This window comes from Nocardia sp. NPDC004151, from assembly GCF_042874235.1.
Lineage (GTDB): Bacteria > Actinomycetota > Actinomycetes > Mycobacteriales > Mycobacteriaceae > Nocardia.
Map to the genome: position 1 here is coordinate 56,082 of NZ_JBIAMR010000008.1, position 113,150 is coordinate 169,231.

Sequence of the window (113,150 nt, forward strand, 5' to 3'; positions counted from 1 at the left end):
CGCGATCACCCCGGCCGCACGACGCGCATCGGGCACCTCGGCGGATCCCTCGGCCACGGTTGCCACGCGACGGGTCCCCGGCGCCGACCGGGCCGCCGCGGTCACGACCGCCGATGCGGGAGACGACATCTGGGCTCCGTGGCTGCGCCGCGTCGAATGGCCCGAGGGCGGGAGCTCCGAGCCGCTGCCCACCCTCCCGGCGGGCCGCCTCGACTACGACGACGACAGCCGCGGCCACATGTTCTCCGAAAAGCTCGGCCGCGAAGTCACTTTCGACACCGCGTTGCAGGCCCGCCTGCTGCGCCTACTCGACACCAGCCCGGTAGTCGAGACCTTCCGCGAACTCCCGGTCGCCGTCACCTACGACCTCGACGGCAGCGAGCGCGTCCACTACCCCACGGCCGCAGCCACCTTCACCGACGGCCGCACCGTCCTCATCGACGTCTCCCCCCTCGCCCACACGGCCCTGCACCCTCAGCGCACCCGAGCCGCCGCCTCCCGCGCGGCCGCCTTCACCCGCGGCTGGGGCTGGCTCACCTGGACCGGTAGCCGCCAGGGCCTCCCAGAACTGCTGTCCCGCAAGGTGGACACCCACCACGAGTCCGCCCTGCTGAGCCGCCTCTCCCAAGGCCCTCTCACCTGGCCCGCCCTCGACACCTTCCGCACCGAGAGCGGACTCACCCTCCTCGACCTCGCCGCCCTGGTCCACCGCCACGACTGGCAGTGGCACCGAGGCCCCTTCCGTCTCACCCGCTGACCACCGAGATCAGGGAGCATCCACCGAGGAATCTCGCCCGATTCCCGGCCAGGACCGCTCCGTGATCTTGGTACGGACCGCGCCGGTCGCGACTGTGACCGCTGCCGGTACGGAAACACGAAGCGGCGCACCGTGATCAAGCGGATGCAACCCGCGCCTGGTCACGGCGGCAGCCGAGGGAGGCGCCCGAGTGATCGTGAACCTGGCAGGTCGGACGGGCAGGACGGCAGCGGCTCCCGACGCCCCGGCCGGTATCAGCACACCTCTCGCCGATAACCGCGCGCCTCCAGAACGCTCATCGGATGTCTCGACGGCGGCGAGCAGGTGCGCGATCACGGGGTGGCGGTCCCGAACCAGCGGGACAGCGCCATCAGGAGGTTTTGTTGGTCCGAGCCCGCCCAGGCTATGTGGCCGTCGGGGCGGAGCAGGAGGGCCGGCGCGGCGAGTTGGTCGCTGATGTCGACCACGTGGTCGACTCGGTCGGACCAGCCGGTGATCGAGAGCGTGCCGGTTTGGTCGAGGAGGAGGCCGCGGGCCTGGTGCATGTGTTCGTAGAGCCGGCCGTTCTTCAGGGGCACGTCGCGTTGGCGGCGGCCGATCAGGTCGTCGGCGGAGCCGAGGTCGTAGCGGATATTGAGGGCGGTGACCTTTTCGATCAGGTAGCGGTGGACGTCCTCGATCTCCATGAGTTCGGTCAGGATGCGGCGGATGGCTTGCTGGCCGGGTTCGAGCGAGGTCAGTTCGCTGGAGGCACGGGCGGTGGTGAGGACGTCGGCGGCCACGGGGCGGCGTTCGGATTCGTAGGTGTCGAGGAGATCGGCCGGGGCCCAGCCGGATACGGCGGCGGCCAGTTTCCAGCCGAGGTTCACCGCGTCCTGGACGCCCAGGTTCAGGCCCTGGCCACCGTTCGGGGGGTGGATGTGGGCGGCGTCGCCCGCGAGGAAGACGCGGTCCACGCGGTAGCGGTCGGCGAGGCGGGTGGCATCGCCGAAACGGGACAGCCAGCGCGGGGAATGGGCTCCGAAATCGGTGCCCGCCAGAGCGCGAACCTGGCGGGTGAGGTCATCGAGGGTGGGCGGGGTGTCACCGTCCTCGGCGAGGCCGTCAGCGGGGGCGCCCAGGCGGTAGACACCGTTGCCGAGCGGGACCGCGCCGAAACGACGGTGGGTCTTGTGGACCTCCATGACCGTCGCCATCACCTCGTCCTGCGGGGCGGTGAGTTCGACCTCGCCGAGCAGGGTTTCGAAGCGGGCCGCTTCGCCCGGGAAGTCGACGCCCACCAGTTTGCGGATGGTGGAGCGGCCGCCGTCACTGCCGACCAGGTAGCGCGAGCGCACTGTGGAACCGTCCGCCAGTTCGGCCGTGACACCTGTGGCGTCCCGGGTCAGCCCGGTCACCAGCACGCCGTAGCGGATCTCGACGCCGAGCTCGACCGCCCACTCGGCCAGCAGGCGATCGGTGATCGGCTGTGGCAGGCCGAGAACGAACGGGAACGAGCTGTCCAACGTCAACGGCTTCGACGGGACGATCCCGGCGAAGAACGCGCTCGGGTCGTGCTGCTTGCCCAGCGCCACGAACCGATCCGCGACCCCGCGCTGATCGAGCACCTCCAGACTGCGCGCGTGCATCCCCATCGCCCGCACCACCTTGGTCGGCTCCGGATCGCGCTCCAGCACGACCACCGCGACCCCGTGCAACCGCAGCTCCGCGGCCAGCATCAACCCCGTCGGCCCGGCCCCGACAATAGTCACATCGACCATGAACGCCCTCCTGATTTCCGCAGGTCATCGCCTTACGGTCGACGATTCTGCGGTATACCCGGGGCCTTGCCGCAAGCCCCCCACTGCGATATACGTTGAAGGGGGAGGGAAATTCGAACGCGATCGTCTACTTCAGGACGAGTCCCGCGGCGATGAACGTCACGATCACCATGACCGCGAACCAGGTGATCAGCTGCCAGTGCATGATCGCCGACTTCTGGGCCGCGACCGTCAAGCGCAAGGTGGCGTCCACACGATTGTGGTCGGCGATGCGGCGACGGGTCTGAGCCAGGTCGTCGGCCTGCTGCTGAGCCGCGATCTCGGCGCGCTCCAGGCGGTGGGTCAGGCGCAGCAGCTGTTTGGACTTGTCGCGGGTGGCCTTGCGGGCCAGCGCCAGCGCGGTGCGCTGATTGGTGAGTTCCTGACGCTGGCGTGCGATGACCGCGGCCTGCGTGCGGGTGTGGCGCTCCCAGTCGGTCACTGTCGCCCATCCTCCCGTGTGTTCGTCACGGCAGCCGAACGCTATCTCGGCGGCCACCCAGCCCGTCACGAATTCGTCCAGTTCGCATGAGGTTTGGCGGGCCGACACTACACCGCCCGGCCCGGCGGTCAGCAACCCGCCGGTCACCCGGTACTCGCGGCCCTCAGCCGCGAAATCGTCGAGGCCCAGCGCGGGCAGCTGCGCGGTCCAGAACCCCGGGGGGCAGATCCAGAGGACTTCACCGCACCCGCCGGTCCGCAGCTCGGCCGTGATCAACCGGGCACGCGTCAATTCCGGTGGCGCACTGGATACCTCGATGGCACAGGTGCGATCACCCTTGCGCCACAACACATCCACGGTGTGCGCGCCGACCATCGTACCCAGGCGCACCTCCTCGGCTCCGGCCGCGAGCAGTTGCCCGCGCAACCAGAACTCCAGCCGTCGTACATCCTGACGGCAGTCCGCGCAGTCGGATTCCCGGCACCGCTCCCCCGCCGCATGACCCTTGCCCGCAGCACGACCCTTACCCGCCGCGGCCGGCGAATCCGATACCGCCGCCGCGGGATTCACGCGCAAGACCGGGTCGGCCAGAGCCACCGCCCGGTCGCGCGGACCATCCGCTCGCCTCATGCTCACAAGATCACCCCAGCCACCACACTCACCGCAGGGGCCGCTCCCGCCTCATCGGAAACCACCAGCCCTAGCTGTCACTTCCAGAGTGCCGCAGCGCATGCACCTACCGGCAGCAAAGCGACCAGATTCGTTACGCAACCGCGAGCCGCGTGTGATCAAGCGCGTCGCGGTTCGTAACCGTCGACCGCAATGCCGAGACCGATCTTCACGCCATGACCATAGTCGTGACCGGCCACGCCCCGATCGGTCCGTCCGCGATGCCCCCGGCGCTGTCCGGGATGCCCGCTCGCGCCCCCGCCGCTACTCTTTCGAAATGCTCCCGCCGCAGTCCCCGAACCCGCAGCTCAGCGCACTACACCCCACCCTGAGGGCGGCGCGCGCCGCCAACTCGGTGGCGTTCGCGCTGCAGGGGTTCTTCCTGGCCGTCATCCTCACCGAACTTCCGCAGCAGAAGGACAAATTCGGGCTCACCGACGGCCTGATCGTGGCCTCGGTCGCGATGATCTCGCTGCTCGCCGGGGCCGGCAGCATCACCGCCGAGCGGATCGCGCTGCGCTGGTCGAGCCGGACCGCGCTGCGGATCGGGCTGGCATTGATCGCGGTGGCGGGCGCGGCAATCGCGGTATCGCCGAACAAGATCGCGCTCTTCGCGGCGCTCGCGGTGTACGGCATCGCGCTGGGCATCGTCGACGCCGGAACCAATATGCAGGCGGTGTTCATTCAGCACGGCTACGGCCGCTTCGTGCTCGTCTCCTTCTACGCGGCCTGGAGCGCGGGATCGATCGCGGGCGCACTGCTGGTGTCGGCGTTCGAGAAACTGCACGTGCCGCTGACAGCCTCCATCCTGATCGCCGCCGCGGTGGTGCTGGCCGGGTGCCTGGCCGCCGGACCGCGCCTGCTGGGCACCGACGAGGCCGAAGCCGGTCCGGCCGAACAGGAAACGACCAGTTCGGTGCCGGTGCGCGTCTTCTGGATCTTCGGCACGGTGATCGCACTCGCCTTCGCCATCGACCTCGCGGTCGGCAACTGGTCGGCGCTGTACCTGAAGGACGAACTGCTGTCGTCCTCCGCGACCGCCGCGCTCGCACTGGCCGCCTACCAGGGCGCTTCGCTGCTCGGCCGCCTCACCGGTGACATGTGGGTGCGCCGCTTCGGCCCGCGCACCGTGGTGCGGACCGCCGCCGCGGTCGGCTCGATCGGCCTGGTGATCGTGGTGTCCGCGCCGGGACCGGCGGTGGCGATCCTCGGATTCCTGGTCGCCGGAATCGGCTTGCCGGTGATCGCGCCGTTGTGCTTCAGCGAAGCCGGGCAACTCACCAGTGGCCGCGACCTCGACGCGCTCATCGCGCGGCTCAACCTGTTCAACTACGCGGGCACGCTGGTCGGCGGCGCGGTGGTGGGCGTGCTCGCCGACGCCGTGAACATGCGGGCCGGATTCGCGATTCCGCTCGCCTTCGCGGTGCTGCTGATCGGGTTCGCGCGTGTCTTCCACCCGCGCGCCACCACCGTCCCCTCGCCCACCGAGCCAGCGGCGGAGCCTGCTTGACTGGACGCATGAGCGACGCCATAGCAATCGAACCGGCGGTCACCGACGATGCCGACGAGCTCGCCGCCGTGGCCGCCGTGACCTTCCCGCTGGCCTGCCCGCCCGGATCGACACCCGAGGACATGGCGGCGTTCATCGCCGAGGTGCTGTCGGCGGACCGGTTCCGCGAGTACCTCGACGACGGGGAGCGGTCGGTGCTCAAGGCGGTCCTGGACGAGAAGATCGTCGGCTACGCGCTGCTCAACGCGATGCCGCCCGCGAACCCCGACGTCGCAGCCGTCGTCACACATCGCCCGGTGACCGAGCTCAGCAAGATGTACGTGCTGCCGGGCCAGCACGGCAACGGGGTGTCCGCGGCCCTGATGCGCGCCGCCCTGAAGACGGCGCGCACCGGCGGCGACATCGCGGTGTGGCTGGGCGTGAACCAGGAGAACGTGCGCGCCCAGCGCTTCTACACCAAACACGGCTTCACCGTGGCGGGCACCAAGACCTTCACCGTCGGGAGCCGGCTCCACCACGACTACGTCATGCTGCACCGGTTCTGACCCGCCGCCCGCGAGCGGCGACCGTACCGGTAACCGCCGATTCGGTATCGCCCGTGACCAATTCGACGTGGCGGCCCCGGAACCGCTGCCGCATACGGCGGTCGTGGGTGACCAGGACCACCGCGCCGGTGTAGCCGTCCAGGGCCTGTTCCAGATCCTCGACCAGGCTCGGGGACAGGTGGTTGGTCGGCTCGTCGAGCAGGAGCAGATCCACCGGATCGGTGACCAGACGGGCCAATTCGACGCGGCGGCGCTGACCGTAGGACAGCTCGCCCAACCGCAGGCCCAGGTCGGCCGGGCGGAACAGGCCCAGTGCCAGCAGCGTGTCGGCATGCTCGTCCGGATAGCCGGTACGGCCGGACGCGAACGCCTCCAGCACCGTTCGATCCGCCGGACCCGCCGCGTCCTCCTGCCGCAGATGCCCGACCCGGCCGCGGACCGTGACCAGGCCCGAGTCGGCGGCCAGCTCACCGGCCAGCAGCCGCAGCAGCGTGGTCTTGCCCGCGCCATTGGGCCCGGTCACCAGCAGACGATCGGCCGCGCCGATCCGCAGCCAGTCCAGGCGCAGACGGCCCTGCACCACAACCGAACTCACCTCAGCGACCGGTGGCAGCGCCCGACCCGGCAGCGCCGCAGCGCCGCGTGCCCGCGCCGCTTCCTGCGACACCGCTGGATCGAACGACGCCAGGGACTGCTGCGGCACCGCTGGATCTGGTGACGCCACGGACTCTTGCAGCACCACCGGATCTACCGACGACACCGGCTCCTGCGACGCCGCCGGATCTACCGACACCACAAGGTCCTGCGGCACCGCCGGATCTACCGGCAGCACAGACTCCCGCGGCAGCGCGGACCCCGCCGACAGCACCGACTCCTGCGGCTGCGGCGCGGCCGGCGCACCCGGGAGGGCGAGATCGGCGGTGAAGCGGAGTGGATCCGGGGGTGGGGCGATGGGATTCGTGGTCAGGCGGGACACCCTTTCCTTGGCGTTGCGGATGCGGGATTGCGCGCCGTGGCCGCGGCTGCGGGTCCGGAAGGGACCCGCGGCGAAGACCGCCAGGGGGAGCTTGCGCGGAATCGCGTCCAGGCGTGCGACATTCGAATCCGCGAGGCGGCGGTTGCGGGACAGTTCGGCACGCCAGCGGTCGTGCTCCTGTTGCCGGCGGTGGCGTTCGGCGGCCTTGGCGGTGAGGTAGCCGGCGTAGCCGTTGCCGTGGCGGGTGACAGCGCCCGCGTCCACCTCGAGCACGATCTTGGTGATGCGCTCGAGGAAGACGCGGTCGTGGGTCACCGCGACCACCGTGCCGGAATGCTCCCGCAGGTGACGTTCCAGCCATTCGACCGCGCTGTCGTCGAGGTCGTTGGCGGGCTCGTCGAGCAGCAGCAGTTCCGGCGACGAGGCCAGGGTGGCCGCCAGCGCCAGCCGCCGCCGCTGACCGCCGGACAGCGTGCCCAGCAATCGATTTCGGTCCAGGTCCGGCAGGCCGAGGCCGTGCAGGGCCGCGTCCATCCGGGCGTCGACGGTGTAGCCGCCCCGCGCCTCGAAGCGGGCCACCAGATCGGTGTACGCGTCGAGCCGCTTGCCGAGCGGCCCCGGGGCGACGAGATCGGCTTCGGCCGTGCGCATCCGGGACTCCAGGTCCCGAAAATCGCTGAGCGCCAGGTCGATCGCATCGGCGACGGTCGCGGTGGGCGGGAGCTCCAAGGTTTGCGCCAGGTAGCCGATACCGCCCGCCGCCCGCACGACGACATCACCGTTGTCGGGCAGGTCGCGACCGGCGATGAGCCGCAACAGAGTCGACTTCCCGGCCCCGTTGTCGCCGACGATGCCGACCTTCTCACCGGGCCGGATGGACAGGCTCACCTCGTCGAGCACCACGCGATCGGCGTAGCGCTTGGTGACGCCGGACAGGCTCAGCTGGGATACCGCGGAGGGTTGGAGGGTAAGCACAGGGGTCTCCTGTTCTGGCTCGCGCACGAGCCGGAGCGTTGGGGAACCCACGCGAGAATCGATCGCCGACAGGCGAATACGAGCCGCTGACCAGCGGATACGCGTGGGGAGGGAGTCGCGGCGGAGCAGGTGCTCAACGCGGCGACGCGATCACAAGAAAAGGAAACCGAAACCCATGAGGACTCGAACGGTAGCGGTGACGCGGCGGGGTCGTCAACCACTTTGATGTGGATCACAGACGGCGAGCGCCGGGCGGGATCACCCGCCCGGCGCTCGACCGTACTGCTCTCGAAGTGTGAAACGCCTTGTCAGGCCAGCAGTTTCGCCTTCAGCGCGGCGATGTCCGTGTCGGTCAGCTTCAGCCCGTCGCGCACGTAGCCGTCGAAGCTGCCGTAGCTCTTGGTCGCCTGGTCGAAGGCCGAGTCCAGCGCCGAGGCGGTCACGCCGTTGAGCATGTCGCCGTCCTTGGCGCCGCGGTAGTAGTTCGACAGCAGGTAGTCGTAGTAGACCGTGTCCTTGTCCACGCCCAGGAGGGTGAGCAGCACCGCCGAGGTCCAGCCGGTGCGGTCCTTGCCCGCGGTGCAGTGGAACAGCACGCCGCCCGGGTTGTAGGCGATGTCGCGCAGCACGTTCGCGAAACCCTCGTTCGCGCCGGGCGCGGTGATGAAGGCGCGGTACAGATCGGTGCCCGCGGACAGGGTCGAGGCCATCACCTGCGGCGGGGCCTGGCCGATGATGTCGTCGTGGTGCTCGGTGGCCCCGGCGGGCACCTTGTCCCGACCCATCAACTGCTCGTAGCCGGTGCGCAGGTCGTGGATGGAGACCACATTGCCGGCAGCGAGTTTCGCCAGATCGGCGTCGGCGGCCTTGCTCAGCTCGCCGGTACGGAAGACCAGGCCGGTGCGCACGCTGTGGCCGTCGGTGGTGCGGTAGCCGCCCGCGTCCCGGGCATTGAGCACACCGGTCAGGCCGAGGGCCCGGCTGTCGGTGTTGACCAGCACGCTGCTGGTGACGGCCGGCGGGTCGGCGGCGAAGGCGGGCGCCACCGAACCGAGGCTCGCGGACAGGGCGATGGTGACCGCCGCGGCGGCCTGAACAGCACGTTTACGCAAGGTGGTTCTCCCTTCCGGGGCCGAAAACCGTCTTCGGCCCGGTTTTGGCTGACCACCGAAACTTATTACCCGCGCAAACTATGAGAGCCACCGGGGTGCGCAAGCCCGGGATCTCCCCTGGAAATCCCGAGCCCACCGGAATCGGATCAGGCGTGCGCCGGAGCCTCGAAACGCGCCAGCGCCAGCAGACGCGAGATCGCGCGCAGGTACTTCTTGCGGTAGCCGCCGTCGAGCATCTCCTGGGTGAAGATCTCGTCCAGCTTCGCGCCCGACACCGTCACCGGGGTCCCGGCGTCGTAGAGCCGGTCGGCGAGCACCACGATGCGCAACGCCACGGCCTGATCGGTGACCGGGTGCACGCCCGAGATGTACACCGCCGACACGCCGTCGATCAGCGCGCCGTAACGCGACGGGTGCAGGGTGCTCAGGTGCTTCAGCAGCTCGTCGTAGTCGTCGAGCGTGGAATCCGGTGTGGCCGCGGCCCGTTCGACCAGCAGCTCCTGCGAGGTCGGCTCCGGGGCGGGCGGCAGATCGCGGTGCCGGTAGTCGGGGCCGTCCACGCGGATCGGCTCGAACAGCGAACCCAGCTTCTTGATCTCGCGCAGGAAGTCCTGCGCCGCGAAACGGCCCTCGCCCAGCTGGCCCGGCAGGGTGTTGGAGGTCGCCACCACCGACACGCCACGCGCGGTCAGCTCGGTCAGCAGCCGCGAGACCAGCATGGTGTCGCCCGGATCGTCGAGCTCGAACTCGTCGATGCACAGCACGCTGTTGGCCGACAGCCGCTCCACCGCGTTGTTGAAGCCCAGCGCGCCAACCAGATTGGTGAGCTCACCGAAGGTGCCGAACGACTTCGGGTTCGGCACGCTGTGGAAGATCGAGGCCAGCAGGTGGGTCTTGCCCACACCGAAGCCGCCGTCGAGATACAGGCCGATGCCCTGCACCGGCTTCTTCTTGCCGAACAGGCTCTTCTTGTCCGCGGCCTTGCGCAGCTTGGTGACCTGATCGGCGAACAGTTCGGCCTTCAGCACGGCCGCGGCCTGCGACGGTTCCTTGGGATCCGGGATGTAGGAACCGAAGCTCACCTCGTCGAAGGTGGGCGGCGGAACCATCTGGGCCACGAGCTGGTCGGCCGGAACCTCCGGGTGGCTGTCGACGAGGCGTTTCTGCACTGCGTCAGCGTAGATCCGGGCCCACGTGGGGCTTTACGCAGCATGTGCCGAATGCGATTCAGCTCACAGAACCCATCCGCGCCCGCACCCGGATCGCATCCCGCACCCGACGCGGATCGCATCCCGTACCCGACGCGGATCGCATCCCGTACCCGACGCGGATTGCATCCGATGGCCAACGCGCCCGCACCCGAGGCTGAAACCGCGTGCCCGACCTGGCAGGCTGTAGCGCATGCGCTGGACTCGGGCCGCTCTGCTGGCGTCGACACTGACGGTATTGGTGACCACCGCCTGCGGGGCCGGGCCGTCCAACCGGCCCGCCGTCGCCGTGGAACACCCGCACCAGGCCGGAAACGCCCCCACCACCGCGCCCGCCGACACGCCCCCGCCCACCCCCGAGGTGCCCAAGGCGGAATTGCAGTGGAAGGACTGCACCGCACCGACGTTCAGCCTGCTCTCGCTCGGCGCGCCACCGCAGGGTCTGGTGCTCGAATGCGCCGAGTACACCGCGCAGATCGATATCGCAGGCAATGTGTCGGGCATCTTCAAGAACGCGGTGATGCGCGCCCGCTACGACCGGACGCCCAAGGACGTGGCGCCGCTGGTGCTGACCTCCGGATCCGACCGGTCCTCCACCTCCACCCTGGCCGGACTCGCGGCCGGGCCCGCCAGCGCGCTGCTGGCCGCGCGGCCCATCATCGCGGTGGACCGGCGCGGCATCGGCAGCTCGGTGCCGGTCAGCTGCATGACCGACCCGCAACGCCGGGTGCTGGCCGACCAGGCCCAATTCACGCGCGGCACAACCGATCCCGTGGACGCCATGGCCACCGCCGGCCGCGAGGCCACCGTGGCCTGCCTGGACTTCCTGGCCCCGGGCCAGGGCCTCTACGACGCGCCGCACGCCGCCGACGACATCGAACAGCTGCGCAAGCAGTTGCAGGTCGACCACATCGCGCTGCTGGGCACCGGCACCGGCGCGAACGTGGCGCTGAACTACGCGCGCAAGTACGGACCGAAACTGGGCCGTCTGATCCTCGACTCACCCCAGGCCGTCGGGCTCGACGCCAATGGGCGCGCCGAGCAGAAGGTGAAGGGCCAGGAGGCCGCGCTCACCGCCTACGCGCAGCGTTGCGCCTCCCTGAACTGCTCGCTCGGCGCCGATCCGCGCGCGACGGTCGTCGACCTCGCCAACCGGGCCGCCGCCGGGCAGCTGCCCGATCTGTCCGCCTCCGCGTTCGTGACCACGCTGAGTGGTTACCTCGGCGACTCCCGCGCCCAGGGCAACCAGCAGATCACCGAATTCGCCGACGCCCTGACCGCCCTCGGCAAGGGCGACCGCGGCCCGATCACCCCGTTCGTGCTGCGCGCCACCGCCGCGATCGCCACCGACGGCGAATTCGTCAACCGCTGCACCGACAATCACGAGCCCTCCACCCCTGGCAAGGCCAAGGAACTCGAAACCGCTTGGGCCACCCACTATCCGGTGTTCGGCAAGGTCGCGGCCATCGACCTGATGGCCTGCTCGGCCTGGCCCGCCGCCACCCCCATGGCCCTGCCCGACAAGCTCACCCTTCCGGTGCTGGTCATCGGCGGCAGCGCCGACCCGGTCACCGGCCAGGACGGGCGCCCCACCGTGACCGGCGCCCTCGGCACCGCGGGAGCCCGCACCGCCACCGTCGTCTGGCAGGGCTGGGGCCACCCGACCTTCGCCCACTCCGGCTGCGCCCAGCAGTCCCTCGCCGACTACCTGAAGGAAGGAAAGCTCCCCGCCGACGGCACCGCGTGCCCCGCCTGACACCGCGGCCGCGCGCCTTCGCGGGCTCGAGAACAGGGACCGGCAACCTCCATCGACCAGGGCCGACCGCGCCGGCGACGACCTGTCGGCTGTCCCTCAGCGGCGGCCGACACCCTGGTCCGGCAAGGCCGACCTTCGCGACGATGGCTGCGTCGAGCTGTCCCTCCGTAGGCCAACGCGACCACCGATCTCGCAACGGTCGGGGTAACTCCCCGGGTACGCCCAGAATCGGTTCGGCTCCCAGCCTCCGGCACGGATGCGAAACCGGCGACGGGACCCGAGCCACCCGCTGAATATTCGGGGAGGCGGGGGAGTCGGCGCATGTGTGACGCGGGGATTCGGTGTACCGTGCCCGAGTGTTCCTTCGCCAGCTCGAGCCCCGCACCGCTCGCACCACATCCGAAGTACTGAACTTCGCCCTGTGGCCGTTCGCGATACTCACGGTGCTGAACCGGGTGTTCATCAAGGCTGTCAACGGGTTCATCACCGACGACTTCCGTCCGGTGTACAACGCCTCGCTGGCGTTCCTCAACCACCACGCCATCTACGGTGAGAACTACGACACCACCGACCCCCACTACCTGTACCCGCCGAGCGGGACGCTGCTGATCTCGCCGCTGGCCATCCTGGACCCGGAGAAGTCGCGGTGGGGATTCATCCTGGTCAACGCGATCGCGATCCTGCTGGCCTGGTACCTGCTGCTCAAGCTGTTCGACTACTCGCTGAAGTCGGTGGCCGCGCCCGTGCTGCTGCTGGGCATGTTCGCCTCCGAGACGGTCACGAACACGCTGGTGTTCACCAACGTCAACGGCTGCCTGTTCCTGTCGATGATGGTGTTCATCCACCTGATCCTGAAGCGCCAAGACCTGTGGGCGGGCGTGGCGCTCGGCCTGGCGATCGCGGTCAAGGGGCCGCTGCTGGCGCCGCTGCTGCTGATCGCGCTGGCCCGCGGGCAGTGGAAGGTGTTCATCACCGCGCTCGGAATCCCGGTGGCGCTCACCCTGATCGCGTGGCCGCTGATCGTCGACTTCGACCAGTTCTGGTCGCACACGCTGCCCTACCTGACCGAGTCGCGCGACTACTTCAACAGCGCGATCGTCGGCAACGGCGCCTACTACGGCGTCGCCGACTGGCTGGTCTGGGTCATCCGTATCGCCATGGCCGCCATCGTGGCGCTCACCCTGTGGCTGCTGTACCGCTACTACCGCGAGGACGAGGTGTTCTTCGTGTGCACCTCCGCGGGCATCATGATCACCGCGACCCTGCTGCTCGGCTCGCTGGGCCAGATGTACTACTCGATGTACCTGTTCCCGCTGCTGATGACCGTGGTGCTCCCCAACTCGGTGATGCGCAACTGGCCCGCGTGGGTCGCGGTGTTCGGGTTCATGTCCTACGACAAGTGGCTCTCCGACCGCTGGCAGCACCCCGGCCGCGTGGTCGAGTACCTGCGCACCACCTTCGGCTGGGGCCTGCTGCTCATCGTCGCGTTCTGCGTCCTCGGTGATCGCTACCTGGCCGCCAAGCGCGAGGGCCGGCTGCGGGTCGGCAAGTCCCTGGACCCGGCCTGGATGCACCCCGAGTGGGTCGCCACCGAACCGGAACCGGTCGTCGCGCCCCGGACCAAGGCGGGCGCGGCGTACTAGCGTGGAGCCATGAGTTCCGACGCCGAACCCACCCCGACCGCCCTGCCGGTCCCGCGCATCCAGCTCACCCCGCAGGAATGGCGCACCAAACTGACCCCCGACGAATACCGCGTCCTGCGCGAAGCGGGCACCGAGCGGGCGTTCACGGGCGAATACACCGACACCGAGACCGAGGGCGTCTACTCCTGCCGGGCCTGCGGGGCCGAATTGTTCCGCAGCACCGAGAAATTCCATTCGCACTGCGGCTGGCCGTCGTTCTTCGACCCGGCCGAGTCGGACGCGGTGGTGCTGGTGGAGGACGACTCCCTTGGCATGCGGCGCGTCGAGGTGCTGTGCGCCAACTGCCACAGTCACCTGGGGCACGTGTTCGAGGGCGAGGGTTACCCCACGCCCACGGACAAGCGCTACTGCATCAACTCCCTCTCACTGCGACTGCAGCCCGCGGAGGGCTCCACCAGCTGAGCTCACCGGCTGGCGGCGAGACCGCTCTCGGCCTTGGCCGCTTCCCGCGCCAGGATGCGGGCCCGCTGTTCCTCGAAACGGATGACGTCCTTCTCGAGGTTCTCCATGTACAGGCCCAGTTCCTGCCGGGCCTTCTCGCCGCGTGCGGTGAAGTCGTCGCGCTCGAAGATCTTCCAGATCTTCAGCACGGGCCACAGGACCTCGTCGAGGTGCTGCCGTAAGTCGTAGATGCCGTGCTTGACCATGAGTACGCCGTTGCGACGCCAGTTCGGCATGCCGTGGCCCGGCATCGCGAAGTTCATCACCACCGAGTTGATGCATTCGATGGCCTGATCCGGGGCGAGGTCGATCGCGGCCCCCGCGACATTGCGGTAGAAGATCATGTGCAGGTTCTCGTCCGCGGCGATGCGGGCGAGCAGGCGGTCACAGACCGGGTCCTCGCACACGCGGCCGGTGCTGCGGTGGCTGACACGGGTGGCGAGCTCCTGGAAGGTGACATAGGCGACCTGGTCCATCACCCCGCCGAAGCCCTGGGGCGCGTGCACGCCGCGGGTCATGTGCACCATCCGGTCGTGCTCGAGCGCGACCGGATCGACCGCACGGGTGACGACCAGGTAGTCGCGCATGGCGATGCCGTGGCGGTTCTCCTCGGCCGTCCAGCGGCCCACCCAGGTACCCCACGCGCCGTCCATCGAGAAGTTCTCGGCGATGGTGCGGTGGTAGGACGGAAGATTGTCCTCGGTGAGCAGATTGGTGATCATCGCGACCTTCGCGACCTCCGAGAGCCTGGATTGCCCGGGCTCCCAATCGGTTCCGCCCATCGCGGCGAAGTTGTAGCCCTCGTCCCACGGAATGTAATCGTGCGGATTCCACTCCTTGGCGATGGCAAGGTGCCGATCGATATTCTGGCCGACGACCGGTTCCAATTCGGTCAGCAGCTCGAGTTGCGTCAATTCTTTCGCCATGCAAAGCCCTCCGATGTCGGTAGAGACAAACTTGCAGACCAATCGAACGCGCTCACAGTAGTCTGTCGGGCGCCAATACCGACTGCCGCATCGGCGAGTCCTGCCAGCATTCGACACCCGACGGGTCCGCTATATCCGAGTTGTGCACATATACCGGATCTTTCCCGGCCCGCCGCCGCCGCTGATAGTCGTCCAGGAGCCGGAACGCGATGGCGGACAGCGGAATGATCGCGGCAAGATTGACCAGCGCCATCACCCCCATGAACAACATCGGCGAGATTCCACACCAGGGTCAGTGACCCCAGCGCACCGCCGAATACGGCCAGCAGCACCAGCATTCGATAACCGGGCAGCACCGGCCGGCTGGTGGTCAGGAATTCGACATCGGCCTCCCCGTAATAGTAATTGCCGATCAGGGAACCGAACGCGAGCATCGCCACGATCACCGTCAACGCGTGACCCGACCACGCGCCGCGGGTGTCCTCGAGCGCGCTCTGGGTGAGGTCGGCGCCGCGGCGCTCCGACAACTCCGGATTCGTGGTGAGGATGATGAACGCGGTGATCGAGCAGATCAGCAGCGTGCCGAAGAAGACGCCCAGCGACCGCACCAGGTACGCGGGGCCGCCGCGGAAGGTGCCGGGGACCCGATCGCGCACCTTGAAGGCGTCATTGCTGTCGACGATCGCGGAGTCGAGGGTGTCCACCCATTGAGGCTATCGACCGGCAACTGCCGGATGTGGCTTCTCGAGCCCGGCCAGTCGCGATGTGCCGCGGGGAGCACGTGTTCGAGGGCGAGGGGTGTCCCGCGCCCGCAAACAAGCGCTACCGCGTCGAACCGACGCCGCGCGGGCCACACCCCTCGGGCGGCACAGGCGGATCGGGTCGCAGAAACTCTATGGGGCGGGCCCGATGTCGCGCATGCCCCGAATTCTGCGGGCAGGCAGCGGGTTACCGTGCGGCAACAACCGCCGCGGCAACCCGCCGAACACGTCAGGGCAGCGCGTTGATCAGCTGCTCGAGCTCCACGCGCGGACCGGTGAAGAACGGAATCTCCTCGCGCACATGCCGGCGCGCCTCGGTGGCGCGCAGATCGCGCATCAGGTCCACGATGCGGTGCAGCTCCGGGGCCTCGAACGCGAGAATCCACTCGTAGTCACCCAGGGCGAAGGACGCGACCGTATTGGCGCGCACGTCCGGGTAGTCACGGGCGGCCTTGCCGTGGTCGGCGAGCATCTTGCGACGCTCCTCGTCGGGCAGCAGGTACCAGTCGTAGGAGCGCACGAACGGGTACACGCAGATGTAGTTGCCCGCCTCCTCGCCCGCCAGGAATGCGGGGATGTGGGACTTGTTGAACTCGGCCGGGCGGTGCAGGGCGGCCTGGCTCCACACCGGGTTCGAGATCTGGCCCAGCTCGGTGACCCGACGGAAATCGGAGTACGCGGCCTGCAGATCCTCGATCTTCTCCGCGTGCCACCAGATCATGAAGTCGGCGTCGGCGCGCAGACCGGCGACATCGTAGATGCCGCGCACCACGACACCGCGCTCCTCGAGCGACTCGAAGAAGGCCATGGCCTCCTTGATCGCCGCCGCCCGGTTCTCACCGAGCTCGCCGGGCTCCACCTGGAACACCGAGAACATGAGGTAGCGGATGGTGTCGTTGAGGGCCTTGAAGTCGAGTCGCGCCATGGCCCCCATCGTGCCACTGCACCCCCGACGGCCCGGAATCGGGCAGGACGGACAGCGGATTCAGCGGGCGGTAGCCGCCCAGGAGGCGATCATGCGGCGCAGGCCGTCATGGAAGACGGCGTCGCTGGTGAGCAATTCGGTGACGGTGTCCAGATGGGTTGTCATGATCGGGAATTCATCGGGATCCAGGGCGGCCAGACGGCCCCGGGTGGCGAGCTGGGTGGGTTTGCGGTCGCGGAACTCGACCAGGCTCGCGCAGCCCAGCGTGTACAGGTAGCACTCGCGGTAGGCGAAGAACGACTGCTCCGGGGTCAGGCCGAGCGAGATGTTGTCGGCCAGTTGCGGTTCGGTGAGCCGGGCCAGGATGCGCCTGCCCACCCACGGGCGCGGGCCGCGCAGCATGATCAGGCCCGGATAGGCGGTGAGCAGGTCGTACCAGGCCGAGAAACGGCGCTCGGTGGACTCCGACCAGTCGCCGGAGCCGGGCGCAACCTCGGGTAGGTCCAGGGCCAGGACGTCCGCCACGAGTTCGACCAGGCCGCTGAAATCGCCGCCGCCGCGGCGCACCACGGTAGTGTGCGAGACCCGCAGATGCGCGGCGATGGTGCGGAAACTCAGCTCGCTCGCGCCTCGGGATTCGATGATCTCCAGCCCCGCGCGGGCGATCGCCTCGGGAGTCGCCTCGGCCAGCGACTGGGAGTTCCTGGGCATATATCCATCGTAAGTTACAGTGTAACAAGGGGGTCGATCGGCCCGGGGTTTCCCGCAGGCCGTGCGCGCGGAACGACGTGCCCGACCGCAAATCCGACCAGATCGAGCGAAAAGAGCGCACGTGCAGTTGACCCATGCCGACGTGACAGCCGCGGCCGAACGGATCGCCGGACACACCCGGCCCGTCGTGCTGGCCCGGGCGGACACCGAGACGGTGCCGGGGGCCGGGGACGTCTGGCTGGCGCTCGAACACATGCAGTACACGGGCAGTTTCAAGGCGCGGGGAGCCGCGAATTTCGTGCTGGCGCACCGGGCGCAGGGTCTGCTGCCGAGGGTCGGCATCACCCTGGCCTCCGGCGGGAACGCGGGCGTGGCGGGAGCGTGGGCGGCGCGACTGGTGGACTCCAGCGCCACGGTGTTCCTGCCCGACGCCACCCCCGCCGTCAAACTGGCTCGACTCCGGACGCACGGCGCGCAGGTGCTGTGCGGCAACGGCGGATACGCCGAGGCGGCCGCCGAATGCGAGCGGTTCGCGGCGGTCAGCGGGGCGCTGCGCTCCCACGCCTACGACGACCCGTACATCGCGGCGGGCGCGGGGACGCTCCTGGAGGAGATCATCGCCCAGCTCCCGGACCTCGACACCGTGCTGGTCGCGGTCGGTGGAGGCGGGCTGCTCGCCGGAATCACGGTGTCCGCCAACCATCACGGCGTGCGGGTGGTCGCCGTCGAACCCGAGAACTGCCGCGCCTTCAACGCCGCCCTCGCCGCCGGGGCACCCGTCGACGTCGACATCGACTCCGTCGCCGCCGACTCCCTGGGCGCGCGCCGCGTCACCCCGATCGCCCTGTCCGCCGCCGCCGCAGGCGACGTCCGGTCGGTCCTGGTCACCGACGAGCAGATCGCCTCCGCCCGCCAAACCCTGTGGGACACTCGGCGACTCGCCGTCGAACACGGCGCCGCGACCGCCCTGGCCGCGCTGCACTCCGGCGCCTACGTCCCCTCGCCCGGCGAGAAGGTGGCGGTCGTCGTGTGCGGCGCGAACACCGACCCGGCCGACCTCGTCGCATGATGACATTCGACCGGCGCTGACACCGCCGGCGCGCACCACCGGGCGCACTCGGCGGATATCCAGTGGCGCAGGCCATCCTCAGCGGCGCGCCGGTACGGCCGAGCGGGGATTCAGCCGCCGAGGATCGGGGCGAGCGCCTCAGGCCAGGTGGGCGGCGATGCGGGCGGCGGCCTTGCTGCCGCTGGCGGCGCAGGCCGGGACACCGACGCCGTCGAGGTAGGCGCCCGCGAGGGCCAGGCCGGGGAGATCCGTTGTGGTGGAACGCAGGTCGAGGATGCGGGTGACGTGGCCGGGGGCGTACTGCGGGAGGCCGCCGGGCCAGCGTTGGACGACCGCGTGCAGGGGGCGGATGTCGGCGCCGGTGACGGTGGCGAGGTCCTCGACGGCGGCGGTGGTGAGGGCGGCGTCGGACCAGGACTGGGTGGAGTCGTCGCCGAAGCGGCCGAAGGAGGCGCGGACCAGGGCCACCTCCCGGGTGGCGAGGTGGGGCCATTTGCGACTGGAGAGGGTGAAGGCCTTGGCGCGCAAGGGTTCACCGGTGGCGACGAGAATGCCGGAGTTGTCCGGCAGAGCCGTGTCGGCGGGGAGGGCCAGGGCGACCACGGCCGAGGAGGCGAGTTCGATACCGGCGGCCAGGTCGGCGGCGTCGGGGGCCACCTCGCGCAGGAGGCGCGCGGTCACGGGGGCGGGGGTCGCGAGCACGACCGCGTCCACCTCGCCGATCGGGTCCAGCTGCCAGCCGGTCGCGGTGCGGGTGAGACAGGTTGCGGCGGTGCCGGTTTCGGACTTCACGTCGGCGGCGGCGCGCAGGGCGTCGAGCAGGACGCGGTAGCCGTCACGGATGCCGCCGAACACCGGGGCGGTGCTCGGGGGCGGGAGGGCCGCGGAGACGGCCTGGGTCAGGCTGGTCGCGCCCCGATCCAGGGCCGCGGCCAGGGTGGGCAGGGCGGCGCGCACGCCGATCGAATTCGCCAGGCCCGCATAGACTCCGCCGAGCAGCGGGTCGACGCTGCGACGCACCACCTGCTCGCCGAAACGGTCACCGACCAGGTCCCCCACCGAGACATCCGCGCCCGGCTTCCAGCGCAGCGGCCGCGAGGGCTCCGCCTCGACCTGGGCCAGGGTGTCCGCATCCACCAGCCCCGCAAGCGATTCCGGTGTGGCGGGGATGCCCATCAGGGTGCGTTCGGGCAGGCGATGCCCGGTCCCCTCCGACCACACCAGGGGCCGCTTCCCGGCCGGGAACACGAGCTGATCCTCGATCCCCAATTCCCGCATCAATTCGGGGATCTCGGGCCGTCGTCCCACGAACGCCTCGGCCCCCAGATCCACCGGGTCCCCGTCGATGTCGACGGTCCGCAGAATCCCCCCGACGCGGTCGCGCTCCTCGACGAGCACCAGTTCCGCCGACTCCCCCAGGGCCTGCCGCAGCCGGTACGCGGCCACCAGCCCGCTGATCCCGCCACCGACCACCGCGACCCGCATCGACCACTCCTCGTCCGCTCGTCACCGCCGCGAACACACGGCTCGCAGCGCGCGACCCGGACCTCGACGTCGAGCCGCTCCGACGCCAAACCTACTCCCGCCGCCCGGCCCGCCCCGCGTCGGTGCCACGTCCGCGAGCCTGTTCCCGCGCCCTGGCGGATCCGTACGCGCCAACCGGGACCGGCCCTCGTCATCGCGCGGGAGCGTCCGACGGATCATCCATCCGACCGGCCCGCTGTGACCGTACGAGCACGCCCGAGCGATCTCGCCGGACGGATCTTCGACACGACGACGGCGTATGGCGACAGCGGCCGGACCGGCTCGCCCACACGCTCGTGGGTGCCGCGCCCGCGCCGCCCGAGAGCAGCGCTCAGGCCCGCGCCGCCGGCGTCAGAGCGGGGTGGGGAGGCTGTGGATCAGGGCGACGGTGTCGGTGATGACCGACGGGTCGGTGTTGGGGAGGACGCCGTGGCCCAGGTTGAAGATGTGACCCTTCGCACCGAGAGTGATCGCCTCGTCGGCCTCGCGGGCGATGCGGCGGACCTCGGCGTCGATGGCCGCCGGTCCGGAGAAGAGGACGGCCGGATCCAGGTTGCCCTGCAACGCTTTTCCGGGGCCGACACGGCGGGCGGCCTCGTTCAGCGGGATCCGCCAGTCGACGCCGACCACATCGGCGCCCGCTTCGCCCATGGCGCCCAGCAGTTCTCCGGTGCCGACACCGAAGTGGATGCGCGGCACGCCGGCGTCGGCGATCTCGGTGAAGACCCGTTCCGAGTGCGGCATAACGTATTCGCGGTACTGGGCCAGCGACAGCGCGCCCGCCCACGAGTCGAACAGCTGCACCGCGTCCACGCCCGCGGCGATCTGCGCGCGCAGGAATTCGATGGTGATGTCGGTGAGCACGCCCAGCAGCTGGTGCCAGGTGTCGGGATCGGCGAGCATCATCGCCTTGGTGCGCTCGTGGTTCTTGCTGGGCCCGCCCTCGACGAGGTACGACGCCAAAGTGAACGGGGCACCGGCGAATCCGATGAGCGGGGTCTCGCCCAGGGCGTCGAGCAGCAGCTTCACGCCCGCGGTGACCGCGCCCACGTCCTCGGGCCGCAGCCGCGGCAGGGCGCGCACGTCGGCGACGGTGCGCACCGGGTCGGCCACGACGGGGCCGACACCGGCCACGATGTCGAGGTCGATGCCCGCGGCCTTGAGCGGAACCACGATGTCGGAGAACAGGATTGCCGCGTCGACCTGATGGCGGCGGATCGGCTGCATGGTGATCTCACACACCAGTTCCGGGTCGAAACACGATTCCAGCATGCCGATTCCGGCACGCACCTCCCGGTACTCGGGGAGGGACCGACCGGCCTGTCGCATGAACCACACCGGACGCCGATGCGGCACGCCACCGGTGGCGGCGGCGAGGAACGGGGCATCGGTCAGCTGGCGGCGGGCGTGAGTAGTCATCGCCGCCCATCGTAAAGGGGCGCGGCGGCGCGCCTCGCACTGCTGGGTGCCCGAGAGGTCTACGGTTGCGTTTCGTGACACCGCTCGACTTCCGCGATGGCGCTGCCCCGACCCCGGAGCCCGAAGAACCAGCCCGGTTCCGCGCCGCGGTCGAGGCCATGGGAACCGCATCAGTGCATCCCCGCATCGAACTCGCACCGATCCGCCCGCCCCAGCGCCTGGCGCCGTACTCCTACGCCCTCGGCGCGGAAGTCACGCGACCCGACAGCAATGTGGTGCCCGTCGACTCCGACGGCGACGCGTTCGGCCGCCTGATCCTGCTGCACGACCCGGCCGGGCAGGACGCCTGGCACGGCGTGTTCCGCTTGGTCGCGTACTGCCAGGCCGATATCGACTCCGCCCTCGCCGCCGACCCCCTGCTGCCCGAGGTGGCGTGGAGCTGGCTGGTCGACGCGCTCGACTCGCGCACCCCGTTCACCGCCCTGGGCGGCACGGTGACCGCCACCAGCTCGGTCCGCTACGGCGACATCGCCGGGCCGCCGCGCGCCCACCAGCTCGAGGTACGGGCCTCCTGGACCGTCACCGACACCAACCTGCGCCCGCACGTGGAGGCGTTCTGCGAGGTGCTGGCCTACGCGGCCGGGCTGCCGCCCGCCGGGGTCACCCGGCTGGACGTGCGCCGGGGCGAGGGCACCGAGTAATTGCGGCCCCGGTCGCGCCCACCGATCGCCGAATTCCCGCCCGTCGGGGCGGGAAACCCCCTCTCGCCTGCGAGAACATCTGTACTGCAACGAAATCGACAGCCGGTGAGTACGATTCCCCATGGCCCGACGCAGTGTCACGGCCGGTCGTTTCACCGACGTGACGCGGCTCGCCCTTGCCCAACCCGTAGAGTTCAAGACCATGTCCGTACCAGATGAACCCGAAGCCACTGCCGCGGTACCGTTGCTCGCGCCAGTGGACGGTGTACCGCCGGTACTGGACTCTGCCGCCGAAGTGGCCGCGGCCGCCCGCCGCCTCGCCGCCGGCACCGGCCCGCTCGCGGTCGACGCCGAGCGCGCCTCCGGCTTCCGCTACTCCAATCGCGCCTACCTGATCCAGCTGCGCCGCGAGGGCGCCGGCAGCTTCCTCATCGACCCCATCCCGGTCGACGGCGACCTGGCCCCGCTCGCGGACGCCATCAACGGCCTGGAATGGGTGCTGCACTCCGCCGACCAGGACCTGCCCGGGCTCGCCGAGCTGGGGCTGTACCCGGCCGAACTGTTCGACACCGAACTGGGCGGACGCCTGGCCGGATACGAGCGGGTCGGGCTGGCCGCCATGGTGGAGAAGCTGCTGGGCCGCGAACTGAAGAAGGGCCACGGCGCGGCCGACTGGTCCACCCGCCCGCTGCCCGACGACTGGCTGAACTACGCCGCCCTCGACGTCGAGTTACTGCTCGAACTGCGCGCCGCCGTCGCCGCCGACCTGTCCGACCAGGGCAAATCCGAGTGGGCCGCACAGGAATTCGAGCATGTCCGCACCGCCGAGCCCGCCGGCCCCAAGGCCGACCGCTGGCGGCGCACCTCCGGCATCCACACCCTGCGCCGCACCCGCCAGCTCGCCATCGTCCGCGAACTATGGACGACCCGCGACCGCCTGGCCCGCCTGCGTGACGTGGCCCCGGCCCGCATCCTCCCCGACTCGGCCATCGTCTCCGCCGCCACCAGCGAGCCCAAGACCATCGCCGCCCTGCGCGCCCTGCCGATCTTCGGCGGCCCCCGCCAGCGCCGCTACTCCCGCGAATGGCTCGGCGCCGTCGAACGCGCCCGCGCCCTCCCCGACACCGAGCTCCCCCCGCTCACCCAGCCCTTCGACGGGCCGCCCCCGGTCAACCGCTGGGAACGCCGCGACCCGGCCGCCGCCGCCCGCCTGCAACACGCCCGCGCCGCCATGACCGAACTCTCCACCGAGGTCGCGGTCCCCGTCGAGAACCTCCTCACCCCCGACCTGCTCCGCCGCATGTGCTGGGACGGCCTCCCCAAATCCGTCACCAACGGCGAGGCCCCGACCCTCATCGAGGACTTCCTGTCCGCCGGCGGCGCCCGCCCCTGGCAGCGCGCCCTGACCGTGCCGCGCCTCAGCGAAGCCCTCTACCCGAAGGCGTAGCGCCGGCCGCGGCCGAGCCACCTCCCCGCCCCCGGCCCTGTGGCCCAAAGAAGTTGGGGCACATCGGTTTTCTGCTTCCTTCTCATCGCCCAGGGCGCGCGGGATAGATTCTGCCGACCCCACACCCAGGGGATGCAGAAGGAGCTCACGAATGGCGAACAAGAACCGGACGCTGCGACATATCGGCTGGGGCGCAACCACTTTGGCCGTTGGCGCGGCGGTCACCGCGCTGACCGCGCCCACCGCCCTCGCGGAGGTCGGTCCGGTCCAGATCCTGGCTTGCCCGTCGGATCCGGCATCGTCGGCACCGTGCGTGACGCCGGGATCGTATGTGGCAGGACAGGCCTACGCGATTTTCGCGTCGTACGGGACTGACTACGGATGGGACGGGGCGCAGATCAACCAATTCGTAGACGCCTTCGACAACGGAACATGCGTCGCGGGCACCATGGCGACCGACACCGACGGGATCCACAATTACATCAAAATCACCTGGGTTCCGACTACCTCGGGAACGCACAAGATCCGCGTGACCAAGGGCTCCGACTTCGCCGACGCCACCGTCACCGTCGTCGCCGCGCCGCCAGGTTCGACCAGCGTCACGCCGCCCGCGCAGGCCGCTTGCCACGGGGACGGCACGATTTCCGGCAGCGCGGCGCTCCCCAAGATCGTCATCGGTCCCAGCTCGGGCAGCTCGCAGCTGTTCCCGACCGGTAGCGCCAGCCGCCGGTGATCCGTCCCTCGGCTCGGCAGGGAGCCGAGGGATCCGGCCGTCGCTCAGTCCAGGAAGTTGGGTGGGCGGCGGTCGCGGCGGGCGCGGACGGCCTCGTCGAAGTTCTCGGTGGTGAGACGGACGTAGAGCTGGGCCATGCCCTCGGTCTGCATGTGGGATTCGAAGCTGCCCGCCTCCAGGCCGCTCCACAGCAGGCGCTTGGTGAGTTCGCCGCCGCTGCGGCTCCAGCGCAGGATCTGGTCGGCGGTGTCGTAGGCGGCCTCGAGGAGTTTGTCGCCGGGGACGACACGGGAGACGATGCCGATGCGCTCGGCTTCGGCGGCGTCGACGTCGCGACCGGTCAGCATGATCTCGAAGGCGCGGGTCGAGCCGATGGCGCGCGGAAGCGTGTAGCTGATGCCGAGTTCGGCGGCGGTGAGACCGTTGTTGATGCCCGCGGCGCGAAAGTACGCGTCCTCCGAGGCGATCCGGATATCGGTCCCCATGGCCAGGCAGAAGCCGCCGCCGATGGCCGCGCCGTTGATGGCGCTGATCACCGGCTGGTGCATGCGCTTGATCGTGAGCATCACATTGTCGAGCAGTTCCATCGAGCGGCGGCCGATGGTGGTGCGCGTCAAGCCCTCTACACCCGGCACCTTGCCCGCGTGCTGCAGATCCGCGCCCGAGCAGAAGCCGTGCCCGGCGCCGGTGAGCACGACCACGCGCACCTCGTTGTCGGCGGAGACCTCCTCGAGGGCTTCGCGCAGCGGCACCATGACATCGAACGCCATGGCGTTCATCCGCTCCGGCCGATTCAACGTGACCAGCGCGATCTGGGGACGCGGCTTCTCGACCAGCACAAACGACATCCGAACTCCTGACCAGAAAACTGTAACCTGTTACAGAATCTACGCGAGAAGTCCAGCTCCGCCTAGAAAAACGGACCCGCGATCCGAGGATCGCGGGTCCGTGAGCTGCGAGCCGGTCACCCAGCGCCGGTCCGCCCGGCTACTCGACGGCCGGCAACAGCGCTTCGGCGAGATCATCACCGGAGGCCGCCAGGTCGCCGGCCGAGACCGCACCGAGCCAGCCGTGCACGCGCTGCGCCACCTCACCGGGCACCAAGCCCAGATCCTGGTGGATCTTGCCGCGCGCGGAATGGTCCAGGAAGTGCTGCGGCACACCGAGATCGCGGGCGGGCACGTCGACACCCGCGCCGCGCAGCCGCGCGGACACCGTCGAACCGATACCGCCGTGCAGACCCGAATCCTCCAGGGTGACCACGAGCCGGTGGTTCCCGGCCAGCTTCACCAGCGTGTCCGAGACCGGCAGCACCCAGCGCGGGTCGACCACCGTCACCGAAACACCCTCGGCCGCCAGCAGATCCGCGACCTCCAGGGCGAGCCCGGCGAACGCGCCGACCGCCACCAGCAGCACATCGGCGTGCACCGTGTACGCGTCGTCACCCGTCTCGGGCAGGCGCAGCACGTCGACACCCTCGAACCGTTCGACCGCCTCGATCTCCTCGACGGCAGCGCCCTTGGGGAAGCGGATCGCGGTGGGCCCGTCACTGATGTGCAGGGCCTCCCCCAGCTCCTCGCGCAGGCGCACCGCGTCACGCGGCGCCGCGACCCGGATGCCAGGCACGATGCCCAGCACCGACAGGTCCCACATGCCGTTGTGCGAGGCGCCGTCGTCACCGGTGATGCCGGCGCGGTCGAGCACCAGCGTCACCGGGAGCTTGAGCAGCGCCACATCCATGAGCAGCTGGTCGAAGGCGCGGTTGAGGAAGGTGGAGTAGATGGCCACCACCGGGTGCAGACCACCCAGGGCCATGCCGGCCGCGGAGGTCATGGCGTGCTGTTCGGCGATGCCGACGTCGAACATGCGGTCCGGGAAGCGGTTTCCGAACGGGGTCAAACCGGTCGGTCCGGGCATGGCGGCGGTGATCGCCACGATGTCGTCCCGCTGCTCGGCCTGTGCGATCAGCTCCGAGGAGAACACCGAGGTCCAGCTCGGCCCGGACGGGCCGCCCACCGGCACACCGGTCTCCGGATCGATCCGGTTGATGGCGTGCATCTGATCGGCCTCGTGATCCTCGGCCGGTTTGTACCCGCGACCCTTCTGCGTCACCGCGTGCACGATGACCGGACCGCCGAAGTCCTTGGCGCGACGCAGCGCCGCCTCCAGCTGGACCTGATCGTGCCCGTCGACCGGGCCCACATACTTCACCCCGAGATCGCTGAACAGCTCCTGCGGGGCGACCGCGTCCTTGATGCCGGTCTTGATGGCGTGCAGCATCGAGTACGCCGAATCGCCCACGCGCGGAATGCTCTGCACGATCCGCTTGGTGGCGTCGAGCGCGTGCTCGTAGGCGGGCTGGGTGCGCAGACCCGCGAGCCGCTCGGCCAGACCGCCGATGGTCGGCGCGTAGGAACGGCCGTTGTCGTTGACCACCACGATGACCGAGCGGTCCTGCCCGGCGGCGATATTGTTCAACGCCTCCCAGCACATGCCGCCGGTGAGCGCGCCGTCACCGACCACCGCGACCACGTGCCGCTTCTGCCGGGTCAGCGCGAACGCCTTGGCCAGCCCGTCCGCGTAGGACAGCGAGGCCGACGCGTGCGAGGACTCCACCCAGTCGTGGGCGCTCTCGGCGCGGCACGGATACCCCGACAGCCCGCCTTCCTTGCGGAGCGTGTCGAACCCGTCCTTGCGGCCGGTGAGGATCTTGTGCACGTAGGCCTGATGCCCGGTGTCGAAGATGATCGGGTCGGCAGGCGAGTCGAAAACCCGGTGCAACGCGATGGTCAGCTCCACGACGCCGAGATTCGGCCCGAGGTGCCCGCCGGTGACGGCGACCTTGCGCACCAGGAACTCGCGAATCTCCTCGGCCAGCTCCTGCAACTCCGGTACCGACAGCCGGCGCAGATCCTCGGGCATGTCGACCCGGGAAAGCACTCCCACGGCTATTGCTCCCTCCGGATGTCTCCTGTGTTTGCAACAGTCTACGGAGCCCTTTCCGGCCCCCGATGCCAGGAACGAAACACCACCTGCGACATCCGTGCCAGATGTGAGGCTCAACACAGATTACGCCCGTTACGCTGGGCCTGTGGTCCCCACCGGCGGCGGCGTGGCCCGCATCATCGAGGAAGTGTACGAGCTGTGTCGCGCCGACACGTCGGGAACGCTCGCCGACTACATTCCCGAACTCGCCGCCGTGCAACCCGATTCGTTCGGCATCTGCCTGGCAACCGCGGACGGGCGTATCTACGGCAGCGGAGATCTGGACGCCGCCTTCACCATTCAATCGATCTCCAAGCCCTTCACCTACGCGCTCGCCCTCGCCGATCAGGGGCCGGGCGAAGTGGCTCGGCGCATCGACGTGGAGCCGACCGGCGAGCCGTTCAACGAGATCAGCCTCGATCCGCAGACCCAGCGGCCGCGCAATCCGATGATCAACGCCGGGGCCATCGCGGCGGCCGGACTCGTCAAGGGGATCGACGCCGCCAACCGATTCGCCCGAATCCGGCGCAGTTACAGCCGATTCGCCGGACGCGAACTCACCATGAACGAGGACGTGTACGCCTCCGAGGCGCGCACCGGATACCGCAATCGCGCCATCGGATACCTGCTGCGCGGGGCCGACATCATCGACGTCGACCCGGACGAGGCGGTCGACCGCTACTTCCGGCAGTGCTCGATCGACGTCACCTGCCGCGATCTGGCCGTCATGGCCGCCACCCTCGCCAACAACGGCGTCAACCCGCTCACCCGGGAACGGGCCCTGACCGGACCGCTCGTCCAACAGGTGCTCTCGGTCATGACCACTGGCGGCATGTACGACGCGGCCGGGGACTGGGTGACCACCGTCGGACTGCCCGCCAAAAGCGGTGTGGGCGGCGGCATCCTGGCGGTACTGCCGGGACAGATCGGAATCGCGGTGTACTCACCGCGATTGGACGCGCACGGCAGCAGCGTGCGCGGGGTCAAGGCGTGCCGGGAATTGTCGACCCGGCTGGGACTGCACTTCCTGCACGTGACCCGGGCCGCGCACACCGCCATCCGGACCGCCTACACCGTCGCCGACGCGCCCTCCCGGCTGCGCCGCGACCCCGACGAACTGGCGGTGCTGCACGAATTCGGCGACCACGCGCGCATCTTCGAACTGCACGGCGACCTGCTCTTCGCCGGAGCCGAATCCGCCGTGCGCGCCGTCGAGGACACCGCCGGTGAACTCGAGGCCCTGGTCCTGGATCTGAAGGAGGTCGGCGACGTCAGCCCCATCGCCGTCCGCATGCTCGAGGACCTGCGCACCGAGCTGGCCGCCGCCGGTTGCCCTGTGGGACTGGTCGATCCGGCCGCCAAACTCGGACAGCTCGCCTCCAGCCTGGACCCCACCGACGTGCACGGGCGGGTGTTCATCGACCGCGACGCCGCCACCGAATGGTGCGAACAACTCGTGCTCGACAAGCATCGGCCCGCCGGGCAGCAACAGCCCGCCGCCCTCACCGTCGACCAGCATCCCGCGCTCGCCGACATGCCCGCCGACGAGCGGGAGCGGCTGGCAAAGGAATTCGAGACCCGCACCATCGCGCGCGGCGAACTCATCGTGCCGCGCGACAGCGAACGCTGCGGGCTGTTCCTGATCCTCGACGGACGGGTGCGGTTCACCTTCACCGACCGCGACCACCGCCGGCACCGGCTGATCACCCTCACCCCGGGCATGTCGTTCGGCGAGACCTCGATGCTGGCGGACATGCGCTACGCCAACGACGTGTACGCCGAGACCACCGTCCGGCTGGCCGTGCTGCCGCCCGCCCGCTTCGACGAGCTGACCGACCAGGCCCCGCAGATCAAGCTCGCGCTGTTGGAACGGCTGGCCGCCGCGGCGTACGCCCAGGCCGACGCGGCCGTGCGCGCGGTCTCGGCACACGACGGGGTCTGACCACGGACGCACTCCGGCGACCCCCGCCGGCGCGAGGGCTCATACGCCGACCGTGCGCGACACCCGGAACTGGCTCGACGATGCGACCGCCACTGCTCGCGGGACGGTGCGATTGCGAGTGCTCACGCGGCCGATCATCGGGGCCGCACTCTCGGTGGCCCCCGCGACCGGGCCACCGTCGACACGGGCGCCGGGTACGTCGGCGGGCGTACGCCCGATTACGCCAACGCGTGCAGGCGCGCCGCCGGGAACACGCCTACGCTGGCGGACAACGAAATTCCTTCCCTCCACCGAGGCGGATGTCATGACCGATTTCGATCCCGCGGTCTACGGACCGCCCACCGTGCGTGTCGGCACCGCGGAACGCGAACAGGCGGCCGCCGCGCTGGGTGAGCATTTCGCGGCCGGCCGCCTCGACCTCGCCGAATACGACGATCGCGTAGGACGCGCCTACGCCGCGAAAACCGCGGGCGAGCTGGCTGTCCTGTTCGGCGATCTACCCCGGCCGCAACCCCCGGCACCGCGGGTCCAGGCCGCGCCGCCCGCGCCGCGCCGCCCACTGCCGCTGGTGCCGGTCGGGGCGGGTGCGCTGGTGGTGCTCGCGTTGGTGTTCGCGATCGTCACCCACATCTTCCCGTTCTTCCTGTTCCCGGTGTTGTTCTTCGTGTTCGCGCGGGGCCGGCGCGGCTACGGCTATCACGGTCCGCGCTACCACCGCGGCTGACGGCTATGGTGGATCCGTGGGTGTATTCGGTGAACTGTTCCCCGGCAAGAAGCTCGAGGACGACGGCAGCGAGGACGGCGGCGGCCAACTGCACCAGCCGCGCGTGAGCCTCGACCTGGACGCGGGAGTCATCCGCGTGTCCCCCGCGACCCCGTCCGCACCCCCGGCCGACCCGGACGCGCCCGCCGAGCACGCCTGATACCCAGCCGCTAGGGTGGGCCCCGACAGGCGACGAGCCGGGGACGAGGGGCGAAACACCGTGACGGACAACCATGATCAGTGGCGCAACCCCGACAACCCGGCGACGCCCGCGCACTCCCCGCAGGACCCGAACCGCGCCTGGGGCGAGCAGCCGACCACGAATTACCCTGGGCAGCAGCCGATAACGCCGGACCCGACCATGGTCCACCCGGGCTACGACCCGACGGCCGTCCACCCGGGACAAGCGGCTGTCCCTAATCATCCCGGCTACGAGCCGACCGCCGTGTACCCCGGTCAGAACCCGGTGACCGACCAGCCCGGATACGAGCCCACGGCAGTGCACCCCGGCCACACACCGGCACCGAATCATCCTGGGTACGAACCGACTGCGGTTTATCCGGGGCAAGCGCCGGTTCCGAGCCAGCCCGGATACGAGCCGACCGCCGTCTACCCCGGGCAAGCACCGATCCCGAACCATCCCGGCTATGAGCCCACCGCCGTCTACCCCGGGCAGGCGCCGATCCCGAACCAGCCCGGGTACGAACCGACGGCGGTATACACCGGGCAGCAGCCGATTCCGGGATACCCGGGACAGGATCCGACGGCGATCTACCCCGGTCAGCCCGTTCCCGGCTATCCGCCCGGTGCGTACCAGGGTCAGCAGTCGGCACCGAATTACCTTGGCCAGCAGGCCGTTCCGGGGTACGGACCGTCGCGGCCCATGCCGGGCGGCGGAGGCAATCGCACCTGGATCGTGCTGGCCGCCCTCGTGGCCGTGATCGTGGTCGTCGGCGGCGGGATCGCCGCGTACGCGCTGACCCGGGACTCGTCGAGCCCCACCACCGCCGCGCCGAGTACCACCGCGGGCCCGGCTCCCACCAGCCGCTCCGGAGGACCGTCGACCGGGCCGTCCAAGTCCGGTGCGCCCAAGCCGGGCGCGGGGACGGTGGCCGTTCCGGCCTACGGCGTCAGCTTCGACGTGCCGAGCGGTTGGTCGGTCGGCGACCCGTCCGACACCGTGCCGCAGTCCGGGACCGACGGCACGTTCACCGGGCACGGCAAGGCCACCGAGGGCGGCGGCTACTGCCCCGGCTCGGCGTACCGGTCGCTCGCCTACGTCACCCGCGCCGACGGCAGCGATCCGGCCGCGGCCGCGCTGAAAGTCGCGAAGATCTCCGCCCAGGGCGGCTACATGGACAAGTCCGGCGGTGCCGCGGGCGCGCCCACCGCGGTGACCACCAAGAGCGGCATCGCCGGCCAGCAGGTGGAGACGTCCGGCAGCTGGAAGCCCGAGCCGGCCGGCTGCACCACGACCACCTACTCGATCTACACCTTCGCCTTCACCGGCCCCAAGAACGCCCTGCTGGTGCTGGCGATCCTGGCCGACCGCGGTACCACCGGCGAGCTCGCCGCCGACCAGGCCAAGCAGATCATCGCCAGCGTCCGCACCTCCTGACCCCTAGGCTGACTCCATGGCCACCATGGACGACGACGCCATCGCCGACGCCTTCCTCGTCGAGGTGCGGCCCTACTCGGTGCCGGTGATCCTCGAGGAGTACGACCAGCGGTGGCCCGCCCGGTACGAGGCCGAGGCGACGGCGATCCGGGAAGCGCTGGGCGCGAAGGTGTTGCGCCTCGAGCACACCGGTTCCACGTCCGTCCCGGGTCTGGCCGCCAAGCCCGTCATCGACATGCTGCTGCTGGTCGCCGACACCGCCGACGAAGCCGCCTACGTCCCGGCCCTCGAAGCCCTCGGTTTCACCCTGCGCGTGCGCGAACCGGACTGGCTCGAGCACCGCTGCCTGGCCCGGCGGGTCGAGGACGGCGCACCCCACAGCGTCAACCTGCACGTCCTCTCCCCCGACCGCTCCGCCGTCGAAATCGAGCGCATCCTCGCCTTCCGCGACCGCCTGCGCACCCACGACGACGAGCGCGCCCACTACGAGCGCGCCAAACGCGAACTCGCGCAACGCCGATGGAAGTACGTCCAGCATTACGCCAATGCCAAGAGCGACGTCATCGAGGAGATGATCGCGCGCGCCCTCGACGCCCGCTGAATCGCGATCCATAGACTGGGGCGATGCCCCTCGTCGAGGTGACCCACAAGGCGGAACTGCCCGAGACGGTCCTGCGGGAATTGGGTAAATGGCTGCCCCACCTGGTGTCGCAGGCGGTCGAGTGCCCCGAGGAGCCCTACGACGGGGATCTGCAGCCGGGGGACGTGGAGATCCGTTTCCGGCCGTTGGGCAAGTTCGACCGGTCCGGACTGGACGTGGTGATCGAGATCCGGTCGAAGTACTTCGCGAGCCGCGCCGACAACCGGCAAGAGCGCTGTGACCGGCTGCTGGCCGATATAGAGAAGTTCGTCGACGCCACAATCGGCGTCTATCTGACACTGCCCGTCGCCGCGTGGGCGCAGACCGAGTAGCCGCTCACCGGGACCTCTTCCATCACTATTTCAATCACTGATTGAAATACTGATTGAACCGTGTTTGACTGCTTGGCATGGTCGAGAAGGTGTCCGCGGGAACGCGGGAACGGCTGATCGCCGCAGCGGAGCAACTGCTGCTGACCGAGCCGTACGACGAGGTCTCGGTGCGGGCGGTGTGCGCGGCGGCCGGGGCCAATCCGGCGGCCGTGCACTACCACTTCGGGTCCAAGGAGGCGCTGGTCGGCGCGCTCATCGAGGATCGGCTCGGACCGCTGTGGTCCGAGGGACTCGCCGGAGCGCGGGGCGGGCGCGATTCGGTGCCCACGGTGGTGGACGCCATCCTCGCGCCGTTCGTCACGCTGGCGGCGGATCCGCTGGGGCGCTTGCACTTACGGCTGCTGGCCCGCTTCGTCCTGGGACGGCATCTGACCACCTGGCGAGGGCCGTGGTTCCAGATGGATTCCTGGGCACCGCTACTGCCCGAACTGTCACGGGGCCAGGCCGCGCAGCGCTGGATGCTGGCCTTCGACCTGATCATCATGCGATTCGGCGCACCCGAGATCGAGGATCACGGCATGCCGGAATCGGCGCTCACGGCCCTGCGCACCTTCGTGGTGGCCGGACTCACCGCATCGGGAGAACAACCATGAACGACATCTTCGCACCGGCGAAACTCGGCCCGATCACCCTGCGCAACAGGGTGATCAAGGCCGCCACCTTCGAGGGCCGCACCCCCGAGGCGCTGGTCACCCCCGAACTCATCGACTTCCATCGCGAGGTCGCCGCGGGCGGGGTCGGTATGACCACGGTCGCCTACTGCGCGGTCGCGCCGGGCGGGCGCACCGACCGGCACCAGATCTGGATGCGGCCCGAGGCCGTTGCCGGACTGCGGGAGTTGACCGACGCCGTACACGCCGAGGGCGCGGCCGCCAGCGCGCAGATCGGGCACGCCGGACCGGTCGCCAATGCCGCCTCCAACCGAGTGCCCGCGCTCGCGCCGAGCCCCTTGTTCAGCCCGCTGAGCATGAAGGCCATGAAGGTGCCCGGCGACGCCGAGATCCGCGAACTCATCACCGCGCACGCACAGGCCGCCCTGCTCGCCGAGCAAGCCGGATTCGACGCCGTCGAAATCCATTTCGGCCACAACTATCTGGTCAGCTCGTTCCTGAGCCCGCTGCTCAACCGGCGTGGCGACCGCTGGGGCGGGCCGCTGGTCAACCGGGCCCGGCTGGCCCGCGAAATCGCCTGCGCCGTCCGCGAAGCCGTCGGTGACCGGCTCGCGGTGACCGCCAAACTCAATATGGAGGACGGCCGCCGCGGCGGGCTCACCATCCCCGAGAGCGTGCAGGTGGCCGCGTGGCTCGAAGCCGACGGCGCCCTCGACGCGCTGGAATTGACCGCGGGCAGTTCCCTGCTCAACCCGATGCTGCTGTTCCACGGCGACGCGCCGCGCAAGGAATTCGCCGAGGTCCTGCCCGGTCCGGCGCGGCTCGGCTTCAAGGTGGTCGGGCGCGCCTTCCTCAAGGAGTACCCGTACCAGGAGGCATACCTGCTGGAGCGGGCCCGCCAGTTCCGCCGGGAACTGTCCATGCCGCTGATCCTGCTGGGCGGCATCACCAATCTCGACACCATGAACCTGGCCCGCACCGAGGGCTTCGAGTTCGTGGCCATGGGCCGGGCGCTGCTGCGCGAACCGGACCTGTTGCGGCGCATCCAATCCGAGGCGGGCACCCAGTCCGCCTGCGTGCACTGCAACAAGTGCATGCCCACCATCTACACCTCCACCCGCTGCGTGTTCCGGCCGGAGCGGACCATCATCGATTTCGACGGAAGGCAGCGAGCATGAGCGGGGCAAGCCCGGAGGCGGCAGCGGAGCGTAACCACGGAGGGCTCCGCTCGGGCTCGACCGAACACGGCATGCGTGGACGGCTCGACGGGCGGGTAGCCCTGATCAGTGGCGGCGCATCGGGAATGGGCGCGTCGCACGCGCGCGCGTTCGTGGCCGAGGGCGCTTCGGTGCTCATCGGCGACATCTCCGACGAGGCGGGGGCGAAGCTGGCCGCCGAACTCGGTGACGCGGCGGCGTTCATCCACCTCGACGTGACCAGCGCCGCGGACTGGCGGGCCGCGGTGGACGCGGCCGTCGAACGGTTCGGCAAGCTGAATGTGCTGATCAACAATGCCGGCATCCTCGACTTCGGACCGCTCGGCGAATACACCGAAGAACAGTGGCAGCGCGCGCTTTCCATCAATCTGACGGGCCCGTTCCTGGGTTTGACCGCCGCCCGTGACGCCCTCGTGGCGGCACGGCCCGCGTCGGTGGTGAACATCTCCTCGGCCGCCGGAATCCAGGGCGTGCCGGGCGCGCACGGCTACACCGCCTCCAAGTTCGGGGTGCGCGGACTGACCAAGTCCGCGGCGATCGAGCTTGCCCCGCACGGGGTTCGGGTGAACTCCGTGCACCCGGGCGGGATCCTGACCCCGATGATCGGGGTCGCCGAGGGCACCACCGCCGATCGCGCGGCCAACCCCCTGGCCCGCCTCGGCACCCCCCAGGAAGTCACCGACGTGGTCGTCTTCCTGGCCAGCCAAGAATCCAGCTACTGCAACGCCGCCGAATTCGTCGTAGACGGCGGCATGACAGCCGGCCGCCCCGTCTGATCCACCGAGTGGCACATGCTGGAGGCGGAATCGGACATATCCCCTCCAGGATGTGCCACTCGGCGAATTGTCACTGCTTGTAGGTGGCCAGGAAGCGGCCGATGCGCTCGATGATGGCTTCGAGTTCGTCGGCGTGTGGCAGCGTCACGATTCGGAAGTGGTCGGGGCGCGGCCAGTTGAAGCCGGTGCCCTGCACGATGTGGATCTTCTCGCGCAGCAGCAGATCCAGGACGAACTGTTCGTCGTCGTGGATCTTGTACATGTCGAGATCGATGCGCGGGAAGGCGTACAGCGCGCCCTTGGGCTTCACGCACGAGATGCCCGGGATCGCGTTGAGCGCCTCCCACGCGCGGTCGCGCTGCTCGCGCAGGCGGCCGCCGGGCAGGGTCAGGTCGTAGATGCTCTGGTGGCCGCCGAGCGCGGCCTGGATCGCCTGCTGCGCGGGCACATTCGCGCACAGACGCAGACCCGACAGCATGGTCAGGCCCTCGAGGTAGTTCTCGGCGTGCTCGACCGGACCGGAGACCACCAGCCAGCCGCCGCGGAAACCGGCGGCGCGGTAGGACTTCGAGAGTCCGGAGAAGGTCAGGCACAGCACATCCGGGGCCAGGGCCGCGGTGGCGGTGTGGGTGAGGTCGTCGTAGAGGATCTTGTCGTAGATCTCGTCGGAGAACACCACCAGGTTGTGGCGGCGCGCGATCTCGAGCATCTGCCGCACCACCTCCGGCGAATACACCGCGCCGGTGGGGTTGTTCGGGTTGATGATGACCAGGGCGCGGGTGCGGTCGGTGATCTTGGCTTCGATATCGGCCAGGTCCGGCATCCAGTCGGCCTGCTCGTCACAGATGTAATGCACCGGACGGCCGCCGTTGAGCGCGGTGGCGGCGGTCCAGAGCGGGAAATCGGGTGCGGGAACCAGGACTTCGTCGCCGTTCTCCAGCAGCGCGGTCATGGCCATCATGATCAGTTCGGAGACGCCGTTGCCGAGGAAGACCTGCTCGACGTCGATCTCGCTCAGACCCAGGGTCTGGTAGTACTGCACCACCGCGCGGCGCGCCGAGAGCAGGCCCTTCGACGAGGAGTAGCCGCTGGACTGCGGCAGGTTGCGGACCATGTCCTGGAGCAGTTCGGCGGGCGCTTCGAAGCCGAAGGGCAGCGGGTTACCGGTATTGAGCTTCACGACGTGATGCCCCTCGGCTTCCAGCCGTGCGGCATGCTCGGCGACCGGTCCACGGATCTCGTAGGACACGCCCGACAGCTTGCTCGACTGCTTCACCTGCATGAACGACCTCTTCTCGGTGTGGTTGCCGCACACTCTACTTGGAATTTCCAAGTTTGCACTTGGTATTTCCAAGTTGTTGGTTACAGTGGGATCGTGCCACGCCGAAGCTACGACCACTACTGCACCGTGAGCCGCGCCCTCGACATCGTCGGCGACCGGTGGAATCTGCTGGTGGTCCGCGAACTCTGTTCGGGCCCGCGCCGCTACAGCGACCTGTTCGCCGACCTGCCCGGCATCAGCACCGACGTGCTGGCCGCCCGGCTCAAGGACCTCGAGCGTGACGGGATTCTCACCAAACGCCGCACCGGGCCGCGGGCGGGTACCGCGCTCTACGAACTCACCGACTCCGGCGCGGCGCTGCGGCCGGTCCTCGACACCCTCTCGGCCTGGGGCACCGCCCAGCTCGGCGAGCAGCGCGCCACCGACGCCGTCCGCGCCCACTGGTTCGCGCTCCCCCTCGGGCGGGCCGTCGCCGAACTCGTCCCCGCGGGCACGGTCACGGTCCGCATCGGCGACACCGTCTTCCACTACGTGATCACCGAGACCGGCCTCACCCACCACGACGGACCGGCCGACACCCCCGACCTGGACCTGCGGCTCGATCTGGCCGCGGCGAGCGAGATCGCCACGGGCGCACGCTCACTCGCCGACACCCTCGCCGAGGCCACCAGCACCGGACATCCGGTCGCCTGAGGCGGGCCGTCCGCGCGGCACGGGCGACGGGTCACCCGCCGTCGGTAGCATCGGCTGGGTTGCGTCCGCATCGACCGAGGAGGACCGCGTGACCAGCGACGCCGTCGGCACCATCACGATGATCGGATCCGGGAGCGCCAGTGCGACACCGGACATCATGCGGGTAGCCATCTCCGTGGACACCCGCGCCGACACCGTGGCCGCGGCCTACGCCCGCGCCGGGGAGCGGGCCGACGCGGTGATCCAGTCGCTGCGCGGGGACGGAGTGCACGGGCGCGACATCTCCACCAGCGGGCTGACCGTGCGGGCGGACACCGTATGGACCGACGGCAATCGGGAGAAACTGGTCGGGTATTCGGCGGGGACATCGCTGACGGTGACACTGCGCGACATCGCCGGGCCCGACGGGGAAGCCAAGTCCGGCAAGGACGATGGGCCCGCCGCGATCATCGCCCACGCCGTCGCCGCCGGAGGTGACGATGTGCGGCTGGGCGGACTGACACTGACCGTGGCCAACGAGGAAGCGCTGATGGTCCGCGCTCGCGACGAGGCGTGGGATCACGCGGTCAGCAAGGCGGAACAGTACGTGTCGCGGGCAGGCCGCACGCTGGGGCCGGTCGTCGAGATCACCGAGAACATCTCGGGACCGATCCCGGCCCCGCGCGTCGCCTTCGCCGCCGCCGCGAAAGCCGGAGGGGCCCCGGCCATGCCGGTGGAGCTGGGCGAGAGCGAGATCTCCACCAGCATCCGCGTCACCTGGCAGCTCGCCTAGCCGGGAGTCGGAGCCACCGAACCGGAACCGCCCGACCGGGCCCGAGCGGTCCGGTGACGACACGGTTCGCGGTCCCGCGCCGAGCCTGGGCTACCACTCGGCGTCGAGATACGGCCAGGCCTCATCCTTGACGCGTTCGACAATTCTCGGCTTCCCTTCACCGCCGGCCCGGCAACGCCTCCCTCGACAAGGCTCGCCGCCCGCTGTGGCCGGACCCACTCCGGCATCGACCCGCCGCCGAGTCAGTGCTGGACCTGAGCCAGCAATGCGGTGGCGTGGACGATGGTCAGCTGGACGCGGAATCCGGTGGCGTCGGCCCTGGTCCGGTGCGGGAACGGGTCCTCGTCGGTCAGGCCGCGCAGGTCGTGCAGCAGGCGGGTGCCCTCGGCGATGGTGAGCCGGCCGGTGTCGACGAGGTGGCGGACATTGCGGGTACCGTCGAGGTCGTCGGTGCCCGTGGCGTAGGCGGTCACCTGGAGCAGGGCCGCACGCAGGCGCTTCTCACACGCCGGAAAACGGCCGCGCCCATAGTGTTTGACGGCGGCGCGCAGATGGTCGAGGGCGGTCTGCTGGCCGCGCACCTCCAACTCGGTCTCCGGCAGGGTGACCCGGTCGGCGAGCCGCACCGGCAGCTCGCCGGTGGGTTTGAGGCGGCAGCGCACGGTTCCGTCGGGGCCCTCCCCCGTCACCCGGTCGATCTTCATGCGATACCCGTCGGCCAGCAGCGCCCGGAGCAGCTCCGGCATCCACGCCGGAAGACTCTTGCGCTGCAACGACTCCCCCTGCAGGAAGCGTGACACCGTCACCTCGACCAGATCCAGCAGCGCCCGATCGGCCTCCGCGTTCCCGCCCTGCGCCGCGACCCGCGCCCCGTACACCGGACTCACCAGCCGCCCCCAGTAGCTGTCGGCGTTCACCCACATCGGGACCCCGTACTCCGGCCGCTCGAGATCCACCCCCAGCAGCAGCGCCTCGAGCGAGTGGAACTTCGACTGATCCCCGTAGATCAGCTCCAGGACCGACGCCACCGTCGGATCCGACAACGTACTCATGGGCAACATCTTTGGCGCAGCCCCCGAAACCGCCGCCCGCCAACCCACCTGCGCCACAACAAGATCAGAGAGCGGTCGACGCGGGGGGAATCGGACGGAATCCCGCGGTGACAGCTCCCTGATCTCGCAGGTCAGCGTTCGAAGGCGGCGATGCACTCGACGTGGTGAGTGCCGGGGAAGGCGTCGAAGACCCGCAGGGCCACGGGGTGGTACCCGGCGGAGCGGTAGAGGCCCACGTCGCGGGCGAAAGAGGCGGGGTCGCAGCCGATATGGATGACGCGGCGCGGGGAATGCTCGCTCAGGGCGTTGATCACGTCCTTGCCCGCACCCGCGCGCGGCGGATCCAGGACCACGACATCCGGTGCGGCGCCGGACTGTTCGTGAATCCAGCGCTCGACCCGCTCCGCGGTCAGATCCACCCACGGCATATCCCGCAGCGCGGCCCGGCCTTCGGTGACCGCGGTCCGCGCGAACTCCACCCCGTGCACGAAACCGGCGTCGCCGACCTGCCCGGCCAGGCGCGCCGCGAACACGCCCACACCGCAGTACAGGTCCCACACCAGCGCGCCCGGCGCGGCATCGGCCCACTCGGCCACCACATCCGAATAGCACTGCGCCGCACCGTAATGCGGCTGCCAGAACCCGGTCGCCGACAGCTCCCACCGGCGCTCGGCGACATACTGCACCGCCCGCCCGGTGCCATCCACGACCCGCTCGGTCCGGGCGCTGTGCGCCGCCGCCCGCCGTGCGGCGGTACTGCGCCGATCCCCGCCGCGCACGGAACCCCCGGCGCGACCGCCCCGGTCACGCCACTCCCGCTGGCCGCCGCGTTCGCCCCCGGCGGGCGCGACCTCGACCAGATGCCGCATCCCGTCACCGTCGACGGCCACCACGAGATCCGCCCCGGGCGTCCATTGCCGTTCGGCGATGCCCTCCATGGCTCCCGCCATCGGCTGCGGGCATCGCAGATCCGCGATCACCTCGGTGCTGCGATAGCGGTGCACCCCGGCACGGCCGTCGGCGTCCACGACCAGCCGCACCCGGCTGCGCCAGCCACCGGCATACGCGTCCGCCGCCGGCGGCCCGACCAACCGCACGCCGCGCCCGGGCCCGGGGTCGTGTGTCGCCGGACTGCCGATGAGGGCGCTCGCGACATGCGTGGCCACTCCCCCGATCCGGCCCGGCGCGACACCGGTGACCGCGGTCGTGTCCGGGCGTCCCCCGGCGCGCGATTCGGATTCCGGTCCTGACCGAGACTTTGCGGGCACGGCAGGCTCTGGCACCTCGGAGGCACCCGCAGTCGGCTGCGATTCGGGGCGCGAGCCCGCCAGCAGGGTCGCGCCGAGACTCGTGGTCACACCACCAGTCCGTCCGGAACTGCCAGGCAGGGCGATCAGCCCGGTGCGGGAGTCCGGCTGCGCCACCGCACCGGTCGGCAGGCCGACGGGCACCGGGATGGGCTCGACCGTGAAGTCGGGCTCCCAGTCGGCGAGGCGGCGCAGCTGGTCGGCGACGACCTGATGTTTGAGGGCGCGCTGCGCCTCGGGGGTAGCGAAGGTGAAGTCGCAGCAGCCCGCGCCGCCGGGGCCCGAGACCGGGCAGGTGGCGGGGACGCGGTCGGGCGACGGGTCGAGGATGTCGATGGCGTCGGCACGGCAGAACGAGCCGCCACGATCCTCGGTGACCAGGGCCCGGACCAGCTCGCCCGGTAGCCCGTGGCGGACGAACAGCACGCGGCCCTCGTGGCGGGCCACGCAGAACCCGCCGTGGCCGGGCGGTCCGAGACGAACCTCGAAGACCTCGCCGTACCAGTCGGGTCCGCTCACGATTCGTCCCCGAAACCACGACGCACCGAACCGGGCGCGTTGACCACACGGCTGGGGTGGGCCCGCCCCGCCGACGAGGACAGCTGCCAGGGGACGCTGGTCACCATGACGCCGGGCTCGAACAGCAGACGCCCCTTCAGGCGCAGCGCGCTCTGGTTGTGCAGCAGCTGCTCCCACCAGTGGCCCACCACGTATTCGGGGATGAACACGGTGACCACGTCGCGCGGCGAGGTCTTGCGCACCCGCTTCACGTAATCCACCACGGGCTTGGTGATCTCACGGTACGGCGATTCGATCACCTTGAGCGGCACCGCGATATCGCTGGACTCCCATGCGCGCACCAGCGCTCGGGTGTCGGGTTCGTCGACATTGACCGTGATGGCCTCGATGGTGTCGGGCCGGGTGGCGCGGGCGTAGGCCAGGGCGCGCCGGGTCGGCATGTGCAGCTTGGACACCAGCACGATGGAGTGGGTGCGGCTGGGCAGCACCGCGTCCCAATCGGCCTCGTCCAGCTCCCGCGACACGGAGTCGTAGTGGCGGCGAATGAGTTTCATCAGGCCGAAGATCGCCGCCATGGTGATGATCGCGATCCAGGCGCCCGCCAGGAACTTGGTGACCAGCACGATGATCAGGACGGTCGCGGTCATGGTCAGGCCGATGGCGTTGATCACCCGCGACCGCTTCATCCGCATCCGCTGAGTGGGATCGGTCTCGGTGCGCAGCAACCGGGTCCAGTGCCGCAACATGCCGGTCTGACTCAGCACGAACGACACGAACACGCCGACGATGTAGAGCTGAATCAGGCGCGTCACCTCCGCGCCGAACAACACCACGAACGCGATGGCAGCGCCCGCCAGGAACAAGATGCCGTTGCTGAACGCCAGCCGGTCACCACGGGTGTGCAGCTGACGCGGCAGGAAACGGTCCTGCGCCAGAATCGAACCCAGCACCGGGAAACCGTTGAAGGCGGTGTTGGCCGCCAGCACCAGGATCAGCGCGGTGACGATGGTGATGAAGTAGAACCCGGCCGGGAAGCCGGAGAACACCGCCCCCGCCAGCTGCGCCACCAGGGTCTTCTGCTCGTAGCCCGCGGGCGCGCCGATCAGGTCCGAGGTGTCGTGGGCGTAGACGATGCCGACCTTCTGGGTGAGCACGATCATGCCCATGAACAGCGTGACCGCGATGCAGCCCAGCAGCAGCAGGGTGGTCGCGGCATTGCGCGACTTGGGTTTGCGGAAGGCCGGCACACCGTTGGAGATGGCCTCGACACCGGTCAGCGCCGCACAACCGGAGGAGAAGGCGCGGGCGATGAGGAACACGAACGCCAGGCCGAACAGGTGCTCGTCCTCGGCTTTGAGCCCGAACCCGTACGACTCGGCGTGCACGGTCTGACCCAGGAAGATCCGGACGAAACCCCAGATCAGCATGACGAACATGCCGATCATGAAGGCATAGGTGGGAATCGCGAACGCCGTGCCGGACTCGCGCACACCACGCAGATTGATCGCGGTGAGGATCACAATCGCCGACACCGCGAACAGCACCTTGTGCGTCGAGACGAACGGCACCGCCGACCCGATATTGGACGCCGCCGAGGAGATCGACACCGCCACCGTGAGCACGTAGTCGACCAGCAGCGCGCTGCCGACCGTCAACCCCGCGGTGGGTCCCAGATTCTTGGTGGCGACCTCGTAGTCGCCGCCGCCGGAGGGATAGGCGTGCACGTTCTGCCGATAGCTGGCCACCACGACCGCCATCACCAGCGCGACCGCCAGACCGATCCAGGGTGCGTAGACGTAGGCGGACAGACCGGCCACCGACAGCACCAGGAAGATCTCCTCGGGCGCGTATGCCACCGAAGACAGCGCGTCCGAGGCGAAGACCGGGAGCGCGATCCGCTTGGGCAGCAGCGTATGACCGAGAGAATCGCTGCGGAATGGGCGGCCCACCAGCATGCGCTTGGCGGCCGTCGTCAACTTCGACACTCCTGGCAGCATAGGTCAGTCCGCGAGGGACCGTGTTCGCGGCGCGACGTGGGCGGTCCGCGGCCGTAGGGTGACCTCGGGCGCTGTGAGGTTTTTCCGGTTCCGGTTTGAACATGTTCCGGAGGGGGAAAGTGCCCGCAGTGAAACTCGAGCGGTACGGTTGCCACCCGGCCGATATTTCGATCAAGCAACCAGACCGCACACCACGGTTTTCGGGAATGGGGTTCGTACGGTGTACGTCGTGATCATGGGATGTGGGCGGGTCGGATCCTCGCTCGCCCGCGCCCTCGTCCGCATCGGCCACGAGGTCGCGGTGATCGATCAGAACTCGAGCGCCTTCCTGCGCCTGGGCCGCGACTTCCCGGGCCTGTGCATCACCGGTGTCGGCTTCGATCGAGATGTGCTGACCCGGGCCGGAATCGAACGCGCCGGCGCCTTCGCCGCCGTCTCCTCCGGCGACAACTCCAACATCATCTCCGCGCGCGTCGCCCGCGAGACCTTCGGCGTGGAGCGCGTGGTCGCCCGCATCTACGACGCCAAACGCGCCGCCGTCTACGAGCGCCTCGGCATTCCCACCATCGCCACCGTGCCCTGGACCACCGACCGGTTCCTGCGCACCCTGGTCGCCGACCAGTCCACCACCACCTGGCGCGACCCCACGGGGACCGTCGCGGTCACCGAACTCGACGTGCACGAGAACTGGTACGGGCGTTCGGTACACGAGCTCGAGGAAGCCATCGGCGCCCGCGTGGCCTTCGTCATCCGCTTCGGACAGGGCGTCCTGCCCACCGGCAAGTCCATGCTGCAGGCCGACGACCTGGTCTACATCGCCGCCACCTCCGGCACCGTGGGCGAAGCCGTCGCCCTCGCCGCCAATCCCCCTGCCCCTGAGCACTGATCGTGAAGGAATCCCGATGAAGGTAGCCATCGCCGGGGCCGGAGCCGTCGGACGCTCCATCGCCCAGGAACTGCTACGCGGCGGTCACCAGGTCATGCTGCTCGAGCGCCGCCTCGACCACATCGACCCCACCAGCGCGCCCGCCGCCGTCTGGACCCACGCCGACGCCTGCGAGCTGGAGACGCTCGAGGAAGCCGGACTCGAGACCTACGACGTGGTCATCGCCGCCACCGGCGACGACAAGGTGAACCTGGTGTTCAGCCTGCTCGCCAAGACCGAATTCGGGGTGCAGCGGGTGGTGGCCCGGGTCAACGACCCGCGCAACGAGTGGCTGTTCGACTCCTCCTGGGGCGTCGACGTCGCGGTGTCCACGCCGCGGCTGCTGGCCTCGCTCGTCGAGGAGGCGGTCTCGGTCGGCGACCTGGTGCGCCTGATGACGCTGCGCCAGGGTCAGGCCAACCTGGTCGAGATCACCCTGCCCACCGACACCCCCTTGGCGGGCAAGGCCGTTCGCACCCTCACCCTGCCCCGCGACGCCGCCCTGGTCACCATCCTGCGCGGCGGGCGCGTCATCGTCCCACAGGCCGACGACCCGCTGGAAGGCGAGGACGAACTGCTGTTCGTCACTTCCATCGAGGCCGAGGACGAGCTGCGCAAGACGCTCGGCGTCTATGGGGTCAACGGGCTCGGCTCGGCCGAAGCCACCGCCTGACCCGCGACCCCCGCATACGGCGATGGGCCGGGCGCACCCCCTGCGCCCGGCCCATTCGCCGTCTTCACCCCCCGAACCCTCAGGACGCCTCCCGCAGTTCGGCGCGCAGCCGGTTCAGCGCGCGGTGCTGCATGACCCGGACCACGCCCGGGCTGGTGCCGATGGCCTCGGCGGTCTCGGCCGCGGTCCAGCCCAGCACGATCCGCATGACCAGCACCTCACGGTGGGTCGAGGACAGCACCTGCATGAGGTCGCGGGTGGCGCGACGGGTCTCCATCGCCAGCGCCCGCTCCTCCGGTCCCGCCTCGGTGTTCGGGGCGTCGGGGAACTCCGCGACCGGGTAGGCCGGGTGCAGCTGCGCCCGCCGGAACGCGTCGGCCACCTTGTTCGCCGAGATGCCGTAGACGAAGGCCAGGAAGGACTTGCCCTGGTCGCGGTAGCGCGGGATGGCCTGCACCGTCGCCAGGCAGATCTCCTGCGCCACATCGTCCGCGGTCACGTGCAGGTGGCCCGCGCCGCTCATGCGAGCCGCGCAGTAGCGGCGCACCAGCGGGTACACGATCTTGAGGATCTCGGAGACGGCGGCGCGGTCACCGGCGGCGGCCGGGCCGATCAGCTTCTCCAATTCCGCTGCGGCGCGCCGGGACTCCGAGGTCGCCACACTGCCGGTCTTGCTGCCTCCCCGCCCCGCCGGGTGCCGGCGCGAGGCTGCAATCTGCACCGCGGTCCCGAGCCCCTCGCCCCGTTCCTGCGCTGCCACTGCCTTGCCGTCGGTACTCAACACCGCGTTCCTTTCTCCGTAGCCTGTGAGAGCTTCTGAGAAAGATCGTGCTCGCCGGGAGGCCGCCGAAATAGGTACCCCAGGGGTGGGTTGGTCACCCCCTTCCGTCCCCCGACGGCCCCGAAGGTGTTGCGCGACGCGGATTTAGCGCGATAAGTGCCCGAAATGGACGATTGAGCTAGACGGCGGAGTCCGAGGCCCCGGCCGCATTCGCCCTGGCAGAGGGCAGATGACCGGCCTTGCGGACCGCCCAGAAGGTCACCAACGCCGCCACCGCGGTCAACGGCCACCCCATCGCAATGCGCGCCACCGCGAGCAGACCGGTGCTGTTGGCCGCGTACAGATGGTTCTGCACCAGGTACCGGGCCACGAACACCAGCGCCCACACCGCGGTCGCGATGTCGTAGAGCCGCATGGCGCGCTTGTCCGAACGCCACCCGGTGCCGTGCCCGTTCAGGGCGCCCCAGATCACGCCCGCCAGCGGCCAGCGCACCACCAGCGACAGCAGGAACGCCCCGCCGTACACCAGGCTCGCGTAGATGCCGAACAGGAAGAAGCCCTTCGCCTCACCCATCCGGTAGGCGATGAACGCGCACACGCCCACCCCCAGGAAACCGGAGATGGCGGGCTGGATCGGACCGCGACGCACCAAGCGCCACACCAGGATCGCCGCGGCCACGGCCAGCGACGCCCAGATCGCGGCGGTCAGGCCGCGCAGCGAATTCACCGGCACGAACACCAGTACCGGCAGCGAGGAGTAGATCAGGCCCGACAGGCCGCCCATCTGCTCGAGCAGGGTGGGCTCGGGGCCGTCCTCGGCGCCCTCGTGGTCCTGGTCGGCGGCGCGTTCGGCGTCGACCATCGCCTGCATGTCCTCGTCCAGCAGCGCCTTGTCCAGCCGCCACGGGATCTCACCGGCCTCCGGTACCGCGTTGAGCTGGACCGTGGGCGGATCGAAGGCGGGCGCGCCATAGGGCTCGGCGGGGCCGCGGCCCTCGTCGCCGCTGCTGGTGGGGTTCGGCATGAGTGTCAGGAATTCCCGCGCAGTTCGTAGTAGGGGTTGTAGATGACCTTGCCGCCATCGCGTTCACCGACGCGGCCGCGGACCAGAATACGACGGCCCGGTTCGATTCCCGGGATACGACGCCGTCCGATGAACACCAGGGCCACACTGTCGGTGCCGTCGAAGAATTCCGCGGCGACCTCCGCCCCGCGGGCCTTGGGACAGGCCTCGACACTGCGGAGCCGGCCGACCATGGTGACTTCCTCACCACGCCGGCATTCCGATGCCCGGGATGCGCCCGACGCCTCCGACGTCTCGGCGAGCTCCTCGGCATCCAAACGATCCAGGTCCTCCGTCAGTCTGCGGCCGAGCCGCCGGAAATAGCCTGACGGGGTGTCCTTCCCACCCGCGGATGGCATCTCGCACGCTCTCCTGTAGAGCTCGGACGGCGTGGGTCTCACGTCGTTCGTTCCTTCCACGTCGACCGGGCGGTTTGCCACCCGACCGCTCGTGGCCGTACCTCCGCCACTGTAGATGGGACGGGCTGCACCCGCCACGCGCGCCCGTCCCCGCTACAGTCGGCCGGTGCCCGATCTTCCCCGTCCGGCGGTCGCCGTCGCCCTGCCCGGAACCGGCTCCGACGCCCATTTCGCCCGCCGCGCCTTCGGATCCGCCTGCGCCGCATTGGATCTGCCATTCCTCGCGGTCGACCCGGACCCGCGCGCCGTGATCGAGAGCTACCGGGCCGCCCTCGACGCCGCCGCCCGCTCCGGACCCGTCCTGGTCACCGGGATCTCGCTGGGCGCGGCCGTCGCGGTGGACTGGGCCGCCGAGCACCCCGACTCGGTCTTCGGCGTGGTCGCCGCGCTGCCCGCCTGGACCGGCGCCGACACCACCGGCTGCCCCGCGGCCCTGTCCGCGGCCGCCACCGCCGCCCAGCTGCGCGCCGACGGCCTCGACGCCGTCATCGACCGGATGCGCGCATCCAGCCCCGCTTGGCTGGCCGACGCTCTGACCCGCTCCTGGACCTCCCAGTGGCCCGAACTGCCGTCCGCGCTGGAGGAGGCCGCCGCCTACGCCTGGCCCGAACCCGGGCTGCTCAGCCGGGTCAGCGCACCCGTCGAGATCATCGCCGCGGTAGACGATCCGGTGCACCCACTGGCGGTGGCCGAGCAGTGGGCCGCGCACCTCCCCCACGCCACGCTGCACAGGATCACACTCGACGAGTTGGGTTCGGACCCCTCGATTCTGGGTACCCGTGGCATCAATGCCCTCTTCCCTCGCCGCGTCACCGCTCCCTGACCGAATTCCGGCCCACCGCAGCACAACTCCGGCCCCGCGCAGCACAACTCCGGCCCCGCGCAGCACAACTCCGGCTCGGCCGACCACGTTCGTCGGGTCCGAGGCCCGGCCGTCCGCCGCGCGGACGCCCATTCAGCCGACAGCGAAACGGGGCACCGCCCGTGTGGCGATGCCCCGTTTCGTCGTGTGTCAGAGCCGAATCCGGGTCGGTGATCGCGACCCGGACAGCTCGGTGCGGACCTCTACGGTCAGTTCAGACCCAGCTGCTGCATGGCCGAGCCCTCCGCGCCGCGCCGCGGCTCGGTCGGGGCCTGCTCGGGCTGGAAGGCCGGACCGCCCTGCATGGCGTCCATCTGGGCCTGCATGGCCTGCTGCTGGGCCGCCAGCTGCTGCTGGTGGGCGGCGGCCAATTGGTCGGCCAGCTCCTGGGGTAGGACCACGGGGAGGGGTTCGCGGACCGGTAGCGGCTCGTCGCCGCGGCGGACCACGGTCTCACCCATGACCGCGCGAGCGGCCGCGACCAGCGGCGTGTTCTCGTCCGCCGCGCCGGTCGGACCCGCCGCGACGAGGCGAACCATCCAGCGGTGACCGTCCACGCCGATGAACCGCAGATCCGCGCCCTGGGTGATGGCGTGCAGCTCGCGGCCCCACGGGCCCTGCACCACCGACACCTGCGCGCCGTCCTTGCGCAGCGTCTCCGCCAGATCGGCTGCCACCGAACGCCATTGGCCCGCCGACTTGGGCGCGGCGTAGGCCGCCACGGTGATGCGGCCGTGCTGGGTGGCCAGGTGCACCGCCTGCGGGGTGCCGTCGGGGGTCATCTCGACCTGCAGCTGCCCGCCCGGCGGCACCGGCACGATGACCGAGCCGAGGTCCAGGCGCTGTTCGGCGATGGCCTCGAGCCGGTCGGCGACGTCCTCGTAGTCATACGGGCCGATCTCGGGGCCGCGCGCGGGCGCCGGCTCGTCATCGTATTCGTCTGCCGCGTCAGCGGTTTCGTCGTACTCGTCCTCGTACTCGTCGTACTCGGTGTACTCGTCGTCGTACTGCGGCGCGTCGTCTCTGTCGCCGCCCTTGCTCTTCTTGCGTCCGAACACCATCGTCATGCCTCCTTGCCGGTCGCCTGACCCGCCCCACCGGACTGCGCGAGGCTGGCATGCCCACCGCTGGATCCGTATCCTCCCGCGCCGCGCGCGGTGTCGTCGAGCGCCTCCACCTCGACGAAGTCCACCAACTCGACCTTCTGCACCAATAATTGTGCGATGCGGTCACCCCGCCGGAGCTCGACCGCCGTACGCGGATCGTGGTTGATCAGGCACACCTTGATCTCACCGCGGTATCCCGCGTCGACCGTGCCGGGGGTGTTGACAACCGACAGGCCCGCCTTGGCCGCCAGCCCGGAGCGCGGATGGATCAGCCCCACCGTGCCGATCGGGAGGGCCACCGCGATGCCGGTACCGACCAGCACCCGCTCCCCCGGTTCGATGATGACGTCCTCGGTGGTGCACAGGTCCACGCCCGCGTCGCCCTCGTGAGCACGCGTCGGTACGGGGATGCCGGGATCGAGCCGCAGCAGGGGAATAGGTGGAATACCGGTCACGTGCGCCGAGCCTACGCGTTCGACCGCTCAGTCATTGACCTAGTCTGAGGTCGTGTCCGACCAGCCCCCTCAGGTGAAACCTCAGCCGCAGACCAAGCCCCTCTACACCGAGCGCCTCTGGGTGCCGCTGTGGTGGTGGCCGGCCGCGCTCGTCGTGACCGGGCTGCTGGCAGCCGAAATCCACATGGGCGCACCGGGTGTGCGGGCCTGGCTGCCTTATGTGCTGCTGTTCCCGGTCGCGGTGTGGGTGCTGCTGTGGTTCTCGCGTCATCGCCTGGAAGTGGCCCCGGACGCGGACGGCGTCCCGGAACTGCGCACCGGCCGCGCGCATCTGCCCGCGACCTTCGTCAAGCGGGCGGCGCCGGTTCCGGCCAGCGCGAAGAGTGCGGCGTTGGGTCGACAACTCGACCCCGCCGCCTTCGTCCAGCATCGGGCCTGGATCGGGCCCATGGTGTTGCTCGTCCTCGACGATCCCGAGGATCCGACGCCGTACTGGCTGGTCAGTACGCGTCATCCGGAACGTGTGATCGCAGCGCTCGGCCTGGAGAACGCGGCCGAATCGGCCTGATCCCCTTCGATCACTTTTCCTGAGAAGTACTGCGCGATCCGGCCCGGCCCGCGCTCGGTGAACCGAGCGCGGGCTGGCCGGACACGCTCCGAGGGACCGAGCCTTAGGCGGCGCAGTCCATGCAGATCAGCTGACCGCCGGCCTCGCTGGCCAAGCGGCTGCGGTGGTGCACCAGGAAGCAGCTCGAACACGTGAATTCGTCCGCCTGCTTCGGGATGACCCGGACCGAGAGCACTTCCTCGGAAAGGTCCGCGCCGGGAAGCTCGAACGACTCCGCGGTATCGGATTCGTCGATATCCACGACGGCGGACGCGGCTTCGTTGCGGCGAGCCTTCAGCTCCTCCAGCGAGTCCTCCGAAACGTCGTCGGATTCATTGCGCCGCGGTGCGTCATAGTCGGTTGCCATGTCGTCTTCCCCTCGTCCTCACTCCGTATATCCCGGACCGGCACCCGTCCGACCGCCTCCTTCCGGAGCCTGATCGGGCCGCGGTACCGCCCCGCCCGTGGTGTACGTCACGCGTACACCGGTCACAGATCCGGGCCGGATAGTTCCTCATCCGCACCGGATCGCGCTCGGTCAACGCAGGACATGCCCTTGTTGTTCCCGAAATCGAACCCCAGATTCACCTGGGTTGTACGATCTGGGCCGCCAGACAATAGCGGACCCCGGGACCAAAGTCGCAATCAAAACCCGCGCGAGTTGAAACTGAGGGGCAATCGTCACCGCCGAGGGAACTGTCCGAGATCTTCCGCACCTCCTCGAGACCTCCTCTCCACCTTCGCGACACCCCGCGCGCCACACCGGTGCCCGACTTGCCGCAGCCGTTCACACGACAATCCCGACGTTTTCGTAGAGTGTGGGCGTGGTTTCACTGATCACCCAAGGTAAAGCGACCGATCCGAGCGGGCGGAACTTCATTCGCCGACGCTGGGAGCCCTGGGCCGCCATGGTCGGCGTCATCGCCCTGATCTGCGTCGTCGTGTGGTTCAAGGCGCTGACGACGAGCGAGGGTGACCAGGGCGCGATGGCCTGCAACTCCCCCAGCCCCGCGTCGAGCACCGCCGCGGCCAAGCCCGCGCAGCTCGGCGAACGCGTCGGCAATTCGCGGCTGCGCGATGTCCAGCCCGCCGCGCTCGCCGCCTCCAAGGTGCGGGTGTTCAACGCCAACGGACAGCGCGGCCAGGCCGCGCATGTGGCCTCCCAGCTGGGCGATCTCGGTTTCGCCAGCGCCCCGGACGTGCAGATCGGCAATGACCCGGTCTATGTGAACGGCGATCTGGAGTGCACCGGGCAGATCCGCTTCGGCGTGAAGGGCCGGCCCGCCGCGGCCGCGGTCCAGCTGGTCGTGCCGTGCGCCGAGCTGATCGAGGATCAGCGCCAGGACGAGACCGTCGACATGGTGCTGGGCTCGCTGTTCCGCGACATCCGGCCCAGTACCGATGCCGAAGAGGTGCTGCGGGCGCTGAAGAACCCGACGCCGGGCACCGCGCCCGCGGTGGACCAGAAGCTGCTCGACGCCGCGCGCCACGCGAAGTGTTGAGAATCTCTTTCGTGACGGCTCGGCTCTGACCGTTCGCGCCGTCCGCGAAACTCGCGCCGTCACAGTCGAATAGATGCCCCGGGGCCCGATGCCCCGGGGACAAAACGATCGCCGCGACCGCCTCGGTCGCGGCGATCGGCTGTCCAGCCCTCTGTCAGGGAACCGGGATAGGGGTGGTGACATCGAACCGTTCGAACAGGCCGAACAGTTCGTCAGCGATGCCGGGCGCCGCCGCCGACACCAAATCACCTGCTGCGCCCGGCGAGTCGAGCTCCGGCGGCAGGATCAGCCGTGCGCCCGCCTCGGTGGCGATCAGCGCGCCCGCGGCCCAGTCCCACAGGTTCAGGCCGTGCTCGAAGTAGGCATCGGTGCGGCCCTCGGCCACCGCGCACAGGTCCAGGGCGGCCGAACCGAAGCGGCGGAGGTCGCGAATGTGCGGCAGCACCTTGCCGATCAGTTCACCCTGGCGGGTGCGGCGCGGGGTGGCATAGGCGAAGCCGGTGGCCACCAGGGCCATGGACGCCGTGTCGACCGGGTTGGCGCGCAACGCAACCGGGTCGCCGCCGGGGGCGGCGCCGTCGGGGCTGGAGTCGGCGCGGTGCGCGCCCAGGCCCAGCCCGGCGCTGTAGGTGACGGCGTGCGCGACGTCGGCGACCGCGCCCGCGACCGGTCGGCCGCCGCGGACCGCGGCCACCGACACCGAGTAGGACGGGATGCCGTAGACGAAGTTGACGGTGCCGTCGATGGGGTCGACCACCCAGTGCACCAGGTCCGGGTCGTCGGTGATGGTGCCGCCGTCCTCCTCGCCGACCACCCGGTCGCCGGGGCGCAGGTCGGCGACCAGCTTGCGGACCAGCTGCTCGGTCTCGGTGTCGACGATGGTGACGGGGTCCGTGGGGGTGGACTTGGACTGCACGGCGTCGGTGGCGTGCGCGCCCGGCCCGAAGACCTGCGGGCGGCGCTCGCGGACGTGGGCGGCGGCGGTCTCGGCGAGATGCACCGCGACCCGGCGCAGTTCGGCTATGTCTGAAGTGTCGGTGTTCGTGGCGTCGGCGGGGGCGATGGAAGTGAAATTCGATTCCGGCACGAGCTCCATCGCAGCACAGATCCGGCATCGCGCGCATTAGGCTTGTCGTGCACGACACAAGGTGCAGGTCGAGGGAGAGTACGAGGTGTGGTCCATGTCCGATCCCGGGCACGCGTTCGGCATCGATATCGGTGGCAGCGGTGTGAAGGGCGCCGAGGTCGATCTCGCGACCGGTGAGCTGATCTACGAGCGCATCAAGATCGCGACGCCGCACCCGGCCACCCCGAACGCGGTCGCCGAGGCGGTGGCCAAGCTGGTCGCACAGGCCGGCTGGGAGGGCCCGGTCGGCATCACCATGCCCAGCGTGGTGCTGCACGGCCAGGTGCGCACGGCCGCCAATATCGACAAGACCTGGGTCGGCATCGACGCCCGGCATCTGTTCTCGGTGGCGCTCGGCGGCCGCGACGTGACGGTGCTCAACGACGCGGACGCCGCGGGGATGGCCGAGGACCGCTACGGCGCGGCAAAGGATCTCAGCGGTCTGGTAATGCTGCTCACCTTCGGCACCGGTATCGGTTCGGCGGTCATGTACAACGGTGTGCTCATGCCCAACAGCGAGCTGGGGCACATCGAGGTGGATGGGCGCGAGGCCGAGCATCGGGCGGCCGCGTCGGTCAAGGATCGGGTCGGCATGACCTACCCGGAGTGGGCGGTGGAGGTGTCCAAGGTGCTGGTCACCTTGGAGAACCTGTTCTGGCCGAACGTGTTCGTCGCCGGTGGCGGCATCAGCCGCGATCACCAGGAGTGGATTCCGTTGCTCACCAACAGAACCCCCGTGGTGCCGGCCGCTCTGCGCAACACCGCGGGCATCGTCGGAGCCGCCATGGCGGTGTCAGCCGGTATCGCACCGTAAGTAAGCTGGTTCGATCGTTACAATGGAACGCATGCCCGGCGGTGAGCCGGAAACCGACACCGGCACGAGAGCCGGCTTATCCCCCCGACAGAACCGCTCCGCCGGATGATCACTCTGGCGTGACGCCGCACGAGACCGTCACGAAAGGGCGTACGTGGTAGCCACGAATACCCAGGACACCGCCGATTCGGCAGCAGCCGCCGACTCAGCAGACACCACCGCAGCACCCGCGGTCAAGAAGGCCGCCGCCAAGAAGGCTCCGGCCAAGAAGGCCGCTGCGAAGAAGGTCGCGGCCAAGAAGACCGCGGCCAAGAAGGCCACGAAGGCGACCGCCAAGAAGACGGCCGCCAAGAAGGCGTCGCCGAAGAAGGCGGCCGAGCCCGGTGCCGAGGGTGAGGGCGACGAGGCCATCGACGACGAGTCGTTGGAACTCGACGACCTGGGTGACATCGAGCTCGACGAGGACGAGCTCGAGGACGAGGAGATCGTCGACGAGTCCGACGACGAGGAGGAGGGCGAGGCGGCCGCCGCGCCTGCCGCCGCCGCCGAGGCCGACGACTCCGAGGAGGCCGACGAGCCGTCCGCGAAGGACAAGGCGTCCGGTGACTTCGTCTGGGACGAAGAGGAATCCGAGGCGCTGCGCCAGGCCCGCAAGGACGCCGAGCTCACCGCTTCCGCCGACTCGGTCCGCGCCTACCTGAAGCAGATCGGTAAGGTCGCGCTGCTCAACGCCGAGGAGGAGGTCGAGCTAGCCAAGCGCATCGAGGCCGGCCTCTACGCCACGGAGAAGCTGCGCGAGTTCGCCGACAAGGGCGAGAAGCTACCCGTGCAGTCGCGCCGCGACCTGCAGTGGATCATGCGTGACGGCAACCGCGCCAAGAACCACCTGCTGGAGGCCAACCTCCGCCTCGTGGTCTCGCTGGCCAAGCGCTACACCGGCCGCGGCATGGCGTTCCTGGACCTTATCCAGGAAGGCAACCTGGGTCTGATCCGCGCGGTCGAGAAGTTCGACTACACCAAGGGCTACAAGTTCTCGACGTACGCCACCTGGTGGATCCGTCAGGCGATCACCCGCGCCATGGCCGACCAGGCCCGCACCATCCGCATCCCCGTGCACATGGTCGAGGTCATCAACAAGCTCGGCCGCATCCAGCGCGAACTCCTCCAGGACCTGGGCCGCGAGCCCACCCCGGAAGAGCTCGCCAAGGAAATGGACATCACGCCGGAGAAGGTGCTGGAGATCCAGCAGTACGCGCGTGAGCCGATCTCCCTGGACCAGACCATCGGCGACGAGGGCGACTCCCAGCTCGGCGACTTCATCGAAGACTCCGAAGCAGTCGTCGCCGTCGACGCGGTGTCCTTCACCCTGCTACAGGACCAGCTCCAGTCGGTCCTCGAAACGCTCTCCGAGCGTGAAGCAGGCGTCGTCCGCCTCCGCTTCGGCCTGACCGACGGCCAGCCCCGCACCCTGGACGAAATCGGCCAGGTCTACGGCGTCACCCGCGAACGCATCCGCCAGATCGAGTCCAAGACCATGTCGAAGCTACGCCACCCCAGCCGCTCACAGGTTCTGCGCGACTATTTGGACTGAGTTCGAACCCTGATTGGGCCCCTGAGCTGCGGCTTCGGGGCCCAATTCCTTCTTTGTGGCGGAGCACAGAGCTCTCAGTCAAGACAGACAGCGGTATGGTGATCGAACATACAATCGACCTCGCCACGCTGTTGCCCTCGTGGGAGCTAGCACGGCGGCCGAACGCAAATCCGACCACACAGTCAACTCGTGGTTGCACGGCGTCCGCATCTATCTCGACTGGTGCGCAGCCGAAAGCCATCCGCCAGAGCGAGACAGCTTGCGCTTCGGCGCTTTTCGGTGTGGCTCGGCGAAGAAGACGAACTCGATTCCGATCCCCTCCACCTCAAGCCCCCAAGCTCGACGAGAAGGTCACCCCTGCCCTCACCGACGACCAGATCAAGGGACTGCTCAAAGCCTGCCAGGGCAAGAACTTCCGCGACCGCCGAGACGAATCCAGCCGCACTCGGCGACCGCATCATCGACAACGTCCACGCCTTCATCACCGTCGACCAGATCGTCGCTTCGCTACGGTCTGCCATCGCAACGTGGCCACCGCTGATGCCCAACCCGAGCTGAGGTCACGTCCAGGCAGCCTGACCCGCCGACAGGTGAGTGGAAGGCACTGTATGCCGAATGGCGCGCCTGGCCCGTGGCACGGTCGTAGGGCGTGTTCGGGAACTGGCGCGATCTCGAGCGTCTGCGTGGAAGTCGTCTTCTGTGGGGAATCCGATCGGGACGCTGCCTCCGGGTATGGCGTGTGCGGGCTTTCACCGCGGTCGGCCGTGACTGTCTCGGCGAGGGATGCCACGTCGTTCCAGTGAGGCCCGGACCGTGGTGGCCTTGACGCCGAGCCGGTCGCCGATCTGGGCGAGCAACTGGCCGCCTTGATGTCGAGGAAGGCCTGATCGATCTCCTCGTTGGAAAGTCGGCGCTGCTGGCGGATCGCCGCGCCTCTCGCACGAATCCAGAATCCTGCCCTTGGCAATTTGGTGATCGGAGGCGAGCTGATTGGCTGAAACTCCACCCTTGTGAGCGGCGACAATCTGTTCCCGGTCCGGCTCCGACAATCGTCGCGCCAGCGCATGCACCTTCCGAGGCTTGGAGACCGGTCGGCGTATCTGCGACAGGCCTGCTCGTCGGCGTATCCGAGGAACGCGGTTCGGGTTCGGCCTATTCGTGTTCTCCAACCGGTCGAGCCGTGGGGGAATTTCGCGGCTTATCGCAATGACTTAGGCGCACGATCCGAGAACGTGATGTCAAATTGAGCTGTCCGCGTAAATGTTTCGATGGGTGAAGCCAAGCGAGCCCCCTTCGGAAGTCCGAAGGAGGCTCGTTGTCGTACCGGGACCGCGACTATTTCAGCTTGCGGCAGTACAGGGCGGTCTTGCCGGAGGTGAAGGCGATACCTGCGGCATATTCGTCGGAGTTGCACTGGATCTTGGTGTGGTTCATGGCGTAGTCTCCGCCTTCACCGGAGGCGGGGCGGTTGTCGCCCGTGTCGTCCCATACGGTGCGGCCCGCGCCGGCGAGGGGGATGCGGCCGGTGGCGCACAGGACGGCCGAGACGCTGCCGCCGCGCTGGCTGTAACCGTTCATGAACTGCCCGGTCGGGCATTGGTATTTGGTTGCGCCATTGGCCCAGTCGGATTCGAACCGTTCGGTGTTCACTGTGGTCGCGAGCGTGCCGGGCTTCCACAGGTTGCCCTCGATCGCGTCGGTGCACAGACCACGTTTGGCGGACACGCTGATCCCGACCAGGCGCTGGTCGTCGGGGCACACCATTTTCGTTGCGCCGGAATCCCAGTCGTTGCCGGCCCGCAGTGACGCGTTGAAATCGTCATTGGTGCCGTAGAGCATCGACCAGGTGCGCGTAGGCGCGACCTGCCCGGTCTTGCCTTTCGCGTCGAGCAGCCGGTTGAAATGTCCGCTGCGCCAATCACCGCCGTCGTTGATGCCGCGAACCTTGCCGTCGGCGCCGTAGCGCAGCAATGCCCAATTGTCGCTGTCGATCTGGCGCCCGGTGCCGACGATCGGCCAGAACGACCAGTCCAGGTCGCGGCTGATCAGATAGTCGACCATATCGGCGAACCAGGCCTTCTCCGGGTCGGTACTGTTCGGGCCGATGCCGAATTCGCTGACCCAGACCGGTGCGGTGAAGTGCCGGTCCGGCGTGTTGGCCACGTATCCAGCGAGCTCGTCCATGGACTGGAACAGGTCCTCGCGGGTCATGTCCCGGAAGCGCGGGTCGTGCGTCTCACCGCCGCCGATGCCGCTGCCGCCGGTGTGGTTCGGGCCGATGTAGTCGTAGAAGTGCGCGCTGTACACGACCTTGTGCGAGCGCGTGAGCGTGGAGCTCAGCCAGACATTCGGCTTGAGCATGGGGCGTTCGTGCGGGAACAGGTCCGAGGGGATTCCGGTCCAGTTCAGGCCCTCGATGATGATGAGCAGATTCGGGTTGGCGGTGGTCGTGATGCGATCACCGGCCAGGCGGGAGGCCAGTTCCCAGTCCTGGTTGTCACCCCAGCCCACATTCGGGTTGTTCCAGGTGGTCCGCCGGATCTCATTGCGCAGGTCCGCGCCGACGACGAGTGGATTGTTCTTGTACCGGGCGGCCATGAACGCCCAGTCGTCGACCCACTTCTCGGTGCTCTGGCCCGAGTTCCAGAAATTGTTGCCGTCGTTCGAGCAGCACCAGAGGGTTGTGGTGGTGTGGTTGTTGAGGATGACGGCGAGTCCGGCATCGGTCAGTGCCTTGACAGCCCGGTCGTACACCTCGAGCGGCTTGAGGCCGTTGAGCGAGGGGTTGGCGGTCAATCCTTGGATCGGTCGCGTATCGGTGATCATCTCGTTGGAGAAGGGCAGCCGAATGCTGTTGAGCCTCAGCGCTTTGAAGTCCTTGACGATCCTGTCCATCGAGGCGCGTTCCAGGCCCAATGGTGCGCGATGGCTGACCTCGCCGTACTGGTTGTTATCGGGTTCCTCGTCATTACCGCTGCCGGTCCAGGTGCCACTGGAGCCGTGCCAGTTACCGGACTGCAGTTTCACCCGATTACCAGCGGCGTCGATGATGTACCGCCCACGAGTGCTCAACGGCGCGTTCAGTGGGGACCCGTCGGACCCCGATCCCGATCCCGAATCCGGGCAACCGGCCGACCCGCTGAGGAGAAAACACCAGGGCGGCGCTCCCTGCGCCGTGGTCGTGAAATGCGCCGCGAGTCCGAGCAGCATTCCGGAAACCAGGGTGAGCACGGTCAGCGCCGACCGCCACTTCCGAACGCGAGGGTGGATCAATGTCATTTCGAGTTCCTCATCGTTGTCAATCATCTTGGGCGGCAACATCGCCCGAACAAGTCGGCACGCCGGACACGGTGTGACCCATACCGATGGGGAATCCCGAGGCAGGGTTCGATCGCAGAAGGACAGGCACCGTGGCGCCTGTCCCCCGGCGATCGCGCTGTTGCCGAATCGCCGCCGAGCGCGGCGCGAACGGTTCGCGTGCTACTTGCTGGAACCGGTGCTGACCAGCTTGTCGAGGCTGCCGGTCGAGGTGCCGCCGCCACCGTCGGAGCCGTTCTTCGCGACGGCGACCAAGCTCGGCGCCGCGGTGGCACCGGCTGCCGTGGTACCTGCGGCGATGCCCCACTGCCGGGCTCGGTATGCCATTGAATTCCTTCGGACGCAGGGCTATTGAACAAGATGTCGACTCGGGCGCGAACGATTCGATGGCAGCACTGTAGGGCAGGGTCGTTCCACTCCGAAAACAGAAGTTTCAGGTGGATTCACAGATTTCGGTTGTCAAAGCAGGTAGCCGACACGCGGACCAGGCATTCACAATCACGGGTTGTGGATTGCCCGGAAATCGTGATCAAATCTCGCCACCGCTTCGCTCCAGCGTTCCAGCAATGAGTGAACTTAGCGAATTCCGAACCGTCGCACGAATATTCGGTTCCGAATTCAACGGAGCCGCTGAAAGTAACCGTGGACAGTGCCACGAAATGGCGTTCGATGTGACAGACCGAACGCTCCGGCTGGTCGCCCTCGCCTACCTCGTCCGCTTCTCCCACGGTATCGCACAGAAACCTAGGTGATGAAGGGAATTCGATAGACGATTGGGGGGCAAAAGGCAGGCTGAGGCGCATACCCCACGTCGTGCAGCCAGGCTGCTGGGACAAGGAGATTTGGATCGTCGACAACACCGCGGGCCCTATCGGCCTGTCGTGCAACACCCTGAGTATGCGTCCATCGTCGTGGTAGCCCTTCGAGCTGTTCACGCGCGATGTCGGCTGCCCAGCTGCACAGATCGGCGGTCACGGTCACACCCCAAACGGTAATGGCGAGCCGCCGGTTCCGCTTGTCCAGACGGCTCAGTCCAACATATCGGCAGGTATCCCGCTCACCCGCCACCTCGATTGTCCAGGTACCAGCACTGAGCACAACCCTCGAGCGTGCGCGACTACCTGGACTAGTCCAGTTCTGAGAAAGGGCTGCTGAGCTGCTGCTCGGCGGCCCTTTCTCATATCCGACGCGCGTAGGCCACACGAAAAGGCTTTGCCTATGCACGACTCAATCGCCGAGGCTGTCCTTATCCAGCAGTGGGGTGGGGGAATCATGGGCGATACGAGCGGTTGGGCATCGAGCGGTGAGAGCGGTTCGTTCTGGGCTCGGCCACGCGTGCTGAATGCGTTGTCGCTGACGACTTTTGCTGTCCTGGTGATCGCGCAGTATCGGTGGTGGCACGATCACGGGCGTCCGTTCTCGTGGGTGTTGCTGCCTGCCACGCCGCTGCTGGCGTTCGTGCCCTCGGGGGTCATCGTCAAATCGTTCCGTCAGCGGTGGGCTGCGGGGTGGGCCGCGGAACATGGGTTCGTCTACCGTCGGGTGAGCGACTGGCCAGTGCCCGCATGGGATTTCCCGCCGTTCACCATCGGCCGGGCACGACGCTTCCGGGTCCGTGACACGATGCAGGGCACGGTCGGCACCTATCCGGCGAGGTTCTTCCATCTGACGTGGCTGCACAACAACCGGATCAATGTCAGCACCCACTATCGAAATGTCTTCACCATAAGGCTCCCTACGGCGTTGCCGAGAATGACGGTCGGCGTGACGCTGGACGGCAGCATCGGCGATCGGGTGGAGTTCGAATCGGCGGACTTCAATGATCAGTTCTCGGTGCATTCCTCGAACCCCGCGTTCGCACATGCTGTCCTGACGCCGCGCACGATCGGCAAGCTGGTGGACCTCGCCGGGCGGCATGGCGGCGCGGTGACCCTGACCAAGTTCGAGATCGTCGGAGATCTTCTGGTCGGCATCACCACCCTCGGCAATCGGCCGCACGAGATCGGTGGCGTATTCGACGCGATGCGCGTAATCGCCGACGGCATCCCACGATTCGTGTGGAACGACTACGGAACACCCGTGAAAAGGACCATCGCGTGAGCACCACTGTCCTCGTCATCGCGGCTGCCGCCATCGCGTTGATCGCGGTCCTGTGGTACTTCGCCGTGTACAACGATTTCGTTCGGCTGCGAAACCTGATCGCCGAATCATGGCAGCAGGTCGACGTCGAATTGCAGCGGCGCCACGACCTGGTGCCGAATCTGGTGGCCACGGTCGAGCGCGCCGCCGCATTCGAGCGCGGAACTCTGGAGGCCGTGACGGCAGCGCGTAGCCACGCGCGCGCACTCGCCACTGACCCGGGCCACACCGGCGCCGACCTCGACGGGATCGCAACAGCCGAGAACACCCTGACCACAGCCCTGTCGCAACTGTCGGCTCTCGCCGAGCAGTATCCCGACCTGGGGGCCATCCACAACTACGTGGCATTGCAGCGCGAGCTGAGCGATGTCGAGGATCGAATCGCCGCTGCCAGGCGGCTCTACAACGCGAACGTCCGCGCCCTGAACACGAGAATCCAATCCATCCCCGCCGCCATAGTGGCTTCACTGCACCGTGTCTCGCCCGAACAGTACTTCGAGATCAGCACGCCCGACGCGCGAGCGGCGGTTCAAGTGGACCACCTGTTCAGCACACAGCCGGACCGGTGACGGTGCCATTCCCTCGGCCTAGCTGATCGGATCGGCGTCGGGCTGCGCGAAGCGGGAGATGGCGTGGGCGAGTGCCTCGCCCATGGCGGGGCTCCCGGTGTGGCCGGAGTCATCGATGATTCGTAGGCGGGCGTCCGGCCAGACCTTCGCGAGTTCCCACGCCGTTTCGACCGGGGCGCTGAGATCGAGGCGGCCATGGATCAGTTCGCCGGGGATCCCGGCCAGCCGCCAGGCCTCGCGCAGCAGCACACCTTCGTCGAGCCACGCCGCGTGCGCGAAGTAGTGCGTGCAGATCCGGACGAAGGCGAGCGTGGCGTCGTCCGGCTTGGCGCTGTACTGCCCTGGGCTGCCCAGGGATTCGTGCGCGATCACCGCGTCCTCCCAGCGACACCACTCGATCGCGGCGCTGCGACGCGTCTCCGGGTCCGGGTCTTCCAGCAGCCGGCGGTAGCCCTCGACCAGGTCACCGTCGCCGGGCACTGCGGCCCGGAATCGCTCCCACTCGGCGGGCAGCAGCCGCGCGAGATCGCGGTACAGCCAGTCGATCTCGCGGCGGCGGGTGCTGGTGACGCCGACCAGCACGATCCCGGTGACCCGTTCCGGGTATCGCTCGGCGTAGGCGAGGACGAGCGTCGAGCCCCAGGAGCCGCCGTAGAGGAGCCAGCGGTCGATGCCGAGGTGGGTACGAAGCCGCTCCATGTCGGCGATCAGGTGTTCGGTGGTGTTCACCGCCATATCGGTGCCCGGGTCGGCGGCGCTCGGAATGCTCCGTCCGCAACCGCGCTGATCGAACTGCACGATCCGAAAAATGTTCGGATCGAACGATTTCCGCGGCCCCGGGCTGCTTCCACTGCCAGGCCCGCCGTGCACCACCAGCGCCGGCCTACCCGCCGGGTTGCCGCTGGCACACCAGTACACCTGGTTTCCGTCGCCGACCTCGAGCATTCCGTCGGCGTACGGGTCGATCGGCGGAAAGAACATCGGCACGGTTGCCGAGGCTAGCCGACGAACGGGCCGAACTCGAGCTATCGCGAACCAAGACTCACCACGCCGACCCTGTCATAGACCAGTTGCTTCTTGTGGTCCGGGTAGCGTGGGCGCGTGAGAAGCACCAGGGCTATGAGGAATCTGGCGACTGCGGCTGCCGCGGCGATAGTTCTGTTGGCGGGGCAAGGCGGTGTGGCCGAGGCGGACGCCGGGAGTGCGGAGCGGCTGGTGGGGTTGCTTGCGGAGCGGCTCGCTACCGCGGACACCGTCGCGGCGATCAAATGGGAGGCCGCGGTTCGGGATGGGGGTGAGCCGGTGATCGATGATCCGGGGCGGGAGGCGGCGATCTATGACGCGATGGCTCAGGCGGGGGCGGAGCGGGGGCTGCCCGGGGGTCTGGTGCGGCAGGTTTTTCAGGGGCAGATCGAGGCCAACAAGTTTGTGCAGCGGGGGTTGGTGACGGAGTGGCGGTATGGGCTGGCGGTGGCTGGGGCGCCGGGTATGGATCTCGCGGATGTGCGGCCGCTGATCGATGGCCTGAATACCGCAATACTCGCCGAATTAGCATCTGAACGAATGGAATTGGCTGCGGTCGATTGTCCGGCGCGGGTCGCGGCGGGAGTGGTCGACATCGCCGGGAGCAAGCCGCTCGACGCGTTGCATGCTGCGGCGTTGGTGCGGGCGTCGACGCCTGTGTGCGACGGCTGATCGTTCGGCCGACCCGCATAGGATGCGCCCTCGACCGCCGCCCACCCGCTTCGAGCACTCTGTACGAGGTTCCGGCCGAGAGCGGGTCGCGCACCTGATCCGAGAGCTACGGCAGCTCTCGGCTACTTCACAGCTTCGCCCGAGGTCGAGGCGGCGCGGGGCTCCATACGGTTCGACATCGAACAGTGAGGACGACGAAAGAGGTCTGCGGTGGAACAGCATTCCGACGGCAGTCACGAGCGGCATGAGCACGATCTCGGGCTGGCGCACGATATGCGGGTGATGAATCGGCGGCGCGCGTTGTGGGCGGTCGGGGCCGCGGGTGTCGCGGCAGTGGCGGCCGGTTGCTCGCGCAGCGCCGGATCGGACGCGTCGGCGACGAGCGCCACCACGTCGGTGACGAGCGGGTCCGGTGGAATTGCCGCCGCGCCGCAGGAGACCGCGGGGCCTTATCCGGGTGACGGCTCGAACGGGCCGAATGTGCTGATCGAGTCCGGGGTGGCGCGTTCGGATATCACGACCAGTTTCGGCTCATATTCCGGTGTGGCCAAGGGTGTTCCGATGACGCTGACGCTGAATCTGAAGGACCTGACCAAGAGCGGGGCGGCCGGTGCGGGCATGGCCGTCTACGTCTGACACTGCGACCGCGACGGCAACTACTCGCTGTACAGCAGTGGAGTCACCGATCAGAACTATCTACGCGGCGTGCAGGTGGCCGACGCGAACGGCGCCGTCACCTTCACCTCGATCTTCCCCGCCTGCTACTCGGGCCGCTGGCCGCACATCCACTTCGAGGTCTACGACTCGCTGAGTAGCGCGGTCGCGGGCGAAAATGCCCGTCTCACTTCGCAGATCGCATTGCCACAGGACGTGTGTACCTCGGTCTACGCCTCCGACTCCGGCTACTCGCGCAGCATCTCCAATATGAGCGGTGTATCGCTGTCGTCCGACAATGTCTTCGGCGACGGCTGGGATGCCGAACTCGCTACGGTGACAGGCACCCCCTCCTCGGGGCTGAAGGTCTCACTCACGGTCGGCGTTGCCGCGAAGTCGCAGCATGCCCAGTCCGGCAATGGTTCCGGGCAGCCGCCGAGCAATGGCCCGGAACAGCACGGCGTGCGAGGTCCCGACGGCAATCCGCCGGAGACCGGTATGGGCGGCCCGCCGCCGCACCCCTGAGCGTGGATATATTCTCCAGCAACCCCTTTCGCCGACTCACACCACGATCGCATGCGGCGCGAGCCGGTCGGATCCAGGGCCAGGCGCGGACGACTCCGTGCTCGGTGAACCAAGAAGCACAGCGGGATGCCGATCCTCCGACCGGACGTCAGTGACGTAGCAGGGGACGCCCTTCGAGCGCGGCTGCCCAGAGCGTCTTCGCGGCATCTTCAGCGTCACCATCCAGGAACTCGGGCAGCAGGATGTCGGCCGCGTCATCCGCGTCCGCGTCCTCGAGGTAGTCGCCATTGGACACGCGCAGACGCCGGGCCTTCAGACCCCCGTTGAACGCGACTTCGCCCCTGTCCCAGGTTTCCAGCCATGCGCCCGCAGATGTCGCCCCGTGGACGACGAGTAGCCCCATGTCGGAGAGTTCCGTCATCAGCAGGCCCCCGATGGTGAGTGAGCCGCCGATGAACAGATTGCTGTCCATGAGGCACATGAGGTGCTGTGCGGTAACCGAACCGGTGACATACAGCGGCGTGTAGACGTCTCCGTTCAGCATGCGCATCGGACCGTTGACCGTCAGGTCGCCGTCGATCACGTACACGGTGTCCGGTGCCAGATCGGGGTCGTTCCCGATCGACAGGGGCCCGTCGATGGTGAGGTCACCCTGGTGGACGAAGAAGCACTCCGGTTCTTCGCCGAAGACTTCCTCCAGGTCCTCCACGCGGGTGTCGCTGGCTTCGCCGATGTCGTAGCGCTCCGCCGCCTCGGACAGCGGTACCGATTCCCAACGTGTGGACCATTGTTCGAAGGACACCTGACTCCTCGCGTTCTATTCGATCCCGATCGCTGTGTAGCACAGCACAACTCACCCATTGAGTCTTGCATACCTCGATGCTCGACCACCCGGCCTCACGATCCCCAGAAGATTCTCCAGGTCCCGCCTTCCTCCTGGTCGATGCCTTCGAAGAAGACGTGATGCACGTCGATGCCGCCGAACCACTGCGACTGGGGGCGAGTACGCCGCTCCGTTTCGGTGATAGCGGCCACCAGGTCACGGACGGTGAACCACTTGCCGTTCGGCGCCCGGTGGGCGACGGGTTCACCCTCACCCTGCAGATTCAGCATGGCCGATTCCAGAACCACACGGTCGAGCTCATCAGCGGTCAGGTCACGAAAGTTGTTGTCCTCGAATACCTCCAGCGCGAACGAGAGCTCTTTGATCTCCGCGGTCGCTTTCGCCCGCTGATTCGAGAGGTTCGCCGCGATGTCTATCGTCGGCTCGGACAGCTCGATCGACAGCGTTCCGGACAACCCGTTGAAGAACTCCAGTGACATGCGGGCATGGTCGCATGGCGCACCGACATATCGGCTCGGGTCAGCACCTCATCGCCGCAAGGGTTCTGGAGTCCGCGGGGTCGGCGGTGGCCAACGCGTCGGCGACCGGGATGCCCCGGCGTTCGGCCAGCCTCAGCCGCTCGCGAACCTCACGCGGAGTACGCGGGCGGTAGCCGGGACCGGTGCCGCAGCAACCGCCGTAGAAGGTCAGACCGGAGTCGAGGACAGCGGTGAGGGCTCGCCACCCGGCCGTGTCGGCTCGTCTGGGCACCTCGAGGTGCGGCCCCGCGTCGATGAGCTCCCCGGCACATCGCACACACCAGCCCGAATCGACTCCGATCGACCCCTTATAGGAGACCCGGCAGTGCAGGCAGACGCGATGTGTCCGGCTCGGGTAGATGCACATGCCGGCACCGTACGCAGCCGAACCCATCTCGGTCGAGCCATTTGCCACGAAGCGAATGACTCAGTCCTTCGGCGGTGCTTCCTGGTCGTCGCCCTGGGGAAAGAGGTGGTCGAAGCCGATGGCGAAGGAGTTGTCGGTGGGGTCGACCATGAGGTCGAAGGTGTGGCCTCGCGTCAGGCCGGAGTGGTTGTCGAGGGTGCAATCCGCGGTGAAGGGGTCGAAGGTGGGTCCGGTGATGCGGATTGTCAGGTCGGCTGTGTCCGGGTTCTCGCCGCCGGGGTGAATCTCGTTGACGGAGAGGACTTCTCCGGTGCCGGGGACTCCGACTGTTTGGAATCGTCGCTCTGCTCGGCGCCATTCGTAGGTGCTGGCGACCAGACCCAGGCCGATCGGGAAGGTGAACACACCGGCACACAGGCCGTCGGCCCACCCGTCGCCGGTCAGTCCGAGGATTGGGCCGATCAGCGTGAGGGCGGCGCCTGTGGTGTAGGTGAACACGCCGGCGTATGGGCCGATGAGTTCGACCTGTCTCGGTCCTTCGTTCTTGCTGCGAGCCATTTCAGTTGCAGCGTAGCCGGTGAGGCAGCCGGGGCGGGGAAGGCTTGTTCGAGCTGCTGATCGAAGGGACGCCGCAGGCATACCAGCGATGGGCTGAGGACTATTACGAAACCACCGTGGGCCTTTCCGAGGTAGAGCACGTGTATGCGCTGCGACCATTGACGCCGGCTGTGGTGGCTCGTCTCAATCCCGAGGTCGAACTGGCCGATCTCGACGCCGATATCACCGACATCGGTTACCCGCGTTGAGAAGGTGACGCTCGGTGTCGGAGTACGCGGTTAGGGTGCCGGGCATGGGATACGAGTTTCAGGTCGTCGTGGACTGTTCCGATCCGCACACGCAGGCCGACTGGTGGGCGGAGGCGCTCGGGTGGGAGGTCGAGCCGCAGGATGAGGGGTTCATTCGGAGCATGGTCGAGCAGGGAAATGCGACCGAGGAGGAGACGACCACGCATCGGGGGAAGCTGGTGTGGAAGGTCGGTGGGGCGATTCGGCATCCGGAGCGGCCGCGGGTGCTGTTTCAGCTTGTGCCCGAGGCGAAGACGGTGAAGAACCGGGTGCATCTGGATATCCGGGTCGGCGAAGAGAAGCGGGCGGCGGAGGTCGAACGGCTGATCGGTCTGGGCGCGAAGGTGCTGCATGACGGGAGGCAGGGACCGTTCACGTGGGTGACGATGGCCGATCCCGAAGGTAACGAATTCTGCGTGGCCTGAGCTGCGGCTGGCTACCATCAAGAGCGATTCTTCCCGTGGCAGTTGATGTTTCAGGAGGTTGAGCGATGTTAGTCACCAGGTGTGCGGCGGTCGCGGTCGTGGGGGCCGCGATGACGCTGCTGGGATCGGGCCCGGCGAGTGCCGCCCAAGGGGACGAGTTCATCACGCTGAATTCCGTGGTGACTTCCACACCCGATGGCTTGAATGCCACCGGAACCTATATGTGCGACGGCGGAATCGGATATCTCGATGTTTCCGCGCAGATGGGCACCAGCGGCAGCGGCACGATCCAGCTGACCAGCTCGCCGCCGGGAGTGACCCTGCAATGCTCGGGTCGGGTCGAGACCTGGTCCGTGACGCTGAAGCCGACCAATGGTCTGCCCGTGCTCGTGCCGTACACCGAAGGCACCGGCAAAGCCCAGCTGAACCGCAAGTACTGGAAGACCGACTCCGGTCAGGTGGCCCTCCACCTCTGAGCACCCGAACTATCGAGGTGCTGTCGTGAGAACTCTGCCGGGACGCGGGTCGGATTCGGCTGAACCCCTGAGCTTCTGACCACGTCCGTGCATCGCCTCGGGGCTGGTTCAGCGGCGACCAGCCGAAATCTCGCTTCCAGCCGCCGTCATTCGGCGAATACGCGTTCAGTGTGGCCGCCGAAGGCTTTTCGCATGGCGGACAAGGATTTGTTGGCGTACGAACCTCCGTCGCGGGAGGCGAAGCGGGAGTACAGGGCGGTGGTGAGGACGGGGACGGGGACGGCCAGGTCGATCGCGGTCTGGGCGGTCCAGCGGCCTTCGCCGGAGTCGGGGACGTGGCCGGTGAATTCGGTGAGGTCGGGGTCGGTGTGGAGGGCGGTGGCGGTGAGGTCGAGGAGCCAGGAGGTGATGACGCTGCCTCGGCGCCAGAGTTCGAGGAGCTCGGGGACGTCGAAGGCGTAGGAGGGGTCGGTGGACGAATCGGGTTCGGCTATACCGGTTCCGGCGGCGCGCAGGATGGACATGCCCTCGGCCAAGGCCGCCATCTGGCCGTATTCGATGCCGTTGTGGATCATCTTCGCGAAGTGACCCGCGCCGGACGGGCCGCAGTGGAGGTAGCCCTGTTCGGCGGGGGTGGGAATCCCGTCACGGCCGGGGGTGCGTGGGGCGGCGTCGATGCCGGGGGCGAGGGTGCGGAAGACGGGGTCGAGGCGTTCGACCGCTTCGGCAGGGCCGCCGATCATGAGGCAGAAGCCACGGTCGAGGCCGGAGGTGCCGCCGCTGGTGCCCACATCGAGGTAGTGGATGCCGTGGGTGGCCAGGGATTCAGAGCGGGCGACGGCGTCTCGGTAGAAGGAGTTGCCGCCGTCGACGACGACATCACCTTCGGTGAGCAGCGGCGTCAGGTCGTCAACGACCGTGCCGGTCAGCTCGGCGGGGACCATGACCCAGACCACGCACGGTTTCGGCAGGACCGCAACCAGTTCCGGGAGGGAGGCGGCGGCGGGGATGCCGTCGGCGGCCAGGGTAGCGACGGCGGCGGGGTTGGGGTCGTAGACCGTGCAGGTGTGGCCCGCGCGGACCAGCCGACGGGCCAGGCCGGAGCCCATTCGGCCCGCGCCGACCATTCCGATATGCATGGTGAGATCCTTCGGGGCGGAGATCGGTGGTGGCTCAGCCGAGTTCGCGCAGGCGCGGAAGAAGATCGGTGGCGAACTGGGTGAGGAACCGTTCCTGGTCGTGGCCGGGGCCGTGGAAGACGAGGTGGTTCAGGCCCGCGTCGAGGTACGGCTTGATGCCGGCGATCGCCTCGTCCGGATCGGAGGCGACGATCCAGCGCTTGGCGACCTGCTCGATGGGGAGCTGGTCGGCGAGGGCTTCCATTTCGACGGCGGAGTCGACGCTGTGCTTCTGCTCGGGGGTCAGCGACAGCGGGGCCCAGAAACGCGTATTGGCCAGGGCCAGTTCGGGGTCGCGGTCGTAGGAGAGTTTGATCTCGATCATCTTGTCGAGGGTCGACGGGTCGCGCTGGGCGGCGGCCGCGCCTTCGGCGACGGCGGGCATGAGCTTGTCGTTGTAGAGCTCCATACCCTTGCCGGAGGTGCAGATGAAGCCGTCGCCGGTGCGGCCCGCGTACTTGGCGACGACCGGGCCGCCCGCGGCGATGTACACGGGGACCGGCTGCTCGGGGCGGTCGTAGATATTGGCCTTCACGGTGGTGAAGTGCTCGCCCTCGAACGACACGTCGGATTCGGTCCAGAGCTTGCGCATCAGTGTGACGGCTTCGCGCAGGCGGGCGAAGCGTTCCTTGAATTCCGGCCATTCCCGGCCGGAGACCGCGATCTCGTTGAGCGCCTCACCGGTGCCGACACCCAGCATGACGCGCCCGTTGGACAGCAGCGACATGGTGGCGAAGGCCTGGGCGATGACGGCGGGGTTGTAGCGGAATGTCGGGGTGAGGACGCTGGTGCCGATCTGGACACGGCTGGTGCGCTCGGTGACGGCCGACATCCACGACAACGCGAACGGCGCGTGCCCGCCATTGTGCCGCCAGGGCAGGAAGTGGTCGGACACGACCACGCTGTCGAGGCCCAATTCCTCGGCGCGCACGGCATATTCGACGAGGTCGCGGGGGCCGAACTGCTCGGCGGAGGCCTTGTAGCCGATCTTCAGGGTCATCGCTGTACCGCTTTCTCAGGGTGATCGGCCGCCTTGCGCAGGCGGCGGTAGCGTTCGATGAGAGCATTGGTCGAACTGTCATGTGACAGTGCGGATCCGGACTCGATGTCGTCGACAAGGCGTGTCGCGAGGATCTTTCCGAGTTCGACGCCCCACTGGTCGAACGAGTTGATGTTCCAGATCCATCCCTGCGTGAACACCTTGTGCTCGTACAGGGCGACGAGCGCGCCCAGCGAATAGGGGGTCAGTTCATCCAGCAGCAGGGTGCTGCTCGGCCGGTTGCCGGGAAACGCGCGGTACTCCCCCGCGTCGTCGCCGGCGCGGCCGAAGGCCAGCGCCTGCGACTGGGCGAACAGGTTCGCCATCAACAGGTCGTGATGCCCGGTCAGGTCATGGGCGGGCGTGAGGACGCCGATGAAATCGCAAGGGACCGTGATGGTTCCCTGATGCAGCAGCTGGAAGAAGGCGTGCTGGCCATTGGTGCCGGGCTCGCCCCACACGATCGGCGCGGTGCCGACACCGACCGGATTCCCGTCACGATCGGCAGACTTGCCGTTGCTCTCCATCTCGAGCTGCTGCAAATACGCGGGCAGCCGCGCGAGCCGCTGATCGTAGGGCAGCACCGCGTGCGTCTGGGCGTCCCAGAAGTTGCGATACCAGATCCCGAGCAACCCGAGCAGGATCGGCAGGTTGCGATGCGCCGGCGCGGTGCGGAAGTGGACGTCCATCGAATGCGCGCCCGCGAGGAACGACCGGAACCGCTCGGCGCCGATCGCGATCATCACCGACAGTCCGATCGCCGAGCTCAGCGAGTAGCGGCCGCCGACCCAATCCCAGAACTCGAACATATTGGCCGGATCGATGCCGAAGGACGATACCTCCGAGGCGTTCACCGACACCGCGACGAAATGCTTGGCCACAGCGGCAGGATCGTCGAGCGCGTCGATCAGCCAATCCCGGGCCGCCCGCGCATTGGCGAGGGTCTCGACCGTGGTGAACGTCTTCGACGACACCACGAAAAGTGTCGTCGCCGGGTCGAGATCGTGCAGCGCCCGGGTCAGATCATGCCCGTCCACATTGGCGACGAATCGCGATTCCAGTGTGCCCGTACCGTATTCACGCAGCGCCAGGCACGCCATCGCCGGTCCGAGATCCGAACCTCCGATCCCGATATTGACCACCGCCTGAATGGGCTCCCCTGTCGCCCCACGCCACTCCCCCGACCGAACGGCCTGCGCGAATCCCGCCATCCGCTCGAGGGTGCGCTGCACGGCGGGCACGACATCGACGCCGTCGACCTCCACCACCGCGTCCGCGGGCGCACGCAACGCCGTGTGCAGCACCGCGCGCCGCTCGGTGACATTGATCGGCGCGCCGGTGAACATCGCCTCGATACCCGCGGGCAGGTCACGTTCGGCGGCGAGTTCGACCAGTAGGTCGATGGTTTCACCGGTGACCAGATTCTTCGAATAGTCCAGCACGATCCCGTCGTGCTCGACGGTCATCGCCGGACCCCGATCGGGCGTCCGCCCGAACAGCTCCGAGATCCGCTCTCCCGCAAGCTCTTCGCGGTGCGCGGCCAGCCGCGCCCACGCCGGGGAGCCGGTCATCCCCGCACCGCGGCGCCACGGTCGGCCAGCGCCGATTCGACGCCGGCGATCAGCTCACGCCACGCCTGCTGGAACTTGGCGATGCCCTCCCGCTCCAGCTTGGCGGAGATGTCGTTCATGTCGATGCCGAGCGCGTCGAGCTCACCGAACACCCGGTGCGCGTCGTCGTAGCGGCCGGTGACCTGGTCTCCGACCACCTTGCCGTGATCGATGACCGCCGCGAGAGTCGGCTCGGGCACGGTGTTCACGGTCCCGGGCGCGACCAGATCCACCACGTACCGGGTGTCGTCGTAGGCGGGATCCTTCACCCCGGTCGATGCCCACAACGGCCGCTGCGGCCGCGCCCCCGCCGCGGCCAGCGCCGCCCAGCGCTCCCCGCGCAGCGTCTGCTCGAACGCCTCGTAGGCGAGCACCGCGTTCGCGATCGCGGCACGGCCACGCACCGCCCGCGCCGCATCAGTGCCCAGCGTGTCGAGCCGGACATCGACCTCGGAGTCCACGCGTGAGATGAAGAACGAAGCGACAGAGGCGATCCGGGCGATGTCGTGCCCGTTCTCGCGTGCCAGCTCCAGCCCGGCCTGGAAGGCGTCGAGCACATCCCGATACCGCCCGAGCGAGAAGATGAGTGTCACGTTGACGCTGATCCCGCGTCCCAGGATGGCGGTGATCGCGGGCAGTCCGGCGGGCGTGGCCGGAACCTTGATCATCAGATTGGGCCGGTCGACCAGCCACGACAGCAGCACCGCTTCGCTCACCGTGCGATCGGTGTCGTGCGCCCACGCCGGATCGACTTCGAGGGAGACGTAGCCGTCGAGACCGTCGGTCGCGGTGTACACCGGCCGCAGCACGTCGCAGGCGGCCCGCACGTCCCAGCTGGTGAGGATGCGTGCGGCGTCCGCGGTGCCCAGACCGAGTTGCGCGAATTCACGCAGCTGCGTGCCGTACTGCTCGGACCCGCGCAGGGCGGCCTCGAAGATCGCCGGGTTGGTGGTCACGCCGGTGATGCCCCGCTCGACCCATTCGGCCAGTCCACCGGATTCGATCCGGCCGCGGCTCAGGTCGTCCAGCCAGAGGGAGACACCTTCTCGGGCGAGGAGCTGCAACGGATCACTCATACGAATACCTCTGCCATACACAGTCTGCGATTGCTCGTTTTCGAGCAGATGTTGCACGAAATCATGCAGCCGGGGCTGATTACTGTCAATATTTCGCGCAGGATCGCGTACCATCCGAGACGGCGACGATGGCTCGACAACCCTTCAGGAGGTCCGTTGCTCTCCAGCACCCGCCGGCGTCAGATCCTCGACAGGCTGACCACCGACGGCTACGTCGAGGCGAAGGAATTCGCCCGCGAGCTCGGAGTGGACACCTCGACCATCCGCCGCGACCTGGAAGCGCTCGAACGCGACGGCCAGATCCAGCGCACCCACGGCGGCGCGCGGCCCATCCCGGGCGTCACCTCGGATCTGCCGTATTCGGCGAAGAGAAACTCACGGCTGCAGGAGAAGTCGGCCATCGCCCGCGTGGCCGCGGGCCTGGTCACCGACGGCGACACGGTGATCCTCGACAGCGGCTCGACCACCTACGAGGTCGCGGTCGCCTTGAGCCGCCGCGAGAATCTCACCGTCATCACCAATGATCTGCGCATCGCCGAGTACGTCGCGGGCCTGCAACGCTTCCGGCTGCTGGTCGCGGGCGGCGAACTGCTCGGCTCGGTCTACACCCTCGCCGGTGACCGCACGGTCGAGTTCTTGCGCGATTACGCGGCGGATTGGGCATTCCTGGGCGCGGACGCGGTGGACGTGGACGCCGGGATCACCAATACGAACACCCTCGAGGTTCCGGTCAAGCGGGCGATGATCGCGATCGCGCGCTCCACCGCCGTGGTCGTCGACAGTTCGAAGTTCGGACACCGCGCCCTGGCCCGGGTCGCCGGGCTCGACGAGATCCACACCCTCATCACCGATCACGGCCTCGACGAGGAGGCCGCGAAACCCTACGGCGACCATCTGATTCGGGCCGACGTCACCAGGCCGCCGCGACCCAAGCCCTGGCCGACCGTCGCGGCGGCGGCCTCCCTCGCCTCGCGCGGCAAGACCGCGCCCGAGTCAGGCGAGGCGACGGAGTAGTTCGGTGCGGTGGTCGGCGGTCACTTCGGCAGCGGGCTGTAGAAGACCAGACCGTTGCCCTTGTTGTCGTAGACGACCGCGCGACGCTCGTGCGCGTCGTTGTAGGGCGCGGTCACGATGCCGCCGCCACTGGCCTCGATCGCCTTGGCCGCGGCGTCCACGTCCGCGGTCTTGATGCCCACGACCACCTGCCCGTGGATCGGGTGGTCGACGGCGGTGGCCAGCGCCAGGGTGATGGGCCCGCCGTCGATCGCCGCGAAATGCGCGCCGTCGCGGAACTTCAACGGCATGCCCAGGGTCTCGGTGTAGAAGCTGATCGACTCGTCCAGGTCATCGGTGGACAGGATGATCATCTTCACTTCGTGGTCGCTCACTACAGCCTCCTGATCGGTTCCGGCCGGGTGCGCACCCGGCACGGTCCCCCTCATGATGACCGTTGCGCGCCACCGGGATCGGACAGCGACACGCGTGCGGGGCGGCCGGTTCGGGCGGTGGCGGCGCGCGCGGCGATGAGGGCCGCGAGTTCGGCGGGGCGTTCCTCGGGGATCCAGTGGGTGGCGTCGAGGATCTCGCAGGTGAACGGCGCCGCCATGTAATCGGGGGTGAGGGCGGCGGACTGGCCGCGCGGCCGGGCCCGGGGCGAATAGCCGCGCTGCGTCGGCGCGATGGTGGCCCCCGGGCGGTGAACGAAGGGTTACCCGATCGGCACGCTACGCGACGCGATGCGGCGTCGCGGTGAAAGCTGTTCGCCGACAATGCTGCCGAATGATAACTACGCCACAGAATTTGCCCAGTCGTCATGCGTATGGCGCATGATTCGAATCGGTCGCACCAGTCAAAGTCGCACGGGGACATGACATTCCGGCAACCAGCAGGTTGCTGCCCACCCGGAAACGTCCCAGTCGGAATTAATTTAGATGAAACATTCCCTTTCAATTTCCCAATTCGAATCATGCCCGGTAGTGTGCCCCCGTCGCGACTGCGATTGCGAAACCCCTGTTCTGGCAATGGAGTTCGAGTGCTGGAAATTCACCACTTCAGCTATGGATGGATCACCCCCATCCTGGCCTACATCATGTCCGTCACCGGATCGCTGCTCGGTCTGCGGTGTACGGCGCGTGCTCGGGCAGGGGACGGGCGCGGCGGCTGGCTCATCTCGGCGGCGATCGCCATCGGCGGCACCGGCATCTGGGTCATGCATTTCATCGCGATGCTCGGCTTCAGCATTCGCGGTGCCGTGATCCGCTACGACGTACCGCTCACCCTGCTCAGCGCCCTGATCTCGATCCTGGTGGTGTGGGCCGGGTTGTTCGTGGTGGCGCGCGAGCCGTTCGGCCGCTATTCGCTGTTCGCGGGCGGCGCGGTCACCGGCCTGGGCGTCGGCGCGATGCACTATTCGGGCATGTACGCCATGAAGTCGGACGCCATGATCGGCTACGACGTCTGGATCGTCACCCTGTCGATGGTGATCGCGGTGGTCGCGGCGACCGTCGCGCTGTGGTTCACCCTGGTCATCACCGGCATCTGGGCGACCATCGGCGCGGCCCTGATCATGGGTGTGGCGGTGTGTGGCATGCATTACACCGGCATGGCGTCGATGAACGCCCACCACATGGACCACGCCGAGACCCCGCACGGCGCGGGCGCGATGGAGCTGCTGGCGCCACTGATGATCAGCGTCAGCATGGTGACGCTGGTGCTGCTCATCCACGTCGGTCTCACCGAGGTGGACGAGCGGTCGATGATGCCCGGTCCCACACGGCCCATGCCGGAAACCCGGCCCGCCCCCGAACACCGGCCCGGCTGGTCGCTGCAAGCCGGCTCGGCGGCCGCCGCGCACGGCTCGGGCCAGGACGAACCCGTACCGCACGACTACCGGACGGCGGGGCTGTATCCGCCCGCCGCCGACTATCAGGCGCCCGGCCGCCACGAGATGGCCGTCCCCGGCAACTGGCATTCGGACCGCTACCGCGCGGGCTGAGCCCGGCCGGGCAGGCTGAGAACCACCTGCCCGGCAGCCTGAGAATCACGGGTCGCGTTCGCTGAGAATCGGTCTGCGGTGTTCGACTTTCGGGCGCAGCCACAGCAAACTGAGGGCCGTGGACCACCATCAGCTGGAGTTGATCTTCGCGGTCCTGTTCGCGACCATCCTCGCGCAGCCGCTCGGACGACGGCTGGGCCAGGCCCCGGCGGTCCTGATGACCGCCTTCGGCGTGGTGCTCGCGCTCATCCCACAGGTCCCCAATATCCAGATCGAACCGAAACTGATTCTGCCGCTGGTCCTCCCGCCGCTGCTGTACGCGGCCGCGCGACGCACCTCGTGGCGGCAGTTCGCCGAGAACTGGGTAGCCATCAGCCTGCGTGCCGTGGTACTGGTCATCGTCACCACCGTGGCCGTGGCCTGGGCCTTCCACCTCTGGTATCCGGCCATCCCGATCGCGGCGGCGGTCGCGCTGGGCGCGCTGGTGGCGCCGCCGGATCCGGTGGCGGTGTCGGCGCTGGCCGGCAAGCTGGGGCTGCCGCGGCGACTGGTCGCGGTGCTCGAGGGCGAGGGGCTGTTCAATGACGTGACCGCGATCGTGCTGTACACGGTCGCGGTGCAGGCGGTGGTGTCGGGCACCTTCTCCGCGTGGGGCGCAGTGCTCGACTTCGGGGTGTCGGCGCTGGTCGGGGCGGCGGTGGGGCTGCTGTTCGGCTGGGCCGGAAGCAAACTCATGCACCGGCTCGACGAGGCCCCGTGGCGGGTCGCGCTCGGGCTGCTGCTGCCGTTCGCGGCGTACGGGTTCTCGGAATCGCGCGGCGGGTCGGCGGTGCTGGCGGTGCTGGTGTGCTCGATGTACCTGACCGACGCCGCCACCGACTTCGGCGACAGCGATTACCGCCTGGTCGGCGACTCCTTCTGGGAGATCACCGAAATGCTGGTCACCGGGTTCGCGTTCGGGCTGATCGGACTGGAACTGAGCACGGTGCTGCGCGACTCCGGACCGGACTGGCCGCGTTTCCTCGGCGGGGCCGCCGTCGTGATCGCGGTGGTGGTGGGGTTGCGGCTGATCTGGCTGCTGATCACCACCAAGCTCTTCCAATCCTGGTGGCGCGCCCGCGATCGCGACGAGCCCTACAACTGGCGCGAGACCCTGGTCACCTGGTGGGCCGGTATGCGCGGGGTGGCGACCGTCGCACTCGCGCTGGCCATCCCGTTCACCACCGACACCGGGAAACCGTTCCCGGGCCGCACCGAGATCCTGTTCACGGCCTTCGCGGTCGTGCTGTTCACGCTGCTGCTGCAAGGCCCGACCCTGCCCGCGGTGGTGCGCGCCACCGGCGTGCGAGCCGACACCGGCGCGGAACGCGTCATCGAACGCGAGCTCTGGACCCGGGTGCTGCAGGCCGAACTCGCACGACTGGAAGAGATCTCACAGACCGAGCACCTACCCGAAGAGGTCTACGACCGGCTGCGGTCCGGCTTCGAACGCCGCCTCGCCCACGCCGACCCCGAGGCCGCCGACAGCAATGCCCGCATGGCCACCGATCGCGCGATCGCCTTCACCGCGAAGATGCGGGCCATCACCAACGACGTACTGGAAGCCGGCCGCGCCGAAGCTCTGGCCGCCCGCCGCGAACCCGGCGTCCCGCCGGATGTGGTGGACCGGGTGATGCGCCGTCTGGACCTGCGCGGCGCGGCCAACTGAGCCGCTCCCCCGCCGCAGACCGGCACACCTGATCGCGCGACTATCCGTTCCGGCCCAGCGACACGAGGACGGCCACGAATTCGCGCGCGAACGACTTGCGGGTCAGCAGACGGGTGGTCCGCGCCCCGGTTACTTCGGCCCGCAACCCCAGCCGCCGAGCCAGCCGTTGCGTCCGCAATACGTGAAAATCACTGGTGACCACCGTGATTCGCGCGGTGCGCGGGTCGATGCCGAGCGAGTGCAATTCCTCGGCGGTGAACCGCAGATTCTCCTCGGTGTTCCGGGACCGATTCTCCGCGACGATGCCCGTCGCCGGAATCGTGTGCGCCACAAGGTAATCAGCCATCGCCATCGCCTCCGGCACGGTTTCGCGGCCGCTCTGCCCGCCGGACACGACCACGAGCGGCCTGCGCTCCCGCTCGTCCCGGATCACCTCGAGCGCCCGATCCAGCCGCCGGGCCAGCATGGGCGAGACCCGGTCGCCGCGCAGTCGGCAGCCGAGCACGACCACTACCTCCGCGCCCGGCCGCGGCGCCCGCCGCGCCCGCCCGAGGGTGTATCCGGTGAATCCGAGGAACGGCGCCACCACCGCGGCCCCGGCCCACAGCATGACGCCCCGACACATCCGCACCCGGTCACACCTCCTGACAACGGCTCCAGCATCGAATGCTCACGCGCAGCTCGATCGAATGCCCGCGCACCGCATCGACGGTAGTCCCCCGCCGCCGCGCCGCCGTCGCCCCGGGGCCGAGCACGATCCGCGCAGGTGCTCATGACCCATGAGCGCGGCTCGCGGCGACTGCGACCCTGGTCATGGATCGAGTATTGGGCGTGGGCTCGCCCGTGACGTGGCCGAATACGGCTCGATCGCGCAGGTCCCGGTGCACAGGCGGGTCGCGGCGATGCACTGACCGGGCCCTGACCTCGGGTTAGCATGACGCAATGGCATTGGGCACCTATCAGCCGCCCTGGCTGCGGACCGTTGACCTCGGTGAGCAGGTCCGCGCCCTCGTCCAGTGGTGGGCGCAGCCGCATCGGGTGCGGCGCGGGATCCAGGCCTATCGCGATCTGCTCGCGGTCACCCCGGCGTGTATCGCCTACGCGTTCACCTTGTTCATCACCTGGTGGACGCTGCGCGGGGCGAGCGACATCGTGGGCCGGCGGCTGATCTTCTCGGCCTCGACGAATCTGCGCAATATGCAGCGGGATCCGATCCAGGTGCTGGTGGCCTCGGCCTTCTGGACCGATGGCGGCTTCCCCTGGGGCGAGATCGTCATCCTGATCACCTTGATGGCGCTGGCCGAACGGTGGCTGGGGTCGCTGCGCTGGATCGTGGTGGTGGCCATCGGCCATGTCGGGGCGACCCTGATCACGGTGCTCGGCATCGCGCACAAATTGGACAAGCAGCTGATCCCGACCCGGGTGGCGTTCGCCTCGGACGTCGGCCCCAGTTACGGCATCTCGGCCATGCTGGCGGTGCTGGCCTTCCGGTTGCGGGGTCCGGCCCGTTGGGTGTGGGCGCTGGCCATGGCGGTCTGGTACGGGTACGGGGTGTGGCACGGGCGCACGTTCACCGACTACGGCCATTTCTTCGCGCTGCTCATCGGTTTCGCGGTGGGCGCGGTCGCGGTGGCGCTCTCGCACCGGTTGATCGCGGTGCGCGAGCGCAAGGCGGCGAAGCGGAATCCGGCCGTCACCGGTGGGGCGCAACCCACCGATGCGGGCGGAAACAGCGCGAATTCAGCTGGGGACGGGATCGATCCGCCCGCGGTCGCGTTGGACCAGCCGGATGGCGGGCTCGACGACGCGGGCCGCGATCGGGCCGAGCACGGCCATCATTAGCACGTAGGCCGAGGCCAGCGCCGCCAGCCGCGGATCCACCCCGCCCACCGAAACCGCCAGCCCGGCAATGACGATGGAGAATTCGCCGCGCGCCACCAACGCCGCGCCCGCGCGCGCCCGGCCCATCCGCCGGATCCCCTGCCTCGAGGCCGCCCACCACCCGGTGCCGATCTTGGTCAGCGCGGTCACGACCGCCAGCAGCACCGCCCAGCCCAGAACCGGCGGAATCGCGGTGGGATCGGTATTGAGCCCGAAGGCCACGAAGAAGATCGCCGCGAAGAGGTCTCGCAGGGGTTCGAGGAGTTTGGCCGCCTCCTGGGCGGTGGATCCGGAGATGGCGATGCCGAGCAGGAACGCCCCGACCGCCGCCGACACCTTCAGCGCCGAGGCCGCGCCCGCCACCAGCAGCGCCGCGCCGAGCAGCTTGAGCAGGAACACTTCCCGGTCGTTGCTGTCCACGATGGCCGACACGTAGCGGCCGTAGCGCAGCGCCACGATGAGCACCACGGTGATCGCCACCAGCGCGATGGCCAGCGATCGAAGTCCGCTGGCGAAGCTCAGCCCGGCCAGCATCATGGTGAGGATCGGCAGATACACCGCCATCGCCAGATCCTCGAACACCAGGATGGACAACACCACCGGCGTCTCGCGGTTACCGAGCCGCCCGAGGTCGTTGAGCACCTTGGCGACGATGCCCGAGGACGAGATGTAGGTGACGCCGCCCATGGTGACCGCGCCGACCGGGCCCCACCCGAGCATGAGCGCGACCACCACGCCGGGCGTGGCATTGGCGACGATGTCGAGCAGACCCGCCACCCAGGAGCGGCGCAGCCCGGTCACCAATTCGGCGGCGGTGTATTCCAATCCGAGCAGCAGGAGCAGCAGCACCACGCCGATCTCGCCGGCCATGTGCCCGAATTCGGTGGCGGCCTTCATCTTCACGATGCCGCCCTGACCGAAGGCCAGGCCGCCCAGCAGATAGAGCGGGATCGGCGACATGCCGAAGCGGGCGGCCAGGCGGCCCAGCATGCCGAGCGCGAACAAGATCGCGCCGAGTTCGAACAGGGCTAGGCCGGTCGAGTCCACCGGGCTCAGCCGTCGGCCAGGATGCGAGCGGCCGCGTCCAGCCCGTGCGGAGTTCCGACCACGACCAGGATGTCCCCGGAGTCGAGCACCTGATCCGGACCAGGCGACGGTTGCACCTGCCCCGCCCGCATGATCGCGACGATGGACGCCTTGGTGCGGGTCCGCATGGCGGTCTCCCCCAGCATGCGCCCTCGATACGGCGAGCTCCCGCTGACGCTGAGCTGCCGGGTGGTGATCCCGGGTAGGTCGGAGTGTTCTTCCCTGAGCTGCTGCACCAGCTGCGGTGCGCCCAGCAGGTTGGCCAGCACCGCGGCCTCGTCCGGGGTCAGCGGCACCTGCGCGATGCAGGCGTCCGGGTCGTCGCGCTGGGAGACGATGAGGTCGATTCCGCCGTCCCGGTGCGCGACGACTCCGATCCGCCGACCCGATCTGACTTCGAAGTCCTTGCGGACACCGATACCGGGCAGGGCAGTCACATCGACGTTCACGCGTCCAGATTAGGACAACCCGCGCGAATCGCGGGGAGCTACGTCCGGGGCGTGATCAGTTCGCTTCCAGCGGGGCGAAGCCGCCATCGGGTCCGGGCGCGAAATCGGTCACCGCGGTGACGGCTGTCAGCGGCAGCGGACCGTACAGGTGGGGGAACAGCATGGAATCCAGATCGGTGGGCACACCCGGCTCCCATTTCACCGGTGAACCGAGCGCGGCGGGATCCAGGTGCAGCAGCACCAGATCGGTACGGCCGGCGAAGAGGCGATTCGCGGGCAGATGCGCCTGGTACGGGGCGGACAGATGGATGAATCCGGCCTCGGCCAGCGAGGGCGCGCGGTATTCGCCTGCGGCGCGGGCGTTCTCCCACTCGTCGCGGGAGCAGATGTGCAGCAGGGTGGCCGGTGTCGTGTCCTGTTCGATTCCCACCCGTCCAATCTAGGCGAGGGCGGCCGATCCACATCGGCTCGGCGCGGCCCGGCGGCTCAGTACGGCCGGGGCCGGGCCACGTGCGGGCCGACGTCGTTGACGGCGACCCAGGGCGGGGGCGAGACGGGCGGCGGCGCGGCCCGCGGCGACCGCGTCTCCGGTCCACACGCTCACGCAGGGTCCGGCCGGGGTGCGGCCCGCGAGGTCGAAGGCCGCGCCCGCGTCCCCCGCCCGGACCACGGGCAGCACCGGACCGAGGGTCTGCTGGGTGAACACGGCCATGGCCGGGCCGACCTCCCCGAGCACGGTGGGTTCGAATCCGACATCCGTGGCGCGGCCGCCGCAGCGCAGGGTCGCGCCCGTGGCCGGCGCCGCGCGCACCTGGTCATCGACCCGGCCGACGTGCGAGGCCGAGGTCATCACCCGGCCGCGATCTCGTCGCGAGGACGGGTCCGAAGGCGGCGGCCTCGGCGGTCAGTCTGTCCAGAAAGGTGTCGTGGACCGATGACTCGACGATGACGCGTTCCACGCTATTACAGCTTTGCTCATTGTTAGCCAGCCCGCCGAGGGCCTGACCACCGCGCCCGCTGGCCGGGACACGACCTGCTGTATGGCCGCTCCGGGACGTATGGCGACCTGGGGATGCCGCCCGCCCAGGAACTCCGCGCCGTGCGCGCGATAGTGGTCGAGAGTGTCGACGGCCAGGCCGAACTCGGCATCGGCCTCCGTCTCGGTCTTGTCGGTCTCCCGGCCCGGCAGCGCCACCAGATCGGTCCGGTTGTCCAGCAACCAGTTTCGGAAGACGGTGAGCCGGTGGACGCGGCCCACCACCCCCAGCGAGTGCCTGAGCACGGCGTGGTCGCGCAACCGCTCGACGGCGGCGCGCACCCGATCGGGCGGCTCGGCGGCGATGGTGTCCACGTCCCGGTCGTCGGCGGGTGCGATCACGGTGAGCATGAGCGGACGGACCTTTCCGGCATCCGGCACCCGATATGGCGGGTACCGCGTGGTGCGCATGAATCTCACCGTATGGGTGCGGTTTTCGGGCGACCAGCTCACAATCGGCCAGGAATCGGCGAATATGAGCCGCACCCAGGCAACTTACCAACCGGTAACGGCATTGCGGACGCCCGAAGTTTGCAAGACTTCCCGAGTGACGGAAGAGTTGGCGCAGATTCGTTCCATCACCAGCACCGCGCTGCTGGCCGATTTCGCTGTGGGCCGCGGCATTCCACTGGCCGACGTGCTGCGCGGCAGCGGCATCCGCGAACCCGCCCTGCACGATCCGTCGACCGAAATCACCATGGCGCAGGAGTACTCCGTCATGGCCAATGTCGTCACCGCCACCGACGACGAACCCGGCATGGGACTGCTCGCCGGACTGCTGTGCCACCCGCCGTCCATGGGCGTGCTCGGCTTCGCGCTGATGAGCAGCGCCAGCCTGCGGCACGCGATGGACATCGCCCTGCGCTACGCGGACCTGTCGTTCACCACCGCCCGCCACTCCATCGACACCCGCGACACCCAGGTCTGGATCCAGCGCGACGACAGCGCGCTACCCGCCGAGATCCGGCGCTTCGCCCTGGAACGGGATCTGGCGGCCATCGCCACCGTCCAGCAGGACCTCATTCCGATCCGCATCCCCGCTGTGCGCGTCGAGCTCTCTATCGCCGCCCACTCGATCTACGAGATGTTCGGCGCGGTCTTCGGCGTCGAGGATGTGCGCTTCTCGATGCCGCGGTCCCGCATGGAATTCCAGGCGGCCACCCTGGAAACCCCACTCCCCCAGGCGAACCTGTCCACCGCCCGCTTCTACGAGCAGCAGTGCGCCGACCTGATGGAGTCCCGGCACAGCCGCGGCGGCCTCAGCGGCCGGGTCCGCCAGCTCCTCATCCGCCACGGCGGCTCCGCCGACCAGACCCGCATCGCCGCCGACCTCGACGTCAGCGTCCGCACCCTGCGCCGCCGCCTCGCCGAGGAGGGCACCACCTTCCGCGAACTCAGCCTGGAGACCGTCGGCATGCTCGCCGAGGAACTGCTCATCGCCGGCCTCACCGTCGAGCAGGCCGCCGACCGACTCGGCTATGCCAGCGTGTCCGCGTTCGCCTCCGCCTTCCGCACCTGGAAGGGCCAGTCGCCCGGACACTTCGGCCGCGCCCACCGCGGCCGCCACGCGGTGCGGTCGTGACAATGCACTCGGCACGCGCGGCGGTGCGGTCGTGACAGTGCGCGCGGCGCACGGGTGATGGTTCGGGCATCCGAGCGCGGAGTTACCGGAACCCCCTACCGACCCTGAACCAGGTTCGGTAGGTTTCGACGCGTCGACGCTGGTCAGCGGAGCGCGGGGGTCATCTGGTAGACCGACAGGTACGACTTCACGTACCCGACCGTCCGAGGAACCATGAACCCGTCCACCATCATGTCCGCGCGCGACCTCGAGTTCCTGCTCTACGAGTGGCTCGACGTGGAGTCCCTGACCACCCGGGACCGCTTCGCCGACCACTCCCGCGACACCTTCGACCAGGTACTGCGGCTGTGCCAGGACCTGGCCACGGCCTACTTCGCCCCGCACAATCGTGAGAGCGATCTGCACGAGCCCACCTTCGACGGCGAGCGCGTGCACATCATCCCCGCCGTCGGTAAAGCGCTGCAGGCCTTTGCCGACGCCGGAATGATCGGCGCGGCAATGGATTACGAGGTCGGCGGGATGCAGTTGCCGCACTCGGTCTACACCGCGTGCATGTCGTGGTTCCACGCGGCCAATGTCGGCACCGCCGCCTACGCGCTGCTCACCACCGGCAACGCGAATCTGCTTGCCGCGCACGGCAGCCCGGAGCAGATCGACGCCTACGTGCGCCCCATGCTGGAGGGCCGCAGCTTCGGCACCATGGCATTGTCGGAGCCGCAGGCCGGGTCCAGCCTGGCCGACATCACCACCCGGGCGGTGCCGGCGGCGGACGGCTCCTACCGCGTGTTCGGACACAAGATGTGGATCTCCGGCGGCGACCACGAGCTGTCGGAGAACATCGTGCACCTGGTGCTGGCCCGGATCCCGGGCGCGCCGGAGGGCACCCGCGGCATCTCGCTGTTCGTGGTGCCGAAGTTCCTGCCCGACGCAGACGGCAAACCGACCGTGCACAACGACGTCGTGTTGTCGGGCATCAACCACAAGATGGGCTGGCGCGGCACCGTGAACACCGCACCGGTGTTCGGCGACGGCAACTTCACCCCCGGCGGCGAGCCGGGCGCCGTCGGCTACCTGGTGGGCGAGCCGAATCACGGTCTGGCGCAGATGTTCACGATGATGAACGAGGCCCGCATCGGCGTCGGCCTGGCGTCCACGGCGCTCGGCTACACCGGCTACCTGAAGTCGCTCGACTACGCGCGCACCCGCCCGCAGGGCCGACCGGTCAGCGCCCGCGGCGGCGCGCAGGTCCCGATCATCGAGCACCCGGACGTGCGGCGCATGCTGCTGGCGCAGAAGGCCTATGCCGAAGGGGCGCTCGCACTGCAGCTCTACTGCGGCAAGCTGGTCGACGAGCACCGCACCGCGGCAACCGAATCCGGCCGCGAGCGGGCGGGCGCGCTGCTGCGCATCCTGACACCGATCGCCAAGTCCTGGCCCAGCCAGTGGTGCCTGACCGCCAACGACCTGGCCATCCAGATCCACGGCGGCGCCGGCTACACCCGCGACTACGACGTGGAACAGCACTACCGCGACAATCGCCTCAACCCGATTCACGAAGGCACCCACGGCATTCAGAGCATGGATCTGCTCGGCCGGCAGGTCACCCTCGACAACGGCGCCGCCCTGGCGGCCCTGCTGGAGACGATGGCGGCCACCGTCGCCACGGCTCGCGGCGCCGGCGACGCCGAGCTGACCGGATTCGCCGATGCCCTCGAGGCCGCCATGGGCCGGCTGGCCGCCACCACGGCGGGCCTGTGGGGCACGGGCAACCCCGAAGCGGCGCTGACCAATTCGGCGGTCTATCTGGAGGCGTTCGGCCATGTGGTGCTGGCCTGGATCTGGCTCGAGCAGGCGGTGGCCGCCCACGCCCTACCCGAGTCGGCCTTCGGCCACGGCAAGCGACTGGCCGCCCGGTACTTCTTCCGCTGGGAACTCCCCCGCACCGCACCGCAATTCGACCTGCTCGACTCCGGCGATCGCACCACCGCGGAACTCGACGAATCCTGGTTCTGAACACGCCGAGCGGCGCGGCCGTTCGCGACGGGCGAACGATGCAGGCAGGGCATACCCCCTGATGGTATCGAAGCCCCAGGTGAACCCGAGGTCGCGCCGGTCGCGGCCGGGTCTCCGATTCAGCCGCCTTGATTACGGTTTGCTGGCGCGCAGGGCACGACAGCCAATCGGAGTGTGAGTGTCGGTGCGCCCGGGTAGTCTCCCGATAGACAACTCGATCAGCGTGTTCGAACGGGAGGTTCCTCCGTCCTGACGGGCAGTCACCAGGACCTGTTCGCTTTCAGCGAAATCCCAGGTCGTGTTACTGAAAACACACGGGAAACTGCACGGGAACAAAGCCCTCTCGCCGAACGTCTGACAGAGTAGTCAACAAGCCACTGCTGGGAAGTAGCGGTAGCGAGGTTCGCGGAATGGTCCGCGGGCCCCCACACCAGGCGAACGGTGCGTGAACACCCAGAGCCAGGACGGAGGAGTCATGCCAGGAACCCTGACTAGCACCCCACTGACCGCGGTCGATCGTTGCGACCGCTGCGGGGCGGCTGCGCGCGTGCGCGCGACCTTGCCCGCGGGTGGAGAGTTGCTCTTCTGCCAGCATCACGCCAATGAGCACATGGACCGTCTTCGTGAGCTCGAGGCCGTGATCGACTCGGAGTCGGCACCGGCGCTGTAACAGCTCCTCCCAACTCACGACAATTCCATCTTCCCAACAGAAAACCCCGAAAGCGGGCGACCGGCAGGTCGCCCGCTTTCGCTATGCATGACTGCTATAAAACGTGGTGGCGGTCACAACTGTGGCCGAGGACACGTGAAAAGTACTGCGCGCAACGCGAGAAGCGTCATGTGCGCCCGGCGAGTCCAGCCGGGTACAACGGATGGGTGCCGCAGACCTCGCAAGCCACCTACCTGCAGGATCGCCATATGGTCGCGCTCTGGACGTGGACCGGCCACGGTCCCGGACGCGCGCCGCGCGAACTGGGCGAGGTACAGACCCTCGCCCTGGCCGTCCCGGACCGCGACGCCATCGCGGTCGCCGACGTGGAATGCGCTCTGGTGGAACCGGACCGGTTATGCACTCTGGCTATCGAAAATCCCGGCGAATCAATACACCGGTTACGTGAAGCCCTCGACGCCGACCTCGAGACCCGCCTGCTGCCCACGGCCGCGCACGCCGTCCCCAACGCCACCGGAACGGCCGTGGCATCCGCGGCCCGGACCCTGCGGGCACTGCGCGACACCGTCGCGCTGAGCGCCGAGCTGCGCTCCGGACTGAAGGCCGAGCTGCGGCCGTATCAGGCGCGCGGCATCACCTGGCTGCGTGAGACGACCGCCACACACGGCGGCGCGGTACTGGCCGACGAGATGGGCCTCGGCAAGACCGTGCAGGCCATCGGCTATCTCCTCGGGAAGGCCGGAGACGGGCCACAACTCGTGGTGTGTCCAACATCACTCGTCGGCAACTGGGCGCATGAGATCGAGCGATTCGCGCCCGGACTGCGGGCCGTGGCCTGGCGCGGCGGCGACGCCCCGGACGCGGACGCGGGCGCCATCGTGGTGACCGGCTACCCGACCCTGCGCGGGCACGGCGAGGCCCTGGCCGGGCAACGCTGGGCGAGCGTCGTTTTCGACGAGGCACAGGTGCTCAAGAATCCGCGCACCCAGGTCGCCAAGGCGGCGCGGGCGATTCCCGCCGACGCGCGCATCGCGTTGACCGGCACACCGGTGGAGAACCACCTCGACGAACTGTGGGCGCTGCTGAACCTGGTCGTGCCCGGCGAGTTCACCCACAAAGCGCAGTTCCGGCGGCGGTTCGTGCGGCCCATCAGCGAAGGCTCGGCGAATGCGGTGCTGCGCTTGCGCGACACCCTCGAGCCGATTGTGCTGGGGCGCCGCAAGACCCAGGTCGCCGCGACCCTGCCGCCCAAGATCCACACCGACCTGGTGTGCGACCTGACCGCGGAACAGGAACGGATCTACGACCAGCTGCTGGACCGCGCCGAGGCCCAGGGCTTCGGCAGCGGCGCGCAACGGCACACCCGGGTGCTGGCCGTGCTGACCGAACTCAAGCAGGTGTGCAACCACCCCGGGCTGATCACAGGAGATCTGAGCGAATTGGCCGGGCGCTCCGGCAAATTCGACGTCTGCTCCGACATCCTGGCCGGCAACCTCGACAACGACTCCCCCACCCTGGTGTTCACCCAGTACCGCAAGACCGGCGAACTGCTGGTCCGGCACTGCGCCGAGGAGTTCGGGGTGGCGGCGCCGTTCTTCCACGGCGGACTGAACGCCGAGCAGCGCGCCGAGATCGTCTCCGGCTTCCAATCCCCCGACGGCCCACCGATCCTGGTGCTGAGCCTGCGCGCCGCGGGCACCGGCCTGACCCTCACCCGGGCCGCCGACGTCGTGCACTACGACCGCTGGTGGAATCCGGCCGTGGAGGCCCAGGCCACCGATCGCGCGCACCGCATCGGGCAGACCCGCACCGTCACCATCACCACCCTCACCTCGGGCACCACCATCGAGGAGCACATCGCGGGCATGCACGACCGCAAGTCCGCGCTCACCGACCTCACCGACGCGGCCGGTGTCGCCGAACTCGCCCGCCTCGACGATGAACGACTGCTGGAACTGCTGCGCCGGAAGCGGGGAAACTGACATGGCCGACAACGAATTCGGATACACCGCCTGGGGCAAGGACTGGGTCCGGCTCGCGGAACCGTTGAACCTCACCAAACCTGAGCCGCTGCTCCCCCGCGCCCGCAGCATCGCCCGCAACAACGGCGTCCACGCCGAGATCGAGGGCACCGTGGTCCGGGCCCACATCCACCGCGGCTCCGAAGCCTCGGTGACCCACCTGGAACTGACCTCGTTCCCGCGCTCCACCATCGACGCCATCGCCGCCGTGGTCCCCGCCGACAGCCTCACCCTCAGCGACGATCTGCACACCGCGGTCCTCGCCGCGGGCATCTCGGTCACCCCGATCCTCGCGGCCACCGACTGCTCCTGCCGCGCCCGCAACGCCCGCTGCCTGCACATGCTGGCCGCCTGCTACGCGGTCGTCCGGCTGATCGACGAAAACCCCTGGCTCGCCTTGGATCTCCAGGGCTACCGCCTCGCCCCGCCGGCCGCCGACGCCGACGCCCCGATATCGATTCCTCGCTGGACGCCCATCGACGCCCTGGACCCGGCGGTGTTCTTCGGCTGAGCAATCAGCCGTGTGCGGCCCGCGTGCAACGGCACCTCGACGGCGAAACCGGCTGCCTCGGCGGCCTTCTCGACGCCGGCGTTACCGGCCGACGCCAAGGCCCTCAAGGCCAAGATCCTCGACTCGGGCTTGACCGTGGCGCAGCTGGTCTCCACCGTGTGTGCCGCGGCCTCGTCCTACCGCCTGCACTGAGCGCGGCAAGACATGTCCATGGGGCCGGCGCGTCGCCGCGCCACCCCGCGGGCCCGAGCGCGCTGCGCGGCAACGGGTTCACCAGCGCCGGCCGGGGTGGCCGGCCCAACCGCGCTTCGGACCTGACGGGCCGGTCAGCGGCGGCAGTCCGGCCTACTCGGGGCGGCGGGCGCGGAAGCGAAAGTAGGTTGCCGCGCTGTGGACTTCGATATCGGTGAAACCGACGCGGGTGAGGCGGGCCCGCATCGTCTCGGGCGGGACCAGGACGCAGGTGTCGCCGAGGTGGATGAGGCGGAAGGTGAGGCGGTCGATGCCGTCGCTGCCCGCGAAGACGCCGCCGGGGCGCAGGACCCGGAAAGCCTCGGCGAAGAGCTCGTCCTGCAAGGCGGGGGTGGGGACGTGGTGGAGCATGGTGAAGCTGACCACGGAGCTGAACTCGGTGCCGGGCAACGGCATCGCGGTGGCGTCGCCCTCGATGATCCGCATCGTGCCGGCCTTACGGGTACGCAGGCGGGCGGCCAGGGCCGGGTCGATCTCGAGGCCGGTGAGGGCGGGGACGCGGGCGCGCAGGGTGTCGACGTTCGCGCCGTAGCCGGGTCCGATCTCGAGGGCGTTGTCGCCGAGGTCGATGTCCCGCAACGCCCACGGGACGATCTGGTTCGCGCTGGCCCGCTCCCAGGTGTTCGAGCGGCAGAGTAGCTGGTGAAAGTAGTTCATCCCCATGGCCATAACGCTAGGACGAGGCGTGTATGGCCGCGAGAGACTACAGTGGCAGATTATGTCGCGAAACGGTCAGACCCGGGTGCTGGCCCCGCCATCGGGGCCGACCGCCATGGTGTTCGGCCTCGGCACGCTGCCCGCCGGGTACTGGTTCGACGAACACGAGCATGAGCAGCACCAGATCGCCTGGGCCGCACAGGGAGTGCTGACCGTCGAGACACCGGGCGGGCACTGGGTGCTGCCGCCGACGCGCGCACTGTGGATCCCCGGCGGGACGGTCCACCGGACCGGCACCCTCGAGGGCGCGATCATGCACGGCATCTTCCTGACCCCCGATCGGTCGCCGGTGCACTATCCGGACCCGGTGATGCTGCGTGTGGATCGGCTCCTGCACGAACTGTTCCTGCACCTGACCGCGACCACCACCACCGATGCCCAGCGCGAGCGCACCGAGGCGGTGGTGTTCGACCTGCTCGATCCGGTGGAGGTGATCCCCATCGGCGCGCGCACCCCCGAGGAGCCGCGCACCCGCCGCGTCGCCGAGCTGCTGCGCGCCGACCCGGCCGACCAGCGCACCCTGGCCGAACTGGCGGACGCGGTCGCCACCAGTCCCCGCACGCTGGCCCGGGGCTTCCTCGCCGAGACCGGAATCACCTTCGGCCAGTGGCGAACCCAGCTCCGCCTGGCCGCCTCGCTGCCCTTGCTGGCCTCGGGTCTGCCGGTCGCCCGGATCGCGGCCCGGGTCGGGTACTCCACCCCGAGCGCCTACGTCGCCGCCTTCCACCGCGAGGTCGGCGTCTCCCCGGCCCGCTACTTCACCCGCTGACCGTCGAACCCGAACCTGTCGGCCCTCGCGGCTATCGTCGGGGCATGGCGAAGTCCACGTACACGTTCACCGCCGAGCTCTGGGAATGGGAAGCCCAGGCCGCGTGGCACTTCGTGAGCCTGCCCGAGGCCATCACCGACGAGATCGACGAACTCTACGGCCACACCGCCGCCGGATTCGGTTCGGTCAAGGTGAAAGTCACCGTCGGCACCAGCCGCTGGTCCACCTCGATCTTCCCCGACAGCAAGCGCGGCACCTATGTACTGCCGATGAAGAAGGCGGTGCGCACCGCCGAAGGGCTCGCCGCGGGCGACCCCGTCGTCGTCGAACTACAGATCGCCTAGCGACGCCGCCACGGCGGGGATGCGGTCCGCGACAAGCGCTCTCGTCACGGACCGGCAGTTCTCGCCCGGCCCTCTCCCTGGGACGGTCTCAGCCTCACCTACCCCGCGCGCCACGTTCACGCCGGCGTTGCCGCTCGTCCCATCCGGCTCGGCCCGACGCGTCGCCCGGCTGCGCGCCGAAGTCTCGATCAGCCGGCGACCAACACCGTCACCGAGATCGGCGGAGCCCGCACATGCGGTGGATGCCGACCGAGATCGCGCTGCGATGACCGTATACGGCATGGTCACAGACGTGTCGGGACGCGGCCGGCGACAGGCGCTCTCGTCCATGTCGGGCGCGGGACGCCCCCGGTCAGACCCGACGCAGGGCGGCGATGCGCTGCGAGAGTTGGTCGGCGGTGGCCAGCGCGGTGGGCGGGCCGCCGCATTCGCGGCGCAGGTCGCCGTGGATGACGCCGTGCGGTTTGCCGGTGCGGTGGTGGTGCATGGCGACCAGGCTGTTGAGTTCGCGGCGCAATTCACCCAGGCGGTCGGCGGTGGCGGCGCGTTCGGCGGCCGCCTCCACCCCGGCGCCGGACGGGCGGGCCTCGGCGGCGGCGCTGCGGTCCTGGAGTTGGCGGGACTGGCGTTCGCGCAGCAGCGCGCGCATCTGGTCGGCGTCGAGCAGGCCCGGGATCCCGAGGTAGTCGGCTTCCTCGTCGCTGCCGGAGAAGGTGGCGGTGCCGAAGGAGTCGCCGTCGTAGATGACCTGGTCGAGTTCGGCGTCGGCGGCGAGGGCGATGAACTTCTTCTCCTCCTCGCCCGGCTCGTCCTTCTGCTTGTTGGCGTCGATGAGCAGTTCGTCCTCGAGGCCGTTGGCCTCGCGGTGCGGTTTGCCGATGACGTGGTCGCGCTGCAGTTCCAGCTGCGCGGCCAGGTCCAGTAGCACCGGCACCGACGGCAGGAACACGCTCGCGGTCTCACCGGCCTTGCGGGCGCGCACGAAACGGCCGATGGCCTGCGCGAAGTACAGCGGAGTGGAGGCGCTGGTGGCGTACACGCCGACCGCGAGCCGCGGGACGTCGACGCCCTCGGACACCATGCGCACCGCGACCATCCACGGGTCGGTGTTGTTGCTGAACTCGCCGATGCGGTCGGAGGAGTCCGGATCGTCGGACAACACGATGGTCGGCTTGGTGCCCGAGATGTGTTCCAGCAGTTCGGCGTAGTCGCGCGCCTTCTCCTGGTCGGTGGCGATCACCAGGCCGCCCGCGTCGGGCATGCCGGTGGCGCGCAACTGCCGCAGCCGGGTGTCGGCCGCGGTGAGCACCTTCGACATCCAGTCACCGGCCGGGTCCAGGGCGGTGCGCCAGGCCCGCGCGGTCTGTTCCGCGTTCAACGGTTCGCCCAGGCGCGCCGAGTACTCCTCGCCCGCGCTGTCGCGCCAATGCGCCTCGCCGGAGTAGGCGAGGAACACCACGGGTCGGACGACCCCGTCGGCGAGCGCCTCGGAGTAGCCGTAGGTGTGGTCGGCGCGCGACTTCTCGAACCCGGACTCGTCGGCCTCGTAGGTGATGAACGGGATCTTGGAGTCGTCGCTTCGGAACGGGGTTCCGGTGAGGTGCAGGCGGCGGGTGGCGTCGCTGAACGCCTCCTCGACCGCCTCACCCCAGCTCTTGGCGTCGCCGGCGTGATGGATCTCATCCATGATCACCAGCGTCTTGCGGTTCTCGGTGCGCACTCGGTGCTTGAACGGATGCGAGGCGATCTGCGCATAGGTGACGACCACGCCGTGATAGTCCGACGAAGTGGAACCGGTCGAGTTGGAGAAGTTCGAATCCAGCTGGATGCCCGTGCGCGCGGCCGAGGCCGCCCACTGGTGCTTGAGGTGCTCGGTGGGCGCGACCACCGTCACCTGGTCGACCGTGCGATCGTTGAGCAACTCGGCGGCCACCCGCAACGCGAAGGTCGTCTTACCCGCGCCGGGCGTGGCGACGGCGAGGAAGTCCCGTGGCTTGTCAGTCAGATACTTCGTCAGCGCCCTGCGTTGCCATGCACGTAGCGAACCGCCACCACCCGAAGTCACTCGGAAGAGATTAGCGAGTGCGACCGACTGCTTTCCAATCCGACACAGCCCCTTCGAGTGCCGCACGACACATTGCGGGTCCCATCCCATTCGAAGCCCTGGTAGGCGATGCTTGGACCACGATGAACGCGCACGACGAATCTCCGCAACACGCCGACGCGTCCCCGCCCGGCATCCCCGTCGTGCTCGCCGATACCCGCTGGGGCCGCTCCCGGCAGCTCGTGACGCACGTCGCGGTCAAGGCGTGGGGCGACTCCATCTTCGCCAAATCCGCGGCGGCCGCCTTCTGGCAGACGCTGTCGCTGGCCCCGCTGCTGCTGGGTCTGCTCGGCAGCCTCGGCTATGTCGGACACTGGTTCGGGCCGAACACGGTGAACATCGTGCAGTCCAAGATCGTGAGCTTCGCGCGGAAGGCGTTCAGCCCCAGTGTGGTCGACACCCTGGTCCAGCCGACCGTGAACGACGTGCTGCAGCGCGGTCACGGCGGTGTGGTGTCGGTGGGTTTCGTGCTGTCGCTGTGGGCCGGGTCCTCGGCCATGGCGACCTTCGTCGACGCCATCACCGCCGCGCACGGCCAGGCCACCGCCCGCCACCCGGTCTGGCAGCGCATCTTCGCGCTGCTGCTCTACGTCGGCTTCCTGGTCGTGGCGGTGCTGATCCTGCCGCTGATCGCGCTGGGCCCGACCCTGATGGGCCGGGTCCTCCCGCACGGGTGGCGGGAACCGGGCCTGCGCCTGATCGACGCCTTCTACTACCCGGCGACCGGTCTGCTGCTCATCGTCGGGCTGACCTTCCTCTACAAGACCGCGCTGCACCGCACCCTGCCGTGGCATCGCCTCTTCGGCGGGGCGCTGGTCGCGGGCGTCTTCTTCATGGCCGCCAGTGAGGGCCTGCGCCGCTATCTGGCCTGGATCACCCGCACCGGCATCTCCTACGGCGCGCTCGCCGCCCCGATCGCCTTCCTGCTGTTCACCTTCTTCCTGGGCTTCGCGATCATCCTCGGCGCGGAGTTCAATGCCAGCGTCGAGGAGTTCTGGCCCGCCCGCGCCACCCGCTGGGATCAGCTCCGCCACTGGTGGCAGTCGCGCAGACCGCCCGCGCCGGAATCGAGTGATCCGGAGCCCGGGCGATCACCTGAGCCGGGCGGGTCAGCCGGGCCGCAGCGCCGCGAACCAGTCCAGTAGTTCGGGGCGGTCGACGGCTCCGCGGGCGACGACCTCGCCGGGATCGCTGCCCTGGAAGAGCTTCTTCAGCGGGACTTCGAGTTTCTTGCCGGTCCGCGTGTGCGGGATGCCCGGGGCGGCGATGATCTCGTCGGGTACGTGCCGCGCCGAGAGTTCGCTGCGGATGGCCGTATTCACCCGGTGGCGCACCTCGTCGGTCAACTCGGCGCCCTCGGCGAGCACCACGAACAACGGCATCCAGTAACCGCCGCCGGGCTGCTCGACGCCGAGTACCAGCGCGTCGTCGATCTCGGGCAGGGCGCTCACGGCCCGGTAGATGTCGGCGCTACCCATGCGAATCCCGTTGCGGTTGAGGGTGGAGTCCGAACGGCCGTGCACGATCACGCTGCCGCGCTCGGTGCGGGTGATCCAGTCGCCGTGCCGCCACACACCGGGGTACGCGTCGAAGTACGCCTCGCGGTATCGGGCGCTGTCGGGGTCGTTCCAGAATCGCAGCGGCATCGACGGCATGGGCGCGGTGATCACCAGCTCCCCCACGTCGCCCCGGGTGGGGCGGCCGTGTTCGTCCCAGGAGTCCAGCGCCACACCGAGATAGGGGGCGGACAACTCCCCGGGCCAGACCGGCACCGTCCGCACGCCGCCGGCGAAGGCCGACACCACGTCGGTGCCGCCGCTGATCGAGGACACCGACACGTGCTCACCCACGGCGTCGCGCACCCAGAGTGAGGACGATGGCGGCAGTGCCGCGCCCGTGACGCCGACCGACCGCAGGGCTGACAGGTCATGGTCACGGCCCGGCGCCGCGCCGGCCTTCTCGCAGGCGAGCAGGTATCCGGGGCTGGTGCCCACCACGGTCGCGCGGGTGCGGGCAGCCAACCGCCACAACTCGTCCGGCGCGGGGTGGGCGGGGCTGCCGTCGTAGCAGACGATGGTGGCTCCGACGAGCAATCCGGCGACCTGGTAGTTCCACATCATCCAGGACGGGCTGGTGTACCAGAAGAAGGTGTCCTCGGACCCGATATCCGATTGCAGGGACAGCGATTTCAGGTGTTCGAGCAGCACGCCGCCGTGCCCGTGCACGATTCCCTTCGGTTTTCCGGTGGTGCCCGAGGAGTACAGGACCCACAGCGGATGGTCGAAATCCACTGCCACCGTGTCGATTCCGGACCCGGCGTACTCCATCGAGGCGACGCTGTCCCAGGTCAGGGCTCCGTTCACCGCGAGCCCGAGCCGGGAGATGGCCACGGTCGCCCGCAGTGTGGGCAATCCGGCGCGCAGCGCCGCGATCTCGTCGCGCTTGTCGTGCGCTCTGCCCGCGTACCGGTAGCCGTCCGCGGTGATCAGCACGGTCGGCTCCAGCTGCCCGAGCCGGTCGAGCGCGGCCTGGGCCGAATAGTCCTGCCCGCAGACACTCCAGATCGCGCCGATGCTCGCGGTGGCGAGGAAGGCGATGACTGCCTCGGCGATATCGGGCAGGTACCCGGCCACCCGATCCCCGGATCCGACGCCCAGGGTGCGCAGCGATCGGGCGAGCGCGCCTGTGCGGGTGAGCAATTCCGGCCAGGACAGCTCACCTGGCGGGGCGTCCTCACGCAGCGTCACGATGGCGGGCCGGTCGGTGCGCGCTTGCCGCACCACCTGATCGACGTAATTGACCGTGGCGCCGGGGAACCAGCGGGCTCCCGGCATGGAGTCGTCGGCCAGCACCGCACCGGGCACGTCGCCGAGCTCGAACCAGTCCCACACCGCTCGCCAGAAGCCGGGCAGATCATCGACCGACCACTGCCACAGCGCTTGATAGTCGGGCAGGCGCACGCCGGTGCGCTCGGCGGCGAACCGCGCGAACCGGGTGATCCGCGCGTCCTCGATGACGTCGAGGCCCGGTGTCCACTGCGGCTCGTGGCCGGCCGCCGGTGCGAAGATCCCTGTCATCGTGCGCTCCATCCACCGTCCATGGTGTACGAAGCTCCGGTCACCATGCCCGCCATATCGGAGGTGAGCCAGCCGACCAGCGAGGCGACCTCCTCCGGTTCGACGAGCCGTTTGATCGCGCTCTCGGTCAGCATGACGGTCCGCACCACCTCCTGCTCGGCGATCCCGTGCGCCTTGGCCTGATCGGCGATCTGTTTGTCCACCAAGGGGGTCCGCACGTAGCCCGGATCGACGCAGTTGCTGGTGATCCCGAACGGCCCGCCCTCCAACGCCGTCACCTTCGACAGACCTTCGAGGGCGTGCTTGGCCGTCACATACGCGGACTTGAAGGCCGAGGCGCGCAGGCCGTGCACGGAGGAGACGTTGACGATCCGCCCGAACCGCTGCCGCTGCATGTGCGGCAGCGCGGCGCGGGTGAGCAGGAACGGCGCCTCCACCATGAGCGCGAGCATGGTCCGGAACCGTTCGGGCGGGAATTCGGTGATGGGAGCGACGGTTTGGACGCCGGCATTGTTGACCAGGATGTCGACGTCCAGTTCCAGGTTCTCCAGGGCGGCGACGTCGGACAGGTCGACTTCCCATGCGGTGCCGCCGATCTCGGTGGCCACCGTCTTGGCGGCCACCCCGTCGATGTCGGCGACCCGCACCGCCGCGCCGCGCCGGGCCAGCTCCCGCGCGCACGCCGCGCCGATCCCGCTCCCGCCGCCGGTGACCAGCACCGTCCGCCCGTGCAGGGCACCCTCGCCGCGATCGCCCGGGCTCATGCGCTCACCGTCTTCGAATCAGCCTGCGTCGCGGTCTCTTCCGCGTCGGCGCGGTCGACGGCCTCGAGGTCGAGGCCCTTCGTCTCCTTCGCGCACAGCACCGCGATCACGGTCACCGCGCACGCGGCGGCGAGGTACACGGCGATCGGCACCGCGGACTTGTAGACGTCCAGCAGCTTCACCGCGATGATCGGCGCGAGCGAACCGGCCACGATGGAGGTCACCTGATAGCCCAGGGACACACCGGAATACCGCATGCGGGTGGGGAACATCTCGGCCATGATCGCCGGCTGCGCCGCGTACATGAGGGCGTGGAACACCAACCCGATGATGACGGCGAGCAGGATCAGGGCATTGTGCTTGGAGTCCATCAGCGCGAATCCGAAGAAGCCCCAGGTCCCCGCCGCCAGTGCGCCGATGAGATAGATCGGCTTGCGCCCGTATCGATCGCTGAGCCGCCCCGCCAGCGGGATGACCACGAAATGCACGGCGTGCGCGGCCAGCAGCCACCACAGGATCACCTTGGTGTTCGCGCCGACGTGCACCTTGAGATAGGTGATGGAGAACGTGACGACCAGGTAGTACATGATGTTCTCGCCGAAGCGCAGGCCCATCGCCGTGAACACACCGCGCGGGTACCGCTTCAGCACCTCGAACGGGCTGAACGAATCGGCCTTCTCCCGCTCCGCCTGCTGTTGCGCCGCAAGGAAAATGGGCGCGTCGGTGATCTTGCTGCGCACGTAGTAGCCGATCAGCACCACCACCGCCGAGAGCCAGAAGGCGACCCGCCAGCCCCAGGACAGGAACGCCGCGTCCGACAGCGACGAGGTCAGCACCAGCAGCACGACGGTGGCGGTCATGTTCCCGAGCGGCACCGCCGCCTGTGGCCACGACGCCCAGAACGCGCGCCCCCGGCTCGGGCTGTGCTCGGCCACGAGCAGCACCGCGCCGCCCCATTCGCCGCCGATGGCGAAGCCCTGGATGAACCGCAGCGTCACCAGCAGCACCGGAGCCAGGTAGCCGACCTGAGCGAAGGTGGGCAGGCAGCCCATCAAGAAGGTGGCCGCGCCGACCAGCACCAGGCTCAGCTGCAGCAGCTTCTTGCGGCCGTGCCGATCGCCGAAGTGCCCGAACACGATTCCGCCGATCGGGCGCGCCGCGAAGCCGACCGCGTAGGTGATGAACGCGGCGAGGATGGCATCCAGATCGCTGGTGCCCTTGGCGAAGAACACCTTGTTGAACACCAGCGTCGCCGCGGTGCCGTAGAGGAAGAACTCGTACCACTCCACGACGGTGCCGGCCATGGAGGCCGCCACCACCCTCCGGAGTGCGGCGGGACCGGTTCCCGCCTGCCGCACCGCTTCTCGGACGCTCATGCCTGATCTCCTTCACACACGGGCCGCGTTGTGACGCAGCCCACAGCACTGAAGGAGAGTATTCGTGCAGACCGAAGTCGCTGCAATGACCACTTTCGCAACCGATATCTGCAAATATGCAGAAATGAGCGCGACCTCCGCCACCCCGAGCCCCGATGATCTGCTGGTGCTGCTCGCGGTCGGCCGCAGCGGTCGATACGTCTCCGCGGCCGAGGAACTCGGCATCAACCACACCACGATCTCGCGCCGCATCGCCGCGCTCGAACGGGCGCTCGGCGGACGGGTCCTGGACCGTGGCTCGGGCGGATGGGAACTCACCGATCTGGGCCGTGCGGCACTGCGGGCCGCCGAATCCGTCGAATCCGCGGTCAAATCCCTCACCGGCGCGCGCGGCGAGCGCGTGCTCGAAGGCGTGGTCCGCATGTCGGCGACCGACGGTTTCAGCGCCTACCTGGCCGCCCCGGCGATCGCGGACATCCAGCGTCTGCACCCTCGGATCAGCGTCGAGATCGTCACCGGCACCCGGCGCGCGTCCCCGCAGCGCTCGGGCCTGGATCTCGAGATCGTGGTCGGCGAACCCCGGCTCCGCCGCGCCGAGGCGCTGCGTCTCGGCGATTACGTGCTGGGCCTGTACGGGTCCCGGGCCTACCTGGCCGAGCACGGCGCTCCCGCCTCGGTCGTGGACCTGCCGGACCATCCCCTGATCTACTTCATCGACTCCATGCTCCAGGTCGACGACCTGGACCTGGCCTCCGGATTCGCCCCGGCCATGCGCGAATCCATCTCCTCCACCAATGTTTTCGTCCACGTGGAGGCGACCCGGGCCGCCGCGGGCCTGGGCCTGCTGCCGTCTTTCATGGCCGACCGCCACGCCGACCTGGTGCGCGTACTGCCCGACCAGGTCGGCGTCCGCCTCACCTACTGGCTGGTCTCGCGCGCCGAGACACTGCGCCGCCCCGAGGTGGCCGCGGTGGTCGAGGCCCTGCGCGCCCGGGTGCACGCGGAGGCCGACGCCTTGCTCGGCACCTTCGGGACGCGGCCGAGCGCCTGATTCGGGCTACTTCATCAGGCGCAGCAGCCCGAGTTCCGGCTCGAGCGCGCCATCCTGGCCCAAGGCGAGGAAATCCGCCTCCACCGCCGAGCGCTCCAGCACTCCCGCCCGCACGGCTCGGTAGCGGACGAAGGACCAGACGAAGACGTCGAGGTTGTCGAAGCGGGTGCCGCCCTCGACCACCTCTTCCTCGTGAAACCACACGGCCACTTGACCATTGGCGAGCACCACGTACAGGTTGCCGCCGCCGTCGGCGCCGACGGAGTACACGTCGTCATCGGTCAGCTCGGTCGAGTAGTCCGAATCGAGGATGCCGCAGTCGTTTCCGGCGAAATCGAAGGCGTAGGACCAGTCGAAGATGTCGAGGAACTGCGGCATGCGACCCGATCGCACGCGGTCGTCGAACGCGCCCAGCGCTGCCGCGTGCTCGTCGTCCAGGCGGGCGAGAAACGGTGCGACGGGACGGGATTCCTCCGGGACTCGCACCGGCTCGGTATCGGGGAACCAGCGCGCCAGGTCGTTGTCGAGGTCGCGATCGATATAGCCGACCAGGTCGGCGGGGGTGAGACTCACGCCGGGATTGTAGGCCCCGCGAATTCAGGTGTCCCACCATCCATTCAATGTCCGTAATGTCTGTTTCGTTCTGAATCTCGACCCATAGACGAGGACGATGTCGAATACCACTGAAAGACTCCGACACTGGGCGGCCGCTGCCGCCGTAGGTTTCATCGCAATGGCCGGGGTCACGGTGCCCGCGGCGGCGGAGGAAACACCGGACTACGCACCGACAATGCTGATCCTGGACGCTTCGGGATCCATGGAACGGCCCGATCCGGCGGGCACCATGATGGACGCCGCCAAGATCGCCGTGCACTCGTTCGTCGACTCCGCGCCCGCGCAGTCGCGGGTCGGGCTGGCCGTGTACGGCACCGGCACCGGAAACACCGAGGCGGACAAGGCCGCCGGGTGCCAGGACGTACAGGTCCTGCACAAGCCCGAGACCCTCGACCGGGCCGCGCTCGGCAGCGCCGTCGACGGCGTCAAGGCTCGCGGCTGGACGCCCATGGGTACCTCGCTGCGGCAGGCCGCCGCGGCACTGCCGAACTCGGGACCGCGCTCGATCGTGCTGGTCTCCGACGGCGACGACACCTGCTCCCCGCCCGACCCGTGTGAGGTGGCGGCCGAATTGAAGCAGCGCGGACTGGATCTGGTGCTGCACACCATCGGTTTCGCCGTGGACGGCAAGGCGCGGGCGCAGTTGACCTGCATGGCCCAGGCCACCGGCGGCACCTACACCGACGCCGCCGACGGGGCCGCGTTGCAGCGCACCCTGCCGCGCGTCACCGCCGCCGCACTGCGCAACTACAAGGCCGTGGGCACGCCGATCACCGGCACCGGCGGCTATGACACCGCGCCGGTGGCGACGCCCGGGCTGTACCTGGACACCATCGGCCAGAAGGAGAAGCGCTACTGGGGTATCGACATCCCGGACGGCGCGACCGCGTATTTCAGTGGCACCGTGTCGTTTCCGCGCGTAGCGGGTGTCGGCGTCGTCGAAGACATCAATGTCATCCGGATGCGCGCCTTCGGCGCGGACGGCAAGGACTGCAATCTCTACGAGTTCCAGCAGACCACCAGTTCCAGTGACGGCGTGGCCATGACGGTGGCGAAGTCGTTCGAGCGGGCGACCCAGAAACGCGAGAACCCCTCCGACACCTGCAAGGGCGGCGGCAAGTACTTCTTCCAGCTGGAGTGGGACGCGGTGGCCACCGGTGCGCCGGAACGGCTTCCGATCGAGCTGCTCTTCGCGATCGAACCGGGCGTGACCGATCCGGGGCCCGCGGCGGCCGCCAAGCCCACGACCTTCGTCGAGCAGAGTGGGCCGGGCACACCGGTCTCGGGCGGCGCGTCGTTCACCGTCGCCGCCGACCTACCGGGCGGCGGGCGCTACACCGATCTGGTGCGGCCGGGCGAATTCGTGTTCTACCGGGTGCATCTGGACTGGGGTCAGGCGCTGTCGTACCGAGTCGAGTACGGCGGGAACGGTGCGCGCGGATCGGACAATGTCTCCAATATCCGCACCGCGCTCTACAACCCGATCCGCGAGGAGATCGGCTCGGACACCGGCGCCTACACCGGCAGCGACACGGTGTTGCCCTCGAACAAGGCGCTGGCGACCACGCCGGTCCGATACACCAACCGCACCGCCGACCGGTACGAGTCGCACAAGGAAGCGCTGGCGGGCTGGTACTACATCTCGGTCAAGGTCGGTTCGAACCACACCACCATGGGTTCGAACACACCCGTCCCGGTGCGATTGGATCTGACCGTCAGCGGCACCGAGGAAAGCGGTCCGCGCTACACGAGTACCGCCGACGTCTTCGGTGAGCACTCCGGGCCGAGCGTGAGCCGCACGTCCCCGTCGGGCAGGACGCCGGGCGCGCCGGTCGCGGCGGATTCCACGGATTCGCAGTCGAATTCGACGCTGCTCCTGATCGCCGCGGGGGTCGGGGCCGCCATCGTCGTCATCGGCGGCGTGCTCATCACGGTCCTCGTCGCCCGGAGCCGGCGCCGCAGGTAACCGCGGACGCCCGGGGCAACAGCCGGGGCCGCGGGTCGTCCACGAGAGTGCGGCCCGCGGCCCTTCCCTTGTCTCCCGAACCCGGGCGCGCGACGATAGCTGAATGAAGAACGACCGCCTAGACGAAATGCTGGGGTTGCTCGACAACAACACCTGCATGCTCGAGGTCGTCCAGGACGAGCTGCTGGGTGAGGCCGACCCCGAACGGCTCGACGACGAGTAGCCGGAATCGGTGCGCGCCCGAGGCCTTCAGCCGCTCGCGGCTGCCAGAGCGTCCGGGGTGAATGCGTAGCGCCGGAACCAGGCGGGCAGGCGGCGTTGCAGGGCGAGGTCGCCGTGCAGGTGGACCTCGGGATGGCCGAGGACATCGGTCCACCGGCTTTCGCCGAGCCACCATCGGGTCAGGGTCTCGGTCGGCGCGGTCAGCCAGAGGTCGACCGGGGCGCCGGTGTCGTCACGGCAGAGGTTGACGCCGCGGCGGGACAGGTGCAGCCAGAAGCGGCGGTCGGCGGGTGGGCGATCGGAGAATTCCAGCGCGAGCACGACCGGTTGCGCGGGGAGCGCGTCGATATCGATGCGGCGCTGCATGTCCCAGGTCAGCGCGGCGGTGTCGAGGTCGTGTTCGGACAGGGCGACGGCATCGGTGGTGACCGCCCACCGGGCCAGCTCCCGCACGACCGGTGCGAGCGCCGAGCCGGTCTCGGTGAGCCGGTAGTCGGCGTCGACGATTCCGGCGGCCCGCAGCGCCCGCAATCGCGCCGACAGCGTGGCCTTCGGGATGCGCGGCAAGCCCCGGCGAATATCGCCGAACGAGGACGCGCCCATCAGCAATTCGCGCACGACGAGCAGCGTCCATCGCTCGCCCAGCACCTCCAGGGCGCGCGCGACCGCGCAGAACTGACCGTAACCACTCATCCGGCCAGCGTAATCCCGGCCCGTCGCCGACCGTGGTTCAAAGATTGAACTGGATCGTACGAGCCCGTGGTCCGAGCATGGATCGCATGAGCGATCAGCTAGCTAACGCCCGGCAGCGAAACATCTTCGCGATCCCGTTTCACCCGCAATGGTCGGATATGGACCAGAACGGCCACATGCGCACCAATGCCTATCTGGCGGCCGCGGAGAACAGCCGGATGCAGTACTTCACCGGATCCGGCTTCTCCGCGGCCGAATTCGCGCGCCGCGGCCTCGGACCGGTCATCCAGACCGACCAGCTGCACTACCGCGCCGAACTGCGCCTTCTCGACCCCGCCGAACTCACCCTGGAACTGGCCGGATTGGCGCCCGACGGCGCGCGCTTCGTGCTGCGCAATACCTTCACCCGCGCCGACGGCAGAGTCGCGGCCACGGTCACCTCGACCGGAGGCTGGCTCGACCTCACCCGCCGACGGCTCACCACCCCGCCCGAGGACTTGTTCCAGCTGCTGCGAGCGCTGGCCCGGACCGAGGATTTCGCCGACCTGACATCGCCGCTCGCCGAACGCTGACAATTAGTTGCCAGCCTGATCCGGTTGAGCCAAAAGATCTGCGCCCCTTACGTTCTCCTGACTCGCGCACGGATTGTCGTGCGCGGGAAGGGAAAGGAACTGCAATGAGGGCGAGACTTCTGCTGGCGGCAGCGGTGACGATCGGATCGACGGGCCTGTCGGTGTTCGCCGCGCCCGCCGCGCAGGCGGGGCAGGCGTGCAACTGGTATCCCAGCGATGTGGGCCACGCGATCTACGGCGATTCGGTGATGGACGGCCCCTACAACACCTACAACCTGTACACCGGAAACTCCTCGAGCTGCGACCACACCGGATACACCGTGGCCGAGGGCGCCGCGATCAAGGTGGTGTGCACCGAGAAGAACAACGCGGGCAACCTCTGGGTCTACATCAAGAACAGCGCGGGCCACAAGGGCTGGGTCTCGCGGTCCAATGTCGGCACCATCTGGCCCATCGTCTCCGACTGCTGAGTTCGCCGGTTCCGCCTCACCGCGTCACGGACGACACCGGCCGGGAAGCGTTTCACCAGCTCACGCTCCCGCGCCGGTCACCAGTCCCAGTGACCGAGATCACCTGGTCATCGGCGGATTGTCTGGGTTACTGTCCAGTACGCAGGATGATCCACATCACACAACAGTAAGTGACGCTATGAAACTGACGTATCTGTTGTGGGGGGCCGAACTGAAGACCAATCTGCACGACCGTGACCTGCGGATTACCCTGGCCCGCTCCGGCGTCAGCGAACTGCAGATCAACATCCGCGACGAATACGTCGCCGCGGCGGAACTCTGGTTCTGCACCTATGACACGCCCGTCGACGCCGTGGTGACCATGCGCGGCGTGGAGGACGCCGACTTCGTCACCTCACTGCTGCGGCCGCTCGCCGATCGCCTCGAGGGCTTCCTGGTCGACGAGTACACGCCGGTGACCCCGCCCCGCACCGACAGCGGCACCCGCGCGGAGGCCTTGGCGCGCATCGCGATCCTGCGCATCCCCCCGGGCATGCCCCGGGACGAGTGGCTGCAGACTTGGATCGGCGACCACACCCGGGTCTCCCTGGAGAATCAGGCCGCCGTCGGCTACATCCAGAACCCGGTCCTGGCCCCCATGACCGCCGGCGCCCGAGCCGACGCCATCGTCGAGGAACTCTTCCCCATGGAGGCCATGTCCGACCCGCACGCCTACTGGGGCAGCGGCGGCGACGACGCCGAACTGGAACGCCGCCTCTCCAACATGCTCGACAGCACTTCCCGTTTCGGCGCCGACCGCGATATCGACGTCATCCCCACCAGCCGGTACGTCTACTCGCTGCGCTGAGCTCGACGGATACCATTGTGGGGTAATTGTTTCCAATGTCCCCTATGTCGGATATTTGCTGAGGCAGCGAAATCTGTTGCTACGGCGGCCCACTGACGAACCGTGAGGTTTCGGGCCGTGTCGAATATCCGGAAGTCCTTTCCCGGGTGTTACGTTCGGGCGGATTTGCACATTCGATCGGCTTGGCAACATGTGGGTCACTCGGATAGGTTGCCGCGCTGATCCGACACGGTGGGATGGCGCAATGCTGCAGGTGAATCCGGAGCTCGACGAACCCCGGTTACGACCGCCCACGTTCGGGGCGCTGCTGAGCAGATTGCGGCGGGCGCGAAGAATCTCGCGGGAGCGGCTGGCATTCGGTATCGGGACCAGCGCCAGTTACATCGTGCATTTGGAGAAGGGGTACCGCACCCATCCCGGCCACGAGGTGGTCGAGGCTATCGTCAGATACCTGGACCAGCAGAGCCCGATCTCGTCCGCCGAACAACGGCACCTGCTGGACCTGGCCGGACTCGGCCACACCGCGCTCCCGACCAGCGAGGAGCTGACGGCGGCGGTCAGCCCGGAAATGCGGCAGGCGCTGGTTCTGCACGAACCCAATCCGGCCGCCTATCTGGATATCCGGGGCACCGTGCTGGCGTGCAACGAGAATTACCGGCGGGCCTTCCCCGGACTGGATATCGGCGTCAATCTGCTGCACTGGTATCTCACGGACGACAATTCCCGCCGGGTACTCCCGGACCTGGACAACGAGATCCGGTTCGCCGTCCAAGGATTGCGGGGAATGCTCTCCGACAACAGCGCGGCCGACGGGGCCCGCGAATTCCTCGCCGAACTCTCCCGTTTCGACATCGTCCGGAAACTGTGGGACGAAGCTCCCGCCAGCTACGGCCGACCGGACCCGGCGATGCGCCTGCGTGACCCCGAGACCGGCCACGAGTACACCATCAACGCCCAGCTCTACGGCGTCACCGACGACCCGTCCTACCCGGGAAGCATGCAGTTCTTCCTCGGCATCCGCCCCGCGGACGCCCCGCCCGCCGAATCCCGGTCCAGCCCAACGCCGCCGGCCGACCGGATCAGCCACCCGCCGCGTGAACTGTTCACCCCGCGACGTGAGCCCCTCGAGCATCTGCCCGGCCTCGCCTGACAGATCAGCCCGCCGCACACGAGTGTCAGGCTGTACTCGCGCGAGGACTCCTGCTAGAAATCCATCGTGCTCAATGCATTTGCGCGTTCCCTGGCCACGCTGTCCGTCACCGCCGCCACGATCGTCACTCCCGCGACCGCGTTCGCCGCGCCGGCCGAACCCTCGGACTGCGCGCCCATCCTGTCCCCCGCCGAGATCGACGAGATCGTGCGACTCTCCGATACCAGCGCCCTCGCCGGCGATGACGAGCTCGCGCAGCTCGACGACGCGGTAGCCCGCGATCACGGCCTCACCGAGATCCTCGAACGCCACACCGATCGACGCGGCACCTTCGCGACCGGCCTGGACACGGTGGAACAGCTCGCCGTGATGCCGCTCCAGCACAATCCGCGGGCGTTCGCCGATCCGGAATACGCCCATCGGGTGAGCTTTGATCTACTACGCCGGTTCCTCGACAATGTGCACGCGGAGTTCAGCGGCGGCACGCCGGAACCGCACTGGCGCAACTACTTCGCCTTGGCCGCCGACTGCGCGGCCTCCCCTGCCCGCGTCGCGCTCGCCGGATACAACGCGCACCTGGTGGTCGACCTGCCCCGGGCCGTGGCCGCGGCGGGCTCCACTCCGGCCGACGCGGGCGACTACTTCACGATCGTCGCCGGGATCGCGAGCATCGGCGACGTCATCACCGAGCGCACCGACCGGATCTACCGCGCGAAGCTGGGCCCGCTGTGGCGCTTCTACTTCCTCGGCGAGGGACTCGACGCCGCACTCGGTCAGGGTGTGGCGACCAAACCGATGCTGGTGTTCGCCGACCTGGCGGCCAACACCACCATCTTCGCCAACGGCCTCGCCCTCGCGAATCCGTCGCTCGCACCGGCCGTGGAAGCGGAGATCGAACTGGAACGCCGCACCGCCGAAAGCGCGTTCGACGTGCTGGCGCAATTCGACGCCATCTGACCGGAGCTCAGCGTTCGCGGACCAGCGGCACGCGCCGACGGCGGCGACGAGCCGGGGCGGGTCGATCGGAACGGCGCTTGCGACCGTGCCGCAGCAGGACCATCAGCAGGTCCTCCGCCGCGCGATACCGCGGGATGTCGACCCACAGCCGCCACAGGACCTCCGGGTCTCCGGCCTCGAGCACGGTGACGCGGACCGGCAGGACATAGGCGGCCACGCCGATATCGGAGAGCGCGAAGAGCACCCGATAGACGTGGGACTCATCGAGGTCGGCGAGTACTCCCCAGCCTCGCGCGTCGAGCCCGTTGCTCAATCCCCGCGACGGGACCCAGTGCGGCCGCGCGCGGCCCAGCGCCCAGGGATCGGGGATCTCACGCGCCGCGGTCATGACGGCAGTCTATGTGCCCGACCGGACCTGCGTCGCGGGTCAGCCCGCGACGCAGGTCAGGAGCGCTACCGCGTGGCGTCTCGGCGGACCGCGGTGACTGCTTTGCGGGCGGCGACCTGGACCGGGTCCCAGACCGGGGAGAAGGGTGGGGCGTAGCCGAGGTCGAGCGCGACGATCTGATCCACGGTGAGGCGGGCGGTGAGGGCCACGGCGGCGATGTCGATGCGCTTGCCCGCACCCTCGCGGCCGACGATCTGGACGCCGAGCAGGCGGCCGGTGCGACGTTCGGCGAGCATTTTCACCGTCATCGGAGCCGTGCCCGGGAAATAGCCGGAGCGGCTGGTGGATTCGATGGTGACGGTGACGAATTGCAGGCCTGCCGCGTGCGCGTCCCGCTCACGCAGGCCGGTCCGGGCGACCTCCAGATCGCACACCTTGCTCACCGCGGTACCCACCACGCCGGGGAACACGGCGTAGTCGCCGCCCACGCCGGAACCGATGATCTGGCCGTGCTTGTTGGCGTGGGTACCCAGCGGAATATGGCGTTCGGAGCCGGAGATCAGGTCGAGCACCTCCACGCAATCGCCTCCCGCCCAGATGTTCTCGTGCCCGCGCACCCGCATCGCGAGATCGGTGAGCAGGCCCCCGGATTCCCCGAGCGGGAGTCCTGCGGCTCGGGCGAGGTCGGTGGCCGGGCGGACTCCGATGCCGAGAATCACGACATCGGCGGGATACTCGGCATCGTCGGTCTCGACGGCGGTGAGCCGGCCCTGCGCGTCGGTACGGACCGCGGTCACCTCGGTGTCGCCGATGACCTGAACTCCCATGCCCTGCATGGCCTTCCGGATCAGCGCACCCATGTCCGGATCGAGAGTGGACATCGGCTCGGCGCCCCGGTTGAGCATGGTGACCTGGAATCCCCGGCGGATCAGCGCCTCCGCCATCTCCACGCCGATGTACCCCGCGCCCACCACCACCGCGCGCCGTCCCGGGATCGATTCGAGGGTGTCGATGAGCGCCTGCCCGTCATCGAGGGTCTGCACCCCGTGCACCCCGGCCGCATCGATACCGGGCAGTTCCGGCCGGATCGGCGTCGCGCCGGTTGCGATCACGAGCTTGTCGTATTCGATCCAATCCTCCCGCCCGCCGTCGAGCCCGTGCGCCCGCACCCGCCGCCCCGCGACATCGATCTCCACCACCTCGGTCCGCAGCCGCAGATCGATATCCCGCGCCCGATGCTCGGCGGGAGTCCGTGCGATCAGGTCGTCCGGCCCGCTGACATCCCCGCCCACCCAATACGGGATCCCGCACGCCGAATACGAGGTGAAGTGCCCACGCTCGAACACGACGATCTCCAGCTCCCCCACCGGCTTCAACCTGCGCGCCTGCGACGCCGCCGCCATCCCCGCCGCGTCCCCACCGATGATCACCACGCGTTCGCTCATGGCTCACACGGTACGAGGTGACCGAGCGCACGACACCCAACTCGACGACGATGCCGCGCTGCGCCGCCACGCCGGCCGCCGCGCCGCCCCCTGACGGGCTATTCCCAGTTCGATGACCAGGTGAAATGCTGCCCGCTGAGATGAGGAGGAGCTAGTCCTTCTTCATCATCTCGTAGATGCGCTTGCACTCCTGGCAGACAGGGGAGCCGGGCTTGGCGGATTTGGTCACCGGGAAGACCTCGCCGCACAGGGCCACGACGTGGGTGCCCATGACGGCGCTCTCGGCGATCTTGTTCTTCTTGACGTAGTGGAAGACCTTGGGGGTGTCGTTATCGGTCGAGTTGTCGGTGGTCTCTTCCGGACGGACCAGGGTGTCAGTGCTCACGGGTTCAATGATGCCAGGTCGGCTTGCCACCGGGCGGGCGGCGTGTGCATCCGACGCGCTGTAGTGGAAGACTCGGGGTATGCAGCGTGACGGCGAATCCCAAGCCGACGGCAGTAGCGGCGCGGGTCGCCCGGACGTCGAGTTCCACCCCGCCGGTTCGATCCCGAAACCGCCCCGGCCCTCCCAGGGGTACTTCCCGGGCGAGGGGAAGCAGCATCCTGCCCTGATCACCGAGGCGCAGACCTCGCTCGAACAGCAGCATCGGGACCGGGTGCGGCGGTACATCACCATCATGGCGTTCCGCATCCCCTGCCTGATCGGCGCGGCGGCCGCCTACGGGCTGTGGCACAGCTGGTGGTTGTCGCTGCTGATCATCGGCGTCTCGGTGCCGCTGCCGTGGATCGCGGTCCTCATCGCCAACGACCGTCCGCCCCGCACCAGCGACGAACCGAGCCGCTGGGACGGGCGACGGAATCAGACGGCCCTCGAATCGGGAACGCACAAGTCCGTCGAAGGCCGGCCCAACTCTCAGGGCTCGCAGGGTTAGCTCCCCGCGATCGCCCGGGCCTTCCGGTCTGCGGGGATCGCCGCGGACAACAAGGCCGCGAGACCGCACAGGGCGCCGGCCACGAACCAGGCCGTCGTATAACTGCCCTGCACATCCCGGATCACGCCCGCGCCGAAAGCGGCCAGCGCCGAACCGATCTGGTGTGAGGCGAAAACCCAGCCGAACGCGACCGGACCGTCCTCACCGAAGTGCTTGCGGCACAACGCGACCGTCGGCGGCACGGTGGCGATCCAGTCCAGGCCGTAGAAGATGATGAACGCCCACATGCTCGGCTGCACGTCCGGCCCGAACAGCACCGGCAGGAACAGCAGCGAGACCCCGCGCAGCGTGTAGTAGGCGACCAGCAGGTAGCGCGAGTCCAGGCGGTCGGTGAGCCAGCCCGAGGCGATGGTGCCCGCGACATCGAATGCGCCCACCACGGCCAGCAGCCCGGCGGCGGTGGTCGCGGGCATGCCGTGATCGTGGGCGGCGCTCACGAAATGCGTGCCGATCAGGCCGTTGGTCGAGGCCCCGCAAATAGCGAAACCGCCCGCCAGCATCCAGAACACGGGCTTGCGGACGATGGCCGTCAGCACCGTGAGCGCCCGCGCCGCACCACCGGGAGCCGCGGTCCGCACCCCGACCGCGCTGCCCGGCTCGGCGCCGTAGGCGCGTACCCCGACATCGCTGGGAAAGTCGCGAATGAACAGCAGCACCAGCGGAACCACCGCCAAGGCCGCCACCGACACCACGATCGACGGCGTGCGCCAGCCGTGATCGCGGGCCAGGCTCGCGATCAACGGCAGGAAGATCAGCTGCCCGGTCGCTCCCGCCGCGGTCAGCACACCGGTGACCAGGCCGCGCTGCTTCACGAACCAGCGGCCGGTGATGGTGGCCACGAACGGCATGGACATCGACCCGACCCCGACGCCCACCAGCAGGCCCCAGGTCGCCATGAGCTGCCACGGCCGGGTCATGAACACCGTCAACCCCGCCCCGGCCGCGATCAGCACCAGCGCGCACGCCACCACCCGGCGGATGCCGAACCGGTCCATGAGCGCCGCCGCGAATGGCGAGATCAGGCCGTACAGCAGCACATTCACCGAGACCGCGGCCCCGATGGTGCCGTGCGACCAGCCGAATTCCTGATGCAGCGGATCCATGAGCACGCCGGGCACCGAGCGGAATCCGGCCGCGCCCAGCAGCGCCACGAACCCGACCGCGGCGACGATCCACGCCGGATGCGGACCCCGCCGTGCCCGCCCCCACGGAGCTGCCGACGCGCCGTCCAACGAGCTTGTGCCCGACGGCGATTCCACGTCGAGGCGGTCCCTGAGTTCACTCACCGATCGAGCGTGACCGAAATCCCCTACCGGCACGAGTGGCCTGAATGCCACAATGCGTCAAGATCTAGCCAACCGTGAGGGGAGACACCGTGCAGGCACCCCACCTCGTCGCCGTCCTGGTCCTGGAACCGACCGTCGGCTTCGACATGACCATTCCGTCCATGGTGCTCGGCGCGGCCACCGGCGAGGACGGCGAACCGCTCTACGACGTGCGCATCTGCGGCCTCGGCAGCGGCGGCATCGCGGCGGTCGGCGGGTACACGGTCATCCCCGAGCACGGGCCGGAACTGCTCGCGCTCGCCGACACCGTGATCGTGCCCGGCACCCGCATCCCCGGGCCGCGGCAGGACGGCACGCTGCCGCCCGAGCTCGCGGACGCCCTCGCCACCATCCGCCCCGGCGCGCGCATCGTGTCCATCTGCACAGGAGCGTTCGTGCTGGGCGCGGCCGGACTGCTCGACGGCCACCGCGCCACCACGCACTGGCGGTTCGCCGACCAGTTCCGCGCCCTGTATCCGCGGGTCGCCCTCGACGAGAACCAATTGTTCGTCCAGGACGCCAACCTCTGGTCCTCCGCCGGACTGGCGGCCGGAATCGACCTGTGCCTGCACCTGATCCGCACCGACCACGGCACCTCCGCCGCCAATGGCGCGGCCCGCTACTGCGTGGTGCCGCCGTGGCGGGAAGGCGGCCAATCGCAGTTCATCGAACGGCAGGTCCCCGAGGCCGGCAGCGACGGCACCGCGCCCACCCGCCGCTGGGCGCTGCACCACCTCGACGACGAACTCGATCTGAACGCCCTCGCCGCGCACGCGCATATGAGCGTGCGCACCTTCACCCGCCGCTTCAAGGCCGAGACCGGCATGGCGCCGGGCGCCTGGATCCTGCAGCAGCGCGTCCGGCACGCCCGGCATCTCCTCGAGACCACCGACCTGCCTGTCGACGAGGTGGCGCGCAACGCGGGCCTGGGCACCTCCGCCTCACTGCGCCATCACATGCGTTCCGAACTGGGCGTGCCGCCGTTGACCTACCGTAAGACCTTCCGCAAGCGCGAAACTCTGGAGACAGCATGACCATTCGCTGGGTATGGGCCTTTCTCGACCGGCCCGCCGCGAAATTCGACGACTGCGCCGAATTCTGGACTCGGGTCACCGCCACCACCCGGTCGGCGCCGCGCGGTGAACACGACGAATTCCTCACGCTGCTTCCGGATTCCGGCGCGCCCACGCTCAAGATGCAGTCCACCGGCGGACCCGGGCGCATCCACCTCGACCTCGATGTCGACAATGTCGTGGCCGCCACCGAACGCGCCGAACAGCTCGGCGCCACCCTCGACGGCGACTACATCCTCACCGAACGCATCGGTTACGCCGTGCTGCGCTCCCCCGCCGGAATGCCGTTCTGTTTCACGCCGTTCCGCGACGCCACCGGCCCGCTCACGCCCACCGTCACCGGGCCCTCCGGCGACCGCAGCCGGCTGGATCAGATCTGCCTCGACATCGGGGCGAGCGACTTCGACACCGAATCCCGCTTCTGGACCGAACTGACCGGGTGGGCCTGGAAACCGGCCAGCCTGCCGGAGTTCTCCCGGCTCTCGGCCCGCCCCGGCCTCCCGCTCGAGCTCCTGCTGCAGCGCCTCGGCGAGGACCGCCCCACCTCCGCGCACCCCGATATCGCCTGCACCGATATCGAAGCCACCGCCACCTGGCACGAGGGTCTGGGCGCGCGCCGCGTCGAGCTGGGCAGGCATTGGCTCGTCATGGCCGACCCCTCGGGCCTGCCCTACTGCCTGACCAGTCGCCAACCGGCATGAACGAGCCCGGCACCCCGGATCGGATCCGGGGTGCCGGGCTCGAGTCGGACAGGGTTCGGGAATCCCCGAGAACCCCACCGAGAGTTGGTGCTACTTCCGTTCGGTCTGCGGCTGGCGCCGCGCCTCACCGGAATTGGCCAGCGCCTCCAGATCTTCGAGGAATCTCTCGATACTGTCGGCGCGGGACTGCGGTGACCCGATCTGCTCGCGCACCTTCTCCTCGGTGAGCGCGAGCATGGCGGCCGCCAGATCCTGTTCCAGGTCCCGGATCATCTGCCTGCGGTACTGCAGAATCTGATCGCGGCCCTGCTTGCGGACCCGCTCCACCTCCGCCGCGGCGGCCTCACGCATCTGGAGAATGATGCGGTCGGCGTCGGCGCGGGCCTCCTCGCGCATGCGCTCGAGCTCGGCCTGGGCCTCGGCGACGGCATTGTCGTAGGCGGCTTTGGCGGTTGCCAGCCGATCGGCCGCCGCCTCGCTCTCCTCGAGTTGCCGGCGGATCTGGTCCTGAGCGTTGTTCATGATCTTCTTCATCGGTGGCACAACGTATTTCATGATGAACCACACGATGACGGCGAAGCCGAACAGCTGACTGAGGAAGACGGGCCAATCGAAGGTGATGTTGTAAATACCCTCGGCGAGATGGGTATCGGTGAGGATCATGCAGACCCCCGTCCTCTCTGCTGGCCCGCACTGGTCCGGGCACGATCGTTCCCGCCCAGGACCCGGCCGGCCAGGTCCTGAGCGAGTGGTTCGACGGCTTCGCGTAGTTCGGCGGCGACCTGGTCGGCCTCGGCGCGCAGGTGCGCCGTGGACTCGGCCACAATCTGGTCGGCCTCTTTCTGGGCCTCGCCGCGCATTCCCTCGAGGATTGCCCGCCCCTCGGCCCGGGCCTGGTTGCGGATGTCGGCCGCTTCCAGTCGGGCCTTCTCGAGGGCTGCCTCGTAGCGCGCTTCGGCTTCGGCGAAGGTTTCGCTGGCTTCCTTGGCGGTCGCCGTCGTGACCTCGACACGTGCCTCCCGTTCCACCAGCACCTTTCGAATCGGCGGAACCACGAAGAACCAGATGACTGCGAGCACGATCAGGAAGATCAATAACTCGGCGACGAAGGTGCCGTTGGGAACCAGAAAGTTCCCCGCGGCCTCCACATCCGTTCTGGGAGACATGATGACGTCTACTTACCGGGAGTAGCGAATACGAACAGTGCCATGAACGCTAGATTGATGAAGTAGGCCGCTTCGACCAGACCGACGGTCAGGAAGAAGTTCACGCGCAAGCGGCCTTCCGCCTCCGGCTGCCGGGTGACGCCGTTGATCAACGCCGCGCCGGCCAGACCGTCACCGATGCCCGCACCGATGGCACCGCCCGCCAGAATGATGCCGCCGCCGATGAGGGCGCCTTGAACGATACTCGCGGTTGCTGGGTCTGCCATTGTTCACTTCCTTGTTTTG

Annotated in this window: 114 protein-coding genes and 2 pseudogenes (1 of these 116 only partly in view); 58 read left to right on the forward strand and 58 right to left on the reverse strand. The window is 68.8% G+C overall.

The window, feature by feature from the left end; genetic code table 11:
- Positions 1-757, forward strand: the 3' portion of a protein-coding gene (locus ACFYTS_RS19260; RefSeq protein WP_387306023.1) for a hypothetical protein. The gene continues 635 nt to the left of window position 1, outside the view; only the last 757 of its 1,392 coding nucleotides appear in the window; its start codon lies beyond the left edge, outside the window; the stop codon is at positions 755-757.
- Positions 758-1,089: 332 nt separating this feature from the next.
- Here ACFYTS_RS19260 and rox read toward each other — a convergent pair whose 3' ends face one another.
- Both rox and ACFYTS_RS19270 read right to left on the reverse strand, forming a co-directional pair.
- Positions 1,090-2,517 carry a rifampin monooxygenase gene (rox, locus tag ACFYTS_RS19265; protein ID WP_387306025.1) on the reverse strand — a complete coding sequence of 476 codons (1,428 nt, stop codon included), beginning with the start codon at positions 2,515-2,517 and terminating at the stop codon, positions 1,090-1,092.
- Positions 2,518-2,644: 127 nt separating this feature from the next.
- Positions 2,645-3,628, reverse strand: a complete 984-nt coding sequence (locus tag ACFYTS_RS19270) for a hypothetical protein (protein WP_357283155.1) — start codon at positions 3,626-3,628, stop codon at positions 2,645-2,647.
- A gap of 316 nt (positions 3,629-3,944) precedes the next feature.
- Here ACFYTS_RS19270 and ACFYTS_RS19275 point away from each other — a divergent pair, with 316 nt between their 5' ends.
- Positions 3,945-5,177 (forward strand): MFS transporter, encoded by a 1,233-nt coding sequence (locus ACFYTS_RS19275; protein ID WP_387306027.1) that lies wholly within the window; start codon positions 3,945-3,947, stop codon positions 5,175-5,177.
- An 8-nt stretch (positions 5,178-5,185) separates the two neighbouring features.
- Positions 5,186-5,722 (forward strand): GNAT family N-acetyltransferase, encoded by a 537-nt coding sequence (locus ACFYTS_RS19280; RefSeq protein ID WP_387306029.1) that lies wholly within the window; start codon positions 5,186-5,188, stop codon positions 5,720-5,722.
- Here ACFYTS_RS19280 and ACFYTS_RS19285 read toward each other — a convergent pair.
- From ACFYTS_RS19285 to zapE, 3 genes are all read right to left on the reverse strand, one after another.
- Positions 5,703-7,673: an ABC-F family ATP-binding cassette domain-containing protein gene (locus ACFYTS_RS19285; protein WP_387306031.1), complete on the reverse strand. Its 1,971-nt coding sequence runs from the start codon at positions 7,671-7,673 to the stop codon at positions 5,703-5,705. The two genes, ACFYTS_RS19280 and ACFYTS_RS19285, sit on opposite strands and share 20 nt — an antisense overlap.
- Positions 7,674-7,981: 308 nt before the next feature.
- Positions 7,982-8,785, reverse strand: coding sequence for a tyrosine-protein phosphatase (locus tag ACFYTS_RS19290; protein WP_387306033.1), 804 nt, complete (start codon positions 8,783-8,785; stop codon positions 7,982-7,984).
- Between the two features lie 146 nt (positions 8,786-8,931).
- On the reverse strand, positions 8,932-9,954 hold the full coding sequence (gene zapE, locus ACFYTS_RS19295) for a cell division protein ZapE (RefSeq protein WP_387306035.1): 1,023 nt from the start codon (positions 9,952-9,954) through the stop codon (positions 8,932-8,934).
- A 232-nt stretch (positions 9,955-10,186) separates the two neighbouring features.
- Here zapE and ACFYTS_RS19300 point away from each other — a divergent pair, with 232 nt between their 5' ends.
- The 3 genes from ACFYTS_RS19300 to msrB all read left to right on the forward strand — a co-directional run bounded on the left by ACFYTS_RS19300 (position 10,187) and on the right by msrB (position 13,854).
- Positions 10,187-11,749, forward strand: a complete 1,563-nt coding sequence (locus tag ACFYTS_RS19300) for an alpha/beta hydrolase (protein ID WP_387306037.1) — start codon at positions 10,187-10,189, stop codon at positions 11,747-11,749.
- A 356-nt stretch (positions 11,750-12,105) separates the two neighbouring features.
- Positions 12,106-13,392, forward strand: a complete 1,287-nt coding sequence (locus ACFYTS_RS19305) for a glycosyltransferase family 87 protein (RefSeq protein WP_387306039.1) — start codon at positions 12,106-12,108, stop codon at positions 13,390-13,392.
- A 9-nt stretch (positions 13,393-13,401) separates the two neighbouring features.
- A complete protein-coding gene (msrB, locus tag ACFYTS_RS19310) occupies positions 13,402-13,854 on the forward strand; it encodes a peptide-methionine (R)-S-oxide reductase MsrB (RefSeq protein WP_357283142.1) in 453 nt (150 codons plus the stop codon).
- A 2-nt stretch (positions 13,855-13,856) separates the two neighbouring features.
- On the opposite strand, the gene ACFYTS_RS19315 is transcribed toward msrB, so the two are convergent.
- The 5 genes and pseudogenes from ACFYTS_RS19315 to ACFYTS_RS19335 form a co-directional block, all read right to left on the reverse strand.
- A complete protein-coding gene (locus ACFYTS_RS19315; protein WP_387306041.1) occupies positions 13,857-14,819 on the reverse strand; it encodes an acyl-ACP desaturase in 963 nt (320 codons plus the stop codon).
- 52 nt (positions 14,820-14,871) lie between these two features.
- Positions 14,872-15,090 (reverse strand): alanine:cation symporter family protein, encoded by a 219-nt coding sequence (locus ACFYTS_RS19320; protein WP_387306414.1) that lies wholly within the window; start codon positions 15,088-15,090, stop codon positions 14,872-14,874.
- 46 nt (positions 15,091-15,136) lie between these two features.
- Positions 15,137-15,523 (reverse strand): annotated as a pseudogene (locus tag ACFYTS_RS19325) (alanine:cation symporter family protein); the annotation flags it as partial.
- 286 nt (positions 15,524-15,809) lie between these two features.
- Complete coding sequence (hemQ, locus tag ACFYTS_RS19330) at positions 15,810-16,505, reverse strand: hydrogen peroxide-dependent heme synthase (RefSeq protein WP_387306043.1); 696 nt, start codon at positions 16,503-16,505, stop codon at positions 15,810-15,812.
- 60 nt (positions 16,506-16,565) lie between these two features.
- Positions 16,566-17,216, reverse strand: coding sequence for a TetR/AcrR family transcriptional regulator C-terminal domain-containing protein (locus tag ACFYTS_RS19335; RefSeq protein ID WP_357283136.1), 651 nt, complete (start codon positions 17,214-17,216; stop codon positions 16,566-16,568).
- A gap of 121 nt (positions 17,217-17,337) precedes the next feature.
- Here ACFYTS_RS19335 and ACFYTS_RS19340 point away from each other — a divergent pair, with 121 nt between their 5' ends.
- The gene (locus ACFYTS_RS19340) at positions 17,338-18,285 is read left to right on the forward strand and encodes a serine/threonine dehydratase (protein WP_387306045.1); all 948 of its coding nucleotides are present in this window, start codon (positions 17,338-17,340) and stop codon (positions 18,283-18,285) included.
- Between the two features lie 138 nt (positions 18,286-18,423).
- On the opposite strand, the gene ACFYTS_RS19345 is transcribed toward ACFYTS_RS19340, so the two are convergent.
- The gene (locus ACFYTS_RS19345; protein WP_387306046.1) at positions 18,424-19,770 is read right to left on the reverse strand and encodes a protoporphyrinogen oxidase; all 1,347 of its coding nucleotides are present in this window, start codon (positions 19,768-19,770) and stop codon (positions 18,424-18,426) included.
- 390 nt (positions 19,771-20,160) lie between these two features.
- The gene (hemE, locus tag ACFYTS_RS19350) at positions 20,161-21,228 is read right to left on the reverse strand and encodes a uroporphyrinogen decarboxylase (RefSeq protein ID WP_387306048.1); all 1,068 of its coding nucleotides are present in this window, start codon (positions 21,226-21,228) and stop codon (positions 20,161-20,163) included.
- A gap of 74 nt (positions 21,229-21,302) precedes the next feature.
- Between hemE and ACFYTS_RS19355 the strand changes: the two genes are divergently transcribed.
- The 3 genes from ACFYTS_RS19355 (at position 21,303) to ACFYTS_RS19365 (ending at position 24,109) form a co-directional block, all read left to right on the forward strand.
- Positions 21,303-21,929: a DUF3000 domain-containing protein gene (locus ACFYTS_RS19355; RefSeq protein WP_357093771.1), complete on the forward strand. Its 627-nt coding sequence runs from the start codon at positions 21,303-21,305 to the stop codon at positions 21,927-21,929.
- Between the two features lie 202 nt (positions 21,930-22,131).
- Positions 22,132-23,376 (forward strand): HRDC domain-containing protein, encoded by a 1,245-nt coding sequence (locus tag ACFYTS_RS19360; protein ID WP_387306050.1) that lies wholly within the window; start codon positions 22,132-22,134, stop codon positions 23,374-23,376.
- Positions 23,377-23,527: 151 nt separating this feature from the next.
- Complete coding sequence (locus tag ACFYTS_RS19365; RefSeq protein WP_387306052.1) at positions 23,528-24,109, forward strand: hypothetical protein; 582 nt, start codon at positions 23,528-23,530, stop codon at positions 24,107-24,109.
- Positions 24,110-24,153: 44 nt separating this feature from the next.
- On the opposite strand, the gene ACFYTS_RS19370 is transcribed toward ACFYTS_RS19365, so the two are convergent.
- The gene (locus ACFYTS_RS19370; protein WP_357093762.1) at positions 24,154-24,957 is read right to left on the reverse strand and encodes an enoyl-CoA hydratase; all 804 of its coding nucleotides are present in this window, start codon (positions 24,955-24,957) and stop codon (positions 24,154-24,156) included.
- Positions 24,958-25,096: 139 nt separating this feature from the next.
- The gene (dxs, locus tag ACFYTS_RS19375) at positions 25,097-27,055 is read right to left on the reverse strand and encodes a 1-deoxy-D-xylulose-5-phosphate synthase (RefSeq protein WP_387306054.1); all 1,959 of its coding nucleotides are present in this window, start codon (positions 27,053-27,055) and stop codon (positions 25,097-25,099) included.
- 145 nt (positions 27,056-27,200) lie between these two features.
- On the opposite strand from dxs, the gene glsA reads away from it, so the two are divergent.
- The 9 genes from glsA to ACFYTS_RS19420 all read left to right on the forward strand — a co-directional run bounded on the left by glsA (position 27,201) and on the right by ACFYTS_RS19420 (position 35,053).
- Positions 27,201-29,036 (forward strand): glutaminase A, encoded by a 1,836-nt coding sequence (glsA, locus tag ACFYTS_RS19380; RefSeq protein ID WP_387306055.1) that lies wholly within the window; start codon positions 27,201-27,203, stop codon positions 29,034-29,036.
- Positions 29,037-29,340: 304 nt separating this feature from the next.
- Entirely contained in the window at positions 29,341-29,760 is a 420-nt protein-coding gene (locus tag ACFYTS_RS19385) for a DUF1707 domain-containing protein (protein WP_357283125.1), read from the forward strand.
- A 16-nt stretch (positions 29,761-29,776) separates the two neighbouring features.
- Positions 29,777-29,959: a hypothetical protein gene (locus ACFYTS_RS19390; protein ID WP_387306057.1), complete on the forward strand. Its 183-nt coding sequence runs from the start codon at positions 29,777-29,779 to the stop codon at positions 29,957-29,959.
- Between the two features lie 60 nt (positions 29,960-30,019).
- Positions 30,020-31,417 (forward strand): hypothetical protein, encoded by a 1,398-nt coding sequence (locus ACFYTS_RS19395; RefSeq protein WP_387306059.1) that lies wholly within the window; start codon positions 30,020-30,022, stop codon positions 31,415-31,417.
- 16 nt (positions 31,418-31,433) lie between these two features.
- Entirely contained in the window at positions 31,434-32,018 is a 585-nt protein-coding gene (locus tag ACFYTS_RS19400; protein ID WP_387306061.1) for a GrpB family protein, read from the forward strand.
- A gap of 23 nt (positions 32,019-32,041) precedes the next feature.
- The gene (locus ACFYTS_RS19405; protein ID WP_357283119.1) at positions 32,042-32,389 is read left to right on the forward strand and encodes a hypothetical protein; all 348 of its coding nucleotides are present in this window, start codon (positions 32,042-32,044) and stop codon (positions 32,387-32,389) included.
- Between the two features lie 77 nt (positions 32,390-32,466).
- A complete protein-coding gene (locus ACFYTS_RS19410) occupies positions 32,467-33,042 on the forward strand; it encodes a TetR/AcrR family transcriptional regulator (RefSeq protein ID WP_387306063.1) in 576 nt (191 codons plus the stop codon).
- Entirely contained in the window at positions 33,039-34,238 is a 1,200-nt protein-coding gene (locus ACFYTS_RS19415) for an NADH:flavin oxidoreductase (RefSeq protein WP_357283116.1), read from the forward strand. Before ACFYTS_RS19410 ends, ACFYTS_RS19415 begins: the two co-directional genes overlap by 4 nt.
- Positions 34,239-34,309: 71 nt before the next feature.
- Positions 34,310-35,053, forward strand: a complete 744-nt coding sequence (locus ACFYTS_RS19420; RefSeq protein ID WP_387306065.1) for an SDR family oxidoreductase — start codon at positions 34,310-34,312, stop codon at positions 35,051-35,053.
- Between the two features lie 70 nt (positions 35,054-35,123).
- On the opposite strand, the gene ACFYTS_RS19425 is transcribed toward ACFYTS_RS19420, so the two are convergent.
- Positions 35,124-36,407 carry a pyridoxal phosphate-dependent aminotransferase gene (locus tag ACFYTS_RS19425; protein WP_379100203.1) on the reverse strand — a complete coding sequence of 428 codons (1,284 nt, stop codon included), beginning with the start codon at positions 36,405-36,407 and terminating at the stop codon, positions 35,124-35,126.
- A 21-nt stretch (positions 36,408-36,428) separates the two neighbouring features.
- Between ACFYTS_RS19425 and ACFYTS_RS19430 the strand changes: the two genes are divergently transcribed.
- Together ACFYTS_RS19430 and ACFYTS_RS19435 are read left to right on the forward strand one after the other, a co-directional pair.
- Complete coding sequence (locus tag ACFYTS_RS19430; RefSeq protein ID WP_387306068.1) at positions 36,429-37,028, forward strand: winged helix-turn-helix transcriptional regulator; 600 nt, start codon at positions 36,429-36,431, stop codon at positions 37,026-37,028.
- 88 nt (positions 37,029-37,116) lie between these two features.
- Positions 37,117-37,800, forward strand: coding sequence for an SIMPL domain-containing protein (locus tag ACFYTS_RS19435; RefSeq protein ID WP_387306070.1), 684 nt, complete (start codon positions 37,117-37,119; stop codon positions 37,798-37,800).
- A 242-nt stretch (positions 37,801-38,042) separates the two neighbouring features.
- Here ACFYTS_RS19435 and ACFYTS_RS19440 read toward each other — a convergent pair whose 3' ends face one another.
- From ACFYTS_RS19440 to ACFYTS_RS19450, 3 genes are all read right to left on the reverse strand, one after another.
- Complete coding sequence (locus ACFYTS_RS19440; RefSeq protein ID WP_387306072.1) at positions 38,043-38,852, reverse strand: hypothetical protein; 810 nt, start codon at positions 38,850-38,852, stop codon at positions 38,043-38,045.
- Between the two features lie 131 nt (positions 38,853-38,983).
- Entirely contained in the window at positions 38,984-40,678 is a 1,695-nt protein-coding gene (locus tag ACFYTS_RS19445) for a class I SAM-dependent RNA methyltransferase (protein WP_387306074.1), read from the reverse strand.
- Positions 40,675-42,663, reverse strand: a complete 1,989-nt coding sequence (locus tag ACFYTS_RS19450; protein ID WP_357283104.1) for an APC family permease — start codon at positions 42,661-42,663, stop codon at positions 40,675-40,677. Before ACFYTS_RS19450 ends, ACFYTS_RS19445 begins: the two co-directional genes overlap by 4 nt.
- A 232-nt stretch (positions 42,664-42,895) precedes the next feature.
- On the opposite strand from ACFYTS_RS19450, the gene ACFYTS_RS19455 reads away from it, so the two are divergent.
- Complete coding sequence (locus ACFYTS_RS19455) at positions 42,896-43,561, forward strand: TrkA family potassium uptake protein (RefSeq protein ID WP_357283103.1); 666 nt, start codon at positions 42,896-42,898, stop codon at positions 43,559-43,561.
- Between the two features lie 16 nt (positions 43,562-43,577).
- A complete protein-coding gene (locus ACFYTS_RS19460) occupies positions 43,578-44,273 on the forward strand; it encodes a TrkA family potassium uptake protein (RefSeq protein WP_357283101.1) in 696 nt (231 codons plus the stop codon).
- A 79-nt stretch (positions 44,274-44,352) separates the two neighbouring features.
- Here the strand turns inward: ACFYTS_RS19460 and ACFYTS_RS19465 are convergent, their stop codons facing one another.
- The 3 genes from ACFYTS_RS19465 to ACFYTS_RS19475 all read right to left on the reverse strand — a co-directional run bounded on the left by ACFYTS_RS19465 (position 44,353) and on the right by ACFYTS_RS19475 (position 46,476).
- Positions 44,353-44,934: a sigma-70 family RNA polymerase sigma factor gene (locus ACFYTS_RS19465; RefSeq protein WP_357283220.1), complete on the reverse strand. Its 582-nt coding sequence runs from the start codon at positions 44,932-44,934 to the stop codon at positions 44,353-44,355.
- A 298-nt stretch (positions 44,935-45,232) separates the two neighbouring features.
- Positions 45,233-45,916 carry a DUF3159 domain-containing protein gene (locus ACFYTS_RS19470; RefSeq protein WP_387306417.1) on the reverse strand — a complete coding sequence of 228 codons (684 nt, stop codon included), beginning with the start codon at positions 45,914-45,916 and terminating at the stop codon, positions 45,233-45,235.
- Between the two features lie 167 nt (positions 45,917-46,083).
- Positions 46,084-46,476 carry an OB-fold nucleic acid binding domain-containing protein gene (locus ACFYTS_RS19475; protein ID WP_357283100.1) on the reverse strand — a complete coding sequence of 131 codons (393 nt, stop codon included), beginning with the start codon at positions 46,474-46,476 and terminating at the stop codon, positions 46,084-46,086.
- A gap of 166 nt (positions 46,477-46,642) precedes the next feature.
- On the opposite strand from ACFYTS_RS19475, the gene ACFYTS_RS19480 reads away from it, so the two are divergent.
- Positions 46,643-47,359: an alpha/beta fold hydrolase gene (locus tag ACFYTS_RS19480; RefSeq protein WP_387306077.1), complete on the forward strand. Its 717-nt coding sequence runs from the start codon at positions 46,643-46,645 to the stop codon at positions 47,357-47,359.
- A gap of 248 nt (positions 47,360-47,607) precedes the next feature.
- Here the strand turns inward: ACFYTS_RS19480 and ACFYTS_RS19485 are convergent, their stop codons facing one another.
- Both ACFYTS_RS19485 and dut read right to left on the reverse strand, forming a co-directional pair.
- Positions 47,608-48,456: a DUF3710 domain-containing protein gene (locus tag ACFYTS_RS19485; RefSeq protein ID WP_387306418.1), complete on the reverse strand. Its 849-nt coding sequence runs from the start codon at positions 48,454-48,456 to the stop codon at positions 47,608-47,610.
- Positions 48,457-48,461: 5 nt separating this feature from the next.
- The gene (gene dut, locus ACFYTS_RS19490; RefSeq protein ID WP_357283096.1) at positions 48,462-48,959 is read right to left on the reverse strand and encodes a dUTP diphosphatase; all 498 of its coding nucleotides are present in this window, start codon (positions 48,957-48,959) and stop codon (positions 48,462-48,464) included.
- Between the two features lie 52 nt (positions 48,960-49,011).
- On the opposite strand from dut, the gene ACFYTS_RS19495 reads away from it, so the two are divergent.
- Positions 49,012-49,527, forward strand: a complete 516-nt coding sequence (locus ACFYTS_RS19495; protein WP_387306079.1) for a DUF3093 domain-containing protein — start codon at positions 49,012-49,014, stop codon at positions 49,525-49,527.
- Between the two features lie 103 nt (positions 49,528-49,630).
- Here the strand turns inward: ACFYTS_RS19495 and ACFYTS_RS19500 are convergent, their stop codons facing one another.
- Positions 49,631-49,933 (reverse strand): DUF4193 domain-containing protein, encoded by a 303-nt coding sequence (locus tag ACFYTS_RS19500; RefSeq protein ID WP_040859007.1) that lies wholly within the window; start codon positions 49,931-49,933, stop codon positions 49,631-49,633.
- A gap of 457 nt (positions 49,934-50,390) precedes the next feature.
- Here ACFYTS_RS19500 and cei point away from each other — a divergent pair, with 457 nt between their 5' ends.
- Complete coding sequence (gene cei, locus ACFYTS_RS19505) at positions 50,391-51,068, forward strand: envelope integrity protein Cei (protein ID WP_357283092.1); 678 nt, start codon at positions 50,391-50,393, stop codon at positions 51,066-51,068.
- A 154-nt stretch (positions 51,069-51,222) separates the two neighbouring features.
- Here the strand turns inward: cei and ACFYTS_RS19510 are convergent, their stop codons facing one another.
- Positions 51,223-52,164, reverse strand: coding sequence for an inositol monophosphatase family protein (locus ACFYTS_RS19510; protein WP_387306082.1), 942 nt, complete (start codon positions 52,162-52,164; stop codon positions 51,223-51,225).
- Between the two features lie 85 nt (positions 52,165-52,249).
- On the opposite strand from ACFYTS_RS19510, the gene ppgK reads away from it, so the two are divergent.
- Both ppgK and ACFYTS_RS19520 read left to right on the forward strand, forming a co-directional pair.
- On the forward strand, positions 52,250-53,008 hold the full coding sequence (gene ppgK / locus ACFYTS_RS19515) for a polyphosphate--glucose phosphotransferase (protein ID WP_357283090.1): 759 nt from the start codon (positions 52,250-52,252) through the stop codon (positions 53,006-53,008).
- Between the two features lie 154 nt (positions 53,009-53,162).
- Positions 53,163-54,599, forward strand: coding sequence for an RNA polymerase sigma factor (locus tag ACFYTS_RS19520; RefSeq protein ID WP_357283088.1), 1,437 nt, complete (start codon positions 53,163-53,165; stop codon positions 54,597-54,599).
- A gap of 1,335 nt (positions 54,600-55,934) precedes the next feature.
- On the opposite strand, the gene ACFYTS_RS19525 is transcribed toward ACFYTS_RS19520, so the two are convergent.
- Positions 55,935-57,878 (reverse strand): glycoside hydrolase family 5 protein, encoded by a 1,944-nt coding sequence (locus ACFYTS_RS19525; RefSeq protein WP_387306085.1) that lies wholly within the window; start codon positions 57,876-57,878, stop codon positions 55,935-55,937.
- Positions 57,879-58,079: 201 nt separating this feature from the next.
- Positions 58,080-58,244 carry a hypothetical protein gene (locus tag ACFYTS_RS19530; protein WP_387306087.1) on the reverse strand — a complete coding sequence of 55 codons (165 nt, stop codon included), beginning with the start codon at positions 58,242-58,244 and terminating at the stop codon, positions 58,080-58,082.
- 891 nt (positions 58,245-59,135) lie between these two features.
- Here ACFYTS_RS19530 and ACFYTS_RS19535 point away from each other — a divergent pair.
- Together ACFYTS_RS19535 and ACFYTS_RS19540 are read left to right on the forward strand one after the other, a co-directional pair.
- Entirely contained in the window at positions 59,136-60,017 is an 882-nt protein-coding gene (locus tag ACFYTS_RS19535; protein ID WP_387306089.1) for a DUF3137 domain-containing protein, read from the forward strand.
- Complete coding sequence (locus tag ACFYTS_RS19540; protein ID WP_387306091.1) at positions 60,014-60,625, forward strand: LemA family protein; 612 nt, start codon at positions 60,014-60,016, stop codon at positions 60,623-60,625. Before ACFYTS_RS19535 ends, ACFYTS_RS19540 begins: the two co-directional genes overlap by 4 nt.
- A gap of 18 nt (positions 60,626-60,643) precedes the next feature.
- On the opposite strand, the gene pip is transcribed toward ACFYTS_RS19540, so the two are convergent.
- Positions 60,644-61,606, reverse strand: a complete 963-nt coding sequence (pip, locus tag ACFYTS_RS19545) for a prolyl aminopeptidase (protein WP_387306420.1) — start codon at positions 61,604-61,606, stop codon at positions 60,644-60,646.
- A 138-nt stretch (positions 61,607-61,744) separates the two neighbouring features.
- Here pip and ACFYTS_RS19550 point away from each other — a divergent pair, with 138 nt between their 5' ends.
- Entirely contained in the window at positions 61,745-62,320 is a 576-nt protein-coding gene (locus ACFYTS_RS19550) for a chorismate mutase (RefSeq protein ID WP_387306093.1), read from the forward strand.
- Between the two features lie 273 nt (positions 62,321-62,593).
- Positions 62,594-63,499, forward strand: a pseudogene (locus tag ACFYTS_RS19555) (dioxygenase).
- Positions 63,500-63,647: 148 nt separating this feature from the next.
- On the opposite strand, the gene ACFYTS_RS19560 reads toward ACFYTS_RS19555, so the two are convergent.
- From ACFYTS_RS19560 to ACFYTS_RS19575, 4 genes are all read right to left on the reverse strand, one after another.
- A complete protein-coding gene (locus ACFYTS_RS19560; RefSeq protein WP_387306095.1) occupies positions 63,648-64,301 on the reverse strand; it encodes a hypothetical protein in 654 nt (217 codons plus the stop codon).
- Positions 64,302-64,396: 95 nt separating this feature from the next.
- The gene (locus ACFYTS_RS19565) at positions 64,397-64,822 is read right to left on the reverse strand and encodes a hypothetical protein (protein WP_387306097.1); all 426 of its coding nucleotides are present in this window, start codon (positions 64,820-64,822) and stop codon (positions 64,397-64,399) included.
- A 40-nt stretch (positions 64,823-64,862) separates the two neighbouring features.
- A complete protein-coding gene (locus tag ACFYTS_RS19570) occupies positions 64,863-65,228 on the reverse strand; it encodes a hypothetical protein (RefSeq protein WP_387306099.1) in 366 nt (121 codons plus the stop codon).
- A 60-nt stretch (positions 65,229-65,288) separates the two neighbouring features.
- Positions 65,289-65,786, reverse strand: coding sequence for a hypothetical protein (locus ACFYTS_RS19575; protein ID WP_387306101.1), 498 nt, complete (start codon positions 65,784-65,786; stop codon positions 65,289-65,291).
- A gap of 44 nt (positions 65,787-65,830) precedes the next feature.
- Here ACFYTS_RS19575 and ACFYTS_RS19580 point away from each other — a divergent pair, with 44 nt between their 5' ends.
- The 3 genes from ACFYTS_RS19580 (at position 65,831) to ACFYTS_RS19590 (ending at position 66,974) form a co-directional block, all read left to right on the forward strand.
- Entirely contained in the window at positions 65,831-66,034 is a 204-nt protein-coding gene (locus ACFYTS_RS19580) for a hypothetical protein (protein WP_387306103.1), read from the forward strand.
- A gap of 44 nt (positions 66,035-66,078) precedes the next feature.
- Positions 66,079-66,498, forward strand: coding sequence for a VOC family protein (locus ACFYTS_RS19585; RefSeq protein ID WP_387306105.1), 420 nt, complete (start codon positions 66,079-66,081; stop codon positions 66,496-66,498).
- 110 nt (positions 66,499-66,608) lie between these two features.
- Complete coding sequence (locus ACFYTS_RS19590) at positions 66,609-66,974, forward strand: hypothetical protein (protein WP_387306107.1); 366 nt, start codon at positions 66,609-66,611, stop codon at positions 66,972-66,974.
- Between the two features lie 146 nt (positions 66,975-67,120).
- Here ACFYTS_RS19590 and gnd read toward each other — a convergent pair whose 3' ends face one another.
- The 4 genes from gnd to tal are packed head-to-tail and all read right to left on the reverse strand — an operon-like array spanning position 67,121 to position 71,877.
- Positions 67,121-68,113 carry a phosphogluconate dehydrogenase (NAD(+)-dependent, decarboxylating) gene (gnd, locus tag ACFYTS_RS19595; protein WP_387306109.1) on the reverse strand — a complete coding sequence of 331 codons (993 nt, stop codon included), beginning with the start codon at positions 68,111-68,113 and terminating at the stop codon, positions 67,121-67,123.
- Between the two features lie 34 nt (positions 68,114-68,147).
- A complete protein-coding gene (gene fgd, locus ACFYTS_RS19600; RefSeq protein ID WP_387306111.1) occupies positions 68,148-69,152 on the reverse strand; it encodes a glucose-6-phosphate dehydrogenase (coenzyme-F420) in 1,005 nt (334 codons plus the stop codon).
- On the reverse strand, positions 69,149-70,762 hold the full coding sequence (pgi, locus tag ACFYTS_RS19605; protein WP_387306113.1) for a glucose-6-phosphate isomerase: 1,614 nt from the start codon (positions 70,760-70,762) through the stop codon (positions 69,149-69,151). The genes fgd and pgi overlap by 4 nt, the downstream gene beginning before the upstream one ends.
- Positions 70,759-71,877: a transaldolase gene (tal, locus tag ACFYTS_RS19610; protein WP_387306115.1), complete on the reverse strand. Its 1,119-nt coding sequence runs from the start codon at positions 71,875-71,877 to the stop codon at positions 70,759-70,761. Before tal ends, pgi begins: the two co-directional genes overlap by 4 nt.
- Positions 71,878-72,033: 156 nt before the next feature.
- Here tal and ACFYTS_RS19615 point away from each other — a divergent pair, with 156 nt between their 5' ends.
- Complete coding sequence (locus ACFYTS_RS19615; RefSeq protein ID WP_387306117.1) at positions 72,034-72,891, forward strand: DeoR/GlpR family DNA-binding transcription regulator; 858 nt, start codon at positions 72,034-72,036, stop codon at positions 72,889-72,891.
- Positions 72,892-72,911: 20 nt separating this feature from the next.
- On the opposite strand, the gene ACFYTS_RS19620 is transcribed toward ACFYTS_RS19615, so the two are convergent.
- Complete coding sequence (locus tag ACFYTS_RS19620) at positions 72,912-73,265, reverse strand: VOC family protein (protein ID WP_379096961.1); 354 nt, start codon at positions 73,263-73,265, stop codon at positions 72,912-72,914.
- A gap of 50 nt (positions 73,266-73,315) precedes the next feature.
- Positions 73,316-73,483, reverse strand: coding sequence for a hypothetical protein (locus ACFYTS_RS19625; RefSeq protein WP_387306119.1), 168 nt, complete (start codon positions 73,481-73,483; stop codon positions 73,316-73,318).
- Positions 73,484-73,909: 426 nt separating this feature from the next.
- On the opposite strand from ACFYTS_RS19625, the gene ACFYTS_RS19630 reads away from it, so the two are divergent.
- Together ACFYTS_RS19630 and ACFYTS_RS19635 are read left to right on the forward strand one after the other, a co-directional pair.
- Positions 73,910-74,872: an MHYT domain-containing protein gene (locus ACFYTS_RS19630; RefSeq protein ID WP_357283066.1), complete on the forward strand. Its 963-nt coding sequence runs from the start codon at positions 73,910-73,912 to the stop codon at positions 74,870-74,872.
- 118 nt (positions 74,873-74,990) lie between these two features.
- The gene (locus ACFYTS_RS19635; RefSeq protein WP_387306121.1) at positions 74,991-76,580 is read left to right on the forward strand and encodes a Na+/H+ antiporter; all 1,590 of its coding nucleotides are present in this window, start codon (positions 74,991-74,993) and stop codon (positions 76,578-76,580) included.
- 40 nt (positions 76,581-76,620) lie between these two features.
- Here the strand turns inward: ACFYTS_RS19635 and ACFYTS_RS19640 are convergent, their stop codons facing one another.
- Positions 76,621-77,205, reverse strand: coding sequence for a YdcF family protein (locus ACFYTS_RS19640; RefSeq protein ID WP_387306422.1), 585 nt, complete (start codon positions 77,203-77,205; stop codon positions 76,621-76,623).
- A gap of 317 nt (positions 77,206-77,522) precedes the next feature.
- Here ACFYTS_RS19640 and ACFYTS_RS19645 point away from each other — a divergent pair, with 317 nt between their 5' ends.
- Positions 77,523-78,422 carry a rhomboid-like protein gene (locus ACFYTS_RS19645; RefSeq protein WP_357283063.1) on the forward strand — a complete coding sequence of 300 codons (900 nt, stop codon included), beginning with the start codon at positions 77,523-77,525 and terminating at the stop codon, positions 78,420-78,422.
- On the opposite strand, the gene ACFYTS_RS19650 is transcribed toward ACFYTS_RS19645, so the two are convergent.
- The 5 genes from ACFYTS_RS19650 to ACFYTS_RS19670 are packed head-to-tail and all read right to left on the reverse strand — an operon-like array spanning position 78,321 to position 81,443.
- A complete protein-coding gene (locus ACFYTS_RS19650; protein ID WP_357283061.1) occupies positions 78,321-79,508 on the reverse strand; it encodes a cation:proton antiporter in 1,188 nt (395 codons plus the stop codon). The genes ACFYTS_RS19645 and ACFYTS_RS19650 overlap by 102 nt on opposite strands.
- A 5-nt stretch (positions 79,509-79,513) precedes the next feature.
- Positions 79,514-79,996: a cation:proton antiporter regulatory subunit gene (locus ACFYTS_RS19655; RefSeq protein WP_357283060.1), complete on the reverse strand. Its 483-nt coding sequence runs from the start codon at positions 79,994-79,996 to the stop codon at positions 79,514-79,516.
- Between the two features lie 55 nt (positions 79,997-80,051).
- Complete coding sequence (locus tag ACFYTS_RS19660) at positions 80,052-80,420, reverse strand: DUF952 domain-containing protein (protein WP_387306424.1); 369 nt, start codon at positions 80,418-80,420, stop codon at positions 80,052-80,054.
- A gap of 15 nt (positions 80,421-80,435) precedes the next feature.
- On the reverse strand, positions 80,436-80,846 hold the full coding sequence (locus tag ACFYTS_RS19665; protein ID WP_387306124.1) for an aldehyde dehydrogenase family protein: 411 nt from the start codon (positions 80,844-80,846) through the stop codon (positions 80,436-80,438).
- 54 nt (positions 80,847-80,900) lie between these two features.
- Entirely contained in the window at positions 80,901-81,443 is a 543-nt protein-coding gene (locus ACFYTS_RS19670; protein WP_387306126.1) for a hypothetical protein, read from the reverse strand.
- Positions 81,444-81,579: 136 nt separating this feature from the next.
- Here ACFYTS_RS19670 and ACFYTS_RS19675 point away from each other — a divergent pair, with 136 nt between their 5' ends.
- From ACFYTS_RS19675 to ACFYTS_RS19700, 6 genes are all read left to right on the forward strand, one after another.
- A complete protein-coding gene (locus ACFYTS_RS19675) occupies positions 81,580-82,614 on the forward strand; it encodes an AraC family transcriptional regulator (protein ID WP_387306128.1) in 1,035 nt (344 codons plus the stop codon).
- Positions 82,615-82,827: 213 nt separating this feature from the next.
- Positions 82,828-84,627 (forward strand): acyl-CoA dehydrogenase, encoded by a 1,800-nt coding sequence (locus tag ACFYTS_RS19680; protein WP_387306130.1) that lies wholly within the window; start codon positions 82,828-82,830, stop codon positions 84,625-84,627.
- A gap of 475 nt (positions 84,628-85,102) precedes the next feature.
- Entirely contained in the window at positions 85,103-85,297 is a 195-nt protein-coding gene (locus ACFYTS_RS19685; RefSeq protein ID WP_246597932.1) for a hypothetical protein, read from the forward strand.
- A 248-nt stretch (positions 85,298-85,545) separates the two neighbouring features.
- The gene (locus ACFYTS_RS19690; RefSeq protein ID WP_387306426.1) at positions 85,546-87,279 is read left to right on the forward strand and encodes a DEAD/DEAH box helicase; all 1,734 of its coding nucleotides are present in this window, start codon (positions 85,546-85,548) and stop codon (positions 87,277-87,279) included.
- A 1-nt stretch (position 87,280) separates the two neighbouring features.
- Entirely contained in the window at positions 87,281-87,829 is a 549-nt protein-coding gene (locus tag ACFYTS_RS19695; protein ID WP_387306132.1) for a hypothetical protein, read from the forward strand.
- Positions 87,830-87,841: 12 nt separating this feature from the next.
- Positions 87,842-88,021, forward strand: a complete 180-nt coding sequence (locus ACFYTS_RS19700) for a hypothetical protein (protein ID WP_387306134.1) — start codon at positions 87,842-87,844, stop codon at positions 88,019-88,021.
- Positions 88,022-88,174: 153 nt separating this feature from the next.
- Here ACFYTS_RS19700 and ACFYTS_RS19705 read toward each other — a convergent pair whose 3' ends face one another.
- Positions 88,175-88,744 carry a class I SAM-dependent methyltransferase gene (locus ACFYTS_RS19705; RefSeq protein WP_387306136.1) on the reverse strand — a complete coding sequence of 190 codons (570 nt, stop codon included), beginning with the start codon at positions 88,742-88,744 and terminating at the stop codon, positions 88,175-88,177.
- 55 nt (positions 88,745-88,799) lie between these two features.
- On the opposite strand from ACFYTS_RS19705, the gene ACFYTS_RS19710 reads away from it, so the two are divergent.
- A complete protein-coding gene (locus ACFYTS_RS19710; protein WP_387306138.1) occupies positions 88,800-89,567 on the forward strand; it encodes a helix-turn-helix domain-containing protein in 768 nt (255 codons plus the stop codon).
- A 44-nt stretch (positions 89,568-89,611) separates the two neighbouring features.
- Positions 89,612-89,911: a DUF1905 domain-containing protein gene (locus ACFYTS_RS19715; protein WP_357283048.1), complete on the forward strand. Its 300-nt coding sequence runs from the start codon at positions 89,612-89,614 to the stop codon at positions 89,909-89,911.
- Between the two features lie 352 nt (positions 89,912-90,263).
- On the opposite strand, the gene ACFYTS_RS19720 is transcribed toward ACFYTS_RS19715, so the two are convergent.
- On the reverse strand, positions 90,264-91,976 hold the full coding sequence (locus ACFYTS_RS19720; RefSeq protein ID WP_387306140.1) for a DEAD/DEAH box helicase: 1,713 nt from the start codon (positions 91,974-91,976) through the stop codon (positions 90,264-90,266).
- A gap of 122 nt (positions 91,977-92,098) precedes the next feature.
- Between ACFYTS_RS19720 and ACFYTS_RS19725 the strand changes: the two genes are divergently transcribed.
- Positions 92,099-93,160: a YihY/virulence factor BrkB family protein gene (locus ACFYTS_RS19725; RefSeq protein ID WP_357283045.1), complete on the forward strand. Its 1,062-nt coding sequence runs from the start codon at positions 92,099-92,101 to the stop codon at positions 93,158-93,160.
- On the opposite strand, the gene ACFYTS_RS19730 is transcribed toward ACFYTS_RS19725, so the two are convergent.
- Genes ACFYTS_RS19730 through ACFYTS_RS19740 form a run of 3 tightly spaced genes read right to left on the reverse strand, consistent with a single transcriptional unit; the run spans position 93,125 to position 97,232 of the window.
- A complete protein-coding gene (locus tag ACFYTS_RS19730) occupies positions 93,125-95,092 on the reverse strand; it encodes an acetoacetate--CoA ligase (protein ID WP_387306143.1) in 1,968 nt (655 codons plus the stop codon). The two genes, ACFYTS_RS19725 and ACFYTS_RS19730, sit on opposite strands and share 36 nt — an antisense overlap.
- Entirely contained in the window at positions 95,089-95,856 is a 768-nt protein-coding gene (locus tag ACFYTS_RS19735; RefSeq protein WP_387306145.1) for a 3-hydroxybutyrate dehydrogenase, read from the reverse strand. Before ACFYTS_RS19735 ends, ACFYTS_RS19730 begins: the two co-directional genes overlap by 4 nt.
- Complete coding sequence (locus tag ACFYTS_RS19740) at positions 95,853-97,232, reverse strand: MFS transporter (RefSeq protein WP_357283040.1); 1,380 nt, start codon at positions 97,230-97,232, stop codon at positions 95,853-95,855. The genes ACFYTS_RS19735 and ACFYTS_RS19740 overlap by 4 nt, the downstream gene beginning before the upstream one ends.
- Before the next feature lie 124 nt (positions 97,233-97,356).
- Here ACFYTS_RS19740 and ACFYTS_RS19745 point away from each other — a divergent pair, with 124 nt between their 5' ends.
- Complete coding sequence (locus ACFYTS_RS19745; RefSeq protein ID WP_387306148.1) at positions 97,357-98,283, forward strand: LysR family transcriptional regulator; 927 nt, start codon at positions 97,357-97,359, stop codon at positions 98,281-98,283.
- 6 nt (positions 98,284-98,289) lie between these two features.
- Here the strand turns inward: ACFYTS_RS19745 and ACFYTS_RS19750 are convergent, their stop codons facing one another.
- Positions 98,290-98,856, reverse strand: a complete 567-nt coding sequence (locus ACFYTS_RS19750; protein ID WP_387306150.1) for a hypothetical protein — start codon at positions 98,854-98,856, stop codon at positions 98,290-98,292.
- Positions 98,857-99,016: 160 nt separating this feature from the next.
- Here ACFYTS_RS19750 and ACFYTS_RS19755 point away from each other — a divergent pair, with 160 nt between their 5' ends.
- Positions 99,017-100,864: a VWA domain-containing protein gene (locus tag ACFYTS_RS19755; protein ID WP_387306152.1), complete on the forward strand. Its 1,848-nt coding sequence runs from the start codon at positions 99,017-99,019 to the stop codon at positions 100,862-100,864.
- A gap of 249 nt (positions 100,865-101,113) precedes the next feature.
- Here the strand turns inward: ACFYTS_RS19755 and ACFYTS_RS19760 are convergent, their stop codons facing one another.
- Positions 101,114-101,779: a winged helix-turn-helix transcriptional regulator gene (locus ACFYTS_RS19760; RefSeq protein WP_387306154.1), complete on the reverse strand. Its 666-nt coding sequence runs from the start codon at positions 101,777-101,779 to the stop codon at positions 101,114-101,116.
- Positions 101,780-101,865: 86 nt separating this feature from the next.
- On the opposite strand from ACFYTS_RS19760, the gene ACFYTS_RS19765 reads away from it, so the two are divergent.
- The 5 genes from ACFYTS_RS19765 to ACFYTS_RS19785 all read left to right on the forward strand — a co-directional run bounded on the left by ACFYTS_RS19765 (position 101,866) and on the right by ACFYTS_RS19785 (position 105,775).
- A complete protein-coding gene (locus tag ACFYTS_RS19765) occupies positions 101,866-102,351 on the forward strand; it encodes an acyl-CoA thioesterase (RefSeq protein WP_387306156.1) in 486 nt (161 codons plus the stop codon).
- Between the two features lie 104 nt (positions 102,352-102,455).
- Positions 102,456-102,821 (forward strand): hypothetical protein, encoded by a 366-nt coding sequence (locus ACFYTS_RS19770; protein WP_387306158.1) that lies wholly within the window; start codon positions 102,456-102,458, stop codon positions 102,819-102,821.
- A 178-nt stretch (positions 102,822-102,999) separates the two neighbouring features.
- Positions 103,000-103,668, forward strand: coding sequence for a hypothetical protein (locus ACFYTS_RS19775; protein WP_387306160.1), 669 nt, complete (start codon positions 103,000-103,002; stop codon positions 103,666-103,668).
- Between the two features lie 244 nt (positions 103,669-103,912).
- Positions 103,913-104,818 (forward strand): helix-turn-helix domain-containing protein, encoded by a 906-nt coding sequence (locus ACFYTS_RS19780; RefSeq protein WP_357283029.1) that lies wholly within the window; start codon positions 103,913-103,915, stop codon positions 104,816-104,818.
- 66 nt (positions 104,819-104,884) lie between these two features.
- Positions 104,885-105,775, forward strand: a complete 891-nt coding sequence (locus tag ACFYTS_RS19785; RefSeq protein WP_387306162.1) for a DUF5995 family protein — start codon at positions 104,885-104,887, stop codon at positions 105,773-105,775.
- A gap of 7 nt (positions 105,776-105,782) precedes the next feature.
- Here ACFYTS_RS19785 and ACFYTS_RS19790 read toward each other — a convergent pair whose 3' ends face one another.
- The 3 genes from ACFYTS_RS19790 to ACFYTS_RS19800 all read right to left on the reverse strand — a co-directional run bounded on the left by ACFYTS_RS19790 (position 105,783) and on the right by ACFYTS_RS19800 (position 107,993).
- The gene (locus ACFYTS_RS19790) at positions 105,783-106,163 is read right to left on the reverse strand and encodes a hypothetical protein (protein WP_357283027.1); all 381 of its coding nucleotides are present in this window, start codon (positions 106,161-106,163) and stop codon (positions 105,783-105,785) included.
- 65 nt (positions 106,164-106,228) lie between these two features.
- Positions 106,229-107,608, reverse strand: a complete 1,380-nt coding sequence (locus ACFYTS_RS19795) for an FAD-dependent oxidoreductase (RefSeq protein ID WP_387306165.1) — start codon at positions 107,606-107,608, stop codon at positions 106,229-106,231.
- A 151-nt stretch (positions 107,609-107,759) separates the two neighbouring features.
- The gene (locus ACFYTS_RS19800; protein ID WP_379335278.1) at positions 107,760-107,993 is read right to left on the reverse strand and encodes a DUF3039 domain-containing protein; all 234 of its coding nucleotides are present in this window, start codon (positions 107,991-107,993) and stop codon (positions 107,760-107,762) included.
- A gap of 79 nt (positions 107,994-108,072) precedes the next feature.
- Between ACFYTS_RS19800 and ACFYTS_RS19805 the strand changes: the two genes are divergently transcribed.
- The gene (locus ACFYTS_RS19805) at positions 108,073-108,540 is read left to right on the forward strand and encodes a DUF3099 domain-containing protein (protein WP_357283024.1); all 468 of its coding nucleotides are present in this window, start codon (positions 108,073-108,075) and stop codon (positions 108,538-108,540) included.
- Here the strand turns inward: ACFYTS_RS19805 and ACFYTS_RS19810 are convergent.
- Positions 108,537-109,832, reverse strand: a complete 1,296-nt coding sequence (locus ACFYTS_RS19810; RefSeq protein ID WP_387306428.1) for an MFS transporter — start codon at positions 109,830-109,832, stop codon at positions 108,537-108,539. The two genes, ACFYTS_RS19805 and ACFYTS_RS19810, sit on opposite strands and share 4 nt — an antisense overlap.
- Positions 109,833-109,975: 143 nt before the next feature.
- On the opposite strand from ACFYTS_RS19810, the gene ACFYTS_RS19815 reads away from it, so the two are divergent.
- Both ACFYTS_RS19815 and ACFYTS_RS19820 read left to right on the forward strand, forming a co-directional pair.
- On the forward strand, positions 109,976-110,959 hold the full coding sequence (locus ACFYTS_RS19815) for a GlxA family transcriptional regulator (protein WP_387306167.1): 984 nt from the start codon (positions 109,976-109,978) through the stop codon (positions 110,957-110,959).
- A complete protein-coding gene (locus tag ACFYTS_RS19820; RefSeq protein WP_357283023.1) occupies positions 110,956-111,699 on the forward strand; it encodes a VOC family protein in 744 nt (247 codons plus the stop codon). Before ACFYTS_RS19815 ends, ACFYTS_RS19820 begins: the two co-directional genes overlap by 4 nt.
- A gap of 90 nt (positions 111,700-111,789) precedes the next feature.
- Here ACFYTS_RS19820 and ACFYTS_RS19825 read toward each other — a convergent pair whose 3' ends face one another.
- Genes ACFYTS_RS19825 through ACFYTS_RS19835 form a run of 3 tightly spaced genes read right to left on the reverse strand, consistent with a single transcriptional unit; the run spans position 111,790 to position 113,131 of the window.
- The gene (locus ACFYTS_RS19825) at positions 111,790-112,362 is read right to left on the reverse strand and encodes a hypothetical protein (RefSeq protein WP_357283022.1); all 573 of its coding nucleotides are present in this window, start codon (positions 112,360-112,362) and stop codon (positions 111,790-111,792) included.
- Complete coding sequence (locus tag ACFYTS_RS19830) at positions 112,359-112,847, reverse strand: F0F1 ATP synthase subunit B (protein WP_357283021.1); 489 nt, start codon at positions 112,845-112,847, stop codon at positions 112,359-112,361. Before ACFYTS_RS19830 ends, ACFYTS_RS19825 begins: the two co-directional genes overlap by 4 nt.
- A gap of 26 nt (positions 112,848-112,873) precedes the next feature.
- Complete coding sequence (locus tag ACFYTS_RS19835) at positions 112,874-113,131, reverse strand: F0F1 ATP synthase subunit C (protein WP_040810042.1); 258 nt, start codon at positions 113,129-113,131, stop codon at positions 112,874-112,876.
- Between the last annotated feature and the right edge of the window lie 19 nt (positions 113,132-113,150).

Coding starts and splice junctions, on each gene's coding strand:
- ACFYTS_RS19270 (WP_357283155.1), bottom strand. CDS start 3,628: ATGAGGCGAGCGGATGGTCCGCGCGACCGGGCGGTGGCTCTGGCCGAC.
- ppgK (WP_357283090.1), top strand. CDS start 52,250: ATGTCCGATCCCGGGCACGCGTTCGGCATCGATATCGGTGGCAGCGGT.
- ACFYTS_RS19695 (WP_387306132.1), top strand. CDS start 87,281: ATGGCCGACAACGAATTCGGATACACCGCCTGGGGCAAGGACTGGGTC.
- ACFYTS_RS19790 (WP_357283027.1), bottom strand. CDS start 106,163: ATGACCGCGGCGCGTGAGATCCCCGATCCCTGGGCGCTGGGCCGCGCG.
- ACFYTS_RS19415 (WP_357283116.1), top strand. CDS start 33,039: ATGAACGACATCTTCGCACCGGCGAAACTCGGCCCGATCACCCTGCGC.
- ACFYTS_RS19275 (WP_387306027.1), top strand. CDS start 3,945: ATGCTCCCGCCGCAGTCCCCGAACCCGCAGCTCAGCGCACTACACCCC.
- ACFYTS_RS19585 (WP_387306105.1), top strand. CDS start 66,079: ATGGGATACGAGTTTCAGGTCGTCGTGGACTGTTCCGATCCGCACACG.
- fgd (WP_387306111.1), bottom strand. CDS start 69,152: ATGACCCTGAAGATCGGCTACAAGGCCTCCGCCGAGCAGTTCGGCCCC.
- ACFYTS_RS19835 (WP_040810042.1), bottom strand. CDS start 113,131: ATGGCAGACCCAGCAACCGCGAGTATCGTTCAAGGCGCCCTCATCGGC.
- ACFYTS_RS19730 (WP_387306143.1), bottom strand. CDS start 95,092: ATGACAGGGATCTTCGCACCGGCGGCCGGCCACGAGCCGCAGTGGACA.
- ACFYTS_RS19670 (WP_387306126.1), bottom strand. CDS start 81,443: ATGCGCACCACGCGGTACCCGCCATATCGGGTGCCGGATGCCGGAAAG.
- ACFYTS_RS19335 (WP_357283136.1), bottom strand. CDS start 17,216: ATGCCCAGGAACTCCCAGTCGCTGGCCGAGGCGACTCCCGAGGCGATC.
- ACFYTS_RS19680 (WP_387306130.1), top strand. CDS start 82,828: ATGAACCCGTCCACCATCATGTCCGCGCGCGACCTCGAGTTCCTGCTC.
- ACFYTS_RS19705 (WP_387306136.1), bottom strand. CDS start 88,744: ATGGGGATGAACTACTTTCACCAGCTACTCTGCCGCTCGAACACCTGG.
- pgi (WP_387306113.1), bottom strand. CDS start 70,762: ATGACCGGCTCCCCGGCGTGGGCGCGGCTGGCCGCGCACCGCGAAGAG.
- ACFYTS_RS19740 (WP_357283040.1), bottom strand. CDS start 97,232: ATGAGCGTCCGAGAAGCGGTGCGGCAGGCGGGAACCGGTCCCGCCGCA.
- ACFYTS_RS19405 (WP_357283119.1), top strand. CDS start 32,042: ATGCCCCTCGTCGAGGTGACCCACAAGGCGGAACTGCCCGAGACGGTC.
- ACFYTS_RS19760 (WP_387306154.1), bottom strand. CDS start 101,779: ATGAGTGGTTACGGTCAGTTCTGCGCGGTCGCGCGCGCCCTGGAGGTG.
- ACFYTS_RS19370 (WP_357093762.1), bottom strand. CDS start 24,957: ATGTCGTTTGTGCTGGTCGAGAAGCCGCGTCCCCAGATCGCGCTGGTC.
- ACFYTS_RS19400 (WP_387306061.1), top strand. CDS start 31,434: ATGGCCACCATGGACGACGACGCCATCGCCGACGCCTTCCTCGTCGAG.
- ACFYTS_RS19625 (WP_387306119.1), bottom strand. CDS start 73,483: ATGGCGGCGCCGTTCACCTGCGAGATCCTCGACGCCACCCACTGGATC.
- ACFYTS_RS19685 (WP_246597932.1), top strand. CDS start 85,103: ATGCCAGGAACCCTGACTAGCACCCCACTGACCGCGGTCGATCGTTGC.
- ACFYTS_RS19365 (WP_387306052.1), top strand. CDS start 23,528: ATGGCGAACAAGAACCGGACGCTGCGACATATCGGCTGGGGCGCAACC.
- ACFYTS_RS19320 (WP_387306414.1), bottom strand. CDS start 15,090: ATGTTGTTCATGGGGGTGATGGCGCTGGTCAATCTTGCCGCGATCATT.
- ACFYTS_RS19775 (WP_387306160.1), top strand. CDS start 103,000: ATGAAACTGACGTATCTGTTGTGGGGGGCCGAACTGAAGACCAATCTG.
- ACFYTS_RS19385 (WP_357283125.1), top strand. CDS start 29,341: ATGACCGATTTCGATCCCGCGGTCTACGGACCGCCCACCGTGCGTGTC.
- ACFYTS_RS19590 (WP_387306107.1), top strand. CDS start 66,609: ATGACGCTGCTGGGATCGGGCCCGGCGAGTGCCGCCCAAGGGGACGAG.
- ACFYTS_RS19820 (WP_357283023.1), top strand. CDS start 110,956: ATGACCATTCGCTGGGTATGGGCCTTTCTCGACCGGCCCGCCGCGAAA.
- ACFYTS_RS19570 (WP_387306099.1), bottom strand. CDS start 65,228: ATGTGCATCTACCCGAGCCGGACACATCGCGTCTGCCTGCACTGCCGG.
- ACFYTS_RS19525 (WP_387306085.1), bottom strand. CDS start 57,878: ATGACATTGATCCACCCTCGCGTTCGGAAGTGGCGGTCGGCGCTGACC.
- ACFYTS_RS19475 (WP_357283100.1), bottom strand. CDS start 46,476: ATGCCATCCGCGGGTGGGAAGGACACCCCGTCAGGCTATTTCCGGCGG.
- ACFYTS_RS19460 (WP_357283101.1), top strand. CDS start 43,578: ATGAAGGTAGCCATCGCCGGGGCCGGAGCCGTCGGACGCTCCATCGCC.
- ACFYTS_RS19755 (WP_387306152.1), top strand. CDS start 99,017: ATGGCCGGGGTCACGGTGCCCGCGGCGGCGGAGGAAACACCGGACTAC.
- ACFYTS_RS19510 (WP_387306082.1), bottom strand. CDS start 52,164: ATGGAGCTCGTGCCGGAATCGAATTTCACTTCCATCGCCCCCGCCGAC.
- ACFYTS_RS19770 (WP_387306158.1), top strand. CDS start 102,456: ATGAGGGCGAGACTTCTGCTGGCGGCAGCGGTGACGATCGGATCGACG.
- ACFYTS_RS19535 (WP_387306089.1), top strand. CDS start 59,136: ATGCACGACTCAATCGCCGAGGCTGTCCTTATCCAGCAGTGGGGTGGG.
- hemQ (WP_387306043.1), bottom strand. CDS start 16,505: ATGGCGCGACTCGACTTCAAGGCCCTCAACGACACCATCCGCTACCTC.
- ACFYTS_RS19715 (WP_357283048.1), top strand. CDS start 89,612: ATGGCGAAGTCCACGTACACGTTCACCGCCGAGCTCTGGGAATGGGAA.
- ACFYTS_RS19690 (WP_387306426.1), top strand. CDS start 85,546: ATGGTCGCGCTCTGGACGTGGACCGGCCACGGTCCCGGACGCGCGCCG.
- ACFYTS_RS19360 (WP_387306050.1), top strand. CDS start 22,132: ATGTCCGTACCAGATGAACCCGAAGCCACTGCCGCGGTACCGTTGCTC.
- ACFYTS_RS19825 (WP_357283022.1), bottom strand. CDS start 112,362: ATGATCCTCACCGATACCCATCTCGCCGAGGGTATTTACAACATCACC.
- ACFYTS_RS19315 (WP_387306041.1), bottom strand. CDS start 14,819: ATGGCGAAAGAATTGACGCAACTCGAGCTGCTGACCGAATTGGAACCG.
- ACFYTS_RS19645 (WP_357283063.1), top strand. CDS start 77,523: ATGGCATTGGGCACCTATCAGCCGCCCTGGCTGCGGACCGTTGACCTC.
- ACFYTS_RS19795 (WP_387306165.1), bottom strand. CDS start 107,608: ATGAGCGAACGCGTGGTGATCATCGGTGGGGACGCGGCGGGGATGGCG.
- pip (WP_387306420.1), bottom strand. CDS start 61,606: ATGTTCTTTCCGCCGATCGACCCGTACGCCGACGGAATGCTCGAGGTC.
- ACFYTS_RS19710 (WP_387306138.1), top strand. CDS start 88,800: ATGTCGCGAAACGGTCAGACCCGGGTGCTGGCCCCGCCATCGGGGCCG.
- ACFYTS_RS19735 (WP_387306145.1), bottom strand. CDS start 95,856: ATGAGCCCGGGCGATCGCGGCGAGGGTGCCCTGCACGGGCGGACGGTG.
- ACFYTS_RS19280 (WP_387306029.1), top strand. CDS start 5,186: ATGAGCGACGCCATAGCAATCGAACCGGCGGTCACCGACGATGCCGAC.
- ACFYTS_RS19500 (WP_040859007.1), bottom strand. CDS start 49,933: ATGGCAACCGACTATGACGCACCGCGGCGCAATGAATCCGACGACGTT.
- ACFYTS_RS19410 (WP_387306063.1), top strand. CDS start 32,467: ATGGTCGAGAAGGTGTCCGCGGGAACGCGGGAACGGCTGATCGCCGCA.
- ACFYTS_RS19550 (WP_387306093.1), top strand. CDS start 61,745: ATGAGGAATCTGGCGACTGCGGCTGCCGCGGCGATAGTTCTGTTGGCG.
- gnd (WP_387306109.1), bottom strand. CDS start 68,113: ATGCATATCGGAATGGTCGGCGCGGGCCGAATGGGCTCCGGCCTGGCC.
- ACFYTS_RS19765 (WP_387306156.1), top strand. CDS start 101,866: ATGAGCGATCAGCTAGCTAACGCCCGGCAGCGAAACATCTTCGCGATC.
- ACFYTS_RS19780 (WP_357283029.1), top strand. CDS start 103,913: ATGCTGCAGGTGAATCCGGAGCTCGACGAACCCCGGTTACGACCGCCC.
- ACFYTS_RS19345 (WP_387306046.1), bottom strand. CDS start 19,770: ATGCGGGTCGCGGTGGTCGGTGGCGGGATCAGCGGGCTGGTGGCCGCG.
- rox (WP_387306025.1), bottom strand. CDS start 2,517: ATGGTCGATGTGACTATTGTCGGGGCCGGGCCGACGGGGTTGATGCTG.
- ACFYTS_RS19300 (WP_387306037.1), top strand. CDS start 10,187: ATGCGCTGGACTCGGGCCGCTCTGCTGGCGTCGACACTGACGGTATTG.
- msrB (WP_357283142.1), top strand. CDS start 13,402: ATGAGTTCCGACGCCGAACCCACCCCGACCGCCCTGCCGGTCCCGCGC.
- ACFYTS_RS19575 (WP_387306101.1), bottom strand. CDS start 65,786: ATGGCTCGCAGCAAGAACGAAGGACCGAGACAGGTCGAACTCATCGGC.
- ACFYTS_RS19805 (WP_357283024.1), top strand. CDS start 108,073: ATGCAGCGTGACGGCGAATCCCAAGCCGACGGCAGTAGCGGCGCGGGT.
- ACFYTS_RS19420 (WP_387306065.1), top strand. CDS start 34,310: ATGCGTGGACGGCTCGACGGGCGGGTAGCCCTGATCAGTGGCGGCGCA.
- hemE (WP_387306048.1), bottom strand. CDS start 21,228: ATGACTACTCACGCCCGCCGCCAGCTGACCGATGCCCCGTTCCTCGCC.
- ACFYTS_RS19745 (WP_387306148.1), top strand. CDS start 97,357: ATGAGCGCGACCTCCGCCACCCCGAGCCCCGATGATCTGCTGGTGCTG.
- ACFYTS_RS19530 (WP_387306087.1), bottom strand. CDS start 58,244: ATGGCATACCGAGCCCGGCAGTGGGGCATCGCCGCAGGTACCACGGCA.
- ACFYTS_RS19470 (WP_387306417.1), bottom strand. CDS start 45,916: ATGGTCGACGCCGAACGCGCCGCCGACCAGGACCACGAGGGCGCCGAG.
- ACFYTS_RS19640 (WP_387306422.1), bottom strand. CDS start 77,205: ATGTGTCGGGGCGTCATGCTGTGGGCCGGGGCCGCGGTGGTGGCGCCG.
- ACFYTS_RS19565 (WP_387306097.1), bottom strand. CDS start 64,822: ATGTCACTGGAGTTCTTCAACGGGTTGTCCGGAACGCTGTCGATCGAG.
- ACFYTS_RS19725 (WP_357283045.1), top strand. CDS start 92,099: ATGAACGCGCACGACGAATCTCCGCAACACGCCGACGCGTCCCCGCCC.
- tal (WP_387306115.1), bottom strand. CDS start 71,877: ATGAGTGATCCGTTGCAGCTCCTCGCCCGAGAAGGTGTCTCCCTCTGG.
- ACFYTS_RS19665 (WP_387306124.1), bottom strand. CDS start 80,846: ATGACCTCGGCCTCGCACGTCGGCCGGGTCGATGACCAGGTGCGCGCG.
- ACFYTS_RS19440 (WP_387306072.1), bottom strand. CDS start 38,852: ATGAGTACGTTGTCGGATCCGACGGTGGCGTCGGTCCTGGAGCTGATC.